The sequence below is a fragment of the Oribacterium parvum ACB1 genome (genome assembly GCF_000238055.2).
GTDB classification, from domain to species: domain Bacteria; phylum Bacillota; class Clostridia; order Lachnospirales; family Lachnospiraceae; genus Oribacterium; species Oribacterium parvum.
In genome coordinates this window covers 2,229,901-2,345,243 of the sequence record NZ_KE148312.1, presented here as the reverse complement: position 1 = coordinate 2,345,243, position 115,343 = coordinate 2,229,901, and the positions used below count along the sequence as shown (strand labels likewise).

The 115,343-nt window shown below is 41.6% G+C and carries 100 protein-coding genes, 2 pseudogenes and 1 riboswitch (1 of these 103 running past the window's edge); of the genes and pseudogenes, 88 read left to right on the top strand and 14 right to left on the bottom strand.

From position 1 onward, the window contains the following. Positions 1-151: 151 nt before the first annotated feature. The 3 genes from HMPREF9625_RS10405 (at position 152) to HMPREF9625_RS10395 (ending at position 5,929) form a co-directional block, all read left to right on the top strand. Positions 152-2,314, top strand: coding sequence for a Cna B-type domain-containing protein (locus HMPREF9625_RS10405; protein ID WP_242822668.1), 2,163 nt, complete (start codon positions 152-154; stop codon positions 2,312-2,314). 317 nt (positions 2,315-2,631) lie between these two features. Further along, entirely contained in the window at positions 2,632-4,974 is a 2,343-nt protein-coding gene (locus HMPREF9625_RS10400) for a Cna B-type domain-containing protein (protein WP_009534655.1), read from the top strand. A 217-nt stretch (positions 4,975-5,191) separates the two neighbouring features. Beyond that, a complete protein-coding gene (locus tag HMPREF9625_RS10395) occupies positions 5,192-5,929 on the top strand; it encodes a pseudouridine synthase (protein WP_009534654.1) in 738 nt (245 codons plus the stop codon). A 2-nt stretch (positions 5,930-5,931) separates the two neighbouring features. On the opposite strand, the gene HMPREF9625_RS10390 is transcribed toward HMPREF9625_RS10395, so the two are convergent. Then, on the bottom strand, positions 5,932-7,068 hold the full coding sequence (locus HMPREF9625_RS10390) for a DUF4317 domain-containing protein (RefSeq protein WP_009534653.1): 1,137 nt from the start codon (positions 7,066-7,068) through the stop codon (positions 5,932-5,934). Positions 7,069-7,421: 353 nt separating this feature from the next. On the opposite strand from HMPREF9625_RS10390, the gene HMPREF9625_RS10380 reads away from it, so the two are divergent. Together HMPREF9625_RS10380 and HMPREF9625_RS10375 are read left to right on the top strand one after the other, a co-directional pair. Next, complete coding sequence (locus HMPREF9625_RS10380; RefSeq protein ID WP_009534652.1) at positions 7,422-8,819, top strand: polysaccharide deacetylase family protein; 1,398 nt, start codon at positions 7,422-7,424, stop codon at positions 8,817-8,819. Positions 8,820-8,845: 26 nt separating this feature from the next. Beyond that, positions 8,846-10,495 (top strand): tetratricopeptide repeat-containing diguanylate cyclase, encoded by a 1,650-nt coding sequence (locus tag HMPREF9625_RS10375; protein WP_009534651.1) that lies wholly within the window; start codon positions 8,846-8,848, stop codon positions 10,493-10,495. Positions 10,496-10,557: 62 nt separating this feature from the next. Here the strand turns inward: HMPREF9625_RS10375 and mnmA are convergent, their stop codons facing one another. Beyond that, positions 10,558-11,655: a tRNA 2-thiouridine(34) synthase MnmA gene (gene mnmA, locus HMPREF9625_RS10370; RefSeq protein WP_009534650.1), complete on the bottom strand. Its 1,098-nt coding sequence runs from the start codon at positions 11,653-11,655 to the stop codon at positions 10,558-10,560. 235 nt (positions 11,656-11,890) lie between these two features. On the opposite strand from mnmA, the gene rfbA reads away from it, so the two are divergent. From rfbA to HMPREF9625_RS10320, 10 genes are all read left to right on the top strand, one after another. Next, positions 11,891-12,769: a glucose-1-phosphate thymidylyltransferase RfbA gene (gene rfbA, locus HMPREF9625_RS10365; RefSeq protein WP_009534649.1), complete on the top strand. Its 879-nt coding sequence runs from the start codon at positions 11,891-11,893 to the stop codon at positions 12,767-12,769. Between the two features lie 46 nt (positions 12,770-12,815). Continuing rightward, on the top strand, positions 12,816-13,838 hold the full coding sequence (gene rfbB / locus HMPREF9625_RS10360; RefSeq protein ID WP_009534648.1) for a dTDP-glucose 4,6-dehydratase: 1,023 nt from the start codon (positions 12,816-12,818) through the stop codon (positions 13,836-13,838). A gap of 1 nt (position 13,839) precedes the next feature. Next, positions 13,840-14,799 carry a dTDP-4-dehydrorhamnose reductase gene (gene rfbD, locus HMPREF9625_RS10355; RefSeq protein WP_009534647.1) on the top strand — a complete coding sequence of 320 codons (960 nt, stop codon included), beginning with the start codon at positions 13,840-13,842 and terminating at the stop codon, positions 14,797-14,799. A gap of 373 nt (positions 14,800-15,172) precedes the next feature. After that, on the top strand, positions 15,173-16,525 hold the full coding sequence (glmM, locus tag HMPREF9625_RS10350; protein WP_009534646.1) for a phosphoglucosamine mutase: 1,353 nt from the start codon (positions 15,173-15,175) through the stop codon (positions 16,523-16,525). Between the two features lie 152 nt (positions 16,526-16,677). Further along, the gene (gene leuA / locus HMPREF9625_RS10345) at positions 16,678-18,363 is read left to right on the top strand and encodes a 2-isopropylmalate synthase (protein WP_009534645.1); all 1,686 of its coding nucleotides are present in this window, start codon (positions 16,678-16,680) and stop codon (positions 18,361-18,363) included. A gap of 6 nt (positions 18,364-18,369) precedes the next feature. Then, positions 18,370-19,350, top strand: coding sequence for a glycosyltransferase family 8 protein (locus HMPREF9625_RS10340; protein WP_009534644.1), 981 nt, complete (start codon positions 18,370-18,372; stop codon positions 19,348-19,350). A gap of 173 nt (positions 19,351-19,523) precedes the next feature. Further along, positions 19,524-20,399, top strand: coding sequence for a glycosyltransferase (locus HMPREF9625_RS10335; RefSeq protein WP_009534643.1), 876 nt, complete (start codon positions 19,524-19,526; stop codon positions 20,397-20,399). 79 nt (positions 20,400-20,478) lie between these two features. Next, on the top strand, positions 20,479-21,510 hold the full coding sequence (locus tag HMPREF9625_RS10330) for a glycosyltransferase family 2 protein (protein ID WP_009534642.1): 1,032 nt from the start codon (positions 20,479-20,481) through the stop codon (positions 21,508-21,510). 85 nt (positions 21,511-21,595) lie between these two features. Further along, complete coding sequence (locus HMPREF9625_RS10325; protein WP_009534641.1) at positions 21,596-22,594, top strand: glycosyltransferase family 2 protein; 999 nt, start codon at positions 21,596-21,598, stop codon at positions 22,592-22,594. Positions 22,595-22,689: 95 nt separating this feature from the next. Beyond that, positions 22,690-24,159 (top strand): lipopolysaccharide biosynthesis protein, encoded by a 1,470-nt coding sequence (locus HMPREF9625_RS10320; RefSeq protein WP_009534640.1) that lies wholly within the window; start codon positions 22,690-22,692, stop codon positions 24,157-24,159. Here HMPREF9625_RS10320 and HMPREF9625_RS10315 read toward each other — a convergent pair. Both HMPREF9625_RS10315 and HMPREF9625_RS10310 read right to left on the bottom strand, forming a co-directional pair. Then, positions 24,117-25,142, bottom strand: coding sequence for a glycosyltransferase family 2 protein (locus HMPREF9625_RS10315; protein ID WP_009534639.1), 1,026 nt, complete (start codon positions 25,140-25,142; stop codon positions 24,117-24,119). The two genes, HMPREF9625_RS10320 and HMPREF9625_RS10315, sit on opposite strands and share 43 nt — an antisense overlap. Continuing rightward, complete coding sequence (locus HMPREF9625_RS10310; protein ID WP_009534638.1) at positions 25,135-26,667, bottom strand: L,D-transpeptidase family protein; 1,533 nt, start codon at positions 26,665-26,667, stop codon at positions 25,135-25,137. The genes HMPREF9625_RS10315 and HMPREF9625_RS10310 overlap by 8 nt, the downstream gene beginning before the upstream one ends. A gap of 223 nt (positions 26,668-26,890) precedes the next feature. On the opposite strand from HMPREF9625_RS10310, the gene HMPREF9625_RS10305 reads away from it, so the two are divergent. From HMPREF9625_RS10305 to HMPREF9625_RS10155, 31 genes are all read left to right on the top strand, one after another. After that, a complete protein-coding gene (locus HMPREF9625_RS10305) occupies positions 26,891-28,000 on the top strand; it encodes a DegT/DnrJ/EryC1/StrS family aminotransferase (RefSeq protein WP_009534637.1) in 1,110 nt (369 codons plus the stop codon). 14 nt (positions 28,001-28,014) lie between these two features. After that, positions 28,015-29,043, top strand: coding sequence for an ATP-grasp domain-containing protein (locus HMPREF9625_RS10300; protein WP_009534636.1), 1,029 nt, complete (start codon positions 28,015-28,017; stop codon positions 29,041-29,043). Next, entirely contained in the window at positions 29,009-29,749 is a 741-nt protein-coding gene (locus tag HMPREF9625_RS10295) for a glycosyltransferase family 2 protein (RefSeq protein WP_009534635.1), read from the top strand. Before HMPREF9625_RS10300 ends, HMPREF9625_RS10295 begins: the two co-directional genes overlap by 35 nt. 15 nt (positions 29,750-29,764) lie before the next feature. Beyond that, positions 29,765-31,063 carry a lipopolysaccharide biosynthesis protein gene (locus HMPREF9625_RS10290; RefSeq protein ID WP_009534634.1) on the top strand — a complete coding sequence of 433 codons (1,299 nt, stop codon included), beginning with the start codon at positions 29,765-29,767 and terminating at the stop codon, positions 31,061-31,063. Between the two features lie 7 nt (positions 31,064-31,070). Further along, complete coding sequence (locus tag HMPREF9625_RS10285) at positions 31,071-32,093, top strand: glycosyltransferase family 2 protein (RefSeq protein WP_009534633.1); 1,023 nt, start codon at positions 31,071-31,073, stop codon at positions 32,091-32,093. 30 nt (positions 32,094-32,123) lie between these two features. Continuing rightward, positions 32,124-32,492, top strand: a complete 369-nt coding sequence (locus HMPREF9625_RS10280; protein WP_009534632.1) for a DUF2304 domain-containing protein — start codon at positions 32,124-32,126, stop codon at positions 32,490-32,492. A 129-nt stretch (positions 32,493-32,621) separates the two neighbouring features. Beyond that, positions 32,622-34,163, top strand: a complete 1,542-nt coding sequence (locus HMPREF9625_RS10275; protein ID WP_009534631.1) for a DUF2142 domain-containing protein — start codon at positions 32,622-32,624, stop codon at positions 34,161-34,163. Positions 34,164-34,258: 95 nt separating this feature from the next. Further along, the gene (locus HMPREF9625_RS10270) at positions 34,259-35,026 is read left to right on the top strand and encodes an ABC transporter permease (protein WP_334290487.1); all 768 of its coding nucleotides are present in this window, start codon (positions 34,259-34,261) and stop codon (positions 35,024-35,026) included. Between the two features lie 9 nt (positions 35,027-35,035). Then, positions 35,036-35,794, top strand: coding sequence for a lysophospholipid acyltransferase family protein (locus HMPREF9625_RS10265; protein ID WP_009534629.1), 759 nt, complete (start codon positions 35,036-35,038; stop codon positions 35,792-35,794). Between the two features lie 102 nt (positions 35,795-35,896). Then, the gene (locus tag HMPREF9625_RS10260; protein ID WP_009534628.1) at positions 35,897-37,039 is read left to right on the top strand and encodes a bifunctional chorismate mutase/prephenate dehydratase; all 1,143 of its coding nucleotides are present in this window, start codon (positions 35,897-35,899) and stop codon (positions 37,037-37,039) included. 96 nt (positions 37,040-37,135) lie between these two features. Further along, positions 37,136-37,837, top strand: coding sequence for a response regulator transcription factor (locus HMPREF9625_RS10255; RefSeq protein WP_009534627.1), 702 nt, complete (start codon positions 37,136-37,138; stop codon positions 37,835-37,837). Positions 37,838-37,847: 10 nt separating this feature from the next. Further along, entirely contained in the window at positions 37,848-39,122 is a 1,275-nt protein-coding gene (locus HMPREF9625_RS10250) for a sensor histidine kinase (protein ID WP_009534626.1), read from the top strand. 21 nt (positions 39,123-39,143) lie between these two features. Next, positions 39,144-41,543: a DUF8725 domain-containing protein gene (locus tag HMPREF9625_RS10245; RefSeq protein ID WP_009537991.1), complete on the top strand. Its 2,400-nt coding sequence runs from the start codon at positions 39,144-39,146 to the stop codon at positions 41,541-41,543. Continuing rightward, the gene (locus HMPREF9625_RS10240; RefSeq protein WP_009534624.1) at positions 41,540-42,481 is read left to right on the top strand and encodes an ABC transporter ATP-binding protein; all 942 of its coding nucleotides are present in this window, start codon (positions 41,540-41,542) and stop codon (positions 42,479-42,481) included. The genes HMPREF9625_RS10245 and HMPREF9625_RS10240 overlap by 4 nt, the downstream gene beginning before the upstream one ends. After that, the gene (locus tag HMPREF9625_RS10235) at positions 42,474-43,208 is read left to right on the top strand and encodes an ABC transporter permease (RefSeq protein ID WP_009534623.1); all 735 of its coding nucleotides are present in this window, start codon (positions 42,474-42,476) and stop codon (positions 43,206-43,208) included. The genes HMPREF9625_RS10240 and HMPREF9625_RS10235 overlap by 8 nt, the downstream gene beginning before the upstream one ends. A gap of 149 nt (positions 43,209-43,357) precedes the next feature. Continuing rightward, complete coding sequence (gene thrC / locus HMPREF9625_RS10230) at positions 43,358-44,836, top strand: threonine synthase (RefSeq protein ID WP_009534622.1); 1,479 nt, start codon at positions 43,358-43,360, stop codon at positions 44,834-44,836. Between the two features lie 110 nt (positions 44,837-44,946). After that, a complete protein-coding gene (gene fba / locus HMPREF9625_RS10225) occupies positions 44,947-45,813 on the top strand; it encodes a class II fructose-1,6-bisphosphate aldolase (protein ID WP_009534621.1) in 867 nt (288 codons plus the stop codon). 185 nt (positions 45,814-45,998) lie between these two features. Next, the gene (locus HMPREF9625_RS10220; protein WP_009534620.1) at positions 45,999-48,101 is read left to right on the top strand and encodes a glutamine synthetase III family protein; all 2,103 of its coding nucleotides are present in this window, start codon (positions 45,999-46,001) and stop codon (positions 48,099-48,101) included. A gap of 177 nt (positions 48,102-48,278) precedes the next feature. Next, the gene (locus HMPREF9625_RS10215) at positions 48,279-50,126 is read left to right on the top strand and encodes a sugar phosphate nucleotidyltransferase (protein ID WP_009534619.1); all 1,848 of its coding nucleotides are present in this window, start codon (positions 48,279-48,281) and stop codon (positions 50,124-50,126) included. Positions 50,127-50,222: 96 nt separating this feature from the next. Then, positions 50,223-51,581 carry a H2O-forming NADH oxidase gene (gene nox, locus HMPREF9625_RS10210; RefSeq protein ID WP_009534618.1) on the top strand — a complete coding sequence of 453 codons (1,359 nt, stop codon included), beginning with the start codon at positions 50,223-50,225 and terminating at the stop codon, positions 51,579-51,581. A gap of 311 nt (positions 51,582-51,892) precedes the next feature. Beyond that, positions 51,893-53,008, top strand: coding sequence for a cell wall-binding repeat-containing protein (locus HMPREF9625_RS10205; protein WP_009534617.1), 1,116 nt, complete (start codon positions 51,893-51,895; stop codon positions 53,006-53,008). A 126-nt stretch (positions 53,009-53,134) separates the two neighbouring features. Continuing rightward, the gene (locus tag HMPREF9625_RS10200) at positions 53,135-55,051 is read left to right on the top strand and encodes a BMP family ABC transporter substrate-binding protein (protein WP_009534616.1); all 1,917 of its coding nucleotides are present in this window, start codon (positions 53,135-53,137) and stop codon (positions 55,049-55,051) included. Then, on the top strand, positions 55,048-55,740 hold the full coding sequence (locus tag HMPREF9625_RS10195) for a metallophosphoesterase family protein (protein WP_009534615.1): 693 nt from the start codon (positions 55,048-55,050) through the stop codon (positions 55,738-55,740). The genes HMPREF9625_RS10200 and HMPREF9625_RS10195 overlap by 4 nt, the downstream gene beginning before the upstream one ends. Further along, positions 55,733-56,398 carry a uracil-DNA glycosylase gene (locus HMPREF9625_RS10190; protein ID WP_009534614.1) on the top strand — a complete coding sequence of 222 codons (666 nt, stop codon included), beginning with the start codon at positions 55,733-55,735 and terminating at the stop codon, positions 56,396-56,398. Before HMPREF9625_RS10195 ends, HMPREF9625_RS10190 begins: the two co-directional genes overlap by 8 nt. Before the next feature lie 40 nt (positions 56,399-56,438). After that, a complete protein-coding gene (locus HMPREF9625_RS10185; protein ID WP_009534613.1) occupies positions 56,439-57,281 on the top strand; it encodes an undecaprenyl-diphosphate phosphatase in 843 nt (280 codons plus the stop codon). A 132-nt stretch (positions 57,282-57,413) separates the two neighbouring features. Further along, positions 57,414-58,232: an N-acetylmuramoyl-L-alanine amidase gene (locus tag HMPREF9625_RS10180; RefSeq protein ID WP_009534612.1), complete on the top strand. Its 819-nt coding sequence runs from the start codon at positions 57,414-57,416 to the stop codon at positions 58,230-58,232. A 719-nt stretch (positions 58,233-58,951) separates the two neighbouring features. Continuing rightward, on the top strand, positions 58,952-60,637 hold the full coding sequence (locus HMPREF9625_RS10175; protein ID WP_009534611.1) for a Na/Pi cotransporter family protein: 1,686 nt from the start codon (positions 58,952-58,954) through the stop codon (positions 60,635-60,637). Between the two features lie 223 nt (positions 60,638-60,860). Beyond that, a complete protein-coding gene (gene gap, locus HMPREF9625_RS10170) occupies positions 60,861-61,886 on the top strand; it encodes a type I glyceraldehyde-3-phosphate dehydrogenase (protein ID WP_009534610.1) in 1,026 nt (341 codons plus the stop codon). 230 nt (positions 61,887-62,116) lie between these two features. Further along, entirely contained in the window at positions 62,117-63,334 is a 1,218-nt protein-coding gene (locus HMPREF9625_RS10165) for a phosphoglycerate kinase (RefSeq protein ID WP_009534609.1), read from the top strand. A 176-nt stretch (positions 63,335-63,510) separates the two neighbouring features. Continuing rightward, complete coding sequence (gene tpiA / locus HMPREF9625_RS10160) at positions 63,511-64,260, top strand: triose-phosphate isomerase (RefSeq protein WP_009534608.1); 750 nt, start codon at positions 63,511-63,513, stop codon at positions 64,258-64,260. A 315-nt stretch (positions 64,261-64,575) separates the two neighbouring features. After that, positions 64,576-65,784, top strand: a complete 1,209-nt coding sequence (locus HMPREF9625_RS10155) for an NAD(P)-dependent oxidoreductase (RefSeq protein WP_009534607.1) — start codon at positions 64,576-64,578, stop codon at positions 65,782-65,784. Positions 65,785-65,931: 147 nt separating this feature from the next. Here HMPREF9625_RS10155 and metK read toward each other — a convergent pair whose 3' ends face one another. The 3 genes from metK to HMPREF9625_RS10140 form a co-directional block, all read right to left on the bottom strand. After that, entirely contained in the window at positions 65,932-66,990 is a 1,059-nt protein-coding gene (gene metK / locus HMPREF9625_RS10150) for a methionine adenosyltransferase (protein ID WP_009534606.1), read from the bottom strand. 105 nt (positions 66,991-67,095) lie between these two features. After that, positions 67,096-67,201: riboswitch (SAM riboswitch) on the bottom strand. 91 nt (positions 67,202-67,292) lie between these two features. Beyond that, positions 67,293-67,946: a potassium channel family protein gene (locus HMPREF9625_RS10145; RefSeq protein ID WP_009534605.1), complete on the bottom strand. Its 654-nt coding sequence runs from the start codon at positions 67,944-67,946 to the stop codon at positions 67,293-67,295. A 72-nt stretch (positions 67,947-68,018) separates the two neighbouring features. Further along, positions 68,019-69,341: a TrkH family potassium uptake protein gene (locus tag HMPREF9625_RS10140; protein WP_009534604.1), complete on the bottom strand. Its 1,323-nt coding sequence runs from the start codon at positions 69,339-69,341 to the stop codon at positions 68,019-68,021. A 283-nt stretch (positions 69,342-69,624) separates the two neighbouring features. Between HMPREF9625_RS10140 and HMPREF9625_RS10135 the strand changes: the two genes are divergently transcribed. The 3 genes from HMPREF9625_RS10135 (at position 69,625) to asnA (ending at position 72,562) form a co-directional block, all read left to right on the top strand. Then, the gene (locus HMPREF9625_RS10135) at positions 69,625-70,884 is read left to right on the top strand and encodes an SPFH domain-containing protein (protein ID WP_009534603.1); all 1,260 of its coding nucleotides are present in this window, start codon (positions 69,625-69,627) and stop codon (positions 70,882-70,884) included. 126 nt (positions 70,885-71,010) lie between these two features. Then, positions 71,011-71,316 (top strand): hypothetical protein, encoded by a 306-nt coding sequence (locus HMPREF9625_RS10130; RefSeq protein WP_009534602.1) that lies wholly within the window; start codon positions 71,011-71,013, stop codon positions 71,314-71,316. Between the two features lie 238 nt (positions 71,317-71,554). Further along, entirely contained in the window at positions 71,555-72,562 is a 1,008-nt protein-coding gene (gene asnA / locus HMPREF9625_RS10125; RefSeq protein WP_009534601.1) for an aspartate--ammonia ligase, read from the top strand. Here asnA and HMPREF9625_RS10120 read toward each other — a convergent pair. After that, positions 72,549-73,256 (bottom strand): ribonuclease H1 domain-containing protein, encoded by a 708-nt coding sequence (locus HMPREF9625_RS10120; protein WP_009534600.1) that lies wholly within the window; start codon positions 73,254-73,256, stop codon positions 72,549-72,551. The two genes, asnA and HMPREF9625_RS10120, sit on opposite strands and share 14 nt — an antisense overlap. Positions 73,257-73,511: 255 nt before the next feature. Between HMPREF9625_RS10120 and HMPREF9625_RS10115 the strand changes: the two genes are divergently transcribed. The 7 genes from HMPREF9625_RS10115 (at position 73,512) to HMPREF9625_RS10085 (ending at position 82,763) form a co-directional block, all read left to right on the top strand. Then, positions 73,512-74,267 (top strand): HAD family hydrolase, encoded by a 756-nt coding sequence (locus HMPREF9625_RS10115; protein WP_009534599.1) that lies wholly within the window; start codon positions 73,512-73,514, stop codon positions 74,265-74,267. Between the two features lie 153 nt (positions 74,268-74,420). Then, the gene (locus HMPREF9625_RS10110) at positions 74,421-75,671 is read left to right on the top strand and encodes a CobW family GTP-binding protein (RefSeq protein WP_009534598.1); all 1,251 of its coding nucleotides are present in this window, start codon (positions 74,421-74,423) and stop codon (positions 75,669-75,671) included. Between the two features lie 11 nt (positions 75,672-75,682). Continuing rightward, the gene (locus HMPREF9625_RS10105) at positions 75,683-76,711 is read left to right on the top strand and encodes a TIGR03943 family putative permease subunit (protein ID WP_009534597.1); all 1,029 of its coding nucleotides are present in this window, start codon (positions 75,683-75,685) and stop codon (positions 76,709-76,711) included. Between the two features lie 205 nt (positions 76,712-76,916). Beyond that, positions 76,917-77,399, top strand: a complete 483-nt coding sequence (locus HMPREF9625_RS10100) for a hypothetical protein (RefSeq protein ID WP_009534596.1) — start codon at positions 76,917-76,919, stop codon at positions 77,397-77,399. Between the two features lie 244 nt (positions 77,400-77,643). Continuing rightward, positions 77,644-78,549, top strand: a complete 906-nt coding sequence (locus HMPREF9625_RS10095; RefSeq protein ID WP_009534595.1) for a mechanosensitive ion channel family protein — start codon at positions 77,644-77,646, stop codon at positions 78,547-78,549. Positions 78,550-78,748: 199 nt separating this feature from the next. Then, positions 78,749-80,695 (top strand): ADP-ribosylglycohydrolase family protein, encoded by a 1,947-nt coding sequence (locus tag HMPREF9625_RS10090; RefSeq protein WP_009534594.1) that lies wholly within the window; start codon positions 78,749-78,751, stop codon positions 80,693-80,695. A gap of 271 nt (positions 80,696-80,966) precedes the next feature. Next, a complete protein-coding gene (locus tag HMPREF9625_RS10085) occupies positions 80,967-82,763 on the top strand; it encodes an N-acetylmuramoyl-L-alanine amidase family protein (RefSeq protein ID WP_009534593.1) in 1,797 nt (598 codons plus the stop codon). A gap of 196 nt (positions 82,764-82,959) precedes the next feature. On the opposite strand, the gene HMPREF9625_RS10080 is transcribed toward HMPREF9625_RS10085, so the two are convergent. Then, positions 82,960-83,742 carry a hypothetical protein gene (locus tag HMPREF9625_RS10080; RefSeq protein WP_009534592.1) on the bottom strand — a complete coding sequence of 261 codons (783 nt, stop codon included), beginning with the start codon at positions 83,740-83,742 and terminating at the stop codon, positions 82,960-82,962. 253 nt (positions 83,743-83,995) lie between these two features. On the opposite strand from HMPREF9625_RS10080, the gene HMPREF9625_RS10075 reads away from it, so the two are divergent. From HMPREF9625_RS10075 to HMPREF9625_RS10020, 11 genes are all read left to right on the top strand, one after another. Continuing rightward, entirely contained in the window at positions 83,996-85,189 is a 1,194-nt protein-coding gene (locus HMPREF9625_RS10075; RefSeq protein ID WP_009534591.1) for an NRAMP family divalent metal transporter, read from the top strand. Positions 85,190-85,507: 318 nt separating this feature from the next. Continuing rightward, the gene (gene pxpB / locus HMPREF9625_RS10070) at positions 85,508-86,233 is read left to right on the top strand and encodes a 5-oxoprolinase subunit PxpB (protein WP_009534590.1); all 726 of its coding nucleotides are present in this window, start codon (positions 85,508-85,510) and stop codon (positions 86,231-86,233) included. A 1-nt stretch (position 86,234) separates the two neighbouring features. After that, positions 86,235-87,242, top strand: coding sequence for a 5-oxoprolinase subunit C family protein (locus tag HMPREF9625_RS10065; RefSeq protein WP_009534589.1), 1,008 nt, complete (start codon positions 86,235-86,237; stop codon positions 87,240-87,242). Positions 87,243-87,268: 26 nt separating this feature from the next. Beyond that, entirely contained in the window at positions 87,269-87,724 is a 456-nt protein-coding gene (gene accB / locus HMPREF9625_RS10060) for an acetyl-CoA carboxylase biotin carboxyl carrier protein (protein ID WP_036569233.1), read from the top strand. Between the two features lie 167 nt (positions 87,725-87,891). After that, the gene (accC, locus tag HMPREF9625_RS10055) at positions 87,892-89,241 is read left to right on the top strand and encodes an acetyl-CoA carboxylase biotin carboxylase subunit (protein ID WP_036569283.1); all 1,350 of its coding nucleotides are present in this window, start codon (positions 87,892-87,894) and stop codon (positions 89,239-89,241) included. Positions 89,242-89,247: 6 nt separating this feature from the next. After that, complete coding sequence (locus HMPREF9625_RS10050; protein ID WP_009534586.1) at positions 89,248-90,006, top strand: LamB/YcsF family protein; 759 nt, start codon at positions 89,248-89,250, stop codon at positions 90,004-90,006. Between the two features lie 177 nt (positions 90,007-90,183). Continuing rightward, complete coding sequence (locus tag HMPREF9625_RS10045) at positions 90,184-91,131, top strand: hypothetical protein (protein WP_009534585.1); 948 nt, start codon at positions 90,184-90,186, stop codon at positions 91,129-91,131. Beyond that, positions 91,125-91,322, top strand: a complete 198-nt coding sequence (locus HMPREF9625_RS11515; RefSeq protein WP_009534584.1) for a hypothetical protein — start codon at positions 91,125-91,127, stop codon at positions 91,320-91,322. The genes HMPREF9625_RS10045 and HMPREF9625_RS11515 overlap by 7 nt, the downstream gene beginning before the upstream one ends. Before the next feature lie 302 nt (positions 91,323-91,624). After that, on the top strand, positions 91,625-92,845 hold the full coding sequence (locus HMPREF9625_RS10030; RefSeq protein ID WP_009534583.1) for an Mbeg1-like protein: 1,221 nt from the start codon (positions 91,625-91,627) through the stop codon (positions 92,843-92,845). A gap of 44 nt (positions 92,846-92,889) precedes the next feature. Then, positions 92,890-93,114 carry a DUF3791 domain-containing protein gene (locus tag HMPREF9625_RS10025; RefSeq protein ID WP_009534582.1) on the top strand — a complete coding sequence of 75 codons (225 nt, stop codon included), beginning with the start codon at positions 92,890-92,892 and terminating at the stop codon, positions 93,112-93,114. A gap of 73 nt (positions 93,115-93,187) precedes the next feature. After that, the gene (locus HMPREF9625_RS10020; protein ID WP_009534581.1) at positions 93,188-93,463 is read left to right on the top strand and encodes a hypothetical protein; all 276 of its coding nucleotides are present in this window, start codon (positions 93,188-93,190) and stop codon (positions 93,461-93,463) included. Between the two features lie 60 nt (positions 93,464-93,523). Here the strand turns inward: HMPREF9625_RS10020 and HMPREF9625_RS10015 are convergent, their stop codons facing one another. Further along, positions 93,524-94,156: a DJ-1/PfpI family protein gene (locus HMPREF9625_RS10015; RefSeq protein ID WP_009534580.1), complete on the bottom strand. Its 633-nt coding sequence runs from the start codon at positions 94,154-94,156 to the stop codon at positions 93,524-93,526. Between the two features lie 405 nt (positions 94,157-94,561). Next, positions 94,562-94,984 carry a hypothetical protein gene (locus HMPREF9625_RS10010; protein ID WP_009534579.1) on the bottom strand — a complete coding sequence of 141 codons (423 nt, stop codon included), beginning with the start codon at positions 94,982-94,984 and terminating at the stop codon, positions 94,562-94,564. Between the two features lie 120 nt (positions 94,985-95,104). Between HMPREF9625_RS10010 and HMPREF9625_RS10005 the strand changes: the two genes are divergently transcribed. The 3 genes and pseudogenes from HMPREF9625_RS10005 to HMPREF9625_RS11195 all read left to right on the top strand — a co-directional run. Beyond that, positions 95,105-95,458, top strand: coding sequence for an SIR2 family NAD-dependent protein deacylase (locus HMPREF9625_RS10005; RefSeq protein ID WP_009534578.1), 354 nt, complete (start codon positions 95,105-95,107; stop codon positions 95,456-95,458). Between the two features lie 23 nt (positions 95,459-95,481). Further along, on the top strand, positions 95,482-95,652 hold the full coding sequence (locus HMPREF9625_RS11390) for a hypothetical protein (protein ID WP_009534577.1): 171 nt from the start codon (positions 95,482-95,484) through the stop codon (positions 95,650-95,652). Further along, positions 95,600-96,040, top strand: a pseudogene (locus HMPREF9625_RS11195) (group II intron maturase-specific domain-containing protein); the annotation flags it as partial. The gene HMPREF9625_RS11390 and the pseudogene HMPREF9625_RS11195, both read left to right, overlap by 53 nt. 169 nt (positions 96,041-96,209) lie before the next feature. On the opposite strand, the gene HMPREF9625_RS09995 reads toward HMPREF9625_RS11195, so the two are convergent. The 3 genes and pseudogenes from HMPREF9625_RS09995 to HMPREF9625_RS11190 form a co-directional block, all read right to left on the bottom strand. Then, on the bottom strand, positions 96,210-97,880 hold the full coding sequence (locus HMPREF9625_RS09995) for a hypothetical protein (protein WP_242822676.1): 1,671 nt from the start codon (positions 97,878-97,880) through the stop codon (positions 96,210-96,212). Further along, complete coding sequence (locus tag HMPREF9625_RS09990; protein WP_009534574.1) at positions 97,870-98,661, bottom strand: ABC transporter ATP-binding protein; 792 nt, start codon at positions 98,659-98,661, stop codon at positions 97,870-97,872. The genes HMPREF9625_RS09995 and HMPREF9625_RS09990 overlap by 11 nt, the downstream gene beginning before the upstream one ends. Before the next feature lie 147 nt (positions 98,662-98,808). Further along, a pseudogene (locus HMPREF9625_RS11190) lies at positions 98,809-99,447 on the bottom strand (IS1634 family transposase); the annotation flags it as partial. 193 nt (positions 99,448-99,640) lie between these two features. On the opposite strand from HMPREF9625_RS11190, the gene HMPREF9625_RS09980 reads away from it, so the two are divergent. From HMPREF9625_RS09980 to HMPREF9625_RS09895, 18 genes are all read left to right on the top strand, one after another. Beyond that, positions 99,641-99,838, top strand: a complete 198-nt coding sequence (locus HMPREF9625_RS09980; protein WP_242822670.1) for a hypothetical protein — start codon at positions 99,641-99,643, stop codon at positions 99,836-99,838. 141 nt (positions 99,839-99,979) lie between these two features. Then, positions 99,980-100,831, top strand: coding sequence for a DUF2262 domain-containing protein (locus HMPREF9625_RS09975; RefSeq protein ID WP_009534572.1), 852 nt, complete (start codon positions 99,980-99,982; stop codon positions 100,829-100,831). 37 nt (positions 100,832-100,868) lie between these two features. Then, positions 100,869-101,630: a class I SAM-dependent methyltransferase gene (locus HMPREF9625_RS09970; RefSeq protein WP_009534571.1), complete on the top strand. Its 762-nt coding sequence runs from the start codon at positions 100,869-100,871 to the stop codon at positions 101,628-101,630. Positions 101,631-101,818: 188 nt separating this feature from the next. Continuing rightward, complete coding sequence (locus HMPREF9625_RS09965; RefSeq protein WP_009534570.1) at positions 101,819-102,883, top strand: ankyrin repeat domain-containing protein; 1,065 nt, start codon at positions 101,819-101,821, stop codon at positions 102,881-102,883. A gap of 19 nt (positions 102,884-102,902) precedes the next feature. Next, a complete protein-coding gene (locus tag HMPREF9625_RS09960) occupies positions 102,903-103,289 on the top strand; it encodes an ankyrin repeat domain-containing protein (RefSeq protein WP_009534569.1) in 387 nt (128 codons plus the stop codon). 264 nt (positions 103,290-103,553) lie between these two features. Beyond that, positions 103,554-103,979: an Rrf2 family transcriptional regulator gene (locus tag HMPREF9625_RS09955; RefSeq protein ID WP_009534568.1), complete on the top strand. Its 426-nt coding sequence runs from the start codon at positions 103,554-103,556 to the stop codon at positions 103,977-103,979. Between the two features lie 101 nt (positions 103,980-104,080). Continuing rightward, positions 104,081-105,580 carry a sugar ABC transporter ATP-binding protein gene (locus HMPREF9625_RS09950; protein WP_009534567.1) on the top strand — a complete coding sequence of 500 codons (1,500 nt, stop codon included), beginning with the start codon at positions 104,081-104,083 and terminating at the stop codon, positions 105,578-105,580. An 88-nt stretch (positions 105,581-105,668) separates the two neighbouring features. Beyond that, complete coding sequence (locus HMPREF9625_RS09945) at positions 105,669-106,676, top strand: ABC transporter permease (RefSeq protein WP_009534566.1); 1,008 nt, start codon at positions 105,669-105,671, stop codon at positions 106,674-106,676. 38 nt (positions 106,677-106,714) lie between these two features. Further along, positions 106,715-107,737 (top strand): ABC transporter substrate-binding protein, encoded by a 1,023-nt coding sequence (locus HMPREF9625_RS09940; protein ID WP_009534565.1) that lies wholly within the window; start codon positions 106,715-106,717, stop codon positions 107,735-107,737. 86 nt (positions 107,738-107,823) lie between these two features. Next, positions 107,824-108,846 carry an ROK family protein gene (locus tag HMPREF9625_RS09935; protein WP_009534564.1) on the top strand — a complete coding sequence of 341 codons (1,023 nt, stop codon included), beginning with the start codon at positions 107,824-107,826 and terminating at the stop codon, positions 108,844-108,846. Between the two features lie 92 nt (positions 108,847-108,938). Continuing rightward, positions 108,939-109,151 carry a helix-turn-helix domain-containing protein gene (locus HMPREF9625_RS09930; protein WP_008902116.1) on the top strand — a complete coding sequence of 71 codons (213 nt, stop codon included), beginning with the start codon at positions 108,939-108,941 and terminating at the stop codon, positions 109,149-109,151. A 54-nt stretch (positions 109,152-109,205) separates the two neighbouring features. Next, the gene (locus tag HMPREF9625_RS09925; protein ID WP_162098212.1) at positions 109,206-109,745 is read left to right on the top strand and encodes a Csac_0668 family 2Fe-2S cluster-binding (seleno)protein; all 540 of its coding nucleotides are present in this window, start codon (positions 109,206-109,208) and stop codon (positions 109,743-109,745) included. 10 nt (positions 109,746-109,755) lie between these two features. Beyond that, positions 109,756-110,496 carry a response regulator transcription factor gene (locus HMPREF9625_RS09920; RefSeq protein WP_009534562.1) on the top strand — a complete coding sequence of 247 codons (741 nt, stop codon included), beginning with the start codon at positions 109,756-109,758 and terminating at the stop codon, positions 110,494-110,496. Further along, a complete protein-coding gene (locus HMPREF9625_RS09915; RefSeq protein ID WP_009534561.1) occupies positions 110,477-112,327 on the top strand; it encodes a sensor histidine kinase in 1,851 nt (616 codons plus the stop codon). The genes HMPREF9625_RS09920 and HMPREF9625_RS09915 overlap by 20 nt, the downstream gene beginning before the upstream one ends. Positions 112,328-112,492: 165 nt before the next feature. Beyond that, entirely contained in the window at positions 112,493-113,215 is a 723-nt protein-coding gene (locus tag HMPREF9625_RS09910; RefSeq protein WP_009534560.1) for a TIGR00266 family protein, read from the top strand. A 419-nt stretch (positions 113,216-113,634) separates the two neighbouring features. After that, on the top strand, positions 113,635-114,075 hold the full coding sequence (locus HMPREF9625_RS09905; protein WP_009534559.1) for a Fur family transcriptional regulator: 441 nt from the start codon (positions 113,635-113,637) through the stop codon (positions 114,073-114,075). 24 nt (positions 114,076-114,099) lie between these two features. Beyond that, complete coding sequence (locus tag HMPREF9625_RS09900; RefSeq protein ID WP_009534558.1) at positions 114,100-115,197, top strand: metal ABC transporter substrate-binding protein; 1,098 nt, start codon at positions 114,100-114,102, stop codon at positions 115,195-115,197. Then, positions 115,198-115,343 carry the 5' end (the start) of a metal ABC transporter ATP-binding protein gene (locus HMPREF9625_RS09895; protein ID WP_009534557.1) on the top strand. 565 nt of this gene lie beyond the right edge of the window, so 146 of the gene's 711 nt are visible here — the first part of the coding sequence; its start codon is at positions 115,198-115,200; the stop codon falls past the right edge of the window.

Sequence of the window (115,343 nt, the reverse complement as noted above, 5' to 3'; positions counted from 1 at the left end):
TTTTTTTTCAGTATTGCAAGAAGGTAAATGGTAAAAAATAAGAATATCCTGGTGGAAAAAAGGCTTTTACTTGTTAATTGTTAAGAATATGTTAAAATTATAAAAGGAGAAGAAGTAATTATTTTAAATATCATATAAAGAGGGGGACATGATGATGAAGGTAAAAAGAAGGCTTTTGGCGTTCTTTTTTTCTGTGCTGATGATTTGGCAGGGATTTTTCTTTGCTAAGGCGGAGGGGGAAGATTCCGGAATGGTATCTACGACGGAAGAAGCGCCCAATAAACCTATTACATTTTCTAAGGAATTAGTAAATGGAGGGATTCAAGAGGTTAAAGATGAAGAGGGAGAGTACCATTATCTTTTAGAGTATGTAGTCCGTTTTAATGCAAAAAACCTTCAAGGACAGCATGATGAAAACGGCTATGATAATCTTATCTTTCAGGATAGCTTAGAAAGTGATATGCTCAGATTCTTTGATCCGATTACAATCAGCCTTAACAGTACATTTGAGAACGAGGAAAAGTATATTCCGACAATCAAAAAGGGTGTTTGGAAGAGCGGAGAGTACCAGGACAACAATGGAGAGAGAGTCTTTGTGCCTGATCCGGATGATACGGAAAACCCGGGCTCAAGTTTTGCTCTTTTTGAGGATGCAGAAGGAACAAGACCTGCAGTAAAGGCGCATTTAGACTATGATAATCTGGAGTATTTGCATGAACATTGGAGTAATAACGAAAGAAGAATGCAATACAAGCTCGGGCATATCGGTGCCAACGAAGGTTTTGAAATTCGATATTTTGTGGAAATAATCGAGTTTCCGGAAAAGGGCTCAAAGTATAAAAATAAGGCGGAGATTTTAAATCTTCCTGTGAAAGCGCAGGAACATACTTATACGGTGAAAGAAGATGCGGATTCTTTTGAAGGGCAGGAGTACAGCTTTACTATTGAAAAGACGGATAAGCAGGATGGAAGTCCATTGGAAGGTGCGGAATTTCTGGTTTCCAGCTTGAATACCGGCTATAAGAAATTGGTAGAAACAGGAAAAGACGGTAAGGTTACCGTACATAATCTGATTAAAGAATATTATGACATTGAAGAGATAAATCCCCCTAAGGGCTATAAGATGAATGAGGAAGGGGAAGAAAGAGAAAAGAGCATTGTAAAAGATCAGTTTGATGAGACTTCTGAAGTTGTCGTACATTTTCAAAATGAGAAGAAGCTTAAGAAAGAAGATTCGGATAAAAGAGATATTATTGTAGAAAAAGTATGGCATGTAAAACCCGGTACACCGGAGCCTGCATATCTACCTGTTGAAGACTTTGAAGAGGTGGATTTTGATGATGAGGAAAACAAGTTCAATAGAAATGAATCTTTTTTAACGGATGGGATTTCAAATAACCGGAATCTTCCTTATTCTCCTTCGGTAACGGTTTATCTTTTAAGAGATGGAAAGGTCATTAGAGAGGCGGAAATAGATCCTAAGAGATATTTTGGAAGCGGAGAATATATCTTTAAAGATTTACCAAGAAAAGATGAGGATGGAAAAGAAATTATTTATACGGTAAAAGAAAAGCCTTTAGCAAACTACACAACAACGATTACCGGATCACAGGATACGAAGTTTACTATAATGAATAATTATAGTGAAGGAGACCAAAGCATGATTCCTGTCACAAAAATCTGGCGGGGAGAGGGGCCACATCCCAGAAAAGTGGAAGTAATACTATTAGAGAATGGAAAAGCTGTAAAAAGTGTATTGTTAAACGATGGCAACGATTGGCAGTATCATTTCGAGAGGAATAAAACAGATGAATATAATCATCCGATTCATTTTGAAGTGAGGGAAGTTCCTGTAGAAGGTTATGAAATGGCAGTAGAAAATGATGCGGATACCGGTTACCTCAATGTTTTTATTAATACAAAAAAGCAAAGACAGAGTGATTCGGATAAGGGAGACGAGACTTCCGAATCCCATGAAAATGGCGGGAACTCCTCGACTCATCCCGGCGGCGGAAGCTCTCCAAGAGGAATTGAGAATCCTCTTGTGAACGAGTCTGCAGATATCCCAATACCATCGGAAACTACGGCGGAAGTTTTAGGTTTAAACAGATTCACTTCCGATACGGAGAAGGAGTCGGGACAGCATATTCTTGGAGCAGAGAGAGTTCCTAAGGTTTTGGGAAGCGGACGAGGATGGACCGAGACTTCTGACAGCAGCGCTATGAGGCTTTACTTGGCTTTATTCTTGATTTCCGCAATTGGATTTTCCTTTACCTTACTTTATGAAAAAAGAAAACCAGGGAAAAAGAGATAAGCCCGGTTTGGTGAAAAAGAGAGGATTCGGCTTCGGGAAGCTGAATCCTCGGATATTTCGGAAGAAGAACTATACAGTAAGTGTATATACGATAGAAAATCGCTAATCTTATACAGGATTGGCGATTTTTTTATGTGCTTAGCAAAGTTCTCCGTGTTTCGTATCTAAAAGGAAATATTTAAAAGTCTTTTATACTTTATTTTACAAACAACTATAGTTGAAACCCTCAGTTTTTCTTGTTGAAGCTTTGAACAGTGGTAAAATGAGAATATATAAAAACTTAAATATTAAGTGTTCGACCATAAAGAGAGGCGAAAATGATGAGGAGAGCAAAGAAGCTTTTTTTGGCGTTCTTTTTTTCTGCACTGATGATTTGGCAAGGATTTTTCCTGTCAAAAGCAGAAGGAGAAGTTCCTTTTGTCTTACCTGAGACACAAATGTACGGTGAAAATGCAGAGTCGGAAAATGCAGAGATGGAAAACTCAGAGCCGGAAAATACAGAGCCGGAAAATGCTACAGAAGTAGAAAATGAATCCCTTATTGCTTCGGCTGTTGCTTCGGAGTCCGATAGGGAAGCCATTGCAACTGAAGTGGAGGAAGAGAAGCGCAATTATGATCTCAAGCCGATTAGCTTCTCCAAGGAAGTGGTGGATGGGAAAATCTTAAAAATAGAAGATACTAACCACGATTCACATTATGTACTGGAATATCGTATTACTTTTGATGCAAAAAACTTTAAGGGAACGCACAATGCAGAGGGTTACAATCATCTTGTTTTAAAGGACAGTCTCGAATCATCTGCGCTGGAATATATGGATCCTTACTATATGGATTTTACTGTAGAGGATAGCGACAGATTTAAACCCTCGTTACGCAGGGGAGTCTGGAGAAGTGGAGAGCTTAGGGAAGAGAATGGAAAAAAGTTTTTTCATGCAGCTATAGATGATGAGGAAAACAGGGGGAGTATATTTTCCTTGAGAGAGGATATGGAAGGGGAAAATTCTGCTGTAGAAGAGGAGGCCGGCTTAGACTATGGTGAAGAGGGAATACATTCCGGAGAATTCCAAATTGATTTAGGAGAATTGGGACCGACAGAGGGCTTTGAGCTTCGGTATTTTGTGGAGATAAATGAAATTCCCGTTAATGGGGAGAGCTACAAGAATAAAGTAAAGCTTGAAGGGACGGATATAAAACCGATTGAACATAGCTATACCGTAAAGGGGGTGGAAGAGTCATTACAAGAAAAGGCATACAGTATTGCAATCAAAACAATAGATAAGGATTCGGATGTCCCCTTGGGAGGAGCAGTTTACCTTCTTAGTAAAAAGTACTCCAAGTTCAAAAAAACAATAGAAACAAATGAAAAGGGCATAGCGACAGTAAAAAATCTTCGTAGAGGAGAGTACGAGCTGGAAGAAATATTGCCCCCTGATGGATATAAGTTGGATAAGACTGTTCATTCACTTGGAGAGGATTTATTTGGAGACAATAAGAAACTGGAATTCAATTTTCAAAATGAGAAAGAGGACTCGAAGACCCGTAATGTAATAGTGGAAAAGAAGTGGCCTGTATTGGTGCGTCCCGGTTCTCCGTCTACAGCCTCTTTACTACCGGACGGCTTTGACAATAAAGAAGATTTTGATCCTTTGAAAATGGATGCATTGGATGTTATAGGAGATTCGGAAGTTCCGGCACATCCTGATAAGATTATCGTACATCTTCTACAGAACGGAAGAAGAGCGGAAAATCTTAAAGCAGAGCTTTCAGAAGAAAACGGATGGGTATACGTTTTTGAAAATCTGAAAAGGTATGACGAGAAAGGCAACTTGATTCAGTATTCTGTTGAGGAAGAAAGCGTTCCCGGCTACAGCTCGCTTATTAACGGTTCCATGAGTACGAAGTTTACAATCACCAACTATTATACTGAAGGACATAGTATTCCGATTCCGGTAAGGAAAGAATGGGAAGGAGATAGACATCACCCCTATGAAGTGAAGATTCAATTGCTGGCATACGGAAAAATTGTTGATAGTGTAAGATTAAACGAAAGAAATGATTGGAAGCATAGCTTTTTTGTGTATGAGAAGGATGGAGAGGGAAAGGAAATTCCATACGAACTGAAAGAGCTTCCTGTGCCGGGATATAGCAGTAGGAAAGAAAAAATACCTGGATCCGCTTTCGGAGCAGTATTTATCAATAAAAAGATAGAAGACCCTGAAATGGATAATCCTAAACCGAACCCACCAAGCGAAGAGCTTATCCCTCCCGACTCGCCCGATAATGGAGGAAATACTCCGGAGCATCCTTTTGAAGGAGGCAATAGACGAACCCCTCCAAGCGGAAATAATCCGCCAAGCACTGTAGAAGTCCCTGTGTTTAGTGTTGTGACTCCGCCTTCTTCCGAACAGAATAGTCCCGGAGAAGTTTTGGGCACGGACAGAACGCAAAAGAATATAGAAGAAATGAAGGACACAAGAGTTCTGGGAGCGAATAGAACAAGTGCAGACCAAGAGCCGCAGGTGCTTGGCGCGGGAAGAGGCGGAATAGAGACCTCGGACAGCAGTGCTTTAGGACTATATGCTCTTTTCTTCTTCCTTTCGACAGTGGGATTTGCCCTGAGTCTTCTGTACGGAAAGAACAGAGTAAACGGTAAAAGATAAAGGATTCAAAATTATCTCTAAAATGAAAACGTCGATCCGGAACTCCGGGGCGACGTTTTTTACTCTTATCGAGTATTGCTCGTATAGCGTGCATTATCTCGTTTTGCTTGTAAGAAGGGTGCCCTTCTATTAAAATGGCATAAGATTTCTTTTCTCGGAAATGAAATGAGAAAAGCGAAAAATCCAATATTTTCATAATGAGAAAGAGTGTGCGGAGATGAGATTGGATAAATATTTGTCTGATATGGGGATAGCGAGTCGTTCGGATTTGAAAAAGGATATTCGTAAAGGTCTGGTTTTTGTGAATGGAGAAATGATTCGAGATGCCAGCTTTACTGTGAATTCGGATTCGAGAATCCTTTATAAAGGGGAAGAAATCACCTATGAAGAATATTCCTATTATATGATGAATAAACCTGTTGGCGTCCTCTCTTCCACGGAGGACCGTAAGCAGAAAACAGTTTTGGACCTCTTTTCCGAATGCCACAGAAAGGATTTATTTCCCGTAGGCAGATTAGATAAGGATGCCGAGGGACTGCTTCTAATTATGAATGACGGAAAGCTTGCACATACCCTTCTTTCTCCCAAGAATCACATTGAGAAAAAATACTATGTGGAAATCCCTGCCTGTCTGGAAGATAAGGATCTGGAGCCGTTACGGAAAGGGATTCAATATGATACGGATCTTGTTGCGGAACCGGCGCAGGTTCAACTACTTTCTGCGAACCCGGATAAATCTGCCGTGGAAATCATCATCACGGAAGGAAAATTTCATCAGATTAAGAAGATGTTTCTCGCTCTTTCGGAAAACTATGTCGTTACAAAGCTGAAACGGATTTCCATGGGAAATATCAGTTTGGATGAAAATTTATCCCCCGGGCAGTATCGAAAACTCAGTCCGGAGGAAATCGAAGGGCTTAAAAAATCTATGCTAAAGAGTGAAGCCGGAGTATAAAGTTACTCCAGCTCCAGCCTTCTGCGAATGGGAATTCCATTTACTTCAAGATTGTCCGAGACGGGGATGAGTAAATACTCTTTCCCTTCTATTATTTTGCTTTCCAAAATGGCGGAAACTTCATTTTTGATTTTTAGCTGCAGGTTTTCGGATTTTAGTTGCAGGCTGCTATTTACAAGGTTTTCGGTATAGAAGGAAGAATCATGTTCTCCCAGACTTTCATCGTAGAGCGCAGAGAAGTTTGCAAGTCCTTCTTCCGTAGCGCCGGCGTTTTCTAAGAGCTGTTTTAGCTGTGACTTAGAGAGGGTCTGTTCTTTTTCCTCTTCCTTCCCTTGTTCCTTTAACTCCTGTAATTCTTCCTGTAAGGTACGGACATTTTCAAAATTACAATTCTCCTTCAAAACTTCCTGCACTAAAGCGGAGAACTGTCCTTTTTGTTCTTTTTCTCCATAGGGAAGGGGGATGCCGAACAGCTCCTCGGTCAGTGTGTCCAGTCCTTCCTCCCGCTTTTTTGCGCGGTAGAGGAGGGCATGAATGTCACTGGATCGCTCGTGAAAAGCGGGATAAAGGAAGGAAATCTCCGGCTTTTGTACCACAAAGTCTTCGGAACGAGCAATAAAACTGTCCGTTTCCTTATCAAAGCAGAGTCCTTCTTTTAAGAGACTTACCGGACAGAGCAAAAATAAAGTAAAGGAGTAAACGGTATCGGATGCATCTTCCATCGTGATTCCATCTGTTCCTTTTTGGGGAACATCATAGACACCGTGTGCAAGAATCAAGAGCTTCTTCCCGGGAACGGGATAGCTTTCTCTTATCTTTTGGAAAAAATTCTCGCAAAGCCCTTCTTCTTTAAGCTCTGATTCATTTAAGCGGTAGAGACTGTCCTGCTTTCCGCCTGTTTCCTCTTCGGAAAGAGGAAACTCCAGTGTATAGAGCTCTCTACCGAACTTACCGGAAAGAGACTGCTTAAACAGAGCACAATACTTGTGCATTTCTTCGTCTTCCAGAGAAAAAAAGGAGTCGGAAAACTGAGAGAGTACTTCTCCTTCTTCACTGACGAAACAGCTTCGTATCCGGTCAATACGGCAGTCCTCTTTTTTAAAGCATTTTTTAATTTCTTGAATTCCTTTTTTATCCATTTTAAATCCCCCTATTTTTTCTCTTTGTCTTTTACAAATATTCTCATCCGGATTTCTTATTTATCTTATTTTTTTGTTTATATTTTGAAAAGAATAGCTTTTTCATTTTCTCGAAAACGACTTTGTCTTTGTGTTTCTCTTGCTTTTATCGCCTGCTATTGTAAACAATTTGCAAAAACCGTTCAAGAAAAGATTTTTGCTTTTCTTCCCAAGATTTTTGTTTTTCTTCCTAAACTCTTTCGAAAAGTTCGGGAAAATGTGCTATAGTAAGGAAGATACAAAGTTATAAAGATATTCGGCAAGATATAATTCTATTTTGTTAAATATATAGATTTTCATAAAAGGACTAAAGCATGGCAGATAAACGAAAGCTTGGAAGCGGAGAGAAAAAATTTCGAGACAGAAGTCAGAATCATCAATCGAGTAATCGAGTTCAAAATAAAGTAAAAAGAAAAAGACCCCTTACGGAAGAAGAAAAGCGTCTTCTTATGCGAAAGAGAGCAAAGCTGAAGAGACAAAAAGAGGCGAGGAAGGCAAGAATTATTTTTGCCTTTGTTGTTTTGTTTACCTTATTCATGGTGTTCCAGGTCTTTGCCATGGCATTTCGTTTTTTGGAAAAAAGGCGAGAGGCACAAAAGGGAGAGCTTGAAACCGTAGTGGAAAGCAGTATGGAAACTTCCCCGGAGACGGAAGAGGAAAGCACGGAGGAAACCACCCCCGAAAATGGCGAAACCAATGCGGAAGGATTGGTGTTTTCAGGCGGAAGATATATCGATCCGGAAAAGCCTATGGTTGCTTTGACCTTTGATGACGGGCCGGATGTGCAGGTTGACGGGATTCTCATGGACGAGCTGGAAAAGGTAAACGGAAGAGCAACCTTCTTTGTGGTGGGACAAAGAGTGGAGAAGTTCCCTGAAGATATAAAAAATACTGTGGAACGCGGACATGAAATCGGAAACCATTCCTATGATCATGATATTCACCTGAGTAAAAAAGGTGTGGACTATATCCGTAATGAATTCGATAAGACCGATGCTGCGGTGGAGAAAGCCAGCGGCGTAAAGCCGGCTCTGGTTCGTCTTCCGGGAGGCAATTATAGCAATGATGTGAAAACGGCGGTACAGAAGCCCTTGATTTTTTGGACGATTGATACGGAAGATTGGCGTTCCCGCGATGCGGAGAAAACTAAAAATACTATTTTATCTAATATAAAGGATGGAGATATTGTTTTAATGCATGCTCTCTATCTTTCTACGGCAGAGGCTTGCAAGACCGTTATTCCGGAGCTCAATGCAAGAGGCTATCAATTGGTGACTGTATCCGAGTTGATTCACTTCCGTGGGCAGGATGTTGCAGGAGGAAATGGCATTCAATACAAGAATTTTCCGCCTGTAGCAAAGGAAACCGTGGCTTCCTCTGTGAGCTCGGAAAATCTGCAGAGTACAACTGTGACAGAAAGCAGCAGATCTTCTACTGTGGAAAGTACTGCATCGACAAAGAAGAAGAGCAGTACAAACACAAGTGAGAGCAGTAGTACAAAAACAAAGTCTGCAGATACTAAAACGACAAAGAAGAGTAGTACTGAAAGCAGTAAAAAAGCATCTAAGGAGACTACAAAAGAAAATGGAAATGTGGTGGATAGTCCGGATAGTTCAGCAGAAAGTCGAAATCCGGAAAAAGCACCTGTAGAAACTTCCGCACAGGCACCGGCCAATATAGCCGGGGCGATTGATGCGGATGATCCGAACTAAAGAATTGTGAATAGGATGAGATTGCCATGGATTTTAGCGGGTACGATAAAAAAATACAGAATCTGGCAAGCTTGGTAGAGAGGCAATACACGCTCTTTGATGAGGAGATTTTTCACAACTTGGGTTTGCTTCTCGGGATAGCGGAGTCACTGGAAGATGAAGCTTTGCAAGGCTATGTTTACTATCAGCTTGCGGATGCTTACTATAGCTTTCACTTTGATGTAGAAAAGATGCAGAAATACCTGTCCTTGGGAATCAAGGTGCAGCAGGAGTCCGAGGATTTTTCTCTTCTTACCCGTTCCTACAATCTCCTAGGTATTACAGAGTTTTTGCGCGGAAACTATGCCCTTGCAATGGATTATTACATGTCTGCAATGGACTATTGTAAAAAAATCGACATTCCGGATAAGGGACTGAAAGGAATTATCAATTCCAATATTGCGCGTTTGTATTTTTCCTTAAACGACTATGACCATGGACGCTACTATGCAGAAGAAGCGCTTTATGAAATCAGCGGAAATACGGTAGACAGTGCCTATGTTTCCAATATGATCAATATTTATACTTTTTTGGGAAATATCTATCTGAATAAAAAGCAAGATGTACATTCGGCAAGAGCCTGTATGGAATCGATATTAGAGCTTGCAAAAAAAACCTCTTTTGAAGAGGAACTTATGGGGGGGATTGATATTCTCACCTTTTCCATTCGTCTTGCCCATTATGAGGGGAAAATGGAAGAAAGAGATTGTCTCATCCGGCAGTTTGCGGATCGGGCAGTTTTTTCCGCTATTCGCAGCAACATGATTGAAGATGTCTGTGATTTGGCGGACTTCTATATGGAGATAGGGAAGATAGAGGATTGCCGCAAGGTGCTGCGTCTCTTAGAGGAAATGCTCCAGGAAATCAATCTTCTGGAGATACGAAAGCGCTTTCTGGAATCGCAGATTCGTTTTTATTCGGTTACGGAGGATGAGGAAAATCGAAATGCGGCGGCTTATCGTTTCTATGAGCTGTTAAAAGAGCAGGAGAGGGAAAAGATTTCCGCTGTCCTCTTTGCGCTGGCTATTCGGAAGGACTTGGAAGACTTAAAGGCGCAGAATGCCTTCATGGAAGAGGAAAACCTCCGTCTTGCCAAAAAAGCGGAGCATGACCATCTGACCGGACTTCCCAATCGTTATCACTTAAGCACCTTTGCGGATGCGGCCTTTGAACGAGCTTACAATGCCAAGACACCGGTGGCCTTTGAGATGGTGGATCTTGACTTCTTTAAGCAATATAACGACTGTTACGGACATCAAAAGGGAGATGAGTGTCTGAAGCTTGTAGCAGAAGAAATCAGAAAGCTGTGTCTAAAATATCCCGGGATTTATGCCGCCCGCTATGGCGGAGACGAATTTGTTTTGATTTATGAAAATATGACGGATGAGGAAATCCTCACCTATGCCAAGGAACTGGCGGAAAATGTCATTGCTTTAAATCTACAGCATTCAGGAGAAGAGGGAGGAATTGTAACGATATCTCAAGGAATACGAAATTCCGTTCCATTAAAGAAAAACAGGGTCTGGGACTATACCTTTGCGGCAGATACGGCTTTATATAGAGTCAAGAGAAAAGAACGAGGAGGAATACTTCTTATTCATAAAGCAAAATTAGAAGGAGAATCGATGTATGTTTAAAGCGTCGATTCTCCTTTTTAATCTAATGCACCAATTTTAACTCTACTGTACCAACTTTAACTCTAATGCTCCAATTTTTTTATGGCCTTTATGATGGTTCCTCCGCCTACCACCATTTCTCCGTCATAGAGAACTACAGCCTGCCCCATAGCAACGGCACGCTCCGGTTCTGCAAAACGAACGAGTACAGCTCCGTTATCTTCCACAGAAACAAAGGCGGGTACCGCTTTTGCGTTGTAACGGGTTTTTGCGGTAACGGGATACTCCTCTTTGGGCGGATTTATACTGATCCAGTTAAAATCATCGGCCAAGAGTGCTTCGGAGTAAAGGGCATCTCCCGTGGTAAGAATGACTCGGTTCTTTTCGAGATCCTTTCCTGCCACATACATGGGCTGCTTTAAAGCAAGTCCCAAGCCCTTTCTTTGCCCTATGGTATAACGGACAATTCCTTTATGTTTTCCAAGCTTATGCCCTTCCTCATCTACAAAATATCCGCCGGGATAAGGTTCTCCTCGAAACTTTTCCAGAAAATCACCGTAATCTCCACTGGTCACAAAGCAAATATCCTGAGAGTCCGGTTTATCCGCATTGTAGAATCCGTTTTTCTCCGCAATAGTGCGGACTTCTTCCTTTGTTTCGAATTCTCCGAGGGGGAACATGCTGTGCTTTAGTTGCTCTTGATTTAAAAAATAGAGAACATAGCTTTGGTCCTTCTTTTCATCTTTTGCGCGAAGAAGCAGATAGCGCTTTTTCTCTTCATCATAGCGGATTCTTGCGTAGTGTCCGGTTACAATGAGGTCACAGCCGAGTTCTTCCGCTTTCTTATAAAGCTTCTCATGCTTCATAAAGCGATTGCAACGGATACAGGGGTTCGGCGTACCTCCATTTTCATAAGTCTCCACAAAGGGGAGGATTACTTTTTTTTGAAAATCATCCTTGAAATTCAGAACATAGTACGGAATAGAGAGGGTGGAAGCCACCTGTCTTGCATCCTCAACATCCTCCAGTGTACAGCAGGTCTTGCTTCGACAGGCCTGTCCCGTCTCACTGTCATATAGTTTCATGGTTATGCCTATACAATCATAGCCCTTTTCTTTCATGAGTAGAGCAGCTACAGAGCTGTCTACGCCGCCACTCATGGCGATCAATGCTTTTCCCATTTCTTATGTCCTTTTTATTATTTATAATTTATGTAAAGAGTTTATTCCAAAGAAGTACTTTCTGTCTCCGGTTTAAAAAGTTTATTTGTGAAGTGTAGCACAGAAGCACCATCTATGTAAGATATCGGCGAATTTTATTAAACTGAGCAATTCACAGAAAATCTTTGTATATCCACTCTTCCTATGCTAAAATCTTAGGAAGTACGCAATAAAATCTCTTAATAAGGGGGAAATGATGAAAGGAATTATTCTTGCCGGAGGTTCGGGAACCAGACTCTATCCTTTAACCAGAGTGACTTCCAAGCAACTTCTACCGATTTATGATAAACCCATGATTTACTATCCGCTTTCCGTGCTGATGGATGCCGGGATTCGGGATGTTTTGATTATTTCCACACCGGTGGATACGCCGCGTTTTAAGGAGCTTCTCGGAGACGGTTCATCCCTCGGCATGAACTTGGATTATGCTGTACAGGAAAGCCCGGACGGACTTGCACAGGCCTTTATCATCGGAGAGAAATTTATCGGAAATGATAAGGTGGCCATGATTTTAGGAGATAATATCTTCTCCGGATATGGCTTTAAGGATATTCTGAAGAAGGCGGTGGCAAAGGAAAGCGGTGCGACAGTTTTCGGTTACTATGTGGATGATCCGGAGCGTTTCGGTATTGTGGAGTTTGATGAGTCAGGTAAGGCAATCTCCATTGAAGAAAAGCCGGAGAAGCCGAAGTCCAATTACTGCGTGACAGGCCTTTATTTCTATGATAATCGCGTGGTGGAGTATGCGAAGAACTTAAAGCCCTCCAAGAGAGGAGAGCTGGAAATTACCGACTTAAACCGCATTTATCTGGAAAATGGAGAGCTCGATGTAGCACTTCTCGGTAAAGGCTTCACATGGTTAGACACCGGTACACAGGAGTCTCTTGTGGATGCGACCAATTTTGTTTACACCGTGGAAACGCATGAGCACAGAAAGATTGCCTGCCTTGAAGAAATAGCCTATAAGAACGGCTGGATCAGCAGAGAAAAGGTATGGGAAGCGTATGAGCTTTATAAGAAAAATGAGTATGGCAAGTACCTTAAGGATGTTTTAGACGGAAAGTATATAGAATAAAAAATTGATTTACGATAGAACAATGGCGTGAATCTAAGGAGGAAAGATGAAAACAATCGTGACCGGTGGAGCCGGATTTATCGGCGGAAACTTCATGCATTTTGCTGTAAATGCCTATCCGAATGAGGAGTGGATCTGCCTTGATAAGCTGACCTATGCAGGAAATATGGAGACTTTACAGGCTTTAGAGGGAAAGAAGAACTATAAGTTTGTAAAGGGTGATATCGCAGATAGAGAATTTATCTTTGACTTATTTCGTACGGAAAAGCCGGACAGAGTGATTAACTTTGCTGCGGAATCCCATGTGGACCGTTCTCTAAAGGATCCGGAGCTTTTCCTGCGTACCAATGTATTAGGTACGGTTTGCCTTATGGATGCCTGTAGAGAGTTCGGTATCGAGCGGTATCACCAAGTTTCAACGGATGAGGTTTACGGAGATTTACCGCTTGACAGAACCGATCTCTTCTTCAATGAGAACTATCCCATCAAGACCTCTTCCCCTTACTCTTCTTCCAAGGGAAGTGCGGATCTTTTTGTTTTAGCGTATCACAGAACCTTCGGACTTCCGGTGACTATTTCCCGTTGCTCAAACAACTACGGTCCCTATCATTTCCCGGAGAAGCTGATTCCGCTTGTAATTTCCAGAGCCTTAAACGACGAAAGCATTCCGGTTTACGGGAAGGGAGAAAATGTTCGTGACTGGCTGTATGTGACGGACCATTGTAAGGCAATCGATCTTATCGTAAGAAAGGGAAAGGTTGGAGAGGTTTACAACGTGGGCGGACACAACGAGAGAACGAATCTCGAAGTGGTAAAAACCATTTTAAAGGCACTTAATAAGCCAGAGTCTTTGATTACGTATGTAACGGACAGACCGGGACATGATATGCGTTATGCGATTGACCCGACAAAGCTTGAGACGGAACTAGGTTGGAAACCGGAGTATACCTTTGATACCGGAATCCCCGTGACCATTGACTGGTATTTAAATAACAAGGACTGGTGGGAGCATATCATTTCCGGAGAGTACCAGGAGTACTATAAGAAGCAGTACGGAGAAGAGGGATAAGATGAAAGTTTTTGTGACCGGTGTAAACGGACAGCTGGGACATGATGTTATGAACAGCCTCTATTATGCGGAAATTGATGCCATTGGCTCGGATATCAAAGAGAGCTACTCCGGAGTGCAGGATGGTAGCCCCGCCTGCACCATGCCTTATATCGGCTTGGACTTAACGGATGAAGAAAAGACGAGGAAGATTATTACCGAGGAAGGGATTAATGCCATCATTCATTGCGCCGCTTGGACTGCGGTGGATGCAGCAGAGGAACCCGAGAATCAGGCAATTGTCGAGAAAATAAATGGAGAAGTTCCCGGTGTACTGGCAAGAATTATGAAGGAAAGAGATGGGAAGATGCTTTACCTTTCCACCGACTATGTTTTCTCCGGAGAGGGAACAGAGCCTTGGTCGCCGGATGAGACCAACTTTTCTCCCATCAATTTCTACGGAAAGACAAAGCTGATGGGGGAGGAAAGAATCCGGGAAGTTTTAGAAAAATACTTTATTGTTCGGATTGCTTGGGTTTTCGGCTTAAATGGGAAGAATTTTATTAAGACGATGCTGAAGGTCGGAAAGAGTCACGAAGAAGTTCGCGTGGTGAATGACCAGATTGGGAACCCGACTTATACTCTGGATTTGGCAGAGCTTTTGGTGGATATGATTTGCACGGAAAAGTATGGAAACTATCACGCTACCAATGAAGGTGACTATATTTCCTGGTATGATTTCACAAAGGAAATCTATAGGCAGGCAGGCTTGAAAACGAAGGTGATTCCGGTCAGCACTGAAGAATATGGTCTTAGTAAGGCAAAGCGTCCGAAGAACTCCAGACTGGATAAAAAGAAGCTCAGACAACAGGGCTTTGTTCCGCTTCCCGACTGGAAGAATGCTCTTTCCCGTTACCTTGAAGCACTGCCGGAGGAAGAGGGGGGAAAAGGCTTTAGTCCCTGTCGTTCCTGTTTTGGTTAATAAAGGAAAATACTCGCGGATAGCTTGGAATCTTTAGAGATGTGGATCTTTCCATTTTTAGAGATTGAAGCGCGTAGCCTATCTATGTAGTTCGCTTAAAAAAATTCGGGAGCAGTCCCGAATTTTTTTATCATAAGTTCTACGGTGAATATATAGATAGGAAAGGTACATATTGAAAAAAACATAAAACAGACACAAAATTAAGCTATAAAATAAGGCTATAATTATAATACAAAAAATATAATTATAATAATAAAGCTGTAAAAAGAATACTCTGTGCATTTTTAAAGAAGGAACGAAACAGTAAAACTATTATAGAGAAAAGCGCGGATAAAGGAGAATTCTGTTTATAAGGCAGAAGGAGGAGCTAAATATGGGAAAGTATTTTGGAACTGACGGATATAGAGGGGAAGCCAATGTGGATCTTACGGCAGATAATGCCTTCAGAGTAGGTAAGTTTTTAGCGTATTATTTTTCTGAAGGGGGTAAGAAGGAATGCCGTATTGTAATCGGCAAGGATACGAGACGCTCCAGCTATATGTTTGAGTATGCGCTTTCTGCGGGAATTACCGCCGCCGGTGCAGACGCCTATCTTATGCACGTAACAACGACGCCTTCTGTGAGCTTTATTGCCCGTGCGGAGGATTTTTCCTGCGGTGTCATGATTTCGGCTTCACATAATCCATTTTATGATAACGGCTTAAAGGTCATCAACGGAAACGGAGAAAAGGTTTCCGATGACTTTATTGAAGAAATAGAAGCCTACTTGGACGGAAAGACCGGGGAAATTCCTCTTGCAAAAAGAGATAAAATCGGAAGAACCGTGGACTATTCCGCCGGAAGGAATCGTTATATAGGCTATCTCATTTCTCTTGCGATGCATTCCTTTAAGGGAAGAAAGGTGGCACTGGACTGTGCAAACGGTTCCGCATCATCCGTTGCAAAGGCGGTTTTTGACGCCTTGGGTGCGGATACTCATGTGCTTTCCAATACTCCGAACGGTTACAACATCAATGATCATTGCGGATCCACCCATATCGAGGCCCTGCAGGCTTACGTAAGAAACAGTGATTGTGAAATCGGCTTTGCCTATGATGGAGATGCGGATCGTTGCCTTGCGGTAGACAGCGAGGGAAATCTGGTAGACGGGGATATGATTCTTTATCTTTGCGGAAAGAATTTAAAGAAAAAAGGACAGCTTCAGGGAAACACCATTGTGACAACCGTTATGTCTAACTTCGGTTTATATAAGGTTTTGGATGTAGAGGGGATTTCCTATGAAAAGACGCAGGTCGGAGACCGCTATGTCTATGAAAATATGGCAGAGCATGCTTATGATTTAGGAGGAGAGCAGTCCGGTCACATCATTTTCTTGAGACACGCGACAACGGGGGACGGGATTCTTACCAGTATCAAGCTTATGGAAGTATTGCTGGAAGAAAAGAAGAGCCTAAAGGAATGCCTCTCCGACTATAAGAAATTCCCACAGGTTCTGGAAAATGTAAGAGTGACGGATAAGGCTCTTGCAGAGAGTAATCCTGCTGTGCAAGAAGCAGTAAAAAAGGTGGAAGAGAAGCTTGGAGATACGGGTAGAATTCTTCTTCGCGCTTCCGGGACGGAACCGCTTATCCGTGTTATGGTGGAAGCGGAGAAGGAAGAATCTTGTAAAAGTCTTGTTGAAGAAGTTATAGCAGTTATGAAAAAAGAGGGACTGGTTCAGGCATAAATATTAGGATACAATGGCAGGGTATAAGTAAGAGGAGTGTAATTCAAAAAACACAGCAATATAAAGAAGTATTACTAAGCTGCTAAGGAAGAATTACTAAGCCTAAAAGAAGAGAAGCAATCGTTTAATAGAGTAAAATAGGGGGAAAAATCATGGAAAAAGTAAAGCGTTATCGGCAGTTTCCCATTTTCCGTTATCCGGAAAGAACTTGGATGGATAAAGAGGTGGAGAAGGCTCCTATCTGGTGCTCTGTGGATCTAAGAGACGGGAACCAGGCTTTGGTGGAACCTATGGGAGTTGAGGAAAAGATTGAGTATTTTCAGCTCCTATGTCGCTTGGGCTTTAAGGAAATTGAAGTGGGATTTCCTGCCGCCTCTCAAATCGAATACGATTTTTTACGGAATCTGGTAGAGCGAAAGCTGATTCCGGAGGATGTAACGGTGCAGATTCTGGTACAGTGCAGAGAAGAACTGATTGAGAGATCTTTTGAGGCATTGGAAGGAGTAAAGAAAGCGATAGTGCATATCTATAACTCTACATCTATACTCCAAAGAGAAGTAGTTTTTAAAAAATCGAAGGAAGAGATTAAAGCGATTGCTCTTTCCGGAGTGGAAATGGTAAAAAGACTGGAGAAGAATTTCCATGGTGCGTTACGACTGGAGTATTCTCCGGAAAGTTTTACCGGTACGGAGATGGATTATGCCTTAGAGGTCTGCAATGCCGTGATTTCCGCTTGGGGAACTGCAAAGAATCGTAAAATAATCATCAATCTTCCGAATACCGTGGAGATGCACAGTCCCAATGTTTTTGCGGATCAGATTGAGTTTATGTCGGATCATCTTTTGGAAAGAGAAAATGTTGTTCTTTCCATTCACCCGCATAATGACAGGGGAGAGGGAATTGCAGCGGCAGAGCTGGCTCTTCTTGCCGGAGCGGAGCGTATCGAAGGCACTCTTTTTGGAAATGGAGAAAGAACCGGCAATGTGGATATTTTGACGCTTGCTTACAATATGTTCTCTCATGGAATTGATCCTGCTCTAAATTTGGAAAATATCCGGGAAATTAAAGAGGTCTATGAGCGGTGCACGAAGATGCAGATTCCGGATCGTCATCCTTACGCGGGAAAGCTTGTTTTTACCGCTTTTTCAGGGTCTCATCAAGATGCCATCAATAAGGGCTTACAGGCAATGAAGGAACACAGTTCCTTACTTTGGGAGGTGCCTTATCTGCCGATTGATCCTGCCGATATCGGAAGAGAATATGAGCCGGTTGTGCGTATCAATTCCCAGTCCGGAAAGGGTGGTGTAGCCTTTATCTTGGATTATCAATACGGTTATAAGTTGCCTAAGGGAATGCAAAGAGAGTTTGCAGACTATATCCAGTTTATTTCCGAAAAGGAAGGAGAGGTGGATCCCGACCGTATCCTTAAGGTATTTACAGAAGAATATGTGGAAGCAAAGAAACCTCTTTTCTTTAAAAACTTACGTTCTATGGATATGGAAGATGAGAAGAACGGCTATGTCAGTTTCGTGCAGTTGAGCTTTGAAAACAGTGGTGTTTTAAAGGAAGTCTCTGCGAGCGGATCCGGTCCGATTGAAGCAACGGTCAATGCTCTCCGGAAGGAATTAAAGAAGGACTTTACGGTTATGGATTACAATGAGCATGCCTTGGGTGCAGAAGCTTCCGCAAAGGCAGTGTCCTACATTCATTTAATGGACAGGGAATCGGGAAAGAGTACCTTCGGTGTGGGTATCTCCTCCAATATTACTCGTTCTTCGGTTCGTGCTCTCTTTAGTGCAATCAATCGTCTCTACTACCCTAAAACGGCAGAAGGATAGAATTTTATGCATATTATTTACGGCGTTGACGACAATTTTATACCGCTGCTTTCCGTATCCATTTCCTCGGTGTTGCATACTATGCAGGGGGAGACATTACATTTTCATATTCTGAGTATGGGATGCAAGAAGGAAAATGAGGAGAAGCTTAGGCACTTTATTGAGGGAGAGGGGCAGAAGATTTCCTTTTATGAGCTGGAAGAAAAACTGCAAGAGCTGAAAAAACGTATTCCGGGCTTAAATACGGGAAGTTTTTCCCCTGCAACGTTGCTTCGACTTTTTATTCCGGGAGTGCTTCCGAAGAATGTTACGAAGGCCTTATATCTTGATGCGGATACGGTGGTATTACAGTCCTTAACACCTCTTTATGCAACAGCTCTTTCGGAAAATGCGCTTGGTATGGCGGCTGAGCCGAGTATTTATAAAAGCCATTGTCGCTTTTTGGGGCTTTCGGAAAAAGAGCCTTACTTTAATGCCGGCATGATACTTTGGAATCTTTCTTATTTTCGTGAGCAAGGCTTGGAGGAGCAGTGTCTTCGCTATTATCAGCTTAAGAAGGGAAGGCTTCCCTTTAATGATCAGGATATTCTGAATATAGTATGTAAAGGGAAGATTAAGCCGCTCCCCCAGCGTTACAATTTCTTCTCAAACTATTACTATTTTCGCTATAAGGCGCTTTGCGAGAATGCTCCTTGGTACGAAAAGTTGGAGAAAAAGAAGGGATTTAAACGGGCAAAGGCACACCCTGTTATGGTGCATTTTGCAGGCGCATCTCGGCCTTACGTTCGAGGAAGCGGGAATCCTTATGGAAGGGCTTTCCGCTACTATGCGGAGAACAGCCCGTTTACAGTAGAAGAAGTAAAAGGAAAAGAGCTTTTTATGCTGCTGTATAGAGGGATGAATGTCTTGAGCTTCTTCTTCCCGAAGCTTAGAGAAAGAATCGGAGAGGCGTATTACAGAAGTCTTTGCAAGAAGATGAAAATATAAGCTGGAATTGTTATAGGATAAATATAAAAGCGAAAAAAGAAAGAGATAGAAGAAAGAGATAGAAGAAAGAGATAGAAGAAAATCCCCTTTGCTATTCTTTTCCATCCTTTTCCATGCTAGAATAGTTCGGAATAGAAAAAACTTACAGAGAATAAGCTCGAGGGGAGAAGGGAATGGCTGTAGGCATAGTCATTTTAAATTATAATGATTGGGAGAACAGCTCCCGTTTGGTAGAGGAATTGGAAACATTTCCTCTATTTTCGTATATTGTCATAGTGGACAATGCTTCTACGGATGACAGTCTTTCTCATCTTTCCGCCCTACAGAATGAGCGAGTAAAGCTTCTTTGCGCAAAGGAGAATCAAGGATATGGAGCAGGAAACAATCTGGGGCTTCGCTTCCTTTTTGAAAATGGAATGTGTCATGCTTTTTTAGCCAATCCGGATACATCCTTTACGGAAGAATATTTTCCTGCCGTGCTTTCTCTTTTTCAAAGGGAAAGAGAAGCGGGACTTGTTTCAGGAGTGATGCAGGACGGTATCGGATTGCAAAAGACTGCGTGGAAGCTTCACGGCTTTTTCCTATCCCTCCTTGCTTCCGGTCCACTTTCCAGAAGAGTTTTTTCCTCTTACCTATTCTATAAAAAAGCATATTTGAAACAGAAGCCTTATGTGCAGGTAGATTGTCTTCATGGCTCTTGCCTTTGCTTTTCTAAAGAATCTTTTGAAAAAAGCGGAGGTTTTGACGAGGATTTCTTTCTTTATGAAGAGGAAAATGTTATTGCACAGCGCATGAAGAAAGTAGGCTTTAAGGTTTTTTTATGTACTGCGGTGAGCTATTTACACCAAGACAGCGGAAGTACCGGAAAAAGCATCAAGTCTTTAGTGAAAAGAGAAAAAATCCGGCAGGCATCGGAGAGACTGTATTACAGTAAATATCTGTCTATTAGAGGGGGTCAAAAGCTGCTGGTTTATATTTTCCAGACGATTATATTGCTGGAAACATTGCTTTATGAAGCTTATTCCGCTAAGAAGAAACAGAGCAGATAAAGCAATACGGTAGAGTGGGAATGAAGCAAAAATCATAGAGCGGAAAAGAAATCGGAAAACATTCAGTTTGGAGGCTATTTTGCAAATCATTGTCCTGTGTACGTATAATGGTGAAAAATACCTGAGAGAGCAGATTCAGTCCTTGCTCACTCAGGATTATTCGGGAGAACTTTTGCTCCTTCTTTCCGATGACGGATCGACCGATGGGACAAGGGAGATTTTGCAAAAAACAAAGGAAGAATACAGAGAAAAAGTTTTTCTTTATGATAAGGGGGAGGTTTCGGGCTCTGCATGGAAACATTTCCTGATGATTCTTTCTGCTCTTGCAAATCAAACAATTCCGAATTTTCCCTATGAGAAGATGGAATATATATTCCTTTCGGATCAGGATGACCTTTGCTTTCCCGATAAGATTTCCGCCTTGACAGAGGCTTTGCAGGAAGCGGAAAAGCGATATGGGAAGTCTTGTCCCCTGCTTTGCCATTCGGACATGAAAGTTATAGGCGAAAAGGGAGAAAAGATAGCGGATTCTTATTTTCGCTATCAGAAGATGCCTTGGAAAAAGGACAGCTTTTCCAATCTCCTCATACAAAATCATGTTACGGGCGCTGCAATAGGAATGAATCAGAGTCTTTTAGCCTATCTAAAGAAGTTGCCTGACTTTGTCTATATGCATGACCAGTGGATTGCGCTCCTTGCAGCAGTTTTCGGCCATATTACAGTGCTTCCGAAGGCTCTCTACGCTTACAGGCAACATGGGAACAATGTTCTTGGCGCTAAAAAGGGAAGCGCCATAAAAGAATTGGAAGAACGACTTGGTACGAGCGCCAAGGAGAAGGCCGAATCCGATAAAAGGGCGGAAGAGGGATACTTCGCTTTATTTCGCCAGGGAAGAGAATTTCGGAGGCTTTATGGAGAAGAATTGTCGGAAGCAGACAGGAGCGTGCTGGACGCCTTTTTATCTTTGGAAAGAGTCTCCCGGATTCAGCAGATCAAAACAATGTTACAATACAAAATCTATCCCTTGCCCTTTTACCGCGCTATAGGGGCTATGCTCTTTCTCCCGAAAAGAGAAGGAAGAAAAGGGATAACTTGGCTGATAGGGAATTAGAAAAAAGAAGAATGCGATATCCATCGGATAATTGGAAAAAACCAGAAATCGGAAAAAACCAATAGAAAATGAAAAAGAGAGTTTCATGAAAAAACCATTAATCTCGGTCTGTGTGGTCACATACCAACATAAAAAGTATATAGGAGAGTGCCTTAACTCCATTCTTAGGCAAAAGGGCGAGTTTTCCTTGGAAATTCTCGTCCATGATGATGCATCAACAGACGGCAGTCAGGAGATGATTCGAATTTATCAGGAAAAATATCCGGATATTGTTTTTCCTATACTACAAAAAGAGAATCAATATTCTCAAGGAAAGCATAATATTACGGGAATCTTTAACTTTCCAAGAGCGAAGGGAGACTTCATCAGCGTAATCGACGGAGATGATTTTTTCTCTTCGGAGGAAAAGCTGGAAAAGCAACGGAAAGCCTTGGAGGAGCATCCGGAGGCGATCCTTTCCTTCCATCCTGTAAAAGTGATTATGGAGGATGGAAGAGAGGGACCGAAGAAGCTCCTTATGCCCTATGAAAAGGATTGTATTATTAGCGAGAAGGAACTGATTACGCATAGAGGGGGAATCGCCTTTTCCTCCTTGTTCTTTAGGAGAAGTTTGCTTTATGATGATACAGACTCTCTTAAGCTTCCGGAGTTTTACTATGCCTTTCCGGTGGGAGACAGGCCCTTGGAGCTTATGACTGCTTTAAAAGGAAAAGCAGTATATCTTTCAGAGGCTCTTTCTGCTTATCGTTTTCACCTCTCAGGATCTTGGACTGTGACCCAGGGAGGCGAGAAAGCAAAAGCGAAGCAGGAACAATATTTTCAGGAAATGAAACAGGGCTATGCTCTTTTTCTTAAGGAAAGTCAGGGAAAATACAAGCATGAAGTGGAAGAGTCGATTCATAGGCTTTCTTTTTCCATTGCTATGAATCTTCGGGATTTTTCTGAGATATATAGTAGGGAAAATCGTTCTTTGTATAAGGAATTAAGTGTAAAGGAAAAGCTTTTACTTCGTTTGGAATCGCATCTTCCCGGTCTTTACCGGTTTTTACAGAGGCATTTCGGAATGGAAAGAAATAAAATCTAAAGTTGGAACACATGAAAATAAGAACACGAGAGAAGAGTATAAGGGGACAAGAAGTATAAAATCCTGAAGTACAAGGAAGAAAAAAGGGATAGTTGATGGCGGAAGAAAAGAGTCAAAATTTAGAAAAAAAAGTAGTTTCAGGAATGTTCTGGAAGTTTTTGGAGCAGATTTCCTATCAGGGAATCCAGCTTCTCTTTTCCATTGTCCTGCTTCGTCTGCTTACGAAGGAAGATGTGGGGGCAGTAGGGATTATTTCTATCTTTATCAGTATTGCGAACAGCTTGATTCAAACCGGTTTTTCGCAAGCTTTGATGCAGAAAAAGGAAATCAAGGCAGTTGATTATTCTACGGCCTTGTTTTCTTCCCTGCTTCTGGCAGGGCTTCTGTATCTTGTTTTTTTCTTCCTTAGTCCTTTTGTGGCGGCTTTCTATCAACTTCCCTTATTGACGGGACTTTTACGCCTTATGGCGCTCCTCCTTTTTCCGGGAGCGATTCTTTCCATTCAGCTTGCGTATGCAAGCCGTGCTTTGTCTTTTCGCCCAATATTCCTCTGCAGTTTTCTTTCCTCCCTTTTTTCGGGTATCTTTGCCATAGTTCTTGCCATGAGAGGATTTGGCGCCTATGCCATGGCATATCAACAGATTATTTTTAGCTTCTTTTCTGTCCTTGTTTTACTTATTCTCTTACCGTATAAACCGGGCTTCGGATTTTCCGTTCGTTCTTTACAGAGTCTTTTTGGATTTAGCTGGAAGCTTCTTTTATCGGGGATTGTGGACCAAATATGGCAGAATCTCTATGCGCTCCTTATTGGGAAGAAGTATTCTGTAGAAGAGTTGGCACTCTATAATCGAGGAGAGATGTTTCCGAAGCTGATTTCCGCTACCCTTTCCTCCTTGGTTTCCTCGGTTCTTTTTCCCGCTTTTTCGAAGTTGCAGGGAGAGAAGGAGAAACTGCTTAAAGGAGTTAAAAAGAGTGTTTCTTTATCGGCATTTTTGCTTTTTCCGCTGCTTTTTGGACTTATGGCAGTGGGAAAGCCCTTGATTATACTCCTTCTTACGGAAAAATGGATCGGGCTATTACCCTATCTCTACTTTCTTTCTCTTGTTTATCTGCTTTTCCCCCTGCACATGATCAACTTGCAAGTCATGAATAGCCAGGGGCGCTCGGATTTGTTTTTAAAGATTGAAATACAAAAAAAGATAGTGGGGATTTTGATTTTGGCAGTAACCCTGCCCTTTGGGCTCTTTCCGTTTTTGTGGGGGAAAATCATAGGAGATTGGATCTGCTTTTATTTGAATACCCGACCGAATAAGAAGCTATTAAATTACGGATTTGTAGAGCAGATTCGAGAAGTGCTTCCTTCTCTTTTTGCAGCTCTTTTCATGGCAGCTCTGGTTTATCAGACAGGTATTTTTTTAGAAAAAAAAGGAGTGGAAGAACTCTTCCGACTCCTGATTCTAATCCCTATGGGGGGGATATCTTATCTTATCTTTTCATATCTATGGAACCGGGAAACACTGTCTTACAGTTTCAGCCTTTTCCGTCTTTTCCGCTCTTCCAGATAAACGAAGCAGTTCCGAATCAGCCTCGCTTCGATTCGCAGATAACGAGAGAGGGGAATTCCTCGAAAATCCGCCTGCTTCATCGTCTTTCTTTCCCGGAATCCGGTACGGAGGCCTTTTCGGTACGCTTTCCCGTAGCCTTTTTTCTGAAAATAGATGGCCTTTATACAAAATCCAAGTAAAAAGGGGATAAAATTCAGGACTTTCAGGAATAAGGGAAAGTTCTTATAGAGGAGAAATACGGAATTTCTGGCAGAAAGCTCTACCTTGAAATTACTGTACTTTCCCCCGCTTGTTCCGGAACCGACATGCTTACAAACTGCTTTCGGACAGAAGTAAATCTTATAGCCATAAAGCTGTGCGCGGAAGGAAATATCGACATCCTCAAGATACGCGAAGTGCTTTTCGTCAAATAGTCCGGTTTTTTCCAATGCATCGATAGAGTAGAGTGCTGCTCCCGCGCAGGCGGAAAACACTTCTTCCGGAGTATTCCAGTTTTTTTCACTATCCTCAAGACCTCTTTGAAAAGGAAATCCCAAAACGCAAAGTTCGTCTCCTGCATCATCCATTAGCCTTGGATCATGCATCTTTACCATTTTAGAGGAAAGGGCAAATACTTTTTCGCCCTTCGCTTCCCTTTCTTCCATAAATTCGACCAGTTTTTCCACGAAAAAGGGATCCACTTCCGTATCGTTATTAAGAAGAAGGGCATAGCGGGCGCCGGCTTCTTTGGCAAAAAGAATTCCCTGGTTTACTGCTTTTGCAAAGCCGTAATTCTCCTCGTTTTCAATAAGAAGGACACGTTCGGGTTCTTTCTCCATATAAGATTTTATGCTTTTTATGCTCTCGTCCTTGGAATCGTTATCTACAAATAAAATAGAAAAATCATGCTTGCTTTGGTTTTCCAAAGCAAGCATGCACTTTTCTAAAAAATGATTTCCGTTGTAATTCGGAATGATAATACATGTTTTCATAATTTTAAGCATTTGGCTCAATCAAGTTATTGGCAGCTTCTTTTGCAGCCTCTTTTTTAGCAGAGGCTTCTTTTGCCGCATCTTCAGCACTTTGCTGTCCTACTACAGTTGCATCCGTGGGGTCATAGTTCTGTTCTCTTGGAATAGCCTGCATGATAGCATCCTTTTCAACAGGTCCCTTGTCCCATGCATCAGAGTAGATGATGACCGGTGTACCGTTTTTACAATTTTCATAAACCCAAGCGGAATCAATTGCCTTTAAGCGGATACATCCGCCGGAGATAGCCTGGTCCATAAAATTGTAGTTAATCGCATCAAAGCTTCTTGCATCGGCTCTTTCGTAGAGAAGAGAGTGAATAATGAAGCCCTTATAGAACCGGGAAAGGAACTGGGTATAGCAATCTTTGTGCATAAAGTGCCAACGATATTTTTCGTAAATCTTGAAGCTGCCCAGCGGTGTTTCTGTTCCCGTACTGCACATTAAAGTCTTATAGGGGATAGTAAAGTTTCCACTTTCGTCCTTTGCCATCACATACAGAGTTCTTGTTGCCTTATTAATCCGAATCACATAAGACCCGGGTCTTCCCATAATCGGTTCCAGATCCTTTTGCAGAATTCCCTGTTCATTGAAGTAGAGCTTGTAACCGTCTACTCTTTTCCATCCCTTCTGCGCAACACCATTTTCAAAATAATACTGGTTGGAGTCGCTGTCAAAAGCGAAACCGGTATAGGCTTCTCCGCTGGCAAGGCGATACTTTGCTTCATTTTCTTCAAAATAAATACCTTCCTCGTAGGCGTTGTCCAAGGCTCTGCCTCTTCTTCCGCTAAAGGCGGTATTGTTATTCCAAAGCGTGATTTTTAAGCCGACAATATACTTTCCGCTTCCGATGCTTCCGCAGGCTTCCCCGCTTTTTGCCCAGTCTGTTACGGTTCCGTCATTTAGAACAGCTCTGTAATAGACTTCGCCAAACTTATGGGTATATCCTTTTACTCTGACCATGATAGCGGTTACCGTACCTCTATCCGGTGTGGTTTCCCCTGAAGCGGCCCACGGACCCCATGCACCTTCCGTAGTGTAGGTTCTGTAATACCATCTTCCTACGTTCTGGTGTTCCATAAGGATTCGTTTAAAGCCTTCCGGACTGAAAGTGAAGGACTGATTGTCCTGGGTATATCCGTAATCGATTCGGTCTCCTGCAGAGTTGTAAATGTAATAGGTTGCAAGAGGAACCAGATTCAGTACCGGATCTTCAGCAACATCCGCATCATGCGGTGTTGTCATAAAGGGACGGATACTGTCGACGTTCAGTTCCGTATGCTCAAAAGCACCGTCAGAAACCGTGTTTCCGGATTGGGCACTTTCCCCTACAGTGCTGTTTCCAAGGTTTTGCCCCGGTCCGACAACGATGCTTTCCGACTGTGTTTCCGTACCCTGTGTATCAGAAGACACAGGGGTATCGGCTAGAGCTAGAAAGGGCTGCGATAGAGTTAAGCTGAGCAAGATGCCGAGTGCAGCGAGCTTTTTCGCTTTATTCATGATACATAACCTCCTTACATATAGGGCATTTCGTCCTATTCTCTCTAAATTGTAGAAATGAACTATACGCTTAGTATTTTAAAATCTAAAAGCTTTTTAAATCATTCTTAAGAACCTTATCATAAATAAGTAGAAAGTGCCACCCGGCATTTACATTTTCAGCTTAATACTATAAAATTGTAAAAATCTTGTCAGAATTGGAAGAAAAAAGGGGGAAAATCCAATGAAAAAGACGGAAATCTTTGTGACCAGGTCCAGTCTTCCGGCATTAGAGGAGTTTATTCCCTATCTTGAGAAACTTTGGAAGAGCAGATTCCTTACCAATATGGGCGAATTTCATGAAGAACTAAGGGGAGAACTTAAGGCGCATCTTGGGGTAAAGGAAGTTGAGCTTTTTACGAACGGGCATCTTGCTTTGGAGTTTTTATTGGAGAGCTTTGGAGAGGAAGGGGAGATTATCACCACCCCCTTTTCCTTTGCCAGTACAACGCATGCCATTGTGAGAAAAGGCTTTACTCCGGTTTTTTGTGATATTGATGAAGAGGATTTTACCATTCACCCCGATGCAATCAGAAAGAAAATAACGGATAAAACCAAGGCGATTCTTCCGGTTCATGTCTACGGCAATCTCTGTGATGTAGAGGGACTGGAAGCGCTTTCAAAAGAGTATCATATCCCGGTGCTTTATGATGCGGCCCATGCCTTTTTTGAGCGATTCAGGGGACGTGGCATAGGAAGTTTTGGTACCGCTTCCATGTTTTCTTTTCATGCCACGAAAGTATTTCATACGATAGAGGGAGGGGCAGTGGTTTCCGGGGAGGAAAACGCCGCTCTTTTTCAGAAACTCTATGAATTGAAGAACTTTGGAATCCTCGGACAGGAAGAGGTAAAGAGCGCGGGCGGAAATGGAAAAATGAACGAGTTTTCCGCTGCAATGGGACTTTGCAATTTGAAACATCTCCCTGAATATATTGCGGGGCGGAAAAGAGTCTATGAGCTATATAAGGAAGAACTTCAAGGATTGGAAAATCTCTTATTCCCAAAGGAGCAACAGGACCTGGAAAAGAACTATGCATATATGCCGGTTCGTCTTCTTGGAGAGGGAAAGAGAGATGAAGTATTCCTTGCTTTGGAAAAAGAAGGGATTCATGCCAGAAAGTATTTTTATCCCTGTATTAATGCTTATGACTGCTATAAGGGACGGTTTAACGAAGAGGAAACACCGCTTGCAAAACGGATTTCCAAAGAAATTCTGACGCTCCCAATTTATCCTGAGCTTTCAGAACAAGATATTCTGCGAATTGTAAAAATTGTAAAGACTGTTATGAAGTAGATAGGACAAAACAAATGAAAGAGAAAAGAATTCTGCTTACCGCCATAGGTTCCTTTTCCGCAAGGGCAATTATCAAGAGACTGAAAGAATTGGGTTTTTTCGTCTTCGGAATGGATTGTTACCCGAAAGAGTGGGTGGTCAATGCCGCTTTAGTGGACGGTTTTATACAGGTTCCTTTGGTTTCGAGGGAAGAGTATTATGAGGAAGCTTGTTTTTCCATTGTAGAAAACAGGGGGATTGACGCCATTTTTCCTCTTACTGACATAGAGGTAGACTATTTTTATAAAAACAGGAAAAAATATGAAGAGAAGGGAATAGTGCTTCTCCTGCCAAAAGGAGACCTTTCTTTGATTCGAAACAAGTATCTTCTTGGAAGAAACTTATCCTTATCCATGGAGAAAGGCTTTTCCACTATAGAAGGGAAAAGCTATGAAGAAATGGATTTTTCCGAGCCGGAGTTTCCCATGGTTGCAAAGTTGAAAAGCGGCAGGTCTTCAGAGGGACTTCATTACATTCATTCAGAAGATCAATTGGGCTTTTTCTTAAATCAGGTTTTTAGAGAGCAGAAGGAAGATGCCTATTTTTTTCAGAAACAAATCAAGGGTAAAATCTATACCGTAGACCTTTTCCGGGGAGAATCCGGAGTGGAGAGAGCCCTTGTAAGAAGAGAAGAGCTTCGGACAGGAAACGGAGCGGGAACCAGTGTCAGGATTTTACCGAATGAGGCTTTGGAGAAAATATCACTTAAGCTCATGGCAGACCTAAAGCTCTATGGTCTTGTGAACATGGAGTGGATTTATGAAGAAGAGGAGAGATGCTTTTATTTTCTGGAGTGTAATCCCAGACCCTCCGGAGGAATCGGCTTTTCTGAAATGGCCGGAGGAGATTTTGTAGGATTTCTGATGGAGGAGAGTTTTCCGAAAGAAATGCAGGAAGAGCGAGAGAAAAACGTAGAAGACAAGATGGAGTATTTGGCCAAGATTCGTTACGGAAGTTACGGAAAGGTCTATGAGGATTACTACCTATCCGGTGAAGAAGAGTGAGGCAATGGAAGAGAGAAAAAACGGAAAAGAAAGAGTTTTGTGGATTATTCCCGCATATAATGAAGCGAAAAGTATTCCTAAGGTAGTGGAGGATATCCTTTCTTTTGACAAGGAGGCGGATTATGTAATTATTTCCGACGGTTCTACAGATGAAACGGTACTTCTCTGTGAAAAAAAAGGATATTCTTATATTGCACTGTCCCAAAACCTGGGCTTAACCGCTTGTTTCCAGACCGGTATGCGCTATGCGCATGAGCATGATTTTGATTTTGCTTTGCAGTTTGACGGTGATGGGCAGCATAGGGCGGAGGATGTAAGTGCTCTATTGAAAAAAGGAAGAGAAGGGGTGGATATTGTCTGTGGCTCTCGGTTTTTAAATAAAAAAAAGGGATTTAGTCCAAGAGACTTAGGCTCAGCTCTTTTAAGTTTTTTGATTTTTCTCCGCACCGGAAAGAATTTGACCGATCCGACTTGCGGACTTCGATTATATGGAAGAGAGGCAATTACCCGCTTTTCTTTGGAAAAGAATTTTTCTCCGGAGCCGGATACCTTGGCACATCTCCTTCTTGCGGGGATGAGTATATCGGAGGTTCCTGTAGAAGTAAGAAAAAGAGAGGAAGGAGAATCCTACTTAAGACCGTTTAAAGCGATGCAATATATGGCGAGGGTGGGACTATCCATTCTATTTTACGGTAAAACGAAGTAGCGCAGGGAGAAAGGCATGATAGGAGAAAAACAATCTCTGATGAAAAACGATGTTCTGTGGAATGCATTGGGAAGTATGACTTATGCCATGGCTTCCATGGTTTTGGCTTTTTTTGTTTTGCGTATTTTAGGAGAGAAGGAAGGCGGGATTTTCGGTTTTGGCTACTCCACATTGGGGCAACAGTTCTTTATTCTGGCTTACTTTGGAATTCGTCCTTTTCATATTACGGATATGAGAGGAGAATTTTCTTTTCGTGATTACCATTACTTTCGAATCTTAAGCTCTTTTTTCGCCGTACTTTTATCTATTTTCTTTCTTTTATATCAATATACAAATGGAAGCTATACGGTGGAAAAGGTCTCGATTCTTTTTTTCCTATGTCTATATAAAATTTTAGACGGCTATATCGATGTTTACGAGTCGGAACTGCAAAGGCGAGGAAAATTATATAAAACGGGGCAGTCTCTTTTCTTTAGGACTATCCTTTCTGTATTTGTTCTACTTTGCGGTCTTCTACTTAGTAAAACACTTTTACTTGGTGTTATATTGATGAACTTGAGCCAGGTTCTCTCTCTTTACCTCTTTGCCATCTTGCCTTTAGAGGAAACGAGGGAACTTGGAGCAGTGCATTTCATTGGGGAAAAGACTGCTTTCACACAGAAGATGAAAGCGTTATTCTCCGGCAGTGTTTTTCTTTTTCTTTCCGTATTCCTGGATTTTTATGTCTTTTCTTCTTCCAAGTATGCTGTGGATGCAGTGCTGGGCTCTTCCTCATCCGGTATCTATAATCTTCTTTTTATGCCCAGTAACTTTATCTATCTACTGGCCAATTTTATCATTCGTCCTGCACTGCCGACTCTGGCGGGACTTTGGCAAAGTGGAGACAAATTGCGGTTTAAAAAAGAGGAGAGCAGTTTAATGAAGAAGGTTCTACTCCTGTCCTTGCTCCTTTTCGGGCTGGCGTTTCTCCTTTCTCCTCTTGCTCTATGGATTTTGGAGAAGCTTTTAGGTCCTGCTTTTTCCGGGAAAATAACAGGAGAAAGATGGACTTTCTGTCTTTTAATACTGGGAGGATGCTTTTATGCTCTTGCGAATCTGGAATACTATATCTTGGTCACAAAGAGACAACAAAAGAGAATCTTCACGGGCTATGCTCTCGGAGCAGTCCTTTCCTTCTTTACAGCGGATCTTATGGTGCAAGAAGCCGGATTTTTCTTTGCGTCTATACAGTTTGTCCTGATGATGTTATTTCTTTTCCTTTTCTTTCTTTTCTCGGGTAGCCATGTTAAAATAGCGGGCAGAAAAGGAAAATGAGGAGCAGATGGAAAAAAGGGAAGGCAATGCGGAATATAAGGCTATGGGAAAGAGCTCTTCGGTGTCCGGGTGTTTTACAGCGGGACAAACCGAAGAAGCTTCTTCTTTTGATGTGATTATTCCGTGCTATAAGCCGGGAGAGAAGTTTCGAAAGCTTTTGAAAGCCTTGGAAAAGCAGGAGCTTCCTCCGAAAAAGGTAATTTTAATCAATACGGAAGAACGTTATTTTCCAAAAGACGTATTAAAGGATACAAAGTTGGATATTCGTTTACACCATATTTCCCGTAGGGATTTTGACCATGCCTATGCAAGAAATCTTGGCGTTTCCTTTTCGGATACTCCGTATTTTTTATGTATGACAGATGATGCGGTACCTGCGGATGAAAAAATGACGAGAGCCTTGCTTTCCGCTTTTTCTCAAGATTCAAAAATTGCAGAGGTCTATGCGAGACAGTGCTGTACAAAGGAAAGTTCCTTTGATGAGCGACTTTCCCGAACATTTAATTACGGAGAAGCTTCGCAGATTAAAGGAATGGAGGACTTGAATAGGCTGGGAATCAAATGTTTTTTCGCATCGAATGTCTGTTGTATGTACAAACGGGAGATTTTCTCTTCTTTGGGAGGTTTTCTCGTACCGACTATTTTTAACGAAGATATGATTTTTGCAGCTAGAGCGGAGCAGGCAGGATATAAGGTTGCTTATCAGGCGGAAGCAAGGGTCTATCACTCCCATCGCTTCACTGCTTTGCAGCAGTTTAGAAGAAATTTTGATTTAGGAGTTTCTCACAGGGATTATCGAGAGATTTTTGATTTGGTTCCACCCGAAAAAGAGGGAATCAGGATGATTATGCAAAACAGTAAAGCAGTTCTTTCTGAAGGAAAGGCATATTTACTTTTTCCCTTGTTTTTCCGTACCGTATTTCGTTTCCTGGGCTATAAGGCGGGAAGAAATTATTCTCGTATACCGAAGTTTTTACTACGGCGATTTACCTTAAACCCACAGTACTTTCAGAACAAGAAAATTCTTTAGAGAAATTTCGGAATTAGAGGCGTAAATAAGATGACTTTATTATTTCGTATTATTTTGCTGGCAGTTTGTCTGTTTACCTATTTCTTTTTGCATCATTCAATTAAGAAAGAAAAAATGCGCATTGAAGAGAGTATATTTTGGCTGATTCTCTCTCTTTTACTGTTGTTTTTTTCTATTTTCCCGGGGATACCGGATATCTTGGCAAGGCTTCTCGGAATTTATTCCACGGCGAATTTTCTCTTTTTGTTCGTGATTTTTATTTTACTGCTTCGTCTCTTCTATGTGAATGCGGCCTTAGGGAAGCTGGAAGAACGTGTAAAGACTTTGGTGCAGAATGAAGCCTTACGGGACAGGAGAGAAAGAGAGAAAGAGAGCAAGACCGGAGAGACAAAAGAGTAAAAGACAGCCAGAACAGAGAAACAAAAGAGTAAAAGACAGTCAGAACAGAGAAACAAAAGAGAAAAGATAGATAGAGTAGTATAGATAAAAAGGGTGGAGAAAATTAAAGAAGGGGAGTGATGAGTAGAAATGATTAAATTGCTTGAAGACATGAGAGTGTATCCTGCTTTCGGAAGAGAGGTGTTCTTTCTTTTTCTCCTTTCCGTCCTTCTTTTTCTTTTGGTATTTTTTCTGTTTTTTCTAAAAAAAACCAGGCTTTCTCAAGTATTTTTTATTACAATGATGCTTTTGGGTTCTGTTTATTCCTTTGTTTTGATGCCGCTGTCCGCTCCGGATGAAGTTCTACATTATGTGGGAGCATACGAGCTTTCTTCAAAAATGCTGGGAACGCCCAAGCCCTTATATGATCATGACGGTAATCTGCGTATTCGAAAAGAAGATACGGAAATAGATGATTGGAGTGGAGACAATAAGCCGAATGAGGCTACTGTTTTTGGAATGTTCATTCAAAGGGAACAGATTCTGGAAAGACAGGAAGCCGGATTTTTTGCAAAGGAGGGTGGATATGGCTATACCCTGCAAAAACCGGTTTCCACCACACCCTTTGCTTATTTCTTTCCGGCTCTGGGATTTAGTTTTGCAAGACTCATATCCGCTTCTCGTTTCACACTTCTTTACTTCGGGCGCTTTTTTAATTTATTGTTTTTTGCCTTTATGGGTGCCATTGCTATAGAGAAGATGCCCTTTGGGAGAGAAATGCTTTTTTCGATTTCCTTGTTTCCTATGACCTTGGAACTCGTTTCTTCTCTGTCTTATGATACCTTTATTCTGGCACTGAGCTTTGTTCTTCTTTCTATAGTGCTGGACTATCAGCATCGGGAAGAAAAGCTGGGGCTGAAGGAAATAGGAATAATCTGTCTTTTGGCTGTTCTCCTTTCTCCCTGTAAAATGATTTATTCTATGCTTTTTGCATCTTGCGTAGTGGTATCGTATCGAAGATTTTCTTCGCCTCTTCTCTATTTCTTTGCTATCTTTGCCGTAGGACTTTCCATCGTTCTTGGCGTACTGCTTGTAAACTTTGATTCCTTTAGTCGTTACCTAAGACCCCAGGCGGATACCGTAAATGTGTCCGATGTAGTGGGAGACGGTATAGTACAGGAAACCTATAATCGTAGAGAGACCTTTGCACAGCCGGATGTTTTTGTAAAGATACTTCGGAATACTTTTATGATTAAGGGTAAGGAATACCTTTTAACTATGGTGGGGAATCCTTTGGGACAGTTTGATACAAGGGTTTCCTTTCCGGAAGGGCTTTGCTATCTTTTCCTCCTGTTTCCTTTTGCTACTGCAATTTTGGGAGAGAAGAAAGCAATCCGAAAAAAAACACTCAATATTGCGCAAAGAACCGTGTTTCTTCTCTTGAGCGTAGGTCTTGTTCTTGTGACACTTACAATGATGCTTTTTGCATACACTCCGAAGAGGACAGATTATGTTCTGGGAGTGCAGGGGCGCTATTTTATTCCTGTCCTACCCTTCTTTATTCTTTCTCTTGTTCCTCTTGGCTTAAGAGGGAAAAAAGGGGAAAAGCTTGCCAGAGGGATCCTGCTTTTTCAGATACTTGCCAATTTGGTATTCTGCATATACACTTACTGTACCTTATTTCAGTCTTAAGAAAATGAGGTAAGATTTGTTTTGTTTTGATCCGTTTTTCCTGAAAGGAATAGAATTTGTTCAGTTTATTAAGAGAATGTAAAAAAAAGCATAAGATGATTTTGGAGCTTGCAAGAGCAGACTTTCGCAAGCGCTTTGTCGGATCTTATTTTGGTGCGGTCTGGATGTTTATTCAGCCTTTGGTTACCATTGCCATTTATGCCTTTATCTTCGGACCATACGGCTTTAAGTCCAGTCCTCCTGTGCCGAATGTAAGCTATACCCTGTGGCTTATTCCGGGAATTGTTCCTTGGTTCTTTTTTTCCGAAATTATGAATATGAATACCGGAATTTTACAGGAGTATCATTATCTGGTGAAAAAGGTTGTTTTTCCGATAGAACTTTTACCGATTATTAAGCTTTTAAGCTGTCTTTTGGTACACGGTTTCTTTTTACTGGTGATGTTTCTTTTTTACTTGTTTAGTGGAAAGTTTCCAAAACTCAGCTGGCTGCAGGTTTTGTATTATTCCTTTGCGACAGCCTGCTTTGGTCTTGGCTTAAGCTATTTTACTTCTGCAATTTCCGTATTTTTTAAAGATATGCAACAGATTGTGGGTATTGTTTTGCAATTCGGGATTTGGATGGTGCCCATTATGTATGATGAGCTTTTGTTTACCAACAAAGCGCCTATACTGAAAATATTCTTCAAGCTGAATCCCTTCTACTATATTGTAGCGGGATATCGTGATTCGATGATTACCGGAAACTTTTTCTTTGAAAGACCGGGACTGAGCCTTTATTTTTGGGCGGTTACTCTTTTACTTTTATTTGTTGGACTGCGTTTCTTTAGAAGCTTGCGTCCTCATTTTTCCGATGTGCTATAGGAGGAAAGCATGCTATCTCTGATTCGTGTATTATTTTTACTTTTTAACTTTTTAACCTTCGGCAGTCTTCGTCTGTTTTTTCTTCGAAAGAAGGAGAGAACGAAAGAAAGGGATCTGGAATGCCTATCCATTGTGCAACGGAAGCTGAAAGCGATATTAAGAATCTGTAAAGTTGAAGTACAGGCTGAAGGGCTTAAGAATATTCCGAAGGATGAGGCGGTACTTTTTGTAGGAAATCATCGTTCCTATTTTGACATTGTAGTAGGTTACAGCCTCATGGAAAATGTCACAGGCTTTATTTCAAAGGATAATTTGGCGAAGATTCCGACTCTGAAGCTCTGGATGGAAGAGCTGCACTGTCTTTTTCTGGACCGGAATAATTTAAAGCAAAATCTTAAGGTCATTATTGAGGCAATTGCTGAAATTAAAAGAGGCATTTCTATCTGGATTTATCCTGAGGGATCGAGAGCAAAAGGAGCAAGCGAAGAAGAATTACTTCCCTTTAAGGAAGGTTCTTTTAAGCTTGCGGAAAAGACCGGTTGTAAGATTATACCGGTTGCCATGATTAACACAAGAAAAATCATGGAAGAGGATTTTCCAAGACTGAAAAGCACTAAAGTGTATGTACGTTTTGGGGAGCCGATTCTGCTTTCTGCGCTTTCTGAAGAGGAAAGAAAGCATATCGGAAAGTATGCGGAAGAAAAGGTACTTTCCATGATACGGGACTTAAAGCAAAAAGAACGGGATGAAGCAACCGAATCTTTTTGAAACTGTCGGATGGTTTCAGATGGCCGGGCTACCGTAAAGCCGTCGAATCAATCCGAGAAAAGCGGATGTATTATGAACGGCATGGAAGGTCTGGAGGTGTAGATGGGGCTGATAGAGATTCGTAAGGAGCTCGATGAGATAGATCGGAAGCTCGTAGAACTGTTCCGAAAAAGGATGGAGCTTGTAGAGGAAGTCGCGAAGGATAAGCTGAAAAGCGGTAAGGCGGTATTTGACGGAAGAAGGGAAGAAGAGAAGCTAAATGCGGTGTCTGCCATGGTAGAAGAGGAAGATCCCGCGATGAAGGCCTATGTGAGGGAGTTTTTCTCGGAGCTCATGACTCTTTCCAGAAGAAGACAGGTACAGTATCTGAAAGAAGCGGGAAGAAGCAATCATTTTTCATTCCAAAAAGCGGATAAACTGATCTTTCCGGAAAAAAAACTTGCTTTTCAGGGACTAAAAGGAGCCTATTCCTACCTTGCGGGAAGACGAATTTTTCCGGATGAAAATATGATTTCCGTTTTGCACTTTAGAGATGTATTTGATGCAGTAGAGGAAGGAAGAGCGGATTATGGAATCCTTCCTATGGACAATTCCACTTACGGGATGGTACAAGACAACTATGATCTTTTAAATCGCTACCCGACTATGGTCGTTTTGGGGGAAATTCATTATCCTGTATCCCACTGCCTTTGCTGTAGAGTCGGAGAGGGATTGGATCATATAAAAAAGGTCTATTCTCATCCGCAGGCTCTTTCGCAGTGCAGAGATTTCTTTTATGTGCATCCCGATATAGAACAGATTCCCAGTGCGAATACGGCAATTGCCGCAAAGGAACTTTCCGAATCCGGAGAAGAGGGAGCCGCCGTGCTTTGCAGTAAAGAAGCTGCTGAGTATTATGGGCTTAGTATTTTACGAGAACAACTCAGTAAAGAAGAGAATGCAACCCGTTTTTTTATTTTCGGGAAAGAAAAAATATATACAGAGGATGCATATAAGTTAAGCATCAGCCTGATTGTTCCGGATAATGTAGGAAGTCTCTATCAGGTTTTAGGAAGTTTTATGTGTAACGGTTTGTCTTTAAGCATGATTCAAAGCAGACCTGTGGGAGACGGCGCCTTTTCCTATCGATTTTTTATTGATGTAATCGGAAATCTTTCGGACAGCAGAGTGGAAAATGCCTTGTCTACCTTGAAAGAAGAGGGAGTGGATTTTCGTATTTTGGGGAATTATCCGAAGGAAAAATAGAATATTTTGTGAAAAAATAGGGAAAGACTTGCCATGAGCTTCTCTAATTGGGTAAACTGAGACTGTATGCCGGAAAGCATAAGGAGGATTAATTGTATGCAGCAGATTAATATACTGGTTGTTGACGATGAAAAAGAAATTGCGGAGCTTGTAGAAATCTATCTGGTTTCCGACGGATATAAGGTATTTAAAGCCTACAATGCGGAAGAAGGTCTAAGGATACTCGGTGAAGAAGAAATTCATCTCGTTCTTTTGGATGTCATGATGCCGGGGATGAACGGTTTGGAAATGTGCAGAAAGATTCGGGAGAGCTCCAATATCCCCGTGATTATGCTTTCCGCTAAGTCTGAGGATCTGGATAAGATTGTGGGACTTACGGGCGGTGCGGATGACTATGTTACCAAGCCTTTTAATCCTTTGGAATTAACGGCAAGAGTGAAGTCTCAGCTTCGCCGCTATACACAGTTAAACCCCAATGCGGGAACAAATTACATCAATAACGAAATCAATATTCGAAATATGCACATCAATAAAGACAACCATAAGGTGATTATTGATGAGGAAGAGATAAAACTCACTCCTATTGAATTTGATATTCTTTTCCTTCTGGCTTCCCACCCCGGAAAAGTCTTTTCTACCGATGAAATCTTTGAAAAGGTATGGAATGAAAAGGTTTACGAGGCGAATAATACGGTTATGGTCCATATCCGGAGACTGCGCGGAAAGATGAAGGAAGACCAGAGAGAGGATAAGATCATTACCACTGTCTGGGGTGTAGGATATAAGATTGAGAAATAGGAGTTCTTAAGTGGACAAAGATAGATTAACGCACCATTTCGGAAGAGGTTATATGATGCAGATTCTTCTCCATGTGGGGATGTCTGCCATTTTTACCGGAGTGGTGGAGTGTTTTCTGGTTTTTAACATCAGCTCTTATACCAATTATCTTTATCAAATGGGGAACGACCACCCCCTTGTTCAGGGCTTTGCCTTTGCAGGTACAATCAGCATCCTGCTTTTTGTACTTTTAGGCATAGTCCTGTTTTCGCTTTGCTTCCTTTTTCTTCAGAGAAAGACGGCAAGAGACATTGAAAAACTCGCAAGAGCGGTAAAGCAGATTTCTGCCGGTGATTTCCAAACGGAAGTGGATATTAGCGGAGAAGGAGAAATTGCTCATATTGCGGAAAGTATTCGTCTTATGGAAGAGGAATTGTCTCGGCATATAGAACTGGAAAAAAGCAATGAACAGTCCAAAACAGATTTGATTACAAATATAGCCCATGATTTACGGACGCCTCTTACTTCTATTTTAGGGTACCTTGATTTGATTAAAAATAGTCAATCCGTGAATGAGGAGATGAAAGAGCATTATTTGGAGATTGTATATAATAAGGCGCTTCGTCTGCAAAAACTGATTGAAGAACTTTTTGGCTTCACTAAGCTTTCGTATGGAAAGATGAATATGAATATCATTACATTAAATCTGGTGGAGCTTCTTTCTCAGCTGATAGAGGAATCCTATCCGAACTTTGAAAAAAACAATCTGAATTATGAGTTTACCTCCAATGTAAAAAAATTATATATTGACGGAGATGGGGATCTTCTCGTTAGACTTTTTGATAATTTGATTACCAACGCTATAAAATACGGTGCGGATGGAAAAATGGTAAAAATTCGTCTTCGAAAGGAAAAAAAACTGGTTCGTATCACGGTATTGAACTTTGGTTATGCTATTCCCGAGAAAGAGCTTCCCTACATCTTTGATAAGTTCTATAGGGTGGAATCCTCCCGTTCTACAAGCACCGGAGGAACAGGCTTGGGACTTGCCATTGTAAAAAATATTGCAGAAATGCATCATGGCTCTGTAGAGGCAAAGTCCGACTTATCAGGTACCCGATTCATTGTTACCCTGCCATTGGAGTACGAAGAGGAAAAAAGCCTTTTTGAGGGAGGGATGAAAACTTCGGAAAATAAGGGCAGGCAAAGGGAAAAGCAAAAGGAAGTGCCAAGAAGGGGAATACGTAATGATGCGGAAGATGGAAAGGCATCGGGAGCAACACAGCTTAAAAGGCGAAAAATTTAGCGGAAAGAGGGGAAGAAAAGATTGAAAAAAAACTATTTACTGATTCTCTTTTTCTGTTTTCTTTTCTTTTTTTCGATAAGAGGATTTGCTGACGGACTGAATATGAGTCTGCATTACGGAATTCAGAATACGGCGAAGGCGGGGCGGAATCTGCCCCTACAGATTAAGATAGAGAATACGGAAGAGCAGGCTTTTTCGGGTACTTTGAATATTATCCTTGCGGAATCCGGAAAACATATTATTCAATATTCTTATCCGCTGGTGGTGGAAGGAAACAGTCTGAAGGAAGTAGACAAGAATTTTATGCTTCCTTCCGGAGTGAATCAGCTTTTTTTAAGTGTGGAAAACTTAAAAAAAGAACAGTTGGTATCTCGCCGAGTCGGTCTGGATATTTCCGGATCCGACGCAGAACTTTTGATTGGAGTACTTTCCCAAAATGGGGATAACATCAGCTTTTTACAAAATGCAAGGGTAAATGACGGTCTTTTAAAAACCCGTGTGTTAAATTTTACCGGAGACAACTTCCCTAAAGAGGAGGCGGATCTCTATCTTTTAGACATGTTGCTGATCCGGAATTTTGATCTTTCCTCCCTGGAAGAGCAGGAAAGGGAGAGTCTTAAGCATTATGTAGAACACGGAGGAGTTCTGCTTTTTTCTTTATCCGAGAATGGGATGCAGACACTTTCAGAGGATTTTTCATCTTTCTTGGCAACGCCACTTGATTTTCAAAACCGCAGTCTCTTTTTGGGAGAAGAGAAAACGGGCAGCGGAACCTTTGATGAGGAAGGACTTGGCACAGGAAGTACGGAAAATCTTACGAGTTCTCCGATTTATTTGAAGGGAGGAAGGGAAAGCGCGTTTTCGGAGGGAACCCCGTTTCTTTCCGTTTGTCCCATAGGAAACGGTCTTCTGGCTGTTCTGGGCTATGATTTATTGCAGTTGGAACGTTATGCGACGGAAGACAGTAGTTACATCGGTCGTTTGTTTCTTCAGATTTATGGGCAAAACCGATTGGATACCCTCTCTGTTTCCGCATCGGAGCGGAGCCTAAAACAGTATTGGGATTTGGAAGAGCTGATGAATCTATCCGATTTATCAAAGCTGCCGTCCATTCCTTTATATTTTATTATTTTACTTTGCTATCTGATTCTTGTAGGGCCCGGTCTTTATTTTCTTATGCGTAAGCAACATTCCCTAAGAGCATATCGTCCCAGTATTATTCTTTTGGCGCTCTTCGGTACACTTTTGATATGGGCGCTGGGCATGGGAACTCGCTTTAACGGAAGCTTTATTTCGTATGTAAAGCTTCTGCAGCTGAACAAAGAGAGTGTAGATGAGGAAAATTATATTAATCTGCGTTCTCCGGAAGAACGCAACTTTTCTCTGGGAATTCAAGCGGAATATACGGTAAATCCAATCCTGAAAGGCTTGGACTATACCGGAGACTTGGGCGTTTTAAGAAAAGAGGAAAACCTGAGTCGTACGGAAATTCTGCAGGAGCGTGAAAAATCCGTTATAGACATTCAAAATGGGAAGCCCTTCAGTCCGCATTATTTTCTTTTAAATAAAAAGGTTCCCAATAATAAAGGCGTGATAGAGGGAAGTGTAGCTTATTTTGGAGGAGTCCTTTCCGGTGAATTGACCAATAATACAGAATATACCCTTTCCGATGCTTTTATTCTTCTCTATGGCAGAATTATTAAGCTGGGTAAACTGGAAAAAGGACAAAGCGTGCAGCTTGGAGGTTTGGAATCCACAGCAGTTCCCATCGGCGACTTTGATTACCTCAGTACTCTTTTATTTATGGGAAACAGTAAAAATTTTATCCGCTTTATTTTAGGAGAGCAGATTCATGGTTATTTTCCGGATGCCCGATTTTTTGCGATTGCCAGAGAGGATGGTCCGGAATTTATGGACAGCTCCGTGAAAGAAAAAGGAATCGGAAAGAAAAACTTGGAACAATACGGTATCAGTATCGTTTCCGCATCCATGGAACTGAAGAGAAGTGAGGGAGGAGTCAAAGAATACAGTGCCCTTTCCCGGGATCCCTACATTGAAAGCGGGGAGTTCGACACCGGCACCAATACCATGAATCCCATGATTCCGCTGGAAATTGTCTACAATCTCGGGGAGGAAGAAAAGATAGAGAGTATTTCCTTTGAGAGGTTGGATGTGGAAGCGGACGGTAACCGCCTTTTAATGAATTTTCAAGGAAATATGGCTATTTATAATCATCTTACCGGAGGCTATGACAGCATCGGAAAGGAAGAGGGCGTTTTAAGCGGTACACGTTTAAAGCCCTATTTGAATGAAAAAAATGAATTGAAGCTTCGTTTTATTTCCAAAGAGTCCCTTGCGTCTCCGGAAATCAGACAACTCCTTCCCATGATTACCATTAGTGCCAAGGAGGAGATAGGATGATAGAGTTTGTAAATGTAAAAAAGAGCTTTGGCAATTATCTGGTTCTGGAGGATTTTTCCTTAAAAATAGAGACAGGAGAAATTTTCGGTCTCTTAGGATTGGCGGATTCCGGGAAAACGACGGTAGTGAAGCTTCTTATGGGACTCCAGTCTCCGGATGAAGGAACTATCATGATAGATGACATGGAAGCAGGAAGCGGAGTGAGAAGACTAAAAAGACGTTTGGGTTATGTTCCACAGGTTCTTGGACGATATCCAAAGATGGAGGTCTTTGAGTATTTGCAGTTTTTTGCGTCCTGCTATCACATGGAAGACAGTAAGATTCGATCCCGGATTCATATGCTGATGGAGCTTGCAGATATCAGCTCATGGGAAAATAGCCCTATGGAAGTACTTCCCAAGGCGGTGTTTCAGAAACTTTCCTTGGTTCGTGCCATGCTGCATGAGCCGAAGATTTTAGTCTTGGACGAGCCGATGGTATCTATGGATATTCGGACCGCAACGGAAATCAAAGGGATGCTATTAGACTATGCGGAGCAGGGAAAGAGTATTTTTATGACCGGTTCCAGTCTTTCCGATTTTTCGGACCTTTGTACACACCTGGCCTTTCTTCATCAGGGAAAGGTGATTCGAAAAGGATCGGTGTCTACAATTTTTCGAGAGGTCAGTGAGCAGAATCCTATAGTGATTCAGGTTGAGGGCAGACGGACAGATATATTAAGCCTCTTAAAAGAGGATAAAAAGGTGAAGTCTATCAGTCTGAAGGAAAATGAAATTCACATCCGTTTTAAGGGGAACGCGAGAGAAGAGGCGGAGCTTTTAAGGCGAATTGTGGATGCAGGGATTTGTCTCCACTCTTTCTATAGAGAGGCGGGAAGTATGGAAAATATTTTGGGAAAAGAAGCAAAGGATGAAAGGAGTATCATTTCCTATGAATGAAAATCCGATTTGGCGAAAGGAAACATTACTGTTCAACCGTGGACTTTTTTTGCCCCTTTTGATTTCCTTTACCAACCTTATTCTTCTGATTTTGTTTATCAGTAATCTGTATTACATTTCTCTGAATGGACTGCAAACAGGAGAGATTCGTTATTCCGCCTTTTTGCAAATATACTATTTTGTGGCAGTTGGCCTTTTTCTTCTTCTGCTCCTTCTTGCGCCGGCAATTACAGTGTCCGGTTTGAGTATGGAAGAAGAGCAGAATATGCTTGAGCTCCTCCTCGGCACGGACCTGGACAGTAAAAGCATTATCTTCGGGAAGCTTTTTTCGGAAATTAGTACCTTGGGGACTTTGGCCATATCTTCCCTCCCGTTTCTTGCTACCGTGTATATTTACAGCGGAATTCCCAATCTCTATCTTTTCTTGTATTTCTTGACCTATGGGATTTCCTGCCTGTTTCTCAGTGCCTTGGGAATTGCATGCAGTCTCTTGGCTAGAAATATTGCCTATGCCAGTATTTTTGCGTATGGCTTCAGTTTTTTGCTTTACGGTTTGTTTTTTTACGGAATTTATAGTTTGCAAAAAACCAACTACATGATTCACGGAATTCTGTTTTTTCTTCTCTTCCTATTGCTTCTTACTTTTCTTTGTATTGTGGTCAGTAAGAAAACCATGGAGAGTCGTTTCCAGGCAAGAAATCCCTTGTTTACAAGGGAAGAAAAGTAGGATATTCTTTTGAAAAGTATTTCGCAGGGAAGGGGAAAAGATGACAGGATGGGTAATTAGCTACGGCATGAAGAGTTTATCTTTGGCTTATTAAGAATTAAGATTGAGACCCTTTTGGAAAAGGGGATATTATAGTAAAGGAGAAAAGTATGGATTACCAATCTACACGAGGCGGAGAAAGAGGAGTGAGCCCTTCTTTGGCGATTGTAAAGGGACTAGCGGCGGATGGAGGACTGTTTGTACCGGATTCCATACCTAAGCTCTCTAAATCTCTCCGAGAGCTTTCTGAACTAAGCTATCAGGATCTTGCCTATGAGATGATGAAGCTGTATCTTACGGATTTTACTGAGGAAGAACTTCGCTTCTGTATCCGTAGTGCGTATGATGACAAGTTTGACTGTCCGGAAATCGCCCCTGTTGTAAAGGAAGGTAAATTCTTCTATTTGGAGTTGTTTCACGGAAAAACACTGGCATTTAAGGATATGGCTTTGTCGATTTTACCGTATCTGCTTAAAGTCAGCACAAGAAAAAACAACATTAAAGAGAAAATTGTCATCCTGACCGCCACTTCCGGAGATACGGGAAAGGCTGCCATGGAGGGCTTTAGTGATGTGGAAGGAACGGAGATTATTGTATTCTATCCTAAAGATGGTGTATCCGATTTCCAAGAGCGGCAGATGAAGGTGCAAAAGGGTAAAAATACTCATGTTGCTGCTATTTTAGGAAACTTCGATGATGCGCAGAGTGGCGTAAAGCGGATTTTTGCTGATGAAGAATATAGGGCTGAGCTTTTAAAGAAGGGTTATCGTCTTTCTTCTGCGAACTCTATTAATATCGGGCGTTTGGTTCCACAGATTGTATACTATGTTTATGCATACTGTCAGCTACTAAAGCAGGGAGAGCTTTCCGAAGGAGAAAAGTTGACTGTTTCCGTACCGACAGGAAACTTTGGCAATATTTTAGCTGCTTATTTTGCGAAGGAAATGGGATTGCCTCTTGGAACATTGCTTTGTGCTTCCAATGAAAACAAGGTTTTGACCGATTTCTTCCATACCGGTATTTATGATAAGAACAGGCCCTTCCATCTTACTACTTCTCCTTCTATGGATATTTTGATTTCTTCCAATCTGGAAAGACTTTTGTATGCGGTAAACCGTAAGGAAAAGGATATCGAGGCTTATATGAAGGATTTAAATGAGAGAGGAAGATATCAGATTTCGGAAGAAATGCAGAAAAAACTGGAAGAAGAATTCTACAGTGGATTCGGAAGGGATGGAGAGGGAAGCGTAACTATCTTCCAAACCTTCAAAGAGACCGGATATATTCTTGACCCGCATACCGCTATGGCAAAGCTTTTAGCAGACCATTATGCCTATGAGAGCGGGAATAAGGAAAAATTATTAATTGTTTCCACTGCAAGTCCTTATAAGTTCTCTCAGACCGTACTTCGAGCTTTAAAAGAGTACGTGCCGGAGGATGTCTATGCTGCAATTCAGTCCGTTGCGGAGCTTTGGAAGAAACCCATGCCGGAAGTTATCAGGGATGTAATGGAAAGCGAAGTGCGCCATAATACGGTTTGTACTGTTCCGGATATGAAGTTAACCATTTCTCATTTCCTGCTTTCCTAAGGGGGAATTTTGTGCTACACTCACAGCGTATTTGTGAATTTTTCTACAATGCAGTGATGAACTGCACTGTACTATTTCAGGGTAAAAGAAAGAGAGAATAAGGAGGATTTATGTTAGTTAGCGCAAAAGAAATGCTGGATAAGGCACTTGCCGGTCACTATGCAGTACCGCAGTTTAATATCAACAACTTAGAGTGGACCAAATCCATTTTACTGGCTTGCGAGGAGGTAAAGTCTCCGGTTATTTTAGGAGTATCCGAGGGGGCCGGAAAGTATATGTGCGGTTTTGAAACCGTGACAGCTATGGTGAAGGCTATGGATAAGAGCTTGGGAATTACAGTTCCCGTGGCACTTCACTTGGACCACGGCAGTTATGACGGATGCTACAGTTGCATTAAGGCCGGCTTTACATCCATTATGTTCGACGGTTCTCATTTTGCTATTGAAGAGAACATTGAAAAGACAAAAGAACTGGTTGCTGCAGCACATAAGGCAGGGCTTTCCATTGAGGCGGAAGTCGGTGCCATCGGTGGTGAAGAAGACGGTGTTATCGGAATGGGAGAATGCGCGGATCCGGAGGAATGCAAGAAGATTGCTGATCTTGGCGTAGACTTCCTTGCAGCAGGTATCGGTAACATTCACGGTATATATCCGGAGAACTGGAAGGGACTTTCCTTTGAAACCTTAGCAGAAATCAAAAAAGCAGTAGGAGATAAGATGCCTTTGGTTTTACATGGCGGTACCGGCATTCCTGATGACCAGATTAAGAAGGCAATTTCTCTTGGTGTAGCGAAGATTAATGTAAATACGGAGCTTCAGCTTGTGTTTGCAAAGGCTACCAGAGAGTATATTGAAGCGGGAGAGGATAAAAAGGGCAAGGGCTTCGATCCGAGAAAGCTTTTAAAACCGGGTGCTGAAGCGATTGTTGAGGAATGTAAGAAAAAAATTGCGCTTTTCGGTTGTGGCGGAAAAGCATAAATAGAATATCAAACGGTATTCCGAAAGTTGCAATCATAAAACAGAATTGTAAACATTGATATTTCGTAGTATTGAAACATTTATATTTCAATGCTACGAAATATTCATTTATACCGAGTGTTGAAAGCAAGTGTACGATGTCTTGTTTATGATATTTTCAAAGCTATTGAAGGGGATGGAGAAGGATGGATAATTTTTCAAAGAATGTTTTTCATGACGGAATGATGCGGGAGAGACTTCCGAAGAATGTGTATATGAATCTGAAAAAAGCCATTCAAGAAGGGAATTCTCTGACCTTGGAGCTGGCGGATGCCGTAGCGCAGGGAATGAAGGAGTGGGCGATTGAGCAAGGAGCTACACATTACACCCACTGGTTTCAGCCGCTTACGGGAATCACGGCGGAAAAACATGAGGCTTTTTTAAGTCCTGTGGGAGAAGGAAAGGTCATGCTTGAGTTCTCCGGTAAGGAGCTTGTGCGTTCGGAAGCGGATGCATCCTCCTTCCCGTCAGGCGGTCTTCGAGCTACCTTTGAAGCAAGAGGATATACGGTCTGGGACTGTACCAGTCCTGCCTTTTTAAGAAGAGAAGGAGAAACCGTAACCCTCTGTATTCCTACAGCCTTTTGCTCTTATACCGGAGAGGCACTGGATAAGAAGACGCCCCTATTACGCTCTATGGAAGCAATTAATCGAGAGGCGCTTCGTATATTGCGACTTTTTGGAAATACCAAAAGTCGCTATGTTAAGCCATCCGTTGGAGCCGAGCAGGAATACTTTCTTATTGATCGTGAAAAATATCTGAAAAGAAAAGATTTGGTCTATACCGGAAGGACTCTTTTTGGCAGTATGCCGGCGAAAGGACAGGAGCTGGATGATCATTACTACGGTATAATTCGAAAGAGAATTGCAGAATTTATGCGGGATCTTGATGAGGAGTTATGGAGCCTCGGAGTTCCGGTGAAGACGGAGCACAATGAAGTGGCGCCCTCCCAGCATGAGCTTGCTGTAGTGTATGAAGAGGCGAATATTTCTCTGGACCATAATCAGCTCGTTATGGAAAGCCTGAAAAAAGTGGCTTCTCGACATGGTCTTGAGTGTCTTCTTCATGAAAAGCCTTTTTCCGGTGTGAACGGTTCAGGAAAGCACAACAACTGGTCTCTTACTACGGATGACGGCATCAATCTTATGAATCCGGGAGAAAGTCCGCACGAAAATGTACAGTTCCTTTTGGTACTTGCCTGTGTTTTGGCAGCGGTAGATTCACACAGTGAACTGCTTCGTATGTCTGCGGCCAATGTAGGAAATGATCACAGGCTGGGGGCGGATGAAGCACCTCCCGCCATTATTTCCTGCTTTATCGGAAGCCAGCTGCAGGGTGTAGTAGAGCAGTTAATCGGAACGGGATACGCGACAAAGTCAAAGAAAAGGAAGAGTCTGACAATGGGAGTCAGTGCTCTTCCCAATGTTTTGGCGGATGATACGGACAGAAACAGAACCTCTCCCTTTGCCTTTACCGGTAACAAGTTTGAGTTCCGTATGCTGGGTTCTTCCGATTCTATCGCAAGTGCCAACATTATCCTAAATACGATTACCGCGGAACAATTTCAAAAGGCTGCGGATTATCTGGAAAAACAAGAGGATTTCCAACTTGCGGTGCATGACTATATTAAGGAGCTTCTTACAAAGCACGAAAGAATCATTTTTAATGGAAACGGCTATGCAAAGGAATGGGTTACGGAAGCGGAAAACCGAGGACTTCCGAATCTTTCCTCTATGGTACAGGCTATTTCCGCATTGACGAAAAAAGAGGCCATTAAACTCTTTTCCAAGTTCTCGATTTATACGGAATCGGAGCTTAGAAGTAGAGAACTGGTGGAGTATGAACACTATGCAAAGGTAATTCATATTGAAGCAAGGGCGATGGTGAATATCAGTGGAAAGCAGATTATTCCTGCAGCGATTCAGTATGTGGAACGACTGGCTTCTACCTTAAGGCTTGTGCGCGAGGTTTCCAAGACGGCTTCCACTTATGCCGAAGAACGTTTACTCAATGAGGCCTCTGCTCTTTTAGAGGAGATTGACAAGAAAAGAGAAGCACTTTTAGCGCAGTTGGAAAAATCCGTAGAATGTAAGTCGGAGAGGGAAAAGGCCTTTTATGCTTATGAGACCATTGTTCCCGCTATGCAGGAACTGAGAAGGCCTTGTGATAGCTTGGAAACAATCATGGATAAGAGTCTTTGGCCGTTCCCGAGCTACGGAGACCTTTTGTATGAGGTATCGGAGATATAAAGAGCGAAGTGTAATCCGTCTTTTTAAAAGGCTAAGTTGTATCAAAAATCTTAAATTTCATAAAATGGAGAATAGTACAGGACAAATTTTTTCTTTTCTGCTATTATAATTGTTCATAAAATGCCGATGTATTCGTATTATGAACAAATACCCATACGGTAGAGCAAAGGAGAAAAAATGAATTCCTGTACTATTTTGTTGAGAAATATCATGGAACATCCGGAATACAGCCAAAGACAGTGGGCTGAGGAAACGGGGATGTCACTTGGGAAAGTGAACCAGTGCATTCAAGGCTGGGAGGAAGAGGGCTATCTTGAAAAGCAGGGAGGAAGAGGAACAGCACGGCAGTTTACGGAAAGAGGCAGAGCGTTTTTAGAGGAGCATAAGGTGGATGCGGCCCTCATATTGGCTGCAGGATTTGGATCTCGCTTTGTTCCGCTTACCTATGAATGTCCGAAGGGCTTACTGGAGGTTCTTGGGGAAAGGATGATTGAAAGGCAGATTAAGCAGCTTCATGCCGTGGGAATTTACGATATTACCATTGTTGTGGGGTATTTGAAGGAAAAATTTGATTATCTTATTGATGCTTATGGAGTAAAGCTTTTATATAATCCGGAGTATTCCACGAAGAATACCATCGGGACTCTTTATCATGCGAGAAAGGCAATGAAGGGTAAGAGTTTTTATATTCTTTCTTCCGATAACTGGATGCGGGAAAATATGTACCATAGTATTGAACCTTTATCTTGGTATGCGGCAAACTTTATGGAAGGGGAAACGAAGGAATGGGTTTTGGATTGTGCAAAGGATGGGCAGATTAAAAGCGTAGAGGTTGGCGGAAAAGATGCTTATTGCATGTATGGCCCCGTTTTCTTTAAGAAAGAATTCTTCTCCGCTTTTTTACCGTATCTGGAGGAATACTATCACAAACCCGGAACGGAGGATTTTTACTGGGAGGATGTTCTCCGTTTATGCATAAAGCATTTGCCTCCAATTTATCGAAATGAGCAAAAAGAGGGGCAGATTTATGAGTTTGAAAATCTGGAAGAACTTCGTTCTTTTGATGAAAAGTACAACAATCATTCCGGTTCGGAAGCCATGGAGTTGATTTCTTCCGTCTTTGCCGTCCCGGAGCAAGATATTGTACGACTTCGCTGCCTAAAGGCCGGTATGACCAATAAATCCTTTCTTTTCGGCATTGATGAAGGGAGTAAGAATAAAGACTATGCAGGCAAAGATTTTATCTGTCGTATCCCCGGAGTAGGAACGGGAAAGCTGATTAACCGAAAAGAAGAGGAAGAAATTTATAGAATTGTAAAGGAACTGAATATTACGGAAGAGCTCCTTTATTTTAATCCGGAAAATGGCTATAAGATTTCTCGTTATTATGAAGAAGCCCGCAATGCGGATTTTTCCAAGCAAGAAGAAAGAAGAGCCTGCATGAAGCTTTTATTGAAGCTTCATGAAAGCAGGAAAATGGTTGGGCATCCGTTTTCCTTACGAGAAAGACTCCGGTACTACGAGGCAATTTGCCTCGAAGGAGGGGGGGAGATTCCCTATCAGGACTACGGGAAGATGAAGGAGAGTATGGAAGAGATGCTCTGTCTTGTGGAAAAATCCGATTCACCCCTTTGCCTTTGTCATATTGATGCGGTACAGGATAATTTCATTTTCACAAAAGAGGGTGTGAAAATGATTGACTGGGAATATGCCGGAATGGCGGATCCTCTACTGGATATAGCCATGGGAGCGATTTATTCCTATATGAGTTTTGATACGGCAAAGCTGTTTTTGGAAGATTATCTATGGGCGGCAGATGTGGAAGGAGTGAAGAAGCCTTTACTACTTGGTGCAAGAAGTAAAGAGGAATTGGATAAGCTTTTAATTGCTTATATGGGACTTTCCGGACTGCTGTGGAGTTTGTGGTGTGCTTATAAAATGAAAAATGGACAGGAGTTTGGTGAGTATAGCTTGAAAATGTTTAGATATTTTAAGGATGCAAAGAAGCTTTTAGGGATAAAATAAGAACAATTATTTATACTAATTTTATTTCTTTCCCAAGAAAAATGGGGTAAAATGTAGGTATTGCTAAAAAAATATCAAAATTCAAGGAGGAATCTCATGGCAAAGACAATATTGGTAGGAGCGAATCATGCGGGAACAGCCTGCGCCAATACTATTTTATCCTACCCCAATCAGGAATTAACCATTTATGATCAGAACAGCAATATCTCTTTTTTAGGATGTGGAATGGCACTTTGGATTGGAGAGCAGATTCATTCCGGGGACGGACTCTTTTATGCAAAGCCGGAGAACTTCTTGGAGAAGGGTGCAAAGGTAAACATGGAGTCTCGTGTGCTTTCCGTTGATTACGATAAGAAGACGGTCAAGGTAGAGTTAAAAGATGGAAAAGTAATTGAAGATCACTATGACAATCTTGTTTTTGCCACAGGCTCTATCCCGAATAGAATTCTGGTAAAAGGCTTTGATTTAGAAAATGTGCAGATGGTAAAGCTTTATCAGAATGCTGCGGAAGTCATTGAGAAATTGAAAAGGAAGGGAGAATTCAAAAAGGTATGTGTCCTTGGAGGAGGATATATCGGTGTAGAGCTTGCAGAAGCCTTCCAGCGTCTTGGCTTGGAAGTAACCTTAATTGATATGGTGGATCGTATTCTTGCAGGCTATTTTGATGCTCCTTTCTCCGATGAGTTAAAGAACAGAATGGAAGAGCACGGCATTAAGCTGGCTTTGGGTGAGAAGGTAGAAGAATTCTTAGGAGAGGGTAAAGTATCCGGCGTTAAGACCGATAAGGGTGTATATGATGCGGATATGGTAATCTGTGCGGTAGGCTTCAAACCCAATGCAAGTCTGGGAGCGGATCACTTAAAGCTGTATCAAAACGGCGCTTATCTGGTAAACAGAAAGCAGCAGACCAGCGATCCTTCCGTTTATGCCATCGGAGACTGTGCAAGCCTTTATGACAATGCAAGAGGTAGAGAAAACTATATCGCTTTGGCAACCAATGCGGTACGTTCCGGCGTTGTAGCAGGCCATAACATTTGCGGAACTCCTGTAGAGAGCTTAGGGGTTCAGGGTTCCAGTGCTTTAGGAATTTACGGTTACAAGCTGGCTTGCACCGGACTTTCCTTAGCGGCAGCGGAGAGAGAAGGCATGGACGTATCCTACGAGGATTACGAGGACACCCAGTTCCCCGCTTTTATGGAGGTGGAGAATCCGAAGGTAAAGATTCGCATTGTTTACAAGAAGGAGGATAAGAAGATTGTGGGTTGCCAGTTAGGCTCCAGTTATGATGCAACGGCTATCATTCACTTCTTCTCTCTGGCTATTCAGAAGGGTCTGACCATGGCGGAGCTTCCCTTAGTAGACTTGTTCTTTATGCCACATTTCAATCAGCCATATAATTATGTGACAAGAGCAGGACTGAATTGGTTAAACAAAGAGCTGGGATTAAAAGACTAAAGAATAAAAAGGCAAAGAAAAAAGCTAAAGAAGAAAAAATCTGTGATTCGATGGATTTTAAAAGGAAATAAAAGAAAATAAAAGAAAATTATCTAAAGGGTCTGTAAATAATCAGGACGATGCTTTGATTATTTACAGACCCTTTTTAGTAAAAAAATTCTTATAATTGTTAAGGAAAAGTAAGAGCTTAGTATAGAAATTGGAAATGAAGCTATGCTATAGTGTGAAAAGAAAAAATGGGCAGTTTTCTAATAGAAGAGAGCTGCTTTTTTGATAATTTTACGAAGAATCCGCTTCAAAGGGGGAAGATTATGAATTTAGTCAAAAAATTCGGCTTAAAAGCTTTGGCCGTGGGGGTTTGTGTGGCCAGCCTTTCGCTGACTGCATTTGCCGCAGGCTGGGGACAGCAGAACGGAAAGTATTATTTTGTGGATCCGAAGACAGAACAGAAGGTTAGCGGAAAGTGGATTCATACATCTTCCGGTTACTATTATATCGGGGCAGATACCTATATGGTAACGGGCTGGAAGAAGATTAACAATGCTTGGCATTATTTCCGTCCGTCAGGTCTTATGGTTACCGGCTGGAGAGAAATTGACAAGAATTGGTATTATTTAAAATCTGACGGAACCATGCAGACCGGATGGCTGAAGTTGCAAAAGGACGGAAAGGATATATGGTATTATCTGAAGTCCTACGGTGCGATGGCTACCGGCTGGAGAAAAATTGCCGATAAGTGGTATTACTTTGCGCCTGAAGACGGGTCACTTCACATGCAGAAGTGGTTAAAGATTGCCGATAAGTGGTATTATTTTGGAGCGGACGGCTCTATGCAGAGCGGATGGTTGAACTTAAACGGAGATTATTATTACCTTTCCGCTTCCAACGGCAATATGGAAACCGGTTGGAAGACGGATACGGACGGAAACAAGTATTACATGGAACCGAGTAACGGAAAGATGTCCACAGGCTGGAAGCAGATAGAAAATACTTGGTACTACTTCAGCGCAAACGGAAAAATGGTAAGAGGATGGTTGAGAGAGAAGAGCCATTACTACTATCTGGATGACGGAAAGATGCTTGTGAATACGACAGTAACCCTGGATGGGCGTTCCTTCAGTTTTAATGAACACGGTGTATGCACTTCCGATACGTCGAATCTGAACTTTACAGAAGCGGGTTCCTCCTCCTCTCCGGCGCAGAGCAATCCGGCAAATACGCAAGGACCGGGATCGGCAGGACCGGGAGGAAGCAGTTCGGGAAATCCGGGAACAGCTAACCCAAACGGAAGCAGTAATCCGGGCAGCCCGAATCCGAACGGAAACAGCAATCCGGTAATCGACGGACCCAGTGCACAGGGACCTTCCGGTAACTCTACTGCAAATGGCGGTTCAATTCAGGCAGGAAGCACAAACGGCCCGCAATAAAGCTTTATAGAGGGATTTAGAGTGGCATAATCGCCGCTCTAATCCCTTTTTTTATGAACTTTGAGCCTAACGATGACGCTTTACCCTGCTTTATGCTATACTTTGCATGTTTATGAAGGAGGTCCTATGATTGATGACTATATCGAAGCGAAGAAGCTGGGGGATAGAGCTTATAGAAATGCCCTGCTTTTTGGGGAGTCTCCCTATCTAGAGGCTCTGGATGATAAATTGAATAAAGAGGAAATACAGGGAGAATACAGGCTGGGACTTCTGGAGATTCCTTTGACAGATATTGTCGGTACAAAAACGAAGTCAAGGCAGCAATCTTTTGCGAAAAATTTTATGCCTATACTAAGACCGAATACGGAGTTCGCAAGTAAATGGTCCGCTCTATATGATTCTGCCAGAGAAGAGGGGATTCGTGAGCCGATTATTGTCTATGAATATATGTATAAGTTCTATGTGCTGGAAGGAAATAAGCGTGTATCGGTTAGCCGATATAACGGAGCGGTGTCTATTCCGGCAACGGTTATTCGGATTCTGCCGAAAAGAACGGAGGAGAGAGAAAACAAGCTCTATTATGAATTTGTGGATTTTTTTAAGTCCAGCGGAATATACAACATTCATTTTTCGGAACTTGGTGCCTATGAACGCTTCACGCAATTTTTGGGAATGAAAAGCGGAGAGCCTTGGTCATCCGAGCTTTCTAAAGATGTTCGTGCCGCTTTTGCACGCTTTTCCGAATTGTACTTTAGCATAGGAGGAAAGAAACTCGGTGCTACTGCGGGAGATGCTTTTTTCCTCTATATCACGGTTTACGGTATGGCATCCATTTTGGATAACAGCACGGAAAATATCAAAGAGAATCTGGAAAAACTGCGGAATGAATATAAGAAATCTGCAGGAGAAGTGGTTTTGGTACAGAATCCCGGAGAAGTGAAGAAAAATACAGGCTTCTTAGATATTTTTTCTTCGGGAAGCCTTTACGACGGAAAGAACCCTCTGCACATCGCTTTCTTATACGAAAGAACGGTGGAAAGCTCCAGCTGGGCATATTCCCACGAACTGGGCAGGAATTATATTCAGGAAAAGTTTAAGGAGCAGGTAGAGAGTCGAAGCTGGGAAAATTGCAATACGGATGAACGAGTAAAAGAGAAGATTGAGGAAGCCATAGCATGGGGAGCGGATGTCATTTTCACTACAGCACCGTTTATGGCGCAGGAAGGAGTGAAGCTTGCTCTGGAACATCCGGATGTCTCCATTTTAAACTGTTCGGTGAATGCTTCTTACAATTCTATCCGAACCTATTACGGCAGGATGTATGAGGCAAAATTTTTGATGGGTGCACTTGCTGCATCCATTACAGATGGAAATGACTTGGGCTATGTTGAGCAGTTCCCCTTATATGGAACTGTCTCGAATATCAATGCCTTTGCCATCGGTGCGCAGTTTATTAATCCATGGGCAAAGGTACATCTGTCCTGGAGCGGGGTAGAGGGAGCAGATTGGAAGGAAGAGTTTCGGGAAAAGGGGATTCGAACTATTTCCGGCCCTGAGTTTACGAAGCCCTTTGAGCGTAGCAGAGATTTCGGGCTATACATCAGTCGCGAGGGAGAAGTAAGCTTTAATATTGCTGCGGCAGTCTATAACTGGGGCAGATATTATGAGATTATTTTGCGTTCCATTTTGGAGGGATCTTATCATAGCAGCAGCCTTGCAAAAAGCCACAGCGCGCTGAACTACTACTATGGTTTAAAGGAAGGGGTTATTGATGTGATTCTTTCTGCCAATTTAAATTATTCTTCTAAAAAACTTTTGTCTATTTTAGAAAGGGAAATAATAGAGGGAAGACTTCGTCCTTTTGCCGGAGAAATCCATAGCCAAGAGGAAAAAATACAGGACGAGGGAGCCGACAGTCTAGAGATGGATGAGATTGTGGATATGCGGTGGCTGAATGACAATGTCCTGGGAGAGATTCCTCCACTGGATTCCTTCACCAAAGAGTCACGGGAAGCAATTCTTTCCGGAGGGTTCTTACTATGAAAATATTATGTATAGCAGATGAAGAAAATAAAGGACTTTGGGATCATTTTAAAAAAGAAAAACTGGAGGGCATTGATTTGATTCTTTCCGCCGGAGATTTGAATCCGGATTACCTGCAGTTTTTGGTTACCATGGGAAAGGCCCCGGTTCTCTATGTTCACGGAAATCACGATGAATCCTATTCCTTTAAGCCTCCTCTGGGGTGTGAGTGTATAGAGGATAAGGTCTATGATTTTAAGGGATTAAGGATTCTCGGACTGGGTGGCGCTCCTTGGTACAAACCCGGAAAATTCATGTTCACGGAAGAAGAGATGAGAAAAAGAGTACAGAAAGTAAAGAAGGATATTTTCTTGAAAAACGGTTTTGATATACTTCTTACGCATGCACCGATTCGAGGATACGGAGATATGGACGACCCCGCACACCGGGGGTTTCTGGCCTTTGAAGAACTGGTGCAAAAGTATAGACCAAAGTATATGGTGCACGGTCATGTGCATGCGAATTACGGATCCGCCTTTAAAAGAGAGTTGGTTCACAGTGCAGGTACGAAAATTGTGAATGCCTACGACAAGGCTATTTTGGAACTGGAAGAACAGGAATATCCTAAAGAAGGAAAAACCGGTTCATTTCTTTATGACTTATATAAGCAGGTAACTGCAAAAAAGGAGCAACGTAGATTTCATGATTGAGAATGATTGGGTAGAGCATATTCAGGGCGAGTACAAAAAGCCATATTATAAAAGTTTGTATGAAACAGTACTGAAGGAATATAAAACACAGGAGATTTATCCTCCGTCGAAGGAGATCTTTAAGGCCTACGAGCTTTGCCCTTATGAGAAGCTCAAGGTTGTGATATTGGGACAGGATCCCTATCATGGAACGGGACAAGCGCAGGGACTCAGTTTTTCCGTAAAAAAGGGAATGCCCCTTCCTCCTTCCTTGCAGAATATTTACAGGGAATTAAGCGATGATTTATCTTGTCCTATTCCGAAAAATGGAGATTTACGACCTTGGGCGGAACAAGGGGTTCTGCTTTTAAACACGGTGCTTACGGTTCGTGCGCATCAGGCATTTTCCCATAGGGGAATCGGGTGGGAAGAATTTACGGATGCAACAATCGCGGCGATTGAGGAAAAGGAAGATCCTGTGGTGTATATCCTTTGGGGGAGTCCTGCACAGAGTAAGAGGAAGATGATTCATCAGAAAAAGAGACTAATTCTTACAGCACCCCATCCCAGTCCATTAAGTGCTTATCGAGGATTTTTCGGTTCCAAACCCTTCTCCAAATGCAATGCTTACCTGGAGAAAGAGGGATTAAGTCCTATAGATTGGACAATTCCGGATTAATGAAGACAGCGCTTGATCTTAAAGAAATAAAAGGAGTTATATGAATATCGTTGAATTTTTAAAGCTTATTGTTTTTTCCCTGGTAGAGGGATTTACGGAGTGGCTTCCGATTTCTTCTACGGGTCACCTTATCCTTCTGCAGGATATCATTCCCTTACACGGGAGTAAGGAATTCTTTTCCACTTTTGAGGTTTTGATTCAGCTTGCCGCGGTAATGGCTGTTGTGCAGCAGTTTGCTCTACGCCTCTGGCCCTTTGGAAAGAGAAAGAGGGGAGGAGGATTTTATCTGAAAGAGGAAAAGGCGATTTTAATCGGAAAAATACTTTTGGCCTGTCTCCCTGCTGCGGTTTTCGGTCTTGCTTTGGATGATATTTTGGATAAATATCTTTATAATGGTTTCGTGGTTTCTCTGATGCTGATTCTTTACGGATTTCTCTTTATTTTTGTGGAGAAGAGAAATGAAAATAAGAATTTTAGGATTACGAAAGTAGAGGATCTATCATGGACGCTTGCCTTCCAAATCGGACTGTTTCAATGTCTGGCACTGATTCCCGGGACCTCTCGTTCCGGTGCAACGATTATCGGTGCCATGCTTTTATCGGTCGGAAGAGTTGCTGCAACGGAGTTTTCCTTCTTTCTCAGTGTACCGGTTATGGCAGGAGCCAGTCTTTTAAAGCTAATTAAGCATGGAGGGAATTTCAGCGGAAGTGAGTGGTTTACGCTTATTCTTGCCATGATTCTAACGTATTTTGTGAGCATCTACTGTATTCGCTTCCTGCTCCGTTACATTCGAAATCATGACTTTAAGGTATTTGCCTATTATAGAATCATCTTTGGAGGAATTGTACTTCTATGGTTTGTTGTCTCGCGATTTCTCCTGTAAGAAAACTGTAATAGCACTGTAATAGAAAGACGGTTGTAGAGCGCTGCCCCTTCCAGTATCCTTATTACTGAGACTTTAAGGTTTATGCCTTTTGAATAGAGAAAGATACGTAGAAAGAAAAGAGGAGAGAAGATGAGGGGAAAAGGGATTATTTTAGGAATGGCCCTTTCCGTGTTGCTTGCCATGCAGAGTTTTGCAGCAACGGAAATCGGCCTGAACTTAAATTGGAAATATGCAGGAAATGCGAAAATCAATACGGGAAAGGCTATTTTGTATACTTCTGACAGTAAAAATCCGAAGAAGATTACGATAGCGGTCAATGCCGGTCATGGCACAAAAGGCGGGGAAAAAGTACGGACACTTTGTCATCCGGACGGCACCAGAAAGGTAACGGGAGGAACAAATGCCGCCGGAATAACTACAGCGCTTGCAGTTTCTTCCGGGATGACCTTTAAAGACGGCACGAAAGAGGCGACCGTCACATTACAGATGGGACATATTCTTGCCAAAAAATTATTGAATGCGGGTTATGACGTTCTTCTGATTCGCAGCGAAGAAGATGTGCAGCTTGACAATGTGGCAAGAACGGTTTTGGCAAACAATAAGGCGGATGCACATATTGCTTTACATTGGGATTCTACAGAAAAAGATAAGGGCGCATTCTTTATGTCCGTCCCCAATTCGCTAAAGAAGATGGAGCCCGTGGCATCTCACTGGGAAAGCCATGAGAAGCTGGGAGAAAGTTTGATTTCCGGATTAAGAGGAAAAGGAGTAAAGATTTTTTCCAAGGGCAGGATGGATATGGATTTAACGCAGACATCCTATTCCACGATTCCCTCTGTGGACATAGAACTTGGCGACAAGATTTCGGATCACAGCGAAAAACAGCTGAATCTTCTCGGCGATGCTCTGGTGGACGGAGTAAATAAGTACTACGGTTTTACTTCATAAATTTTCAAAGGGGCTGTAAAAAATAAAAATTATAAATAGATTTTCGGCAATATAGGTCTAAATGAGGGGTAGTCTGAGCCCGTCGGTACTTGCGAAAAACAAGAGAATCGCAGTTTTTCGCTTAGTATCCGTTACGTGGCGAAGCTAGCGAGAGCGTGCCCCAAATTTAGACCTATATTGCTTAGAAAACTATTTTTACAGCCCCTTTTTGATTATATTATTATAAATTGAGCCGATATATTCCTTGGAATTTGGGAAGAGAAACTATGCGGGCTATGGAAACTGGGAAAAAGGTTTCTCGGAACGGGATGAACTCAACCTAAATCCCCTTAACAGGTCATTTTATAACGAGACAAACAGGGATTGTGAAAACTCGTTTTACAGAAGTTTTGCCAAGGTGGAAAAAGTGTTTCATGAGGATGAGAAACCGCACTAAAGTGGCATTTCTTCAATTGAATAGAAGAGACTTTTCTTTTTTGAAGCAATTGAAAGCTTGCAATATCCAGGGACGGATACAGGGCTGCAATATTGCAGATAAAACCCTATTCAAAAAAGAAAGGTCTTTTTTTCTTTGGAAAAAATCGCATATTGTATTTCTAAGAACTAATCCTTGTATTTTCAAATAAGCGTTTGTATACTAAGCCATGGTGTCGCTTTAAGAGCGGTGATACTGTATTTATGAAAAGAGTCTATCCTATGGAGAAGGGTGAGGAAAGAGTATGAGCTATCTCTCAAGTTTGTTTAGCCTGTTTGGGGGCCTGGGGATGTTTTTATATGGCATGACCATTATGAGTGACGGTATGCAGAAGGCTGCCAGTTCAAAAATGTCCAAGTTCTTAAATATAGTGACTGAGAACCGTATTATGGCGGTTTTACTTGGAGCGGGAATTACCGCCTTGGTACAGTCCTCCTCTGCGACTACGGTTATGGTAGTCGGTTTTGTAAATGCCGGCATCTTAAATCTTTCTCAATCTGTAGGCATTATCATGGGAGCCAATATCGGAACAACCATTACTGCTTGGATGGTTTCTTTGACTCAGGTTTCAAGTTCAGCACTAAGCTTCTTTAAGCCGGAGTTTTTTGCTCCCTTACTGGTAGGCTTTGGTGCTTTTCGTTTCCTTTTCGGAAAAAAAGGAAATGATGATCTTCTTGCAAATTTTTGTATTGGTGTAGGACTCATCTTTATCGGCCTTGAATTTATGAGTTCCGCTGTATCTCCCTATGCAGATTCTCCTATTTTTTCCAGAGCCTTTCAGGTAATGGGAGGAAACCCCGTACTGGGTATTCTTGCCGGTGCGATTGTAACGGGACTTATTCAGTCTTCCGCAGCTTCTGTATCTATTTTGCAGACCTTGGCTTTATCCGGTGCAGTTCCCAGAGCTGCAGGTTTCTATATTACACTGGGACAGAATATCGGAACCTGCGTTACCGCAATGCTATCCTCTGCGGGAGCATCCCGTACAGCCAAGAGAGCGGCAGTAATACACCTTCTTTTTAACGTATGCGGTGCGGTAATCTTTGGTATTATCATTTTCTTTATGAGTTTTCCCTTTGCACATTTTTTTCAGGGAGGCTTAAGTCCGGTGGAGATTTCCTTATTCCATACCATCTTTAATGTAAGTTGTACGATTATACTTTATCCCTTTGGAGATGCGCTTGTAAATCTTTCCGGAAAGCTTGTATTGGAAAGCAGTAAGGATAAAGAAGAGGCGGAGAATCCGAACCACTATACAGAGGTGGAGAAGAATCTTATTCAGCATCTGGACCTTCGTATCCTGGAGTCGCCTGCCATTGCTATTTCTGCGACAAAGACCGAGGTAATCAATATGGCACGGATTACTGCTGAAAATATTCGCCATGCTTCCGATATTTTGCTGAATGAAAATGTAGCGGAAATTCCGGAGGTCTTTGCGAGAGAGACGATTATTGATAATATGCAGAAACTCCTTACAGAGTATCTGATACACATCGGAAATCTTTCTTTAAATGAGATGCAGAAGCTGGAAGTAACAAATATGTTCAATACGATTACGGATATTGAACGTGCGGCTGACCATGCAAACAATATTGCGGAGCAGGCTCAATACGCAGATGAACATAATATTTCCTTCTCGGAAATAGGACAGGATGATTTACGAAAGATTTCCGATAAAGTGATTGAATCCTTTAATTCCAGTATTGATGCTTTTGAAAGGAATGATTTGGAAGCTGTTGTGCGTACGGCACACCTGGAGGATCAGGTGGATGAGATGGAAGAAGATATGAGAGAAACCCATATCCTGCGTCTAAGCTCAGGAGAGTGTGTGCCTCAGGCGGGAGTCGTATTTTTGGATGTAATCTCCGATTTGGAACGTATCTCCGATCATGCGGATAATATTGCAGATTATGTAAAGGCAATGATTTAAAAATATTACAAAGCATCCTTCTTTTATTTATTTTGTCCTTTTAAAATGCATGAACAATTTCTTTTTATAATAAAAAAGTGAAAGTTTTAACAAATACGATTTTTTCCCTTGAAAAAAAAGACTTCGTGCAATAGAATAGACGCTGTTATGTGATGGAAAGTTTCCGATTAGGCTTTCCGGAAACTATATAATATTAAATGATTTATTTAGGAGGATAAGGACTATGGCAGTTAAAGTAGCGATTAATGGATTTGGCCGTATCGGACGTTTGGCTTTCCGTCAGATGTTTGACCATGAGGGAACAGAGATTGTTGCCATCAACGATTTAACCGATCCTAAGATGCTTGCTCACCTTTTGAAATATGATTCTTCTCAGGGAAGATATAAGTATTGTGACAGCGTTGTAGCCGGCGAGGACTACATCGAGGTGAAGGGAAAGAAGATTAAGATTTACAAGGAAGCAGATGCTTCCAAGTTACCTTGGGGAGAGCTTAAGGTTGACGTAGTATTAGAGTGTACCGGTTTCTATACTTCCAAGGAGAAGTCCGAGGCACATATCAAGGCAGGTGCTAAGAAGGTTGTTATCTCCGCTCCGGCAGGAAATGATCTTCCAACCATCGTTTACAATGTTAACCACGAGATTTTAAAGGCTGAGGATAACATCATCTCCGCTGCATCCTGCACAACCAACTGCTTGGCTCCTATGGCTAAGGCATTAAATGATTTCGCTCCGATTCAGTCCGGTATCATGGCAACCATTCATGCTTACACAGGGGACCAGATGCTTCTTGACGGCCCGCATAGAAAGGGTGATTTAAGAAGAGCAAGAGCCGGCGCTGTAAACATCGTTCCGAACTCCACCGGTGCTGCAAAGGCTATCGGGCTTGTTATTCCGGAGTTAAACGGAAAGCTTATCGGATCCGCACAAAGAGTTCCTGTTCCAACAGGTTCCACAACTCTGCTTTTTGCAGTTGTGAAGTCTTCCAAGGAAGTAACCAAGGAGAGCATTAACGCTGCTATGAAGGCTGCTTCCGATCCTGAGACTTACGGATATACAGAGGATGAAGTAGTTTCCAGCGATATCGTTGGCATGACCTACGGTTCTCTTTTTGATGCTACCCAGACCATGGTTTCCAAGGTTGCTGATGACCTCTATGAGGTGCAGGTAGTTGCATGGTATGACAATGAGAACTCCTATACTTCTCAGATGGTTCGTACCATTAAGTACTTCGAGAAGTTTGTAAAGTAATTGCTTTTTAAATTGAAATTTATATTGTAAAGCTATGCGGGGAAGCCGCCGGGGTGTGTGCTCCGGCGGTTTTCCCTTATAAAGTCTATTGTGAAAATAATTGCACGCGTTTTTGTACATCAAGATATCTTGTAAAGTGTGAAGCAGTTCAAAAAAAGATAGGCTATCTTGTTGAGTAAAATCCGTGCATAAAGTGTAGAATATTTTGTTTCCGGTGAAAGGGGAATGATATGGCAGAATTAAATAAAAAATCGGTAGATGACATTTCCGTAAAAGGAAAAAGAGTGCTTTGTCGTTGTGACTTCAATGTTCCTTTAAAAGAGGGAAAGATTACTGATGAAAACAGACTTGTGGCTGCGCTTCCCACGATTAAGAAGCTTATTTCCGATGGAGGAAAGGTGATTCTTTGCTCTCACCTCGGGAAGCCGAAGGGAGAGCCAAAGCCGGAATTATCCCTGGCTCCTGTAGCAAAGCGTCTTTCCGAGCTTTTAGGACAGCCCGTTCTTTTTGCAAAGGATGACAATGTAGTAGGAGAAAATGCGAAGAAAGCCGTTTCCGAGATGAAAGACGGGGATGTTGTTCTTTTAGAGAATACCCGTTACAGAGCGGAAGAGACCAAGAACGGAGAAGCCTTCTCCAAGGATCTGGCTTCTCTTGCAGATGTATTTGTGGATGACGCTTTCGGTACTGCACACAGAGCACACTGCTCCAATGTGGGTGTAACCGAGTTTATTAATGGGCCTGCTGTGGTTGGCTACCTTATGGAGAAGGAAATTCGTTTCCTCGGCCAGGCGGTAGAGAATCCGGTTCGCCCCTTCGTAGCGATTCTTGGCGGTGCAAAGGTTTCTGACAAGCTTGCGGTAATCGACAATCTTTTAGAGAAGTGCAATACCCTGATTATCGGTGGAGGTATGGCATTTACCTTTGTAAAGGCGCAGGGTTATGAAATAGGAAAGTCTTTAGTTGATGACGAGAAACTTCAGTACTGTAAGGATATGCTTGCAAAGGCAAAGGATAAGGGCTGCGAGATTTTACTTCCTGTAGATGCGGTTTGCGCTTCTTCTTTCCCGGATCCGATTGATGACAAGAACCTTCCGGTTAAGACTGTGGATATCAACGCTATTCCTGCTGATATGCTGGGACTGGATATCGGACCGAAGACACAGGAGCTTTTTGCAAATGCTGTAAAGAATGCAAAAACTGTGGTTTGGAACGGACCAATGGGTGTATTTGAAAACCCTGTTCTTGCACAGGGAACCATTGCGGTAGCAAAAGCCCTTGCAGAGACCGATGCAACAACCATTATCGGTGGCGGAGACAGTGCTGCGGCAGTAAATATCTTGGGATTCGGAGATAAGATGACCCACATTTCCACCGGTGGCGGTGCTTCTCTGGAATTCTTGGAGGGTAAGGAGCTTCCGGGTGTTGCAGCGGCAAACAATAAGTAGGTGTTAGCTGATAAAAGAAAGCTGAATTATTTAACTGTTTTGTCAGAGATTAGATTAATCTGAAAAATTTACTTAGTGCAACTTACTTAGATGGAACAGCCGATGATAGCTTATAGATTATCGTGAGCAGTCAAAAAAATGAGTCTAAGGAATTAAACTATAGTTTGGAGAAAAAGATGAGAAAGAAAATTATTGCCGGAAACTGGAAGATGAATATGACCATCACGGAGGCGAAAGCTCTCTGTGATACCTTGATTCCGATTGCCAATACTAATGAGGTGGATGTAGTATTCTGTGTTCCGTCCATTGATATTTCTACGGTGGTGGAGAAGGTAAAGGGGACATCCATATCCGTTGGCGCGGAAAACCTCTATTTTGAAGATAAAGGTGCATACACCGGAGAGATTTCCGCGGATATGCTGGTAGATGCCGGAGTTAAATATGTTATCATGGGACATTCCGAGAGAAGAGGATATTTCCACGAGACCGATACCGATATCAATAAGAAGGCGAAGAAAGCTCTGGAAAAAGGACTTACTCCGATTATTTGTTGTGGAGAGAGTCTTGAGCAGAGAGAAATGGGAATCTATTTCGAGTGGATTGCGATGCAGATTAAGGCGGCATTCCAAGGGATTTCCGCGGAAGATGCAGCTAAGTGCGTGATTGCCTATGAGCCGATCTGGGCTATCGGAACAGGGAAGACTGCTACCGCGGAGCAGGCGGAAGAGGTTTGCGGCTATATCCGTAAGGTAATGGAAGAGATTTACAACAAGGAAACTGCAGAAAAGATTCGTATTCAGTACGGCGGATCCATGAACAGCGGAAACTGCAAGGAACTTCTTTCCAAGCCGAATATAGACGGCGGTTTAATCGGCGGTGCTTCTTTAAAGGAAGAGTTTGCGAAGATTGTGCACTATAACGCATAAAAGTATGTAATAAGAATAGGGCTTATGTCATTTTACGGCATAAGTCCTTCTTTTTTTTGACGAGTATCGCTCACGTAACATGTGGTATCTCATTTTCGAAAATGATTTCTAGACTGTGCGGTATCACGTTTTCCTGTTATGAATGAAGAAATAAACAACAAAAAATAGGAATATATGTTAATATTACTTTCTAAATAAGTACAAAATACAATATACAATAAATGAAAGGTCTAAGGATAATACAATGACCATAAGACTATCTGATTATGTAAGAAGAAATGAACTTAGAAACAATTCTGTAGTAAGGGAGAAAAGATGAGTCAAAATACTTTTTTACTGGAGGAGGCAAATCGTTGTTTACTCTGCAAAAACCCAAGATGCTCCAAGCATTGTCCTGTAAATACCTCCATTCCGGAGGTCATTGCATTGTATAAGCAGGGAGAATTAAAGAAAGCAGGAGAGATTTTATTTGAAAATAATCCTCTTTCCGCGATCTGTGCCTTAGTTTGCGAACATGAAAAGCAGTGCGAGGGAAACTGTATTCGCGGTATAAAGAGTGTTCCGATTCCTTTTTATAAGATGGAGGAAGAGATTTCTTTAAAATATTTAGAAGAGCTTCAGTTTGAGAAAGGAGCTGAAGATAAAGAGCGTATTGCCGTCATTGGAGGAGGTCCCGCCGGAATGACTATAGCGTTATTGCTCCAAAGAAGGGGATATAAGGTTACTATTTTTGAATCTCGGAATCAAATCGGAGGAGTTTTGCGTTACGGGATTCCGGAATATCGTTTGCCGAAACGTATTATCGATCTTCTGGAAAAACACCTCTTGGATTTAGGGGTGAAAATCCGTCCCAATATTTTAATCGGACCGGTGCTTTCTTTGGACAAGCTCTTTGAAGATGGCTATGCGGCGGCATTTATCGGGACAGGGGTATGGAATCCCAGAACCTTGGGAATCAAAGGAGAAAGCTTTGGAAATGTGCATTTTGCTATAGATTATCTGAAGTCTCCGCAATTTTATTCTTTAGGGGAAAATGTAGCTGTTATCGGTGCGGGAAATGTGGCGATGGATGCGGCGAGAACTGCAAAGCGGAATGGAGCTAAGGTAACGATTATTTACCGTAAGGGTATGGAAAATATGACTGCCAGTAAGAAGGAAATTACAGAGGCAAAGGAAGACGGGGTAGAGTTTTTACTTTACCATGCACCGCTTGAAATTACGGATGACGGTATCCTTTTAAAGCATCAGGAGGAAAAGATTTCAGAAGAGATATTTTTTCCTGCAGACAGCATCATCGTAGCAATCAGCCAGAATCCGAGAGCCAATATTGTGTCCAATACAACGGAACTTAAAACCAATCAAGCCGGCTTACTGCTTACGGATGAAAGGGGAAATACCACAAAGGAAGGAACATTTGCTTCCGGAGACGTGGTAACCGGTGCAAGGACGGTGGTGGAAGCGGTTCACCAGGCTAAAATAGTGGCTGCGGAGATTGAAGAGTATTGTGCGAAAAAAAGACTATAGAAATGCATGAAGTAAAAATTAAGTATAAGAAAATGGGCTGTGGAAAATCAAAACGTCTGCTTTGATTTTCCACAGCCCTTACATATTCTTAAAGAGATATTGTTCGTGGCTTGTGCAGTATTCCGCTTGTTTTATCAGATGAATCTCTTACTTCTCCCAAGGAAGCTCGGATTTTCCGAAATGTCCGTAGGAAGATACAGGGTTATAATCTACGTTTAAAAGATCCAAATATTTGATGATACCCTTCGGCGTTAAATCATAGCTATCCAAAACGGAGCGCCAGATATTTCCTGCCGGTTCTTTTTCCGTGCCGAAGCAGTCCAAGTAAACAGATACCGGATCTGCTACACCGATGGCATAGGCAAGTTGCACCTCGCAACGGTCAGCTCTCCCGGAGGATACGATATCTCTGGCAACCTTTCTTGCCATGTAAGCCGCCGAACGGTCAACCTTGGAGGGGTCCTTTCCGGAGAAAGCTCCACCACCGTGGTGTGCTGCACCGCCGTAGGTATCGGCAATAATTTTTCTTCCGGTTAGGCCGGAATCGGCGAAGGAAGAGCCCAAAACAAAGCGGCCGGTGGGATTAACCAAAACACGGAAATCAGTGTTCAGATTCATTTCTTCCGCTGTTTCTTTCATGATTTTTTCAATGATTGCACGCACTTCCTTTAAGCTGACCGACTCGCTGTGTTGGCTGGAAAGCAGGAAGGTATCAATTTTGTGCTCTTTATAATCAAAGCTTACCTGTGCTTTTGCATCTGGCTTCAAAATAGAAAAATGATTTGCCAGATTAAAGGCGCGGAGTTTCTGTAAGGCTCTTGTGGAAAGTACATAGGGAATCGGAAGCATTTCCGCACTTTCCTTAGTGGCATAACCGAACATCATGCCCTGATCACCGGCTCCATCGTTGTCCACACCCATTGCGATATCGGGAGACTGTGCAGAGATAAGTTCTTGCACCTTGTATTTATCTAAATCCTCCAAGCCGATATTACGAAGAACACCCATGACAAGACTCTGATAATCCGGAATATAAGTGGAAGTAATTTCTCCCAAGATGATGATATCATAGTCCTTGATACATACTTCTGCCGCAATTCTTGCCTTCTTATCATGTGCAAGAATATCGGTTACGATGGCATCGCTGATTTGGTCACAGATTTTGTCCGGGTGTCCATTAGATACCTGTTCTGATGAAAATAACATATAAACTCCTTTCGCTGCCCTAAGGCAATAACATATTGAACGCTTTATGCGTGAGAATTATGACAATTAAAAAAACCATTGGGCGAGGCCAATGGTTCATATCAAATCTTATTGATCGAAACAATTGCTTCGCTCAGGTTAGCACCTTCCTTTACAAGGGGTTGCTGCGGTTTCATAGCTCCTATGTAGCTCCACCGACTCTGAATAAGGTATTTAATTGTGAAAGTATAGTAGCTAAAACAAAGTTTCTTGTCAATAAACTTTCGACATATTTTAGATATATATAAATCATTTTTTCTCTTCTATACCAATATGTGGAAGCACTGTTGAATGTCTTTATCTTTTCCTATAATGAAAAGACTCTCCCCTTCTCGGAAACGATAGTCCGGACCCAGAGTGACATTGACTTCATCATTGCTTTTCACAGCAATGATATTGACTTTGAATTTTTTTCGAACATCAATTTCTCCGATGGACTTTCCCGTCCAATCCTTTGGTAAAGCAATTTCAAAAACGGCAAAGTCTTTGCTGACCTGAATGTAATCCAGGACGTTTTCCGAACTGCATTGAACAGCGGTGAGATTTCCGACGAGCTTTTCCGGATAAACGACGGTATCGGCTCCGTTTCTCAAGAGAAATTTTTCCTGTAAATCTCTGGCGGCACGGGAAACTACTTTGTTTGCACCCAGTTCCTTTAAATGAGAGGTGACTTCCAAAGATGCTAAAAAGTCATTTCCAATCGCTACAATGCAGACATCGAAATTGGAAACACCCAGAGACTTTAAGAATTCCTGGTTACTTGCATCTCCGATTTCCGCATTGGTAACATGGGGGAGGGCGGCTTTTACCCGTTCCTCACTGCTGTCCACTCCGAGAACCTGAATATGCATTTCATTCAACTTTTTTGCCACGTGTAAACCGAAACGCCCTAGGCCGATAATCAAAATTTGTTTCATACTTTCTCCTTTAACGACAATGCTATTTTATTTGATTAATCCGATAATTCCATTTTCTTTAAAAAGACTTTCTTATCCGACAATTACATTTTCTTCTACAAGTCTTCCCTTGTTTGGATTGGCATTGGGGAAGACGGCATAAATCAGGCAGAGTCCGCCGACTCGCCCTATATACATCAAGGAAATGAGCACCACACGGGAAACGGGACTGAGCTTGGGAGTAATTCCCAGAGTGAGTCCAACGGTGGCAATAGCACTGGCGGTTTCAAAGCTGGTGGTGAGCAAAGGCAAGTTTTCATGAAGGCTGATAAACATTCCCGAAAGAACGCATAAACAAATGTACATAAAGGCAATCGTTGTGGCATTTCGGATGACCTCTCCGGGAATAGTCCTTCCAAAGGCTTCTGTGCGGGAATTGTTTCTAAAGATAGCTACCGAAGTTAAAAATAGAACAGTCATTGTGGTAATTTTCATGCCGCCTCCGGTGCTTCCCGGTGCTGCCCCCACAAGCATCAGCAGAGTTTGTAAAAATATACCGCTGTCGGAGAATTTACTGAAGTCCACTGTGTTAAAACCTGCGGTTCTGGGGGTTACGGCAGTAAAGAAAGAGGCGAGGATTCGACTTTCCATGGGCATCTCCCCGAACTCGACAAAGAAGTAGAACAGTGCAGGGAGAAGGACAAGAAAGATTGTAGTAGAAAGTATGATCTTACTTTGCAAGCGATAGCGATGAAGGTTCCCTTTATTTTTGGCAATATCTTGCCAAGTCATAAAGCCTAAGCCTCCGAGGAGAATTAAGGCCATAATGCTGAGGTTCACAATAGGGTTTTCCGCATAGTCGGTGAGGGAGGAATAGGGGGATTTGATGCCCATTAAATCGAAACCCGCATTACAGAAAGCAGATACGGAATGGAAAATACTATACCAAAGACCTCTTCTCCATCCGAATTCGGGAATGAATTGCGTTGCGAGAAGGATAGCGAAGAAGAACTCTATCATTCCGGTCCATTTAAGGAGAAAAATCAACATTTTCATAATTCCGCCCTGGGAATTTATGGAAATGGAATTGGCCAGAGTATTTCTTTGAGAATATCCGATTCTTTTTCCGGATAAAAGGATGACGGAGCTAACAGCTACCGCTACGCCGAGTCCGCCAATTTGAATGAGGATAAGAATAACCACTTGTCCGAAGAAAGACCAGTGCACGGCGGTATCGTATACAATTAAACCGGTGACACAGGAGGCGGAGGTAGAGGTAAAGAGTGCATTTAAAAAAGGGGTATAAACTCTCTCGTTGCTTGAAATCGGCAACATCAATAAGAAAGCGCCGAAGAGAATTAAAGCGGCAAAGCCCAATATAATTTTTTGAAAATAATTCAATCGAAAAAATCTCATCCTTTTATGACTCCGTTCTTTTAACTCATTTCGATTCTTATCCTATTTTTGAAAACATTCCGGTTTATTTTGGAAATGGGATAGAACTGTTTATAGGTATAATATGGAGAATTATAGTCTTTTCTCGGGTAAATAGGAAGTACTGTGCAGTAGAATTAATTTGGTGAAAAATAGGAGAAGAATTATGCGCTATTCTTTTCATTTCGCTGAAAATATGATACTCTAAACCCGTAATCATGCAAGACATGATGCAAAGAGGATGAAACAGTAAAGGAGAGATTCTATGGGATTAGTAAGAGCTACCGGTGCTGCATTAAGTACAATGATGGGCGACCAGTGGAGAGAGTACTTTTATTGTAATGCATTGGATAATGACACCCTGATGTTGAAAGGGGAAAAGAGAATCGGACCGAAGAGTTCCAATACGAAGGGTGCGGATAATATTATTTCCAATGGTGCTCTTATTGCGGTAAATGACGGTCAGTGCATGATTATCGTGGAACAGGGTGCTATTGTGGAGGTTTGTGCGGAACCCGGAGAGTTTGTCTTTGACAGTTCCACAGAGCCCAGTATTTTCTACGGAGATTTGGGTGAGAATCTTGTAAACAGCTTTAAAACCTTTGTAAAGCGTTTTGCATTTGGAGGGGATACGGCAAAGGATCAGAGAATTTATTACTTCAATACGAAGGAAATTATCGGTAATAAATACGGTACCGCTAATCCTGTTCCTTTCCGTGTTCTGGATAAGAATATCGACTTGGATATTGAGATTGCTCTTCGTGCGCATGGAGAGTTTACTTTTCGTCTTATGGATCCCATTCTTTTCTACAAAAACTTGGCAGGAAATGTGGAGAAGGATTATAAGAAGCAAGAGATTGAATCTCAGCTTCGTTCTGAGCTCCTGACCAAATTGCAGCCCGCTTTTGCCCGTATTGCCGAAACCGGTGTACGATATTATCAGATTACCGCGCATACGGATGAGCTGGGACAGATTTTGAATGAACTTCTGTCTAAGAGCTGGGGTGAACATTACGGTATAGAAATGACTGCTTTCGGTATAAGCTCCGTTACTGCGCCGGAAGAAGATATAGAGATGATTAAGCAATTACAAAAGAATGCCGTATACCGTAATGCGACCATGGCGGCTGCAAATCTTACTGCTGCGCAGGCGGACGCTATGCGTGCAGCGGCAAGCAATGAAAGTACCGGTCCGATGATGGCTTTTGCTGGAATGAACATGGCGAATCAGGTAGGAGGCTTCAACGCCGGAAACCTCTATGCGATGGGAGCAGAGCAGCAAAATGCGGCAGCGGCAAATGCAAATACATCGGCAGGAAATGCTGAATCTCCTGCACCTACGGCAGCAGGTGTGACAGCAGCGGCAAATGATTGGACCTGTCCGAAATGCGGCCATGAGCACAACAATGGAAAGTTCTGTTCCGAGTGCGGAACAGCGAAGACGGAGGATTGGACCTGCCCAGAATGCGGACATACAGGAAATAAGGGAAAGTTCTGCTCAGAATGCGGTCATAAAAAAGACTAGAAATTGAAAAGCCCGACAGTATATCTTGTCGGGCTTTTTCATAAGATAATATAAGGGAAGTCTGCTCAATATAAGACAAAATAAGCTATAGAAAAAGTTACCTTGTATGTGCTTAGGAGGTCGGATATGGAAGAACGTTTGGGATGGCTTTCTCCCCTTGGGGATTTTTATGAAACGGACTGGGGAAAGCACGGAGAAGAGGCTGAAAGCATTTTGCAGGAAATCGGTCTGTATAGTTCTTTTTCGGGACAGACTGTTTTGGGAGCAGGAGATTATTTAAGCGGAAGAGGGTATCTTCTTTTGCACAATCCCAGTAAAAAACAACTTATGGTAACGCATCTTTGTCCGCTTAGCCAAAAGCAAAAGGAGTTTCTATATGGCTATTTCTATGACCTTGGAAGAAAGACGGAAGCGGAAAAATACTTAAACTGATAAAGATAGAGCTGCTGTATTCGCGGGAAGCCGAGCAGAGCATGCATCTATTTGAAAAAATAATTCTTGTAGAAACTTAAAGAAATAATTCTTCGCTTTACGGCAGTATAAAAAGAGAGTAGAATTGGTGCTTATTGATATCTTTATGAGAGCCGCTATAGATACTGCTTGTTGATTTGTTTTTTACTATAGAACTTAGCTTAAGTGATAAGGGCTTTCTGAATCGGAGGAGGAGACAATGGCACTGATTATTCCGAAACATTACAATCCTCGTCTTTCTGTTAGAGAGACGCAGGATGCGATTAAGTATATTCGAGATACTTTCCAGAAGGAATTTGGAAAGGAAATGAATTTATCTCGTATTTCGGCACCGTTATTTGTAGAGAAAAGCTCCGGCTTAAATGATAACTTGAACGGTGTGGAAAGACCGGTTTCTTTTGATGTGGCGTGGAAGCCGGGAGAGACGGTTGAAGTAGTGCAGTCTCTTGCGAAGTGGAAGAGACTTGCTCTAAAGCGTTATAAGTTTGAAGTAGGAGAAGGTCTCTATACGAATATGAATGCAATTCGAAGAGATGAAGAACTTGATAATCTCCATAGTGTTTATGTGGACCAGTGGGACTGGGAGAGAGTGATTTCCGAAGAAGAGCGGAATGAAAAGACACTTAGGGAAACCGTGCAGAACATTTTCCGTATCATAAAGCACATGGAGCATGAGGTATGGTATAAGTATCCGCAGGCTGTAAAGAAGCTTCCGGAAGATATATTCTTTATTGATTCCGAAGAGCTTTTACAGAAATATCCGAATTTAAGCTCCAAGGAGAGGGAGAATGCCATCTGTAAGGAGCATGGCTGTGTTTTCATTCAAAGAATAGGAGACAAGTTAAGTAACGGCGAACCGCATGACGGAAGAGCCCCGGACTATGATGACTGGGATCTGAACGGCGATATTTTGTTCTGGTTTGAACCTCTGAATTGCGCCTTAGAGATTTCCTCCATGGGAATCCGTGTAAATGAAGAGTCCTTAGGGAGACAGCTTGCGCTTTCTCATAAGGAAGAAAGAGCAACTCTCCCCTATCATAAGATGCTTTTGGAAGGAAAGCTTCCGCTCACGATTGGCGGCGGAATCGGACAAAGTAGACTCTGTATGTTGCTTCTGGACCGTGTGCATATCGGGGAAGTGCAGGCTTCTATCTGGCCGGAAGAGATGCGGGAAGAGTGCGAAAAGCACAATATTATCTTGCTGTAACAGCTTCCTTTGCCAGAGCATCTGCTATTTCATTAAAATAAATACCTCTATGGGCTGGAACCTTGAAGAATTCCAGCCTTATTTTTTTCTCTGCATTCTGCATAAAGTCGTGGTATTCTTTGGTCTTTTCTTTGTTGCACTTCCATTCTCCCTTTGCCCAGGAAGAAATCCCCTGATAGTCATGGAAAATGGTAAGAGAAGATAAGTTCTTTTCTATTGCAAGCTCTACTGCACGTCTGGCTCCGAGGATTTCCCCGGAGACATTCCGCATCTCTGCATAGGTTTTATCAGCACCAAAGTCTTTATGCTTAGAAAGTTTTCCCTCTCTTTCCATAAAAACCACGCCATAGCCGTAGACCTTCGTATCCTTTTGGAAGCTGCCGTCTACAAAGGCAAGGGCGTCTGTATTAAACTTCCGAAATAACTGCTCTGCCTGTTCCTCTTCGGAACTTTCCCTTTCACACTTTAAGAGGGAGCTTTTCTGCATTTCTTTATTTAAGACAGGAATGTCCGCTTCTATTTCTTTTTCTATAGGAAAAGAACTTCCTGTAAGAAGATATTTTTCAGCCTCTTCCCGCGTTTTCCATTTTTTATAAATCGCACCGGAGAAGCCATGAACCTGCTTTTTGCAATCGTCCCAATTTAAATAGATTCCGGGCTTTCTTCCTACCTTTACGGCATAATAGTTTTCCACGATACCCTCCTATATTTTATCCTTGACAAGAGCAGCCGGTAAAGCTTGAGACATCTTGTTATGATTATGATTCCCATTTGTTCTTCTTGATCTGCAATGCAGTTTTCTTTGTGTTTTCACTATAATGCAAAGCACAATTGAAATTTGGATTATAACTTTAGAATTCCACAATAGCTTTCAGCTTCGGATTGTAGAAGAAGCTTTACTGCATTATACTATAGGCTGTTGAAATGGGTAAAGAAGCGGAGGCAAGGGATGAAAAAAAAGATAAAAGCAGTTTTTTTTGATCTGGACGGAACACTGGTAAATACTTTAGCCAGCTTAAAGAAAACCATGGATTTAACGATGGAGCATTTTGAATTAGAGGGAGTGAGCCTTGAAGAGACCGGTCTTTTTGTAGGAACAGGTTACAAAAAGTTTGTAGAAAAAGCCTTGGCAAAGAATGCCGATAAAAAATACAGAGAAGCGGAAAAGTGGGAAGAAAGGGATGAAGAAAGAGCTATGGACCTCGACATGGAGGGAGATGAAATCATGGGGCTCTATGATGAGGTCTGCGAATATTATGCTTCCATTTTCCCGAAAAATTCTACCTATCAGGCGGAAGCCTATCCCGGAATAAAGGAATGTATTGCAGCATTAAAAGAAAAGGGAATCGCAGTTGTCTGTATCACGAATAAGTCAAAAGAAGTTGCGGATGGCGTGCTTTCTTCCGTTTTTCCTGCAAATAGCTTTTCCTTTATTATAGGAGACGACGGAGAGATGCCTTTAAAGCCGGATAAGGCACCGCTTTTAAAGGCTTGCAAAGAATTGCATATTGGAGTGGAAGAAGCCGTTATGGTGGGAGATACAAAGACGGATTTGGATGCGGCTAAAAATGCACAAATGAGCAGTATCGGTTGTCTCTACGGTTTCCGTGATAAGAAGGAACTGGTAGAACATGGGGCAGAATATCTTGTTGAGGATGGATTTGCCCTTCTTCGTGTATTAGAGGAAGAATATCAACTCGGATAATTTCAAGTAAATTTGTGAAAGAAGAATGAAGTTTGGAAGATAGGGTTAGCGTATGCTTACTTATCGTGCTATAATACCGATTGTTTGAAAATGATGAAATTATGCTATGGAAAGTGCTTTATGCAGCTTTTAAGCAATATAAGAGGAGGAACTATGACACAGATAGATATTATTTCCGGTTTCTTGGGTGCAGGAAAAACCACATTTATACAGAAACTTTTACAAGAGTCCTTAAAGGGAGAAAATGTTGTTCTGATTGAAAATGAGTTTGGAGAAATCGGCATTGACAGCGGGTTTCTTAAGAATTCTGGAATCGAAATCCGGGAAATGAATCAGGGCTGTATCTGCTGCTCTTTGGTTGGAGATTTTGAGACTTCTTTAAAAGAGGTGATTGAGACTTATAAGCCGGATCGTATCCTCATCGAGCCGTCCGGAGTAGGGAAGCTTTCCGATATCCTTTCTGCCGTAAAGACAGTATCGGCAAATCTTCCGGTGCATCTGGATGGAGCGGTGTGCGTGGTGGATTCCACGAAGGCTAAGCTCTATAACAAGAACTTCGGAGAGTTTTTTGATGATCAGATACGTTATGCGACAAGCATTGTATTGTCCAGAACGGACATTGCAAAAGAAGAAAAGGTAGAGGAGGCCATTCAGATTGTTCGTGCTTTAAATCCGAAAGCCAATCTTATTACTACGGCAATTAAAGAATTGACCGGAGAGAAACTTCTTGACATCATCGGCAGAGAGGAAAATCTGGAAGAAGCACTTCTTCAGGAGGTGAAAGAGAAGGCGCATCATCATGAGCATGAGCATCATCATGAGCATGAGCATCATCACGAGCATGAGCATCATCATGAGCATGAGCATCATCACGAGCATCATTTTGGAAATGAAGAAGAGCAATGCTGCTGTTGTTGTGGCGGAGCTTATGATGATGAGGAAGAATACGAGGAAGAGGAATGCCATTGTCATGAGCATCACCACGAGCATGAGCATCATCATGAGCATCACCACGAACATGAGCATCATCACGACGAACATTGCGGTTGTCATCATAATCATGATGAAGAGGATCATCATCACCATCATCATGGGGATCATTGCAGTTGCGGGCATGACCACGATGCGGATGAGGTTTTTGACAGCATCGGGCTGGAGGTATTTAAGAGAGTATCTCGTGCAAAGTTGGAAGAGATTCTGGAAGAAATGGCCGAAGGCTCAGCTTATGGCGGTATTGTCCGTGCAAAGGGAATGCTGCAGTTGGAAGACGGTAAGTGGGTAAACTTTGATTTGGTGCCGGAGCAGGTGGAAATCCGTGATGGAGATGCGGAAAATATCGGAAAATTTGTAGTTATTGGTACCGAACTGGAAAAAGAGAAGATTAAGGCATTGTTTACAGCATAAAAAGGAGCAATATGGCGGATAATTATCAAGGAGAAGGGATTCCGGTATTTTTGATTAACGGATTCTTGGAGAGCGGAAAAACAAGCTTTATTCAATACACCATGAACCAGGACTATTTTAAGACAGAGGGGAATACGCTCTTATTACTCTGTGAAGAGGGAGAAAAGGAGTATGATCCGATTGAACTCGCAAAGCTGAATACAACGCCCATCTACATGAAAGAAATTACAGATTTTCAAGCTGATAAGTTACAAAAACTAGCCGATCAGTATAAGCCTGAAAGAATTCTAATCGAATGGAATGGGATGTGGAATCAGGATGACCTCTATAATGGTCCGATGAGTGAAGCGGTACTTGCTAAGCAGCAGAATCGAGAGCCCAAGTACAGCGTTTCCATGCCTAAGGATTGGTTTCTTTATCAAGTTATTACCATTGTAGACGGAAGTACCTTGAAAATGTACCTTTCCAATATGCGCTCCTTCCTCGGACAAATGCTTCGTAATGCGGAGCTCTGCATTGTAAATCGTTGTGACAATTTGTCTAACGAAGACATGGTGGACTATAGACGCAAGCTCCGTGCGATGGGACAAAATGCCATGATTATGCTGGAGGATAAAGACGGAGAAATACCGCAGTCCGCTCTTCCGGAAGAGCTTCCCTATGATATTAGTCAGGACAAAATTGCCATTTCCGATAATGATTACGGAACTTGGTTTTTAGACTGCATGGATAATCCGGAGAGATATCTTGGAAAAGAGCTTAGCTTTACAGCAATGGTTTTAAAGAGAAAAAATATGCCGGAGGATGAGTTTATTCCGGGAAGAATGGCTATGACCTGTTGTGCGCAGGATATGAGCTTTTTGGGTTTTATCTGTAAGGGTGATAAGAAGCTTCTTTCCGCTTTTTCTACAAGAGATTGGGTCAAGGTCAAGGTTAAGCTCACTTTAGAAGAAAGAGAAGAGTACCATGGCATCGGACCTGTTTTACAGCTTCTGGATATTGCTAGAACAGGAGAAATATCCGAGCCGGTTAGCTTTTAAGTAAAAATGTAATTATAAAAACTTAGCTTGTATTTTTAAGAAATAATGTAGAAAGTATTGTTAAATTCAGTTGCTTTATGTATAATCTACGGGTGTTGCTGAAATGCAGTGAGTCCTAAAGGGAGATTGCGTTTTATATTGTTTGGATTCTTCTTTAGAGTAAAACGGAAGATTTCCGGCACTTTATCATTTTGGAGGAGTAAAAATGGAAAATTATATCGGAACCTTACTGGCAGTTGGGGGAATATTTCTTTTCTTTGTTTTGGCAATTTTGATTGCTCTTTATGTTATTGAGTCTTTTGCTCTTTACACTCTTGCGAAGAACAACGGGCAGCAGGATAAGGCGATTTTAGCTTGGATTCCTTTTGTGAACCAAGGATTTTACGGTTTCTTAGCCGGCGATCAGAATATATTCGGAACAAATGTGCAGGGAATCATTTTGGGAATTTTGATGATTATCTTCCCGATTGTTACCGCAAGGGTAGGCGGTTTCTTGTTTTATATTGTGGCTATCTGCGGTATCACTGTAGCATATTTCACTTTGAACGGACTTTATAAGAAGATGAACCATTCCGGAGATCCTACTGTTGTAGCAGTGGTTTGTGCCATCATCCCCTTGGTTCGTATCATTTATGTATTTATTCATAGAAATGATATCTTTGAAGAAGAGGCTGTAGTTGTAGAGTAAGTTATATCCTGCAATTTAGCTTAGATTTGTTATTGATCTGCTTAGAAAAATATTTAAAGAGACATTGGGCTATGTTATTCTTATGCTTGAAGAGAATTTACGGGTGTAAGATAGACTTGCCCGATGTTTTTTTCTTTGTGGTTTTTGTTTTCATAAACAATGCGGTCTATGCGGATAATATAGACTGATAAAGAGTTTAATTTGTAAGCTTCATATAAGTTTAATTAGGTTTTTGGGAGGGGAAATGAATACAGGAGCAGTCGATCAAATTGAAAATGAGATTCGTGTCTGGAGTTTTCAGAATTTTGGAAATGGTATTGCTTTAGGCATCAGCCGTTTTATGGGAAAGCTCTTCTTTGCACTTTTGGTTTTCCTTATTGGGAGATATTGTATTCGAAAGCTGATTTCCTTTCTTCCAAAATCCCGTATTTGTGAGAAAATCAATCCGACAGTTCGTCCCTTTGCCATAAAGGCGATACGTTTTGTTCTTTACTTCTTTTTGGGAATGAGCTGCATCAGCATTATGGGGATTCCGATGGCTTCCCTTATCACGGTGCTGGCTTCTGCGGGTGTTGCAGTCGGTCTTGCTATGCAGGGCTCTTTATCGAACCTTGCAGGAGGTATCATGCTTCTTCTTTTTCGTCCATTTCAGGTACATGATTATATCAAAAGCGGAACAGATGAAGGTACGGTGCAAGAGGTGAGTGTCTTTTATACCATTATTCTCTCTCCTGACAATAAAAAGATTTCCATTCCCAATGGAAACCTGATGAACAGCAATATTATTAATTATAGCTCGGAAGCGCTTCGTAGAGTTGACCTGACATTTTCCGTAGCAAGAGAAGAGGATCCGGAGAGGGTGGAAAAGGCATTAAAAGCTGCAGTAGAAGGGGACAATCGAATCCTTCATAAACCGGAGCCCTTTTTTGGGATTTCGGAGGTGAAAAATGATGCCTTAAACTTTGCTATCCGTGTATGGGTGGAGAGTAAAAGATACTGGGATGTTTATAACACCTTAAACAAGAGAGTTATTCTGGAGTTTTATCGCGAAAAAATTACCATTCCGAACACGAAGCTAAAATCATTGGCAAGTTCTACAGAAGAGTCGGAAGCTTTAGAGCAGCCGAAGCGAATTGAACAGTCGAAATAATCTAAACAGACGGAACAAACTGAACAGTCGAAATAAACTAAACAGTCGAAATGATCTAAACGGCTGAAACAAACTAAATGGCCAAAACAAACTATATTCTTGTAGTAGATAAAAGTATTTTCCCTTCTCTCTTTCTCTGTTATACTGTCCTTTATGGAAGAGAATCCGAGAAGGTTTTTCTTGTGATTAGGAGGTAGAAATGGAAGAGAAAGATATAAGGGCCCGATTAAACATGGCGAAGGGGCTTCAAGATAGTGTGTTGGCATTTTCAGACCATAGGGATCAGGAGCATTTAAATCAGGTTTTTGCTGCGATGGAAGAGCTGGTTTCTAAGGCCGGCGGTCTGCTTCTTGCGGCAGATCCTGCCGGGGAAAAGGAGGGACAGCAGCAGATTACACTTAGGTTCTTAAAATCGGAAGACGGAAAGAACTATGCAGCTGTATTTACCGACGAAGAGGAAAAGCGTGGAGACGGAGAAGAGCAAAACGGAAATGCCCTTCTTCTTCCTGCCGGAGAAATTCTGAATATTGTAGCCAATCATCCTACGGCAGACGGGCTGGTTATCAACCCCTTCAGTAACAGCTTCATTATGTTAAAGGAAGTTGTGCAGGCTCTGCAGAATAAGATGCGTACCGCGAATGTCGAAGAAAAGCTGAAGGGAAGTCATGGGATTACACAAGCTATAACACTCTACTATGAAGAGCAGAAAAAGTATGAAGAGAGTGAGATGCCGGAGGAAGAGAGAAGAGCCGGCATTGAAAAGGTACTCCAGGGCTTTCTGCAGGGTATGGAAAGAAATGCGCAGCTTCTTGTCGCGATTGTTCCGCCTGATAAGAAAGAAGGAGAAACCATGGATGGGCAGGTGCTGTTTAATCACTTAAGCACCAGCGACGGAAGAGATGCTATGGCGGTATTTACCTCCGGAGAAGAAGTACGGAAGAATAAAGAAGCTACTGCAGCGATTGCTATGCCGATTCTGGAGGTTTTAAGGGCAGCGGTTCATATTTCCGAGCAGGGAAAACTGGATGGAATGATTATTAATCCCTGGTCCCAGTCTTTCTTCTTGAGTCTTCACTTAATTAAATGGCTTTTGGATGCCGGAGACAGAAGAGACAAGCTTAGTAAGGAAAATGAAGAAAAGAGGAGCTTAACCAAAGAGCTTTCCGAAAATATGATTTATTCTTCCTTAATTGGTGGCAGTCTCGGTTTGGCGAAGGAAAGAGGCCTTATTGAAAAGGCGCCATTTAAGACGGAGGCTTTTTCATTAAGACCGAGCATAAACAGTATTTTACTTTCCGAATTCCACAGTTTAAATACGGAAAAGCGTCTCTCCATGCAGGATATTATGGAAAAGATGTACGACTGGAAGTCCAAAGGGGTTTATCTTTTAGATGGAAAGACGGAGGATAGTGTGGATGCAATTGAAGCGGCAATTATGCGCTATGCTACCGGAAAGAAGCCGGAAGAAATTGGCTCGGATATGTCCGATGACGCCGTGCTTTGTCGTATTTTACCCTTCTCTTTGCTCCTTTGCAGAAGACTGCATCAGTTTAGCGACTTGGACAGGGCAATGTTGCATGACGGAACAAGACTCACACACAATCATCCTGTAGCCCTCCTCATGGCTGAGCTTTATTCCTATATTTTACGCAATCTGGTTCTTCATATTGGTGGAGAAAGCTTGGAAGAGCAGCTTTCCGCTGCGGCATCCTATGTTGGACTGTTCTATGAAGACGAGGAAGCGGAGGATGAGGAAGAGGCAAGAATGAACGAAGAGGCAAAGGCGCAGCACCGTGAGGATGTACGAGACTATGACCGCGTAGCTGCCGAGTATGTCCGTCTTCTTCCTTTTATGAATGTAGAAGAAATGAAGAACAAGAAGGAAAAAGAGCTTGTTTTGGACGGCAGTGCAGAGAAGAGTCTTTATGCTGCGGTTTGGACTTTACTGCATACGACATCCTATCAGGAAGCGGTAGAAAAAGCGGTAGAACTTTCAGGAGGAAAGAACTTGCCGATTTTAGTATCTACTTTAGCTGCGGCACACTATGGCTATGCATCAATTCCGAAGGAATGGAAGGAAAGCCTTGCCGGGAAGGAAGAGGCTTACGAACTTGCCAGAGAGTGGCAGGCAAGGTGGCTGGACTAGTGTAAAAAATATAGGACGCTTTAAAAGCTGAATACAATGAACTTAGGGAGCTGTTTGGAACAGTTCCCTATTTTTTTGGAACAGTTCTCTATTTTTGCCTTTTTCCAAAATTCCATTTCGTGTAAACTTATCTATCTATGTTTTTTCTCCTTATAGAAAAGTTTAATAAATTGCACGACTTATAAAATATATAGTTGTATTGTTGAAAAATTAGTTTTTATTCATTACTATTTCGAGGAGACTAGTGAAAAATAGATAAAGGGGTATGAAAATGAATTTAAAATTTGGAAAACTTATGGGCGAGTTACTCATTTTTTGTGTAGTCTTGCTGTGTTTCTTTGGGAGTGGTACAGCGTATGCGGAAGAGAAGTTGGATGCTGTTTTTTTCTTGAGTGTCGAGAATGATGGTAGGAAGGAACCGCTTTTATCTGATATTAGCTTTATCCTGACGGATGAGGAGGGGAATGAGACAGAGCATAAATCTTCCATGGGAATGTTGAATATAGAACTCATTTATCAAAAAAAATATACTCTTAGCTTGCAAGAAAATCAGGATTACACTATGTCTAAGTTAAAGTTATGGAATAATGGGGAGTATCCTGCCGATTTAGCTACAGATGAGCTGGTAGATACTTTGGTTTTGCAAAAAAAAGATCCGGCAGAAAATATGGGGAAAGATGATGACGTAGCGGAAGAGGAGATGGAGAGACCGGATAGTATAGCTATCTATACTTATAAAGATGGGAAGGCTTTGGCCGGTAGTATCATCAGACTTTCCAAGTTTGAAGGGGATTTTCCTAATATTTTGTATAGAAAACCAACAGATACTGAGGGGAAATATGAGTATTCCCATTTTGATCCGAATTCAAAATATGAAATTCGGGTGGAAAATAGAGGTTTAAAATTTGAAGTGGATCATTATAATTTTGTAACAGATAAGGATGGAAGAGTAGCAACAATTGATGGAAAGCCTGTTAAAGATGAAAAGGATGCAGTAATTGAGTTTAAGGCCTTTGAAAAGAGCTCTGAAGTCTTACCCACGACAGAAGTTTATTTTTTTGTTGTGGATAAAGAGACCTCTGCATTTGTTCCGAATGTAGAATTAACTGCAAATACCATTACTCCTAACTTAAGTTCTTACAAGAATGTAAAATCCGATGCAAAAGGAATGGTTACTTTTAAGCTTGAGGGACAGAATGGAGGAAAGTACTATTCCGTTTGCGTTTCTAAAAATGGACAATTTTTGTGGAAGTTTGAACCGGAGCAAATACTAATTTCTGTAGATGAAGATGGAGAAGTTAAAATAGAAAATGATGTAGATCCGATATTTTATGTTACAAAGGAGGATAGACGTTACTTAAGGGACGATCTTCAAAAAGAAATTAACGTTGCAAGAAAATACTTGGCGGAGAATCATTTTTCCAATGCGGAAGCGCGTATAAAGCTGGAACAGGCTATTCAAGTATCTCAAGAAGAGTTGGATAAGCCGGAAACGACTCCTTTTTATGTAGAGGGATTTATTCAATCTGTGAAAGAAGCGAAAACGAATTTGGAACAATACCTAGTAAAAGAAGAAAAGACGGCGGAGGAAGAAGAGAAGAAAGTAGCTTCTTCCAGGGGACAGGTCTTGGGAGCAGAGCGTGGAAAAACTCCCGGCGAGTGGACAAAGGATGCCAAGGGCTGGTGGTTAAAAAAAGAGGATGGCAGCTATCCGAAAAATGAATGGAGCTATTTGAGTTCCGGAAATCTCACGGGATGGTTCTTCTTTAATGAGGATGGCTATATGAAGACAGGCTGGCACTTTTCTAACGGTAAGTGGTACTTCCTCGGTACTGTATCCGATGGAACACTCGGTGCCATGAAGACAGGTTGGTATTTAGACCCGACAAGTCAGTACTGGTATTATTTAAGTCCGACAGATGGTGCAATGCTTAGTGGCTGGCAGGAGATTAACGGCAAGTGGTATTATTTGAATGAAGACGCTTCTCGCCCTCTTGGCGCAATGTTTCTTAATGAAATGACAGCGGACGGGCATAGAGTGGATGAAAATGGTGCAAGAGTAGGATAAGAGGAACTGCATATTGTGCTCTATACATGGTACTTCTTGAAAATGAGATATCGCACGCTTTGAAAGCGATACTCGTTATGAACAAGATGTCTCAGGATCAGCCTGTGCCACTTGTTGAGAATTAAAAGGCGTGCAAGCTTTGCTAATCCGGCAGGCTCTGCACGCTTTTTTATTCTCGAAAACGGTTACTTATGATTTATGCGATTACTTTCTCACTTACAGTTTTGATTTCGCTTACCTTATTATTTTTTATATCAATATTTAGCTCTATATTATCCTTTTCATATTCAATGGCGTCAATCTGTTTAAAGGATTTTTCCTTTGCCTCCTCAACAAGAGACTTCTTTTTTTTATTTTTTTCTATCCTGGTTTGCAGGGAACGCATTTTGATTGCCAAGGAAAACATTTCAGGATCTTTTTCTCTCAAAAATTTCAAGTCCTTTTCATGCACATCCTTCCCGCTGCCATAGAGTAGGGTAATCTTTAAAATCAGAAATTCTTCATTTTTTTCATTTGCCTGCTTTTGTACTTCGGAAAGATTTTTCAAGCTATCGCAAAATTTGGCCTTCAGTTCGTTGAATTTTGTTATATCGTCAGCAATTGTTTTGAAATTTTTCCTTTCCTTTTCTGTGAGTACAATCTTTCTCCCATTAACTTGAAGATATCCGTCCTCGGCTATACTTCGTAAATCATCGGCATTGTCAAACTGTATTTTCCAGTTTCTTTGCTTATTATCTTCTTTCAGCACGGCGGAAATAGAATGATTTACGAATACGAATTCTCCCTCATTCGTAATCTTTGGCGTTCCTTCTTTCTCTGCAAATCCTTTGTACTCCTCACTTAATATGAAACTATCTTTTTTTTGCAGGATACGAAATTCCGTTGTCTTATACTCTCCATTTAGCTTGTATCCTAAAACTTTCTTGTCGATCTGCTGGTACTGAGTACTCAAACCTCTGTTTATTCCTTGCATTCCCATAGTAATCTCCTTATTTAACAGCTATCTATACAAAACTTATATCGACAAAGTAAATAGGAACTATAAAATGCGAGCATTTTACAGCTTTGTCACTGCAGATCCAATTTACTCATGTATCATTTTAGTTAAAAATTTTTTCTTTTAAAGGATGAAAAATTTTGCTTGACGAATGGGGAAAATGAATTATACTACCATACAAGACTTGAATATAAGACTTGAATAAATAAGTCCTAATACAAAGGAGGAAGAGAGTATGAACGGAAAAGCAAAAAGCGGTGCCTTACTGGGGGCGGCATTCCTTATGGCAACTTCGGCTATCGGGCCGGGATTTTTGACACAGACGGCAAAGTTTACAGGAGACTTTCAGGCGAGTTTCGGCTTTGTTATCCTGATTTCCGTTATCCTTTCCGCCATTGCACAGTTAAATATCTGGCGAGTGCTTTGCGTAAGCGGGATGAGAGGACAGGATGTCGGAAACCGTTTACTTCCGGGACTTGGATACTTTATCTCCTTCCTGATTGTTCTTGGCGGTCTGGTGTTTAATATCGGAAATGTAGGTGGAGGTGCTCTCGGGATTCAAACTACCTTGGGAATTCCGGTGCAGATTTCCTACTTTATTGCAGGGGGCCTCGCTGTACTCGTTTTCCTCTCCAAAGATGCTAAGGGGATTATGGATAAGCTCGTAAAGATTCTGGGCGGTATCATGATTGTGGTTATCCTTGTAGTAATTTTCATTGTAAAGCCTCCTGTTGCGACAGCGGTAAAGAACAGCTTTGTTCCGGATGCGAAGCTCGGCACATTGGTTCCGGCTATCTTGACACTCCTTGGGGGCACGGTTGGCGGATATATCACTTTTGCCGGTGCACACAGATTGATTGATGCAGGGGTTACAGGAGAAGGAAAGCTTAAGGACATTCAGTATTCCGCAGTGATGGGCATGATTGTGGCAGCGATTGTTCGTATTCTTTTATTCCTTGCAGTGCTTGGTGTAGTGGTAAAAGGAGTAACTTTAGATGCGGGAAATCCTGCAGCGGATGCTTTCTTCCAGGGAGCAGGAGAAATCGGAAGACGCTTCTCCGGACTGGTGCTTACCTGTGCAGCTATTACGTCCATCATCGGTGCGGCCTATACTTCCGTCAGTTTCTTAAAGACTTTCTCTTCGAAGATAGCGGAGAAGGAAAATCTTTGGACTATCGCCTTTATCGTGATTTCCACTTTGGTTATGGCCTTCCTCGGAAAGCCGGCAACTCTCCTTGTTTTGGCGGGAGCTTTAAACGGACTGATTTTACCGGTAACCCTTGGTGTATGTCTTGTGGCTTCACAGAATAAGAAGATTGTGGGAGAGAACTATAAGCATCCGAAGCTGCTTTTTATCTTAGGTATTGTGGTTGTTGTACTTGCAGCCTATGTAGGTATTCGTTCTCTTTCGGCATTGAAATTATTCTAAAGGCATTGAAAATAATCTAAAAGATTAAATAATACAAAAGATTGAACTGTATTTTGCAGACAAATTTGGTTTATAATGAGTGCCGTACGAAATCGTACGGCAGCTCGCTTGTAGGGGAAATAGCAGATTCCGTCATGAGATTGCTTATTACTTTTGGCACGGCAGCTCGTTTATAGGGGAAATATACTTAATGTAAAGCGAAAGCAAGAAGCGCGCGGCAATACGATTGTGCATGGAAGTTTATTTTTCCCCCAAAAAACGAAAATAAATCGGTGTTTTTACAGTATGAAGATGGATATGGATTAAGAAGGAAAATTTATGGAAAAGGTAAGAGTGGTAGCGGCAGGGGATTCCGCAATTCTGATTCTTTTTAAACAGGAGATCAGCGAAGAAGTGAATCGAGCTATCAGTGCTACGGTACAGCTGATAAAGATGCAACAGATTGAAGGCATTGTGGATATGATTCCGGCTTATGCGTCCCTTCTTGTGGAGTACAATCCCTTGGTAATTCGCTATGAGGAATTATATAAGAGACTGCATTCCATTGTGAAAATGGATACACAGGTCGAGAGTCTCGAAAAAAAGATTTGGGAGATTCCTGTCTGCTACGGCGGGGAATTCGGACCGGATCTTAGCTTTGTTGCGGAAAATTCCGGCTATTCCGTGGAAGAAGTGATTGAACGACATTCCCGGGATGCGTATCTAATTTATATGCTCGGTTTTCTGCCGGGATTTACCTACCTCGGGGGTTTAGAGGAAAAGCTTCACACCAAGCGACTCGATAATCCGAGACTCTGTATTCCGGCGGGATCTGTCGGGATTGGAGGCTCTCAGACCGGGGTATATCCCGTGGATTCTCCCGGTGGATGGCGTTTGATTGGAAAGACGCCGGTAAAGATGTATAATCCGGCAAAACAGGATCCGATCCTCACAAGAGCCGGAGAATACATTCGTTTCTGCCCCATTTCCCTTGAGGAATATCGGGAGATAGAAGAGGCGGTAGCGAAGGATGAGTATGAAGTAAAGTGGTATAAGGGGGAGTAAAATGGGATTTCGAGTAATTAAAGGAGGACTTCTTACCACGGTGCAGGACTTAGGGCGAAGCGGATTTCAGGCGCAGGGCTTTAATGTAAACGGCGTCATGGATAGAAGAGCCTTCCGTATTGCAAACCTCCTACTGGACAATCCGGAAAATGAGGCGGTTTTAGAGTGTACTTTAATCGGGCCTACACTGGAGTTTACTGCTCCCATGATTATTTCCATAACGGGAGGGGACTTCCGTCCGGAGTTAAATGACGAGAAGATCCCTATGTATACCGCAATTTATGTTGCGGAAGGGGATGTCTTAAAAATCGGCTCCGCAAGAACCGGGAGAACCTGCTATATCGCCTTTTCCAATTATCTGAAGGTGCCCGTTGTGATGGGTTCCCGTTCCACTAACTTGAAATGTCAAATAGGGGGCTTTAAGGGAAGAAAGCTGGAGGACGGCGATTTTATTGAGACCCGTATTAACAGAAGAATTTACCTTTCGAGCTTTCTCTCAAGAACGCTTCCGCTCAAAGAATATGAGGAAGATAAGGTGAAGATTCGCGTGGTCATGGGACCGGAGGAAGAGATATTTTCCAAAAAGGGAATCCGGAGCTTCCTAGAAACGGAGTTTACGGTCGGTGCGGAATTTGACCGCATGGGGATGCGTCTGGAGGGAAGCTTTATCGAAACAAAGCGCGGTTCGGATATTATTTCCGACGGTATTGCCCTCGGCTCCATACAGGTGCCTTCCCACGGAAAACCGATTATCCTTCTTGCGGATCGGCAGACAACCGGAGGCTACGGAAAGATAGCGACAGTCATTTCCGTGGATTTACCGAAACTCGTTCAGAGAAGAATGGACGATAAGATTCGTTTCGAGGCGGTGAGTGTGCAGGAAGCACAGCAGCTTATGCTACAGGAGGAACGGGAGCTACAGGAGATGCGAAAGGCAATCCATAAGCCCTGTAAGGAAGTGCTCGAATGCAGATTGGCTGCAAAGAGATTATCCATGCTGTTCGGATAGGACAGCTTTACGATAAGGAGAGTAGAATGTTGGATTTAGAAAAGTTAGAAGGACTGGTGAAGATTATGGAGGGCTCTACCTTAAACACCATGTCCATTAAAGACGGCGATTTTAAGATTATGATGAGTAAGCTGGATAATCCTCCTGTTATTGCAGGAAGCGGAGTGGTAAGCAGTATCAGTGCAGTCAGCAGTGACAGCAGTGCAAGCAATTCTTCTACAGACACTGCTGAGGAGGAAAATGAAGTGCATATCACAAGTCCGATTGTGGGAACCTTTTATTCCGCTAAGGGCCCGACTATTCCTGCCTTTGTAAAGGTAGGAGACACTGTAAAGGCTGGGGATACCGTCTGTATCCTCGAAGCCATGAAGATGATGAATGAAATCACGGCGGATTTCGACTGTGAAATCGAAGCGGTACTGGTTTCGAACGAGCAGAAGGTGGAATACGGACAGCCTTTATTCCGTGTGAGAAAGCTGTAAGAGCGCTGAGCTTACGCTTTGGTGTGAGAAGACAAAGCCTTAAATTTTAGTATCAGAAGGCTGAGCTTGCGTTTTAGTTTCAGAAGGCAGCGGAAAACGTGAGAAAGTGTGAGAAGGCGCTGAAAGGAACAGACTTAGTCTGTTCTACAGCTTTAAAGGAGGAAAAGGTGTTTAAACGAGTTTTAGTGGCAAATCGAGGAGAGATTGCGGTTCGGGTCATCCGTGCGCTTCGTGCTCTTTCCGTGTCCTCCGTTGCGGTTTACTCCAAGGAGGATCAGGACGCGCTCCATAGTCGTCTTGCGGACGAAAGAGTGTGTATCGGAGAGGGCTCGGCAAGAAACTCCTATTTGAATATGGATACGATTTTAACCGTGGCGAAGAATATGGGTTGTGATGCCATTCATCCCGGCTACGGTTTTCTTTCGGAAAATGCGAGCTTTGCTAAAAAATGTGAAGAAAACGGCATAGTCTTTATCGGTCCGACTGCGGAAGTGATTGACTCCATGGGAAATAAATCACAGGCGAGAGCGAAGATGCGGGAAGCCGGTGTGCCGGTGGTTCCCGGTTCCTTATCCGTTCTTTATGATGTGAAGGAGGCCTTAGAGGAAGCCAAGAAAATGGGCTTTCCGGTCATGATTAAGGCAAGCTCCGGCGGTGGCGGAAAGGGAATGAGAGAGTGCTTCGGAGAGGAGGACTTTGAAAAGGACTTCCTTACTGCGCAAAGAGAGTCTGCAAATGCCTTTTCGGATGATGCGATGTATCTGGAAAAGTTGATTTTAGAGCCTCGTCATGTCGAGGCACAGATTATGGGGGACAATTTCGGAAATGTTGTTGCTCTCGGGGAAAGAGACTGCTCCATACAGAGAAATCACCAGAAGCTTGTCGAGGAATCTCCCTCGCCGATTGTCAGTCCGGAAACGAGAAAGAAGATGATGGAGGCTGCCGTCAAGGCGGCAAAGTCCGTGCAGTACACCGGAGCAGGAACCATTGAATTCATCATGGATAAGAGCGGGGAGTTCTATTTTATGGAAATGAATACCCGTATCCAGGTGGAGCATGGCGTTACAGAGCTGCTCACGAACACCGACCTTGTCATGGAACAGATTAGAGTTGCGGCAGGAGAGCCCTTGAGTCTTAAACAGGAAGAGATTCCCTTCCTTGGGCACAGCATAGAGTGTAGAATCAATGCGGAAATTCCGGAGAAGAACTTTATGCCAAGCCCCGGTAAAATTACGGCACTTCACCTTCCCGGCGGAAACGGGGTGCGTGTCGATACCGCGCTTTACACCGGCTACAGCATTCCGATGGAGTACGATTCCATGATTGCCAAGGTACTGGTACTTGGACGAGATCGGGATGAGGCGATTCGGAAAATGAAGGTTGCCCTTGAGGAAATGCTGGTCCTCGGTGTGGAGACGAATCTCGATTTTCAATATAAGATTATGCAGTCCGAGGCTTTTCGGGAGGGAAAAGTTGATACCGGTTTCGTAGAGCGTTTTATGCTTTCGGGAAAGTAGGAGAAGATGAAGGTTGACTTAAATGCAGATGTAGGAGAGTCCTACGGAAGATATACCTTGGGATTCGATGAGGAGCTGATTCCGCTTATTTCTTCGGCAAATATTGCCTGCGGCTTTCATGCGGGAGATCCCGTTGTGCTGGAAAATACGGTCGGAATCTGTGAAAAGTCGGGAACCGCAATCGGTGCACACCCGGGCTTTCCGGATTTGCAGGGCTTCGGTAGAAGAAATATGAATTTAAGCCCGAAGGAAGTGAAGGCGATGATGCTCTACCAGATCGGGGCAGTAGATGCTTTTCTGCATAAAAACGGCGGAAAGCTTCAGCATGTGAAACCGCACGGCGCCCTCTACAATATGGCGGCAAAGGAGGAAAGCCTTGCAAAAGCCATTTGCGAAGCGGTTAAGGAATACGATAAGAGCCTCATTATTCTTGCGCAAAGCTCCGGCACCCTTTATAAAGAGGCTGTGAAGCTCGGTCTTCCTGTGCGCGCGGAAGTCTTTATGGATAGAGCCTACGAAGAAGACGGCAGTCTTGTGGCAAGAAGCAAGGAAGGGGCGATGATTACCGATGAAAACCTCGCCATAGATCGTGTGCTTTCCATGATTTTAAAGGGAAAGGTTAAGGCAATCAGCGGAAAGGAAATCCCTATACAGGCGGATTCCGTATGCGTTCACGGTGACGGAGAGAAGGCCCTCCTTTTTGTGAAGAAGCTCCGGGCAGCCCTAACGGAAAACGGAGTGGAGATAAGAAAGCTTAAAGGGTAGGAGAAAATAGAAAAATAGGGAGTGTAGGCATTTAAAAGCTAATGCATGCAACTCTCTTTTTTTTTTAAAAGTACTTTAAATCTGATATACCTATAATTTCCATTTGATTTTCCAGATAAAGTCCTTTATATTTATTTTGTAACCTAAATTAAGTTACAAAATAAAAAAGGAGTATTTATGAAAGATTTTTTGGAAAAAAGACTGGGAATAGAAATTATGTTGGAAGATATTAACTTTGAAGATAGACTTCCTCTCTTATACATCAGTCTTTATACATTTAAATTGGTCCAAACCTATGGTGCAGAGTGGATTATTATTATTCCAAAAGAGCAAGTTCATTTATCAAAACTAAGAAAACAACATAAACAAATTGAAAAAATATTGAATCTGCATTGTGCTTTCTATCTGAGAGCAGGAAATTTATATTCCATAAATACGATGATTTCGGAAGGGATTCCTTTCTTTATAGAAAATAGGGAGATATACCTGCCTTTTTTAGGGATTTTGCTGCAAGCAAATTCTGAAAGAGAGATAAAACCGATTCAGCGTTTATCCTACCTATGTCAAAAATTAATTCTTACGGCAATATATGAGGATTGGAATGAAATAAATGTTAGCAAAACAGCGGAAAAACTCGAAATCACGAAGATGTCTGCTTCAAGATGTTTTGATGAAATCGAATTTTTAGAGATGCCGATTCTAGGATTAAAGGGCAGGTCACGTGTTATCAATATACCTGAGGATAAAAAAGCTCTATGGGAAGATCTTAAGAATTTTATGAGAACGCCTGTGATATCTACGTTTTATTTTGCTGATGATTTGCAACTTCCAATCAAAGGTGGGATGTCAGCATTGGCAGAATATTCCAATATAGAAGATAACGCTTATCCAAGCTACATTGTGGCTAAAAAGGATATGAATAGACTGGGGATAAAAAATAGACCTATTTCCGGAAAGATAGATATGCCGGGATCTATGGTACAGGAGCTTGGATATATGCTTTTTTATAAAGCCGGAAATATAATGGATCCTTTGTCTCTTCAGCTTTCTTTATCAGAGGAAGAAAAAGAGGATTATAGAATCGGAAAAGCGGTTAAAGAAATGCTGGAGGAATATGTATGGTGACGGGGCTGTTAAAGTTTAGAGATTATTTTAAGGGCTATACAGGCAGTTATGTTCTTATAGGAGGCGCTGCCTGTGACATCTTGTTTACGGAAAATGCTTCAGATTTTCGCGCTACCAGAGATTTGGATGTGGTTTTAATAGTAGAAGCATTATCTGTGGATTTTGTCGAGAAATTATGGGATTTTATTTAAGGCAAAGGCATACCTTGACTTGAGTTCTAGAAAATTACATGGAGAGAGGATTGACTCCTTCGATATAAAGAAGCATAAAAATGATGTGTTAAGATTAGCGGTAGAAATGGCCTTAAATCCCATTAAGGAGTTACCGTTGTCAGTTTACGAGGATATAGGCTTTTTTATTTCAAAATTAAAAGAGGATGAATTTGATGATAATAGTTTGAAGACATATAGAGTAACTACAGAGCAAGTGATTCATAGACTTAAAAGTATCTTTAATGTATAAGAAATAGTTCATGTGGAAAGGAAATAAAACTATGGAATTACTGGATTATTTACAATGGAGAAATGATGTACCTTTGTCCGTTTCCCCCTTTAATGAGGTGGACAATGTCATTTTTTCCTATCTTTCTTATATTGATTTTCGAGATTTGAGGGAGGACTGGAACGGCTTCTTTGATTTAAAAGAGCTTTTTCAAGATTTTTGTGAAAAGCATTCTTTGGAAGAAATCCAGACCACAGGAGAGTTTACGGAGCGAGCACCCCTCTTACTGAAAGAAATGATGGAGGGAGAACGCTTTTCTGCTACCAAGGCCGGTTATTATGCGGAAGATTTTGACAAGAATCAGGTGAAGCAATTTGCGGCTCTTGTCTTTCTCTTGCCTGACGGCAGAAATTATATTTCTTTCCGCGGAACGGATAAGACCATCACCGGCTGGAAAGAAGACTTTTTGATGAGCTGTAGGACGGAAACCGCAGGCGCTAAAGAAGCAGTAGCGTATTTTAACAAGATCGCTCCTGTTTTGGAGGGAGAGCTTATCTTGGGAGGACATTCGAAGGGTGGGAACTTCGCCATGTATGCTGCGGCTTTTTGCGAGGCTGAGTACAAGGAGCGTATTGTGCAAGTTTATAATAATGACGGGCCCGGCTTTCGAGAGGAAGTGATTCAGTCTCCGGAATTTCAGGAGCTTTTACCGAAAATTATAACCATCGCTCCCCAAAGTTCTATTATCGGGCAACTTCTGTCCAATCCCGCAAAGCAACATGTGATTCACAGTACGGCAAAGGGCATTTTGCAGCATGATGCTATGACATGGGAAGCGGAAAAGGATACCCTTGTCTCTTCGGAACTGGATGAGCTTAGTGAGTACACGAAAACCACCTTGGGAAGCTGGCTGGAAAGCATGGACGATGAAAGCAGAGAGTCCCTTTGTACAACCGCATTTTCCCTGATTGAAAGTACAAAGTCGGAGACCTTTATTGAGTTTTCCGGAAATTTAATGAAAAACATGGAAACCATCTGGAAAGAAATGGGAAAGCTTCCGGAAGAGAAGAAAAAAGAAATTATGAATGCTTTAAGCAATTTGATGGAAAGCAGTAAACAAGCCGCTGTATCCCAGATCAAAAGCGGCGGGCAGACGGTAATCAGTCAACTACAGAGCAGCGGGCAGGCGCTGCTAAGTCAGGTGCAAACCGGCGGTCATGCGGCCATTAGTCAGGTGATGGGAAAGACAAAGGAGGAAGGAGAGCAGGTGTAGAGGATTTATGATATAATCTACAATATGAGAAAGGAGGATTTCAGATGAGTGAAAAAGAAGAGATACTATTTATGCAAACCAGACTTATCAGATTGGCGGCAGAAGAATGGAAGCTTTCCATGGATAAAGTACTTTCTTTATTTAAACAGGCAAAGGTTCTAGACTATATAGAAAAGGCTTATGGAATCTTCCATTGCGAGGGAGACGAGGCGGTGTTGCAGGATGTTGAAGAATATATTGATTCGAAAGGATTAAAGATACATGCTTGAGTTAAAAGAAAGCTTAATTCTTTATCATGGAAGACGCACTATCTTGTCTAAAATTTATAGAAAGTGAGAAGATATGGCTGAGTTGAGTATTTCCAAAGAAAGACTGAATTATACAATTGATCTACTTGTAACTATGGCAGTGGAAGAAATATCGGCATTCACCGGAAAAGATAGCAAAGAAGTCTTAGTGGACTTCCTTCTTTCAAAGACGGGAAAAGCCTTGTATGATGATACAACAAAGCTTTGGTGGACAGGTCCCTCCTATTTAGCGGAAATGTATTTGGAGGAGGTTACTGCGAAGCAAGAGGTTTTACCGTACACCTGCGAGAGTATGAAAAAAATAAGGTAAAGAAAATCCGCCAGCCTGAAAGCTGGCGGATTTTTTTGAAAGGACAGATTATTTTACCGCTTACTCATAAGATTTCAATTCGTCTAAAAATTCCTTGTAATCATCATCAGTCCAATAAAAAGTTAATTCTTCTTCAGTAAAATCGTCAGCTTTTTCAGTCATAAAATGGTCTCCTATATCATAATCAAACCTTCTTAGAACTGCCTCTGCAAATTCCTTAAAAAACATTCCAATTCCTGTTATAACATTTTTATCTTCAACAATTCCTTTGTGAATAAAGTTTTTCTTCTCTATAAAATCAAAAGTATCTGTCATCTGCATAAAATATCCCGCAGTAAATTTTTTATTTTTGAGAACGCCTGATTTAGATAACAATATTGGTGAAGATGAAATTGCCGCAAACACAGTTCTGGAATCAATGCCTTCTCTAAGAAAATCAATCAGTTTTTCATCATACAATGCGGGTAATGGATTCATGGTTCCGGGCAAAATTAAACAATCGTAATTTTTTGCTTTTATATTTCCAATAATTTTAGTGGGTCTGATGACAAAGCCTTCCTCGCTTAAATATTCCTTATCTTCGCTTGCAATAAAATCAAGTTTTTCACCAAACCACAATGTTAATACAGATGTTAGGCAAGTTATTTCTTGCAAAGAAAAATCAGGATATAAGATTACTGCAAACTTTTTCATTTATGCCCTCCTTCAATTTCTAATTATTTATCTTATTATCTTCTTATCTTATTGACCTGCGGTCAATAAGCATCCTTCGCTCAAAGAACTCAGCTAATTCTTCTTTCTCAATAAGCAATAATAGTAGACTATTTTCAATCCATTTTTTATATTAGCTTTCTATATCCTCCTGTCCTGTAAAATTGTCAGTTTTCCAAAGGGAATATACGGAAACCATAGCCAATCCACGCTCGTCAGATCTACATCTGCCATGCGGAGCATGGGGACAGGCTGGCGGAGGACAGCACTTCATGCTGTTTTCGGGCGGCAAGTCCAAAAGGGATAGACGCACAAGTGTCGCAAGGGAGTGTAGTGCCCTCGATGGAACGAAGTGACGAAATATTCTCGGTCGGGCAGTTTTATTTGTTACTCTTTTGTATCGTAAATAATTCTGCCTGTAAAGTAAATTGAAATGTCCATTTGAACTAAATCTTCTGTTTCTAAGATAGATAAATAACCAGAATACAATACTTGATTATACCCATATAATTCATCTACAATTTCAAAGCTATAGTTTTTGTATCTCTTTATAAAGTGTTCCAGTTCTAATTTCTCACCATTGAATTTTCCATAGTTTCCCCATTTGCTCTGCAACATCACGCTGGTAAAATCAAAATCCACACCTTCGATTGTGATGTTTCCCTCGACCTGTTCAAAAGGTTCTGTAAGTTTTTTATATCCGTCCTCAAATTCAAGTACTATTGTTTGATCTTGCATTATAATCTTTTTGACACGCATATCATGTAGACTATATGGAATGGGCGGATTGTGTTTATATTCTGTCCTCATGAGACCTCCCCGTCAAATTCCTATTTGTTGCACAATTTTCATATTCAAATTATACCATAAAAAACTTGTGTCCGAGATAATGCGGGGATATTTCAGCTGCCGGAGGATAAGACGCTGAAAATGTCTATTCCGACGGAGCTTATCCCCATTTGCCCGGATGACGGACTCCCCATGACCATGAATCTCCGCACGGATGAAAGCTTTGTAGAGGACGCGGGCTGGAAAATGGCGGCAAAGCGCTATCAGGATTTCCTGCATAGTCATAAGGGAAAGCATGTCTTATATTGGGAGCTCGGGGTAGGGATGAATACTCCCGTGATTATTAAGTTCCCCTTTTGGCAATATACCGAAGAGAATCCCAATGCCTACTACGCCTGTTTGAATCTGGGAGAGTCGGGATGCAGTACGAAAATTTCGGAGAGAAGCATTTGCCTGAATGCAGACATCGGAAAGGGACTTAGAGATTTGCTATAGGGGAGCTTTGAAAGGAGGAGAAAATGAAGCAAAGTGAAAGAAGGATATGGTTGATTCAGGAATTGCAAAAAGAAATGCCGGAGTACTCCCATTATCCGATTCCAAAAACTTCGGAAGAACAGTGGAGATTCCTCCGTGGACAAAAGCAAAAGGGCATCGGAGAGACTCTTAGAGAGCAGTACGAGGTATCTTGAGGAGAAACTGAAAGAACTTTCTTCTCGTAAGCTCTGTCAGTCAATCAAGCCGAGCCTAGAAAGAATCAAGGTATACGCAAGAGGGTGGCTTAACTACTATGGAATAGTAAGTATGAAGAGCAACATGAATGATGTCAATGGATGGCTCTATCACAGAATACGTATGTGTATATGGAAACAATGGAAACGTGTGCGAACCAGATACCGAAACCTGATGAGCATGGGAGTTCCCAAAGACCTGGCATGGAAAGCGGCAAACAGCAGACGAGGCTATTGGTTTACAACACATACAGTTGTCATGAACATGGCAATGACAAAAGAAAGACTGATAAACAGTGGCTTTTATGATTTAGCCTCAGCCTATCAGTCTGTGCACGTCAACTATTGAAAGCGCTGTATACGAGAACCGTACGTACAGTGCTGTGAGAGGACGGCGGTTAGTCACCGCCTCCTACTCGATTACTTTTATATGCTCTATCAATACTCTTCCTACAAGCTTTTATACGTCATAAGTCACTTAGCTCTTCATTTTTCTTAACATTTAAGAAAAATATTTCTTATCCTCTGGCTATAATGTATTTCTTATTCATAAAGAACTTCCATAATACAAGGTTAGCCAGTATCATCACCACTATACCTATTAGCTGTAACTCTAGGGTTTTAAGCCAAAATATATGCGTCCATCCAAATAAGGCAAGTATGAATAAACTCATAAATAACAACAGTAATCCCCGTCCTACATTTGCAGGATTGAATTCCGAAGAAAATGGAAGCTCCCAAGTACCTACTCTTATCATAAGACTTGTTACAAATATAAACGACAAGTAGGCAATGACTATGTCGGGTAGGATAGCAATTCCATAAACCGCAAAAAGCAGAGCTGACAGAGCCACAAAGATAGGCGTCAGATAGCGAAACAATACTACCTTAACTCCTGCCCTTATACATTTACTTAGATTCTCAATTGGAAGAATCTGATAGAACATTATGCTCTCTTTATTCTCAGTCTGAGTTATTATCCCATAGATGGCTGCGGAAGTAAGCCCTGTAAAATAAAGCAGAGCCAGCCCCCATCTTCCTTCTCTGAGATTTTCTATAAAGCCTGTAAGTCCTTTTTCACCTGTAATCTGTGGCAGAACCATTATTATAGGCAGAATAAATACATTGGCAAGCTGTGGATAGAGCTTAAGCTTCATATCCCTGTTTCTTGACACCTGTATCAGCACAAGCTTCATAAAGGCATTTTCCTGCTCATCCTTTGAGAGGAGCTTACACATAAGATTTGAAAATGCTGAAAGTGTTTTATTTTCCTTGGCTGTTTCCGTAAGCTTGTCAAGTTCTCCTTCAAACTCCGGCATAGCCTTTTTCCTGTATATTACTTCAAGCAAGATGACAGCAGGCACTGTGATTCCTGCCAGTACATATATATACCATGCTCCACCCGCACCAAATAAACTCTCCAGTATAGCTGAGAACCAAGCTGATGGCAGAAAAAAATAAAATGGCGAAAATGTAAGTTCCCCCTTTGAGAAGCCTGCTATGCTTACGACTCTTGGCACAATCTGATACGAGAGTATTATCGCTATTGTCATAAATATCTGAAAGCCGCTTAATATGTCCTTTAGCTTCTCTCCGGAAAATACCTTGAGAAGGAGGTAGTAAATAACTCCTGCAAGGTGGAGGCAAACGACAACAATCACAATCGATACCAGAGTGAACGCAAAGCCGTATAGGATTCCCTTAGAAATAAAGCCGACAACTATAGATGGCAGCATCATAGCAGCTGCTATAGTTCCTATATAATAGGCTATATGTATGTTTTTTGCAGTACTTATCTCATTTTTCCCAATCGGCAGTGCTCCGTAAAATGACTTTTCTGTAGTGTCTAAGAGTACAGCTGAATATTCACTGATATAGACGGAAAATAACATGAATATAAGCATGGCAAAGCTGATTGTATTAGCTCCAAACATATTTGGCATCACCTGCATAGAAGCGATAAAAATTCCTAACCCCATATAAACCAGGCAGGTTAAAATCATAGATCTTTTCGGCTCTTTCCCTATCTTCTTCCCATTATTTTGCAGAGCAGGGGAAACCCTTCTGCTATCCATAATTAGCTTTAGCCTAAGCATCTCCCTAATCTGACCATAGTTTAAGTCTTTACTTAAAAATGGCTTTACACATTTATCAACTACCTTAAGCACAAAGGGTTCGCTATTTTTCATCTTCAATAGTCTCACCTCCGGTCAGTGTGTCTACAAACTTAGCTGCAAGGTCGTGTCCCTTTGTAAAGCCTGTAAGGTCATTGAAAATCTCCTCCATACTACTGCCCCTGCTGTTGTTTTTCAGCTCTTCAACCGTAGAATCTGCTATGACTGCTCCGTCCTTAAGAAGGATAACCCTACTGCTCATCTGTTCCACCACTTCCATAATATGAGAGGAATAAAATATGGTCTTCCCCTGTTTGGTAAGTGTCTTAAGCACCTCCTTAAACACAGCCACGCTATTGGTATCCATACCGTTAAGCGGTTCATCAAGGAAGAGGATGTCAGGGTTATGTATAAGGCTTCCTATGATGGCTATTTTTTGCTTCATACCCTTTGAATAACCAGAGATACGAGTGGTGAGCGCATCATTTATCTGAAATATCTCCGCAAGCTCCTCCATCCTACCTCTCCAGTTGCTTAGTTCATAGACAGAGGATAAGAAAGAGATATATTCTTCCCCTGTAAGGCTCTCATAGAGGGATAGAATCTCTGGAACATAACCTATCTTCCTCTTGTAGCTTACCAGATCTTCTTCTATATTCTTACCAAAGACCTCAATTGTACCTGTGTATCCACCAAGGATTCCAAGCATCAGCTTAACAGTTGTGGACTTGCCACTTCCGTTTGGCCCTATGTAGCCGATAAGCTCTCCCCTGCCTGCCTTAAAGCTCACATCATGGAGAACATGATGCTCTCCAAAGCTTTTATTCACATTAGTCAGTCTAAGTACCGTATCCATACAATTCCTCCACTCTGATTATATTAAAATAATAATATCACTAAATATTGATCTCAAACCATTACATTCTACTCCTGTTTTTTCTATTTGACATGTATATTACCTGTCTTTTTGAGTTGAGATTAAAAAATAGTGCTAAGCCAAAGATTAGAACCTATGGCTTAGCATTTTATTTATACCTTCATTATTAAGAAAATACAATGTCAATGGAAGTTTTGTATTTATAGCTAGTTTCTTTATAAAGTCTGAACTGCATGTAAGGTTTATGTATTTATAATCTGAGATCTTTGCTACCTTAAAACCCCTTATAAAGTTAAATATTTCTTCGATTCCATATTTATCTTCTAAGATGTAAATTTGCAGCATTCGGGAAAGAAGAACAGCAAGGTAACATATCAGGAAATGACCGATAATTGAGTCTTGTTTTTGGAGGTATACAGGTCTGGCGTCAAGCTGTGATTTCATTGCCCTGAATGACTCCTCGATTCGCCAGAGATTATGGTATGTATCATATATTTCTTTTGAAGTCATTGACAGCTCTGACGTTACAATTAGATTATATCCTGCAAGCTTTTTTGCTTTTTCTATCGCCTCTTCATTTATTTCAACTTTAATTTTCCCGTCTTCTTTGTTTCCTTTTTTATCTGTAGGTATAAAAGTTACATACTTTGAACAGTCACCAAACTCAGACCTTTTAGCCTGTGAGGTTTTTAGATTGTGGGCTTTTTCAACCAGTTTATTAATCTCGTATATGTGTTTTTCTGCAAGCTTAGGATTAAAGTAAATGGTAAATAACCTGTCTGCCCCAAAAAAATCTGCCAGCTCTCAGGCTGGCAGGTTTTTCTTATAGTGCGCCTAGCGGCGCACGTTTCTAACGGGTTAAAGTCCCGAATCCGCCTGGTAGTGGAAAGGATAAGTCCAATAACTACACGGAATCATGCATGATAAATGAGGCAGATAGATGGAGAGGAAGAAACGTGTGCGAACTAGATACCGAAATCTTAAGGTAATGGGAGTTCCAAAAGACCTAGCATGGAAAGCGGCAAACAGCAGACGTGGCTATTGGTTTACAACACATACAGTTGCTATTAATATGGCAATGACAAAAGAAAGACTGATAAACAGAGGCTTTTACGATTTAGCCACAGCATATCAGTTTGTGCACATCAACTATTGAAAGCGCTGTATACGAGAACCGTACGTACAGTGCTGGGAGAGGACGGCGGTTAGTCACCGCCTCCTACTCGATTTAGGAATAATTATATGTATTGAAAATTATAAATGTTCGGAAATCGTTTGGGATTGATTGGAGAGAATAATGGAATTAATAGAATACATAAGACTAAGAAATAAAATGACACAGAGTGAATGGGAAAACTCTTTTGAGAAAGAAGAAAGAGAGATTATTATTCTAAGACATGAAGGTGGTGGTGGAAGTCTTAGAAACGGTTTTTGGGACTGGGAGGCTTATTTTTTAGCCTATGTGGACTGTAAAACAGGTGAACTGCATAAGGAGGAAGGACGGATAGCATTTCCTGTCACAGACACAGAAAATCTGCCATATCAATTTGAAGATGAAACTATTTACAGATTAAAGGTACGTGAAAAGCTACCAGAGGAAGTTCCAAACGGTGCATTGCCGATAAAAAACTTGTTTTTGGTTGTAGAAGTTCTTGAAAAAAACGTAGCTTGTCCGGAACTTGAAGAAATACTTACAGAGTATAGAAAGCCGATAATTTTGCAAGATGATGTATTGGGTGAACTGACTTATGATAAACAAATTAAATGTTTTGAGGGAAACATAGCTTGGCTTGGTGGCAGGATACATATATCTTTATATGTAGACAAGGATAATAAGAGCGGTATAACAAAGGCTAAAAAGGCTATAAAAACAATGGTTTTGGAACAGGAAAAATGGGATGCAGACCTGCATAGTTTTGCGGCCCAAAAGCTTACAAAACTTGCTTGTGAATGGGCAGAATCTGATGAAGAAGCTGCTTTAATTACAGAAGAAAGCTTTGCAAAGAGAATTAGCTTAAGCTTAATATGGGTGACATCGGGAGGTTCATTTACAGCTTATCTTGATGATGATGACCTTTTCTTTGGACACAGCATAGCAGTTAATGGAAGCCCTAAGAAGGGGCTATTGTCGGCTGATATTGAGGGATAAAACATATACTGATATTTTGGGTAGTGAAAGGAGAAAAATGGAAAAACAAGCACTTATAAATCAATGGTTACTTGAGCAGGAAATAGCGCATATTAAAGGTTGGGATTTCTCACATATTAGAGGAAGATATAGAGAAGAGGATGATCTCCCTTGGGATTTTGAAAACATTATAAAATCCTATTTGAATGATACAGATTATTTATTGGATATGGAAACAGGAGGTGGCGAATTTCTTTTGTCTTTTATGGCAAACGCTAAATATACTGCTGCGATTGAAGGGTATGAACCAAACATCAAAATATGTGAGGACAGACTTCTTCCTTTAGGAATAGATTTTAAAGCATGTGAAGGAGGAGATATTCTTCCTTTTGAAGATAACTACTTTGACATTATTACTAACAGGCATGGTCAATATAACATAAACGAAATTAAAAGAACTCTTAAAAGCGGAGGAGTATTTCTTACGCAACAAGTCGGTGCAGAAAATGACAGAGAACTTGTAGAACTTTTGATAGGTGATGTTGAAATTCCTTTTCCGGAAGCATATTTAAGTATTGCAAGACAGAAATTTACTGATAACGGATTTGACATTGTGGAAGCAGATGAAGTCTACAGACCGATAGAGTTTTATGATGTAGGTGCACTGGTTTGGTTTGCCAGAATTATTGATTGGGAATTTCCGGGTTTTGAAGTGGAGAAATATCAGGATAATCTTTTTAAAGCACAGGAAATTCTTGATAAAGAAGGTGTAATTAAGGGGAAAATTCATAGATATTATTTTGTGGCTAAAAAGAAATAATAAATTTATGAAGAGGTTGATTATTCCGGATTAGTCTGTGGAACTGAGTTTTATATAATGGAAGGCCAAAATAAAGTTGAAGAGGGAATTATAGATGAAATTTTCTCTGCAAAATTGCCACTGCTTAATGTTAATCTTCCATTTTGGATGTATTACAAATGATTTAAATAAAACGAAGGAGAAGAATAATGGCTAAGAAAAGAGTTACCCTGCCAAAAGACTTTGATGAGCTTATTAAGTCCGGAGATATTGAAGCACTTAAAGCTGTCTATGATAAATGTGAGCTTACTGCCTATGATGGAAAATTCGGTCTGCACACTGCACTTCATTACAAGGGTGTACCTGACGAGCTTGTTATCTGGCTCGTTAAGCAGGGACTTGATGTAAATATACCTGACTATTATGGCTGCACACCTTTGTACAGTCAGGCAACATTTGGCATGGATACAGTAAAACTGCTTTATGAGCTGGGAGGAGATATACAAAAGCCAAATAGATATGGAAATACGCCGCTTCATATGGCAGCAGAGTATTTCCGCCCTAATACAGTACACTTTTTGATTGAAAAGGGTGCAGATGTCAATGCTAAAAATGAAAGAGGCGAAACTCCTCTACTAGCCGCTCTTACAGCGTGCGGAGGAATAAGGGTAGTACCTATGGCCCAAATAGCAGAAATGTTAATAAAGGCAGGTGTAGAAATTACGCCTGAGATGGCAGAAAAAGTAGAAATAATCGGTAAGGATTTTGAATTCCACAGGGATGACTTTAGTGAAGCTTCCTGTGAAGATGTAGATACAGCCCTGTCAAAGCTCTACAATATCTTTGGTGCAAAGCCTGTGGCAAAAAGAATAATACATGGCGGCGTTTCTCCTATTCTTGTAAAGGGGAGCACTTGGAAAGAGCAGTATAATGAGCTTTGGGATTTACTAATTCCATCGACAGGAGCCGCAAAAACGGTGCAGGGAGAGGTTATCCGCATAACAGGCAGGGTGGACGATGAAATTAATAGAAACGGTGGAATAAACTGGGATAGGAGTTATAGAAATATGCTAAATTCGCTGCCGGTTCATTTTGCAGAAGGAAATGCGCTGTCAGAGAAGGAGATAGAAGAGAGTAAGGTGCTTATTTCAAAGATAGATGGAAAAGGTTTGGCTGAGGATGGTGTAATTACAAGATTATGCGAGCTTGCAGTTAGTTGGGTAATCTTAAACCCTAACACAATTCCGCTAGGCGAAATAAATTATAACAGATAATAATCACAGGAGATTGCAGATGATTACAATAAAAGACATAGGAGATTTTGAATCTGTTCCCGGGATTGTAAGTGATATTATAAACGGAGATACATTGGCTTTAGATAAGCATTTATCTGAGGGCTTCGATATAGAAGAGGATATAAAACTCGGTAAATATACAAGACTCTCCCCTTTAGACCTTGCCCTTATTATGGAAAATTTTGACTCTGTAAAATGGTTTGTGGAAAAGGGAGCAAATCTGAATGTAAAAGGGAATCCTTCATTCTTACTTGCAGTGAGGTACTGCGATGAAGAGGTTATCAGGTATCTTGTGGATTCTGGAGCAAAAGTAGACGGTGTCAATAATGTAAAGTCAGAGGCTTTTAGTCAGGCATTATATAAGGAATATATAAAGAGCTGTTAAAAGGATAGGGAAGTGCGTGCGCCGATTTTCAAACCTTAAGCTGTATAAAATAGCTCTAGCATTCTACCGCCCTAATTCTGTGCTACATCTTGCCCGGAAATAAGCTTGCAAAGCCATGATGTAAAATGTAAAATTACATCATGGCTTTTTCTTTTTAAATGAGTCCTGCCAGCGAGATAGCGGTAGTTCATTCTAAAGCGCTATTATAGCAAAGCCTAGACTTTACTATTGGACATTATTAAACATAATTTTGACGGAGGATTTATGCAGGTTTCAACCAAATTTACCATTGCCTTACACATTTTAATTGCGGTGAAATACTTTGAAGAAGAATACAAGCTCACCAGTGATTTTCTCTCCGCCAGCATCGGCAGTAACCCGGTAATTATTCGAAACATTATGTCTCAGCTTCGAGAGGCGGGAATTATAGAAATCAAACGTGGCCCGGGAGGAATGCATATCACAAGAGATTTAAAGGATATTTCCTTTTTAGACATTTATCAGGCGGTGGAAACCAGCGGGCAGGGAGAGCTTTTTAACTTCCATGAGAAGCCAAACCCAAATTGCCCCGTGGGAAAAAATATTCATAGGATCTTAGACGAGAGTCTTTTGGAAGTGCAGAAAAAGTTTGAAGAAGAACTGAAAGAGCATTCCGTGGCAGAGGTGTATGAGAGGATGGATAAAGCATAAAAATGTCCCCCGGAATCTAAAAATATTCTCCCTTTTCTTTCTTTTTAAATCTTCTAAAATGAAAGAAAAGGGATATTTTAGATTGTGAAAAAGAGGCGAATATGGGGAATGTTTTGGTGCAAATGAAAAATATTTCCAAGTCTTTTTCCGGTACCAAGGTTTTGAAAGGTGTAAATCTGGAATTAGGCCATGGAGAGATTTTGGCACTTTTAGGAGAGAACGGTGCAGGAAAATCCACTTTAATGAAGATTCTAAGCGGAATCTACAGTAAAGATGAGGGAGAAATCTATTTAGACGGAGAGCTTTGCCATTTTCAAAATCCGAAAGAAGCACAGAATAAGGGTGTTGCCATCATCCATCAGGAAATGAACCTGTGTAATGATTTAAGCGTGAGTGAAAATATCTTCTTAGGTAGAGAAGTGATGGAAGGGTTAAGTCTGAATCATAAAAAGATGGATGAGGAAGCCCAGAAGATATTGGATGATTTGGGCATCAGCATGAAGTCTACAGAGCTGGCAGGGGACTTAAAAGTATCGGAACAACAGATGGTGGAGATAGCCAAGGCTCTTTCTCAAGATGCCAAGGTTCTTATCATGGATGAGCCGACATCCGCCTTAAGCAGAAAGGAAATTGAGGACCTTTTCCGGGTAATTCGAAAGCTAAGGGATGAGGGAAGGGGAATTATCTACATTTCCCATAGACTGGATGAACTTCGAGCAATAGTGGATAAGGTTAGCATTTTACGAGACGGGGAAAATGTTATCTCCGGCGACTTAAATGAATTTTCCATTGATGACATTATCCGACACATGGTGGGAAGAGAAATTCAGGACAAATTCCCACGAATACACTGTGAGAAGGGAAAAGAAATCCTTAGAGTAGAGAATTTAAATGCCGGCCCCAAGGTAAGAGATATTTCTTTTAGCCTGTATGAAGGAGAAATCCTTGGAATTGCGGGGCTGATGGGGGCGGGAAGAACGGAGATGACCAGAGCGCTTTTCGGGGTGGATGAAAAGACTTCCGGGAAAATCTACCTTTTTGGAGAGGAAGTTAAGACAAATACACCTAAGGATAGCATAGAGCTCGGTATGGCTTTAATTCCGGAAGACAGAAGAAAAGACGGACTTTGTACGGATTTAAGCATACGAGAGAATATATCTCTCCCTAATCTGGACAGCATAAAAAATTCTCTAGGAGTTCTATCTAAGGACTTAGAGTTGAAAATTAGTGAGGATACCATAAAAAGCTTGAATGTTAAAGCTAAGGACCGGGAAATGATTTCCAAGAATCTTTCCGGAGGAAATCAACAGAAGGTGGTTTTAGGCAAATGGTTGGTAAGAAATCCTAAGGTAATCCTTTTTGATGAACCCACTAGAGGAATCGATATCGGAGCCAAAGTGGAAATTTATCAAATTATGAATGAACTGAAGAAGAAGGGGGTAGGAGTTCTCTTTATTTCTTCGGAAATGGAAGAAGTGCTGGGAATGTCCGATCGAATCTTGATATTCTGTGATGGGAGAATCACAGGGGAATTAAGTCGGGAAGAGGCAAATCAGGAAAATATTTTGAAGTTGGCAACAAGGTATGAAGAAAAGGTATAAGCGAGGTAATCCGTTACGGAGAAAAGGGCTTAGCTAAGAAAAGCAGGAGTATCAGGCTTGAAAAATATCTGTTTTGCGGGGAGTGAAAATGAAAAACAAAGTAAAAGAAATACTGAGAATCAGAGGAATGAGAGGAGCAATTACTGCCTTTGTGGGGCTAGTAATCATTTACGTTGTTTTCGGATGTATCAATGACAAGGTCTTTTCTTTACAAAACAACTTAAATCTTCTTCGTTCCATGGCAAAGTATTTACTCATCGGAATCGGACAAAGCTTTGTCATGATTACCGGGAACATTGACTTATCCATCGGTTCCGTGGTGGGAATGAGTGCCATGGTGACCGCAAGCTTGATGACAAGAGGAGTGCCCATTGTGGTAGCTCTGTTGGTCAGCCTCCTGATTGGTCTTATTATCGGATATGTGAACGGAGAATTGGTAGGAAAGTTCCAGATGCCTCCTTTTATTGCCACCCTGGGAACCATGTTTGTGGCAAGAGGCATTGCTTATCTGGTCAACGGAAACCGAAATACGGATAACATTGCCAGCATCTTAGGAAAGGATCAAGGTAAATTTTTTCAGGATGCCTTTTACTACGGAAAGATTCTGGGCATCTATACAACCTTCTGGATCGCCTTTTTGATTTTCCTGATTTTTACTTTTATCTTAGGAAAAACCAAGCTTGGCAGACATATTTATGCTGTTGGCTCCAATAAAGAAGCTTCCAGACTTTCCGGTGTAGATATTGTTTCCGTTATTAAGAAAACCTACCTGATTTCCGCATTTTGCTCGGTGATTGTTGGATTTATCCTCTGCGCACAGGCCGGAATGGGAAATATGGAAGCCGGAAATATGTACGAAATGTATGGTGTTGCCGCCGGTGTAATCGGAGGAGTATCTCCTCTTGGAGGCTCCGGCCTCTTACTGGGAACCTTTCAGGGAGCACTGCTTTGGCAGACTTTGGAAAATGGTTTAAACATGGTGGGGGCTCAGGTAGGTATTCAGCGAATTGTAATCGGTGTAATTGTGGTACTGGCAGTACTCATGGATGTCTTGGTTCGAAGCGGAAATGTATTTTCCAAGAAGAATAAGCAGTAAGTGAGGATTGCTATAATATAGAAAGAGAGGAAAACATTATGAAAAAGAAACTTATCTTGCTTGCAACTCTTTTATCCGCTGCAATGCTCTTTGGCTGCAGTTCGGATAAGCAGGATGCTAAAGACACTACTGCGGCAGTGACGGAAGGAACTACAGCAGCAGGAGAGGAAAAGGCTACGGAGGAAAAGGCGGAGAACAGTGGAGAGACAACAGTAAAGGCTGATAAGCCTTATAAACTGGCTCTTATTACTATGGATTCTCTTGACCAGCACTGGGTTACCTTAAATGAAGGCGCTCAGGCGGAAGCAAAGCTCGTTGGCGTGGAAGTAAAGTTTATGTCTCCGGATACCAAGGATGACTCCAAGCAGATTGAGTGTGTAAACAATGCCGTTGCCGGCGGCGTGGACGGAATTATGATTGCAGCAAACGGGCCGGATGCCATTTCTGCTTCTTTAAAGGAAGCACAAGCACAGGGAATCAAGATTGTTTATGTGGATTCTCCTGCCAATGTAGATGCGGAAGCAAGCTTTGCAACCAACAACAAGCAGGGTGGAAAGACTGCCGGAGAAGAAATGAGAAAAGCTTTGGAAGCACAGGGGGTTACAGAAGGAACTATCGGTATTATCAGTACCAATGCTTCTACCCAGTCCACAGTAGACCGTGACAGCGGCTTCAGAGAGGCTTTTGAAGGCTCCAAGTTCACTATCGAAGAGACACAATACTGTGACGGAGATGCTGCGAAGGCACAGACCATTGCAGAAAACTATATTACCAAGGGTGTAGTAGGAATCTTTGGTGCAAACGAAGGCTCTACTGTAGGAACAGGAAATGCAATTAAGGCTTCCGGCGATAGCAAGATTATCGGTGTAGGTTTTGATAAGTCTGACAATATTAAGAGCTTAATTCAGGATGGATATCTTCTTTGCACAATGGCACAAAATCCGGATGTCATGGGTAAGATGGGTGTGGATGCATTAGTAGAATCTTTGAATGGAAAAGACTTAAAGGGCGAGACTGTGGATACCGGTGTATCCGTTTTAAATAAGGATAAGCTTAAGTAAGCTTTAACAAAAGGAATAGGAAGGCGGCTTTTAGAATAATCTGAAGCCGCTTTTCTTGCATGAATTGAAGAAAAAAAGAGGAATGCATGGAGAGATATTATTTAGGATTTGATTTAGGAGGAACAAAATCTGCTGTCATTTTGGGAAGAGATACGGGAGGTCCCATAGAAATTTTGAAAAGGGAGGCAATTCCTACTTTTCAGGGAAACAGAAGTCCTTTGGAAACGATAGAATGCCTCTGCAAGATAGGAGAAGCCTTCCTTTTAGAAAAAAATATCCAACTTCAATCCACAGGAGTCAGCTGCGGTGGGCCATTAGATGAAGAAAAAGGACTGATTCTATCGCCACCAAATCTTCCCGGCTATGATGAGATTCCTATAAAGCGTATTTTAGAGGATAGAATTCAAGTTCCTTCTTTTTTGGAAAATGATGCCAATGCCTGCGCCCTTTGTGAGTGGAGATTTGGAGCAGGTCAGGGGACAAAAAACATGATTTTTTTGACCTTTGGAACAGGGATGGGAGCTGGACTGATTTTGAATGGAAGTTTATATCGGGGAAGTTCCGGAATGGCAGGAGAAGTAGGGCATATCCGTCTTTCCAAGGGTGGTTCCTTCGGTTACGGGAAAGAAGGCTCTTTTGAAGGATTTTGCTCCGGAAATGGCATTAAAGAGATGGCAAGGAGGATGTATAAAGAAAGAGAAGAAGAGGGCAGTTTGGAAGAACAGGACAAAGGTATCACAGACTTTACCGTAAAAAACCTGGCTTCTTTAGTAAAAGGCGGTTCTCCCTTTGCTAGGTCAGTATTTGATCGTTCTGCCCATTATTTGGGAAGAGGCCTTGCCTTACTTATTGATATTCTAAATCCGGAATGTATCGTGATAGGCAGTATTTATGAGCGATGCGAAGCTTTATTTAAAGAAAAAGTAGAGGCAGTAATTCGGGAAGAATGTTTTACAGAAAGTGTAAACTTATGTAAAATAGAAAAATCAAAACTTAGTGATAATATCGGAGATTATGCGGCTCTTTCTGTTGCTATGGAAGTCCAAAGATTTGGAGCAGTTCCAAGTGGGACAAGGAAAAAAAACAAGGACTATCTCAATAAATACTAACGCAAGCACAAGTATAAAATAGGCCAAAGTGACTTATCAGCCTATTTATGATATAATATATCTTAACAATAAAACGGATAAGGGGTAATAAAATGGCAATTTCTTATAAACCATTATGGCACTTATTGGTAGAAAGAGAAATGAACAAAGAAGACTTAAAAAGAGCTGCAAACATAACAAGTAACATAGTTTCTAGAATGAGCAAAAACTCTTATGTGAACTTAGAATCATTAGAAAAGATTTGCCTGGCATTGGATTGCAGAATTGAAGATGTTATAGAAATTCATAGAAATGAGGTGGAATAAAATGAAGAAAATATTTTTTAGAAAGGAGGAAATAAAGTGAGTCAAGAAAATAAGATAAATCAATCTTGCTGAGGTTCAATACAAAAAACCACTGGTACAGTGGAAGAAAAAGCAAATTGCCCCAAATGTCACAAAATAGGAGAAAAGGTTAAGAATATAACTGTAAAGCATATGGTATCAGAAAACCTTATGGGAAAGGTTGTAGATGAAGAAACTTACTATTTATGTATGAATGAAGATTGTGATGTCGTGTATTATAACTTAAACAATGAAAGAGTTTTTTATAAGGAAGATGTAAAAGTTCCTATATGGTTTAAAAAGGATGCAAATCCCAAATATATATGCTATTGCAACCAAGTTACAGAGCAACAAATTATAAACGCTGTTTTAGATGATGGTGCAAAGAATATTAAAGATATTATTAGACTTACAGGGGCAATGAAAAATGGAAAGTGCGAAATTAACAATCCTTTGGGAAAATGCTGTAGTCCTTTTATTCAAGAAACCATCAATAAGGCATTAAAAGGCTATAAATGTAATAAAGAAGAGCAAACTTATAGTATGAAAAGGCTTGACGTAGAAGATGAAAGCTAAGGAAACAGGAATGAGAGTCTTGATAGCGGATGATGAAGAACGGATTTGCGAGTTGATTCAGTTTTTGGGAAATTTTCAAGAGGAAGGCATGGAATGTCTCCCTTTTGCGAAGACGGGAAAAGAGGCTTTGGAAAGGGTGGAAAAAGAACTTCCGGATCTTTTGATTACAGATATTAAGATGCCTGTTTTTTCGGGTCTGCATATTGCTAAAGAAATTGCCAGAAAGAAACTCTCTACCAAGGTTATCATTGTTTCAGCTTTTTCTGACTTTTCCTATGCTAAGGAGGGGATACAGGCAGGGGTGTCAGACTATCTTTTAAAACCGATTAAGAAAAAGGAACTGCAGGAAAGCGTTCGGAAGATTAAGGAAGAATTGACTGGGCCAAGTCTGGAAACCATGATGAAAGATATGCCTTGTTCTCATCTGGTTTCTTTGTCTAAAAAGTTCATTGATCGACATTTTGAGGAGAACATCGGTTTGGAGGAAGTGGCAGAGCATTGTAAGGTCAGCGCCTCTTACTTAAGTACGCAGTTTAAGAAGGAACTGTCGCTTGGTGTCAATAAGTATATTTCCGGGCTCAGGATGGAAAGAGCCAAGCTGCTTTTGGCAGAAACCAATTTGAGTATTACGGAGATTGCTTCCCGGCTATTCTATTATGATACAAAATATTTTTCCAAATGTTTTTTTGAGAAAATGGGGATGAATCCCAAGGACTATAGGAATTCCTTACATGAAAATCGGAGCGAATAAGACAGAATATAAATCGGAATCGGGACAAGGCTTAGTGAGAGCGGAGAAGAATGGTCGGAGTTCCTTATCCTCTCGCCTTCTTCGCTTGTATGCCCTAACACTGGCTTTATTTTTGTTATCTATTTTTATTATTTATCTACTGCTCGCAACCGGAGGCAGCTTCTTTCAGACGGGAATGAAACTGCTTCTTCTGGGGCTTCTATGTCTTTGTATATTGACACTTGCTTATTTTTATTATGACGTTCTCAGACCTTATAAAACTTATCAGTCCACACTGCGAAGAGTCCTGGAGGGTTATAGCGAAGTGCAGGAATTGCAGGAGCTTTCGGTTTATCTGACAGAGGAAAGCCATGAAGAATACCATTATATTTCGGAAATCCTCAGTGCCAATAAAATTATAGAAGAAGGGGAAAAACTGGCCTATATACAAAACCTGCAAAACCAGATGAATCCTCATTTTCTCTATAATATTCTGGAAAATATTCGCTCGGAAAGTCTTTTAAACGGTTTGGAGTCAGTGGCAAACATGGCAGAGCTTTTGGGCGATTTCTATCGTTATACCATCTCCCAAGAAGACAACTTTGTTTCTTTAAAAGAAGAGCTGGACAATGCTGAAGTATATTTTCAAATTCAGCGATTTCGGTTTTCAAAAAAATTAGAATTGAAAGTTAAGGTACAAGAGAATTTGTTATCTCTAAAAGTACCAAGAATTTTACTGCAACCTATCGTGGAAAACAGTATTGTGCATGGCTTAGAGGGAAGAGAATCCGGAGGGAAGGTAGAGATTTCCATTAGCCGCAGTAATCAGCATGTTTATATTCAAGTCTCCGATGACGGCATTGGCATAGAGGAGGAGAAGCTAAGGCAGATAAATGAAGATCTTCGGAATATCCGTAGAGGATTTCAAGGAGGCGTAGTGGGAAAAGGCGGTATGGGTAAGGCCGGAATGGGAGTTTCTCTCCTGAATATTCAGGAAAGAATCCATTTGCTCTACGGACGGGAATACGGTTTATATTTGCAGTCCTTAGAAAATTCCGGAACGGATGTGTGCATGGTACTTCCCCGGGAGCTTTCCGTAAAGCAAGAAGAGGAAAGTTTTATCAGTGAAAGTCTGGATCTTTTGTCCGAGGAAGAAAATGCTTTGATTATTAACACAATCAGTACTAAAGAGCCGGAAAAAGAAGAACTTCTCTTTGCTTTAGAGCTGTATCTGTCTGAGGGAAATCACTTTACTGTAGAAAATTTATCCTTCCAGCTTTTTTCCGGAGAAAGCCTACTATTTTTGGCTTTAGATAAGCCTATTCCCAAAGACTTGGTCTCCGCTTTTAATGACGAAAAAGAGCTGTATTACGGCTGTGTAAAGTCCTATGAGAGCATGATGAAAACTGTTCCGAAGGTCTGGATGACAGGAGACGGCAGCTCCTTGATAGAGGGACAGACTGTGCTTTCTAATCTTTTTGTCTATCAGCCGGAATATCCTCATTTTCTCCTTCGAAACAAAGAATTGATTGCCGAATATAAAGACTTGTTTCCGGAACTTTCCAAAGAAATTCCCTTCCGGGAGCAGGTGGAAAATTTGGAAGAAAAACAGAGAATCTTAGTGGAAATCATGAAAGGAATGATTGCAGGAGCCAGAGTCTTTGCCTTATGGGAAGTGCATTTAGCAAAAAAAGATGAGGAGGAGCTTTATGCCTACATAGAAAAATGGAAGAAAGAAGGATATGCCTTTTTGTTTTTCTCTTCGGAGCCTTCGGATGCACAAAAGCCCTGTGAGCGATTGGGGATTTGGAAGGAAAAGAGAATTTTGAAGGTGATTACTAATTCATTGTAAAGGGGTTTTTTACCATGGTAAAAGGAAATACATTGTTTTTCTTCGCTTGCCAAGTCTGGTGCATTACGGTATTTTATACGGGGATTGGGGCTTCACTTTTTCTTGCGGGAGTCCTTTTCGATTATCAATTATGAAAATGTAAAGAGGGTAAAGATTGGAGGTATTATGCAGCATCAAATTTTAGGAGATAACGATTGTCCTATTTTGGAAATCTACTTAAATGCGGGAGAAGCGGTGAAAATTGAGCGTGGTTCCATGGCCTATATGTGCGGTGTGGAATTACAGGGGAAGATGAATTCCGGCTCAAACGGAGGCGGTCTTGGCGGTCTTCTGAGCGCCGTAGGAAGAAGTATTGCCAGTGGCGAAAGTATGTTTATTACTGAGGCTAGAGGCGTGATGAATGGGGGGAGAATCGGCGTTGCTCCCTCCATTCCCGGAAAAATTGTGCGTTTGCCCATTGGAGAAAGGCAGTATCGCTTAAATACCGGCGCCTTTTTGGCAGGAGACTATTCAGTGGGCTACTCCATGAAGATGCAGGACATTGGGAAAGCTTTCTTCGGTGGAACCGGAGGACTTTTCGTGATGGAAACGGAAGGACAGGGAGATGTATTTGTCAATGCCTTTGGGGACCTTTTGGAGTTGGAAGTGCATCCTGATTCTCCGATGACGATTGACAATGACCACGTGGTAGCTTGGGACAGAAATCTGGACTATCATATTTCCGTGGCTTCCGGAACTTTCGGCTTTACTACAGGTGAAGGTCTGGTAAATCGTTTTGTAGGAGAAGGAAAAGTCTATATTCAGACCAGAAATTTGAGTAGTTTGGCTTCGGCTTTGCCTCTTGCCAGAATGAATAAGAACAGCGGAAAAGGCGGATTTTCGTTCTAGCTTGATTTTTCCTGTCAGAGAACGCCCGGCATAGCAAAAGGGGCTGTAAAAAATCAAAATAATAAAGGGATTCTTTGCAATATAGGTCTGAATGAGGGGTAGTCTGAGCCCGTCGGTACTTGCGAAAAACAAGAGAAACGCAGTTTTTCGCTTAGTATCCGTTACGAGGCGAAGCTAGCGAGAGCGTGCCCCAAGTTCAGACCTATATTGCGTAGAAAAATATTTTGATTTTTACAGCTTTTTTTACAAATCCATTTTATGAATTTCTTATATTTTTTAAGAACTGTGCTTATTGACAAAGGGACTCATAGTGTTAAAATATGAAAATGGTTTTCGTTTTATAAATAAGAAAGCGAGAAGATATTCCTATATTTACTATAGTACAGGATTAGAAAAGGAAGGACGGAGACGGAGGAAGTATGGCTGAAAAAACCATTTATAAGACTCAACATAAAGAGGAGCTTTTATCCTACCTTTCCACTTGTCCCGGTATGCATTTTACCGTATCGGATCTGGTTTCTCATTTTCGGGAGGAGGGAAAACCAATCGGCACAACCACGGTTTATCGCCAGTTGGAGCGACTGTGTGAAAAAGGAGTGGTAAACAAATACATCATCGACCAGAACAGTCCGGCTTGCTTTGAGTATGTCGGGGAAGGGGAAAAGGCGGAGGAAGTCCATTCCTGTTTTCACTGTAAGTGCAATGTCTGCGGGAAGCTCATTCACTTACACTGCCATGACCTGGAGGGAATGATGCAACATCTCCTTACGCACCACGGTTTTCACTGGGATTCCAAGAAAACGGTCTTCTACGGATTATGTGCAGACTGTGCCAAGAAAAAGGAGCAGAACAAACTATAGTATTTCCAAGAAAGGAGCCTCAAGATGAGACTGAAAAAATGCATTTTAGCGGGAGGAATCTTGCTTTCCACCGCGTTACTGTTTGCCTGTGGAAACAAGAGCGGTAAAGAAATGGAGACGACAGCTGCCGCTGTAACAACCGATACGGAAAAGAGTATGGAAACCGAAAAAAGTACGGATAAGCCCACAGAAGGAAAAAAGTTACAAATTGTGACCACAAATTTTCCCTCCTATGATTTTGCCCGTGCCATTACCAAAGAAGATGCGGATGTCACCATGCTTGTAAAGCCGGGTGCGGAAACACACAGCTTTGAACCAAGTCCGCAGGACATTATCACCATTCAGAATGCGGATCTCTTTATCTATACCGGCGGAGACAGCGACGAATGGGTAGATGGAATTCTGGAATCCGTGCAGAATAAAAATTTCCATGTGTTTAAGATGATGGATGCTGTAAATCTCATCGAAGAAGAGACGGTAGAAGGCATGCAGGAAGAAGAGCATGAGCATGCGGATGCAGACCATGGAAATGAGGAAGCAGACCATGACCATGAAAAAGCGGATCAGGCAGAAGAGCATGAAGAGGAAGGTCCGGAAATGGACGAGCATGTTTGGACTTCCCCGAAAAATGCCATTACCATTGTAGAAAAGCTGGAAGAGACTCTTTCCGGACTTGATGAGAGCCATAAAGACAGTTTCAAGGCAAACAGTGAGTCTTATGTTAAGGAACTTGAAGAGTTGGACAAGAGTTTCAAAGAGGTAGTGGATAGCGGAAAGAGAAAAGAAATCATTGTGGCGGATCGTTTTCCCTTTGCTTATTTTTGTAAGGAATACGGCTTAAGCTACTTTGCCGCTTTTCCGGGATGCTCAACCGATACCCAGCCGTCTGCTGCAACCATTGCCTTCTTAACGGATAAGGTCAAGGAAGATAAGATTCCGGTTGTTTTCCATATCGAAATGGGAAATGAAGATATGGTCAATGCCATCAGTAGAGATACAGGAGCAAAGAAGATGCTGCTGAATTCCGTGCACAATGTGACAGACAGCGATTTTAAGGCTGGAAAGACCTATGTGGATCTGATGAAGCCGAATGTAGATGCTTTAAAGGAGGCGTTAAACTAGATGTCCTATATATCCCTAAACAATGTTGGATTTTCCTACGAGGGAAAGACGGTATTGTCCGATATTCATTTCTCCGTAGAAAAAGGCGACTACCTTTGTATTGTTGGGGAAAACGGCGCAGGAAAAAGCACCCTTTTGAAGGGACT

Bases quoted from the DNA above. Each gene is read 5' to 3' on its own strand.
- HMPREF9625_RS10405 (WP_242822668.1), top strand. From the start codon at position 152: ATGATGAAGGTAAAAAGAAGGCTTTTGGCGTTCTTTTTTTCTGTGCTG.
- HMPREF9625_RS10400 (WP_009534655.1), top strand. From the start codon at position 2,632: ATGATGAGGAGAGCAAAGAAGCTTTTTTTGGCGTTCTTTTTTTCTGCA.
- HMPREF9625_RS10395 (WP_009534654.1), top strand. From the start codon at position 5,192: ATGAGATTGGATAAATATTTGTCTGATATGGGGATAGCGAGTCGTTCG.
- HMPREF9625_RS10390 (WP_009534653.1), bottom strand. From the start codon at position 7,068: ATGGATAAAAAAGGAATTCAAGAAATTAAAAAATGCTTTAAAAAAGAG.
- HMPREF9625_RS10380 (WP_009534652.1), top strand. From the start codon at position 7,422: ATGGCAGATAAACGAAAGCTTGGAAGCGGAGAGAAAAAATTTCGAGAC.
- HMPREF9625_RS10375 (WP_009534651.1), top strand. From the start codon at position 8,846: ATGGATTTTAGCGGGTACGATAAAAAAATACAGAATCTGGCAAGCTTG.
- mnmA (WP_009534650.1), bottom strand. From the start codon at position 11,655: ATGGGAAAAGCATTGATCGCCATGAGTGGCGGCGTAGACAGCTCTGTA.
- rfbA (WP_009534649.1), top strand. From the start codon at position 11,891: ATGAAAGGAATTATTCTTGCCGGAGGTTCGGGAACCAGACTCTATCCT.
- rfbB (WP_009534648.1), top strand. From the start codon at position 12,816: ATGAAAACAATCGTGACCGGTGGAGCCGGATTTATCGGCGGAAACTTC.
- rfbD (WP_009534647.1), top strand. From the start codon at position 13,840: ATGAAAGTTTTTGTGACCGGTGTAAACGGACAGCTGGGACATGATGTT.
- glmM (WP_009534646.1), top strand. From the start codon at position 15,173: ATGGGAAAGTATTTTGGAACTGACGGATATAGAGGGGAAGCCAATGTG.
- leuA (WP_009534645.1), top strand. From the start codon at position 16,678: ATGGAAAAAGTAAAGCGTTATCGGCAGTTTCCCATTTTCCGTTATCCG.
- HMPREF9625_RS10340 (WP_009534644.1), top strand. From the start codon at position 18,370: ATGCATATTATTTACGGCGTTGACGACAATTTTATACCGCTGCTTTCC.
- HMPREF9625_RS10335 (WP_009534643.1), top strand. From the start codon at position 19,524: ATGGCTGTAGGCATAGTCATTTTAAATTATAATGATTGGGAGAACAGC.
- HMPREF9625_RS10325 (WP_009534641.1), top strand. From the start codon at position 21,596: ATGAAAAAACCATTAATCTCGGTCTGTGTGGTCACATACCAACATAAA.
- HMPREF9625_RS10320 (WP_009534640.1), top strand. From the start codon at position 22,690: ATGGCGGAAGAAAAGAGTCAAAATTTAGAAAAAAAAGTAGTTTCAGGA.
- HMPREF9625_RS10315 (WP_009534639.1), bottom strand. From the start codon at position 25,142: ATGCTTAAAATTATGAAAACATGTATTATCATTCCGAATTACAACGGA.
- HMPREF9625_RS10310 (WP_009534638.1), bottom strand. From the start codon at position 26,667: ATGAATAAAGCGAAAAAGCTCGCTGCACTCGGCATCTTGCTCAGCTTA.
- HMPREF9625_RS10305 (WP_009534637.1), top strand. From the start codon at position 26,891: ATGAAAAAGACGGAAATCTTTGTGACCAGGTCCAGTCTTCCGGCATTA.
- HMPREF9625_RS10300 (WP_009534636.1), top strand. From the start codon at position 28,015: ATGAAAGAGAAAAGAATTCTGCTTACCGCCATAGGTTCCTTTTCCGCA.
- HMPREF9625_RS10295 (WP_009534635.1), top strand. From the start codon at position 29,009: ATGAGGATTACTACCTATCCGGTGAAGAAGAGTGAGGCAATGGAAGAG.
- HMPREF9625_RS10290 (WP_009534634.1), top strand. From the start codon at position 29,765: ATGATAGGAGAAAAACAATCTCTGATGAAAAACGATGTTCTGTGGAAT.
- HMPREF9625_RS10285 (WP_009534633.1), top strand. From the start codon at position 31,071: ATGGAAAAAAGGGAAGGCAATGCGGAATATAAGGCTATGGGAAAGAGC.
- HMPREF9625_RS10280 (WP_009534632.1), top strand. From the start codon at position 32,124: ATGACTTTATTATTTCGTATTATTTTGCTGGCAGTTTGTCTGTTTACC.
- HMPREF9625_RS10275 (WP_009534631.1), top strand. From the start codon at position 32,622: ATGATTAAATTGCTTGAAGACATGAGAGTGTATCCTGCTTTCGGAAGA.
- HMPREF9625_RS10270 (WP_334290487.1), top strand. From the start codon at position 34,259: ATGATTTTGGAGCTTGCAAGAGCAGACTTTCGCAAGCGCTTTGTCGGA.
- HMPREF9625_RS10265 (WP_009534629.1), top strand. From the start codon at position 35,036: ATGCTATCTCTGATTCGTGTATTATTTTTACTTTTTAACTTTTTAACC.
- HMPREF9625_RS10260 (WP_009534628.1), top strand. From the start codon at position 35,897: ATGGGGCTGATAGAGATTCGTAAGGAGCTCGATGAGATAGATCGGAAG.
- HMPREF9625_RS10255 (WP_009534627.1), top strand. From the start codon at position 37,136: ATGCAGCAGATTAATATACTGGTTGTTGACGATGAAAAAGAAATTGCG.
- HMPREF9625_RS10240 (WP_009534624.1), top strand. From the start codon at position 41,540: ATGATAGAGTTTGTAAATGTAAAAAAGAGCTTTGGCAATTATCTGGTT.
- HMPREF9625_RS10235 (WP_009534623.1), top strand. From the start codon at position 42,474: ATGAATGAAAATCCGATTTGGCGAAAGGAAACATTACTGTTCAACCGT.
- thrC (WP_009534622.1), top strand. From the start codon at position 43,358: ATGGATTACCAATCTACACGAGGCGGAGAAAGAGGAGTGAGCCCTTCT.
- fba (WP_009534621.1), top strand. From the start codon at position 44,947: ATGTTAGTTAGCGCAAAAGAAATGCTGGATAAGGCACTTGCCGGTCAC.
- HMPREF9625_RS10220 (WP_009534620.1), top strand. From the start codon at position 45,999: ATGGATAATTTTTCAAAGAATGTTTTTCATGACGGAATGATGCGGGAG.
- HMPREF9625_RS10215 (WP_009534619.1), top strand. From the start codon at position 48,279: ATGAATTCCTGTACTATTTTGTTGAGAAATATCATGGAACATCCGGAA.
- nox (WP_009534618.1), top strand. From the start codon at position 50,223: ATGGCAAAGACAATATTGGTAGGAGCGAATCATGCGGGAACAGCCTGC.
- HMPREF9625_RS10205 (WP_009534617.1), top strand. From the start codon at position 51,893: ATGAATTTAGTCAAAAAATTCGGCTTAAAAGCTTTGGCCGTGGGGGTT.
- HMPREF9625_RS10200 (WP_009534616.1), top strand. From the start codon at position 53,135: ATGATTGATGACTATATCGAAGCGAAGAAGCTGGGGGATAGAGCTTAT.
- HMPREF9625_RS10195 (WP_009534615.1), top strand. From the start codon at position 55,048: ATGAAAATATTATGTATAGCAGATGAAGAAAATAAAGGACTTTGGGAT.
- HMPREF9625_RS10190 (WP_009534614.1), top strand. From the start codon at position 55,733: ATGATTGAGAATGATTGGGTAGAGCATATTCAGGGCGAGTACAAAAAG.
- HMPREF9625_RS10185 (WP_009534613.1), top strand. From the start codon at position 56,439: ATGAATATCGTTGAATTTTTAAAGCTTATTGTTTTTTCCCTGGTAGAG.
- HMPREF9625_RS10180 (WP_009534612.1), top strand. From the start codon at position 57,414: ATGAGGGGAAAAGGGATTATTTTAGGAATGGCCCTTTCCGTGTTGCTT.
- HMPREF9625_RS10175 (WP_009534611.1), top strand. From the start codon at position 58,952: ATGAGCTATCTCTCAAGTTTGTTTAGCCTGTTTGGGGGCCTGGGGATG.
- gap (WP_009534610.1), top strand. From the start codon at position 60,861: ATGGCAGTTAAAGTAGCGATTAATGGATTTGGCCGTATCGGACGTTTG.
- HMPREF9625_RS10165 (WP_009534609.1), top strand. From the start codon at position 62,117: ATGGCAGAATTAAATAAAAAATCGGTAGATGACATTTCCGTAAAAGGA.
- tpiA (WP_009534608.1), top strand. From the start codon at position 63,511: ATGAGAAAGAAAATTATTGCCGGAAACTGGAAGATGAATATGACCATC.
- HMPREF9625_RS10155 (WP_009534607.1), top strand. From the start codon at position 64,576: ATGAGTCAAAATACTTTTTTACTGGAGGAGGCAAATCGTTGTTTACTC.
- metK (WP_009534606.1), bottom strand. From the start codon at position 66,990: ATGTTATTTTCATCAGAACAGGTATCTAATGGACACCCGGACAAAATC.
- HMPREF9625_RS10145 (WP_009534605.1), bottom strand. From the start codon at position 67,946: ATGAAACAAATTTTGATTATCGGCCTAGGGCGTTTCGGTTTACACGTG.
- HMPREF9625_RS10140 (WP_009534604.1), bottom strand. From the start codon at position 69,341: ATGAGATTTTTTCGATTGAATTATTTTCAAAAAATTATATTGGGCTTT.
- HMPREF9625_RS10135 (WP_009534603.1), top strand. From the start codon at position 69,625: ATGGGATTAGTAAGAGCTACCGGTGCTGCATTAAGTACAATGATGGGC.
- HMPREF9625_RS10130 (WP_009534602.1), top strand. From the start codon at position 71,011: ATGGAAGAACGTTTGGGATGGCTTTCTCCCCTTGGGGATTTTTATGAA.
- asnA (WP_009534601.1), top strand. From the start codon at position 71,555: ATGGCACTGATTATTCCGAAACATTACAATCCTCGTCTTTCTGTTAGA.
- HMPREF9625_RS10115 (WP_009534599.1), top strand. From the start codon at position 73,512: ATGAAAAAAAAGATAAAAGCAGTTTTTTTTGATCTGGACGGAACACTG.
- HMPREF9625_RS10110 (WP_009534598.1), top strand. From the start codon at position 74,421: ATGACACAGATAGATATTATTTCCGGTTTCTTGGGTGCAGGAAAAACC.
- HMPREF9625_RS10105 (WP_009534597.1), top strand. From the start codon at position 75,683: ATGGCGGATAATTATCAAGGAGAAGGGATTCCGGTATTTTTGATTAAC.
- HMPREF9625_RS10100 (WP_009534596.1), top strand. From the start codon at position 76,917: ATGGAAAATTATATCGGAACCTTACTGGCAGTTGGGGGAATATTTCTT.
- HMPREF9625_RS10095 (WP_009534595.1), top strand. From the start codon at position 77,644: ATGAATACAGGAGCAGTCGATCAAATTGAAAATGAGATTCGTGTCTGG.
- HMPREF9625_RS10090 (WP_009534594.1), top strand. From the start codon at position 78,749: ATGGAAGAGAAAGATATAAGGGCCCGATTAAACATGGCGAAGGGGCTT.
- HMPREF9625_RS10085 (WP_009534593.1), top strand. From the start codon at position 80,967: ATGAATTTAAAATTTGGAAAACTTATGGGCGAGTTACTCATTTTTTGT.
- HMPREF9625_RS10080 (WP_009534592.1), bottom strand. From the start codon at position 83,742: ATGGGAATGCAAGGAATAAACAGAGGTTTGAGTACTCAGTACCAGCAG.
- HMPREF9625_RS10075 (WP_009534591.1), top strand. From the start codon at position 83,996: ATGAACGGAAAAGCAAAAAGCGGTGCCTTACTGGGGGCGGCATTCCTT.
- pxpB (WP_009534590.1), top strand. From the start codon at position 85,508: ATGGAAAAGGTAAGAGTGGTAGCGGCAGGGGATTCCGCAATTCTGATT.
- HMPREF9625_RS10065 (WP_009534589.1), top strand. From the start codon at position 86,235: ATGGGATTTCGAGTAATTAAAGGAGGACTTCTTACCACGGTGCAGGAC.
- accB (WP_036569233.1), top strand. From the start codon at position 87,269: ATGTTGGATTTAGAAAAGTTAGAAGGACTGGTGAAGATTATGGAGGGC.
- HMPREF9625_RS10050 (WP_009534586.1), top strand. From the start codon at position 89,248: ATGAAGGTTGACTTAAATGCAGATGTAGGAGAGTCCTACGGAAGATAT.
- HMPREF9625_RS10045 (WP_009534585.1), top strand. From the start codon at position 90,184: ATGAAAGATTTTTTGGAAAAAAGACTGGGAATAGAAATTATGTTGGAA.
- HMPREF9625_RS11515 (WP_009534584.1), top strand. From the start codon at position 91,125: ATGGTGACGGGGCTGTTAAAGTTTAGAGATTATTTTAAGGGCTATACA.
- HMPREF9625_RS10030 (WP_009534583.1), top strand. From the start codon at position 91,625: ATGGAATTACTGGATTATTTACAATGGAGAAATGATGTACCTTTGTCC.
- HMPREF9625_RS10025 (WP_009534582.1), top strand. From the start codon at position 92,890: ATGAGTGAAAAAGAAGAGATACTATTTATGCAAACCAGACTTATCAGA.
- HMPREF9625_RS10020 (WP_009534581.1), top strand. From the start codon at position 93,188: ATGGCTGAGTTGAGTATTTCCAAAGAAAGACTGAATTATACAATTGAT.
- HMPREF9625_RS10015 (WP_009534580.1), bottom strand. From the start codon at position 94,156: ATGAAAAAGTTTGCAGTAATCTTATATCCTGATTTTTCTTTGCAAGAA.
- HMPREF9625_RS10010 (WP_009534579.1), bottom strand. From the start codon at position 94,984: ATGAGGACAGAATATAAACACAATCCGCCCATTCCATATAGTCTACAT.
- HMPREF9625_RS10005 (WP_009534578.1), top strand. From the start codon at position 95,105: ATGTCTATTCCGACGGAGCTTATCCCCATTTGCCCGGATGACGGACTC.
- HMPREF9625_RS11390 (WP_009534577.1), top strand. From the start codon at position 95,482: ATGAAGCAAAGTGAAAGAAGGATATGGTTGATTCAGGAATTGCAAAAA.
- HMPREF9625_RS09995 (WP_242822676.1), bottom strand. From the start codon at position 97,880: ATGAAAAATAGCGAACCCTTTGTGCTTAAGGTAGTTGATAAATGTGTA.
- HMPREF9625_RS09990 (WP_009534574.1), bottom strand. From the start codon at position 98,661: ATGGATACGGTACTTAGACTGACTAATGTGAATAAAAGCTTTGGAGAG.
- HMPREF9625_RS09975 (WP_009534572.1), top strand. From the start codon at position 99,980: ATGGAATTAATAGAATACATAAGACTAAGAAATAAAATGACACAGAGT.
- HMPREF9625_RS09970 (WP_009534571.1), top strand. From the start codon at position 100,869: ATGGAAAAACAAGCACTTATAAATCAATGGTTACTTGAGCAGGAAATA.
- HMPREF9625_RS09965 (WP_009534570.1), top strand. From the start codon at position 101,819: ATGGCTAAGAAAAGAGTTACCCTGCCAAAAGACTTTGATGAGCTTATT.
- HMPREF9625_RS09960 (WP_009534569.1), top strand. From the start codon at position 102,903: ATGATTACAATAAAAGACATAGGAGATTTTGAATCTGTTCCCGGGATT.
- HMPREF9625_RS09955 (WP_009534568.1), top strand. From the start codon at position 103,554: ATGCAGGTTTCAACCAAATTTACCATTGCCTTACACATTTTAATTGCG.
- HMPREF9625_RS09950 (WP_009534567.1), top strand. From the start codon at position 104,081: ATGGGGAATGTTTTGGTGCAAATGAAAAATATTTCCAAGTCTTTTTCC.
- HMPREF9625_RS09945 (WP_009534566.1), top strand. From the start codon at position 105,669: ATGAAAAACAAAGTAAAAGAAATACTGAGAATCAGAGGAATGAGAGGA.
- HMPREF9625_RS09940 (WP_009534565.1), top strand. From the start codon at position 106,715: ATGAAAAAGAAACTTATCTTGCTTGCAACTCTTTTATCCGCTGCAATG.
- HMPREF9625_RS09935 (WP_009534564.1), top strand. From the start codon at position 107,824: ATGGAGAGATATTATTTAGGATTTGATTTAGGAGGAACAAAATCTGCT.
- HMPREF9625_RS09930 (WP_008902116.1), top strand. From the start codon at position 108,939: ATGGCAATTTCTTATAAACCATTATGGCACTTATTGGTAGAAAGAGAA.
- HMPREF9625_RS09920 (WP_009534562.1), top strand. From the start codon at position 109,756: ATGAGAGTCTTGATAGCGGATGATGAAGAACGGATTTGCGAGTTGATT.
- HMPREF9625_RS09915 (WP_009534561.1), top strand. From the start codon at position 110,477: ATGAAAATCGGAGCGAATAAGACAGAATATAAATCGGAATCGGGACAA.
- HMPREF9625_RS09910 (WP_009534560.1), top strand. From the start codon at position 112,493: ATGCAGCATCAAATTTTAGGAGATAACGATTGTCCTATTTTGGAAATC.
- HMPREF9625_RS09905 (WP_009534559.1), top strand. From the start codon at position 113,635: ATGGCTGAAAAAACCATTTATAAGACTCAACATAAAGAGGAGCTTTTA.
- HMPREF9625_RS09900 (WP_009534558.1), top strand. From the start codon at position 114,100: ATGAGACTGAAAAAATGCATTTTAGCGGGAGGAATCTTGCTTTCCACC.